Source organism: Arthrobacter sp. MW3 TE3886 (genome assembly GCF_041262145.1).
GTDB lineage: Bacteria > Actinomycetota > Actinomycetes > Actinomycetales > Micrococcaceae > Arthrobacter.
In genome coordinates this window covers 4288123-4403465 of record NZ_JBGCAN010000001.1, presented here as the reverse complement: position 1 = coordinate 4403465, position 115343 = coordinate 4288123, and the positions used below count along the sequence as shown (strand labels likewise).

Here is a 115343-nt window from a genome sequence, read left to right as displayed (position 1 = left end):
GACGATGTTGACGTGCATGTCGTGGGCGAGGTCCTCCGGGTCCACGAAGCGGGTGGTGGCCCAGGCGCCGTCGGTGCCGGGCATGGCCCGCGGTTCGACGTCCTGGTCGCGGGTCACGAAGGATTTAGCCGTGTAGCCGGGCAGCGGCTCGTAGGCCTTCCGGATCCACTGGAAGCTGGCGATCTCCCCGGACTCGTTCGCCACGGACCATTGGGCCCCCGCGGCGAGGTACGCGTAGCCGCCCTCTCCGAGTTTGTGGACTTCCCCCTCTAGGGTCAGTGCCAGGGCGCCTTTGGTCAGGAAGATGACGCCTTCGACGCCGGCCTCCGGCTCGGGCTTTTCCGCGCCGCCGCCGGGCCCCACCTCGACAATCAGCTGCGCAAACGTCGTGGCGAAACCGGCGATGGGCCGGGCAATGATCCAGGCGCGGGTGTTGGTCCAGCCGGGCAGTCTGCTCGTGACGATGTCCCGGAGCGCGCCCTTCGGGATGACCGTGTAGGCCTCCTTGACCACGGCCCGGTCGGTCAGGAGCTGGGTCTGCGGCGGAAGCCCGCCCTCAGGGTAGAAGTACTTGCTCATGGGTGCGTTCCTTTGGCTGCGGGGGTGGAGGTGGCGGCCAGCCGAGGCCGGGCCAGGGCGCTGAGTTGGGGGAGCCCGACGCCGGCCAGCGCCAGGACTTCGTCGGCACCGACGGCGCCGCACTGGACGCCGCGCAGCAGGAAGGCCGCCAGGGCGCGGGCGGTGGCGGGTTCATCCAGAACGCCGCCGGCGGTTTGTTCCACGTAATCGCGGAGCCGGGCAGCGGCGGCGGGGAGCCCTTGCCGGTAGAAGGCGTAGGTCGCGGCGAACCGGCTGGGCAGCTGGGCGGGGTGGAGGTCCCAGCCCTGGTAGTAGCCGCGTTCCAGCGAGCGGCGGACCAGCCGGCCGTGGAGCTGCCAGGCCTGTTCCACGTTCCCTCCCACCGGGAGGATGTTGGTGGAGCCGTCGGAGAGCCGGATCCCGGTGCCTGCCGCGGCAAGCTGCATGACTTCTTTGGCGAAGTCCGCCACGGGATGTTCCATGGACTGGTATTCGGCGGAGATCTGCAGCGATGCCGAGTAGTCGTAGGTGCCGTAGTGCAGCCCGCTGATCCTGCCGGGCACCGCGTGCGGCAAGCGCGCCACCGGCGAGGTTCCGTCCGGACCCAGGATCAGCTGCGGCGTTTCCACCTGCACCTCGAAGCGGAGCCTGCCGGCGGGAAGCGCGTGGACTTCCTCGAGGCGGGACACGGCGAAGGCCATGGCCTCCACCTGCGCCACCGTGGTGACCTTGGGCAGGGTGAGGATGAGCCCGTCCGGGAGTTCGCCGGCCGCGGCCAGCTGCGACACGAAAAGATCCAGGGTCCGCAGGCCCCGCGCGCGGGTGGCGGCCTCGAAGCACTTGAAGCGGATCCCGATGAACGGCGGCGCGGTGCCGGCGGCGACGGCGGCGGCCACGGCGGCCGCCGCGGCAACAGCGGCGCCGTCCTCGGCGTCGTCGCCCCGGTCCCCGAAGCCGTCCTCAAAGTCCAGCCGGAGGTCCTCGATCGGCTCGTGCGAGAGCTTGGCCTGGACCCGGGGCGCGACGGCGGCGGCCAGCCCGGGGTCCTGGCCGAGCAGGATGCCGAGCTGTTCCAGCCCGCCCCGGGCCTCGACCGCGGCCAGGGCCTGGGCGCCCCAGTCCGCGGTGAAGTCCGGGCTGAAACGGTCGGCCGGTACGTAGACGGTGTGCACGGGCTGGCGGGAGCCGTCGTCGCCCGGGTAGCCACGCTCCAGCAGCCGGTCGGTGTCCGCGAGCCGCGCATCGATCCGGGCGAGGTCCGACGCCGAGAGGGCCGGCGTCACCGGACCCTGGCCCGTTGAATGGCTTGGTGAACGGCCCGGTGGTTGGCTCCGTGGATGCTGCCCCGCGCTGGCGGAGGAGGCTGCCATGCTTTCAGTCCACCAGCTCGTACGCCGGCGTGGTGAGGAAGTCGGTGTAGTCCTCGGACAGGCAGAGGCCGCCGATGAGCTTGCTGGCAGGCAGGTAGTGCTTCGCGAAAGCGTCCTCGCCCACCTCGGCCCGGAGTTTCTCGGTCTCCTCGGCCAGGAGGGCGGACACCAGCTCCCGGGTGACGGTCCGGCCGGTGTCGGCCAGCACCGAACGGTTGCGGATCTGTTGCCAGACCTGGGACCGCGAGATTTCCGCCGTCGCGGCGTCCTCCATCAGGTTGTGGATGGCGACGGCACCGTTGCCGGAGATCCAGACGGCGGTGTACGCGACGGCCACGTAGAGGTTCAGCCGCAGGCCGGCCTCAGTCACCTGGCCCTGGGCGGAACGGATGTCCAGGAGCTGCTCGGGGGTGACGCTGACCTCCGGGCGCTGTCTGTCCAGCTGGTTGGGCCGCCCGCCCAGGACGGCGTCGAACACCTCGCGGCAGACCGGCACCAGGTCCGGGTGCGCCACCCAGGATCCGTCGAAGCCGTCGTTCGCCTCGCGGGTCTTGTCTGCGCGCACCTTCTCGAAGGCCTGGGCGGTCACGTCGGGTTCACGCCGGTTGGGGATCACCGCTGCCATGCCGCCCATGGCAAAGGCGCCGCGCCGGTGGCAGGTCTTGACCAGGAGCTCGGTGTAGGCCCGCATGAACGGTGCGGTCATGGCGATGGTGGCGCGGTCGGGCAGCACGAAGCTCGCACCGGCATCGCGGAAGTACTTGATGATGCTGAACAGGTAGTCCCAGCGGCCGGCGTTCAGGCCGGAGGCGTGGTCGCGGAGTTCGAAGAGGATCTCGTCCATTTCGAAGGCTGCCGGTATGGTCTCGATCAGGACGGTGGCGCGGATGGTGCCCTGCGGAATGCCGACGTAGTCCTGGGCGAAGACGAAGATCTCGTTCCACAGCCGGGCCTCGAGGTGGCTCTCCATCTTGGGCAGGTAGTAGTAGGGTCCGTGGCCGTTTGCCACGAGCCGCTTGGCGGTGTGGAAGAAGTGCAGGCCGAAGTCCACCAGGGCGCCGATGGTGTGGTCCCCGCCGATCAGCAGGTGCCGTTCGCCCATGTGCCAGCCGCGTGGCCGGGCCACCACGACCGCGAGCGGGGCGTCGGTGCGCAGCGCGTATTCCTTACCTTCGGGCGAGGTGTATTTCAGCGTGCCGTCGGCGGCGTCCCGGAGGTTGAGGATCGATTCGACCACGTTGGACCAGGTGGGCGTGCTGGCGTCCTCGAGGTCGGCGAGCCACACCTTCGCGCCGGAGTTCAGCGCATTGACGGCCATTTTGGCCGGGGCGGCCGGCCCGGTCATTTCGACCCGGCGGTCCTGCAGGGCCGCAGGCGCCGGAGCCACGCTCCAGTCGGCGTCGCGGATCTCCGCGGTCTCCGGCAGGAAGTCCAGGCGGCCGGTCAGGGCCACGTGCTCGCGCTTGCGGGCGCGGGCCTTGAGCAGCTCCGCGCGGGTTCCGGCAAAGCGGAGGTGGAGTTCTTCGACGAAGGCGAGAGCCTCCGGGGTAAGGATTTCTCCGGCCCGGTCGACGGGGTGGGGATCGGTGACGACGAGAGTCATTTCTGGTCCTTCCTGGGCCGCTCACACTTCTCTTTGGCCGCTCACACTACTCCTAGGCACCGCCGACGTCGGCGGTCCCGGCGGCGCGTGGCATTAGCAGAAGCCGGCGATCCCGTGCCAGGCGATGTCGGCGGGGCTGGTGTCTTCACGCTGGACCGTGGCCTCAATGAGGCCGTAGGGGCGGTCGGCGGCAAAGAAGACCTCGTTGGGGTTGTCGAGGCCGAAGAGCGAGAGGTCAACGAGGAAGTGGTGCTTGTTGGGCATGGAGAACTTGATCTCGTCGATCTCGGGGTGGACTGCCAGGACTTTGGCGCCCATGTCGAAGAGGGTCTGCTGCAGGGCGTGGGAGTACTTTTCGCTGAAAGCCTCCAGCAGCAGGGCCTTGACTTCCTCGTAGCTTTTGTTGAAGTCGAAGGCGCCAAAGTTGGTGCCGGTCCTGAAACGCCAGCGGGCCGAGACGTCCGTGGCGAGGATGCGGTCGGCCGTTTCCGCCAGGGTGGTGTACTTGTCCCGCGGGAAGCCGCTGAACCCGGACTGGGTTGTCTTCAGCACGGTGAGGTCCTTCAGCCCGGCGATGAGGTGCTCGGTACCGCCGTCGCGGACAAGGACAGCGGTGCGGACCTCCTGGCCGTTGCGGACGAAGGAGTGGTGGTGCCCGGACCCGTGGGCCTGGATCCGGTCCCATTTGTAGGCCTCGGCCGCCCAGCGGCCGCCGGTGACCCAGTCGAAGTTCGAGGTGAAGTGCTTGCCGAGCCGGAGCAGCAAGGCTTCCGGGGAGCCGATGCCGTCCCGGGCGAACGCGTAGATCGTGTTCTTTTGGGTGTCTGTGGCCACCACGTGGCTGTTGTCGCCGTCGAGGTGGGCCGCCGCGAAGTCGCCGCGCAGCTGCGAGGTGACGTTCAGGTCTTCGATCTCATGGCGGCGGGTATCCCTGGTGATCTTGACGACCCGGACTTCGGCTTTTCCGTACTGGTTTTGGCCGAGGACGATCTTGTTGCTCATGGTCTGATTCCCAACTTCAGGTATGCGGCACCACAGTCCCACATAGAAATTAAGCGCCGTTTCCCGCGCGTTTCTTGTTCCGTCCGTCCACAAAAAAGAGCCGACATCAGTTGATGCCAGCTCATTACGACCCTGCCTGCTGCTCCCAGGTTACGTGGCCGGGCCACGATTTCCGGGCCACGAAGTGGGACCAAGCGTAGCCGGACCCCGGCTTGGTGTACATCACTTTTCGAAAAATCGAGGGTGGCCGGGATGGCCCGGAGTTGGCGTGAAGACCCGGAAATGGAGATTTCACATCACGAAAATGAGGCATCCACCCAATAGGGCGCGCCGTGCGGAGGCCCCGGTGCTACTCTCAATCTTGCCAACGGCGGGCGGCCCGTACCCGGGACGCTATCTACCAGGCGCAACCTTCAAGGCACATGCTGAAGACAGTCACCGTCGCATCCGGCACTTGCGCTCCCGCTACGGTGTACCGGCTTCCGCAGGCAGGGAGTGGCAGCATGACGACAACCGATACGGCCCAGAAGTTCCTGGCGAGATCCATCGAGTTGGCCATGGCCAACGTCCTGAACGGCGGCGGGCCGTTCGGCGCCGTGGTGGTCACCGCGGACGGGCAGGCGTTCGAAGGCGCCAACCGTGTCACCGCCGCCAACGATCCCACGGCCCACGCCGAGGTCACGGCGATCCGGCGGGCCTGCAGCGAACTTGGCACCTTCGAGCTCAGCGGAGCCACACTCTACTGCAGCTGCGAGCCGTGCCCCATGTGCCTGGCGTCCGCGCTGTGGGCGCGGGTGTCACGCGTGGTGTTCGCCGCGGACAGGCACGATGCCGCGTCCGCGGGATTCGATGACGCCGTCTTCTACGAATACTTCGAAAACGATCAGCGCGACCTGCTCATGCCGGTGGGCAGGCTGGAACTGACCGGCCCGCAAGCCCCCGCGGCCCTGGATCCCTTCACCGCCTGGAACTCGCTCGAGTCCCGGACCGAGTATTAGCGCCGGCACGTAGCAACCCCAGGAGGCCCCCATGGACCTGAACACCGTCGAGGCCATGGTCCGCACCGCGGATCCGGCGCAGTGGCGCGAGGGCGACGCCTGGCTCGCGGGGGGCACTGTGCTTTTCTCCTCCGGGAGCCCCGACGCCGGACCGGAACCGCCCCGGCGTCTCCTGGACCTCGGCTCCACGGACTGGACACCCCTGACCGTCTCGGCGGCCGGCATCGAGCTGGCGGCAACCTGCACTATCGCGCAACTGTCTGCGTTCCCTGAGTCGGTCCCCGGCCGGGAACTGGCCGGGGACTGGCCCGGCGTGGCGCTCATCCGCCCCTGCTGCGAGTCCTTTGTGGCCTCCTTCAAGGTCTGGACCATGTCCACGGTGGGCGGCAACCTGTGCACCTCCCTGCCGGCCGGGCCCATGATTTCGCTCTGCGCGGCCCTCGACGGCACGGCCACCATTTTGGGCCCCGGCGGTGCCCGCCGCATGCTCCCCGTGCTGGAGTTCGTCACGGGCGACGGAACGAACTGCCTCGCTCCCGGCGAGCTCCTGCGCAGCGTGAGCCTGCCGGCGGCGGCACTGTCCTCCCCGGTGGCCTTCCGCCGGCTGTCGCTGAGCAACCTGGGCAGGTCCGCGGTGCTGCTGATCGGAAGGCTCGACGCCGACGGCGCCCTGGTCCTGACCGTCACAGCAGCCACCAAACGCCCGGTGCGGCTGCACCTGCTGCCCTCCGCGGCGGCGCCCGCCGACTCTCTCCCTGATCCTCTCTCCGAGGCCTTGGATGCCGCGATCCCCGATGAGCTGTACCACGACGACGTCCACGGCCTGCCCGCCTGGCGCAAGGACATGACCTACCGGCTGGCCCATGAAATCAGGGCCGAACTCACCGCGCCGGCAGGCCGCGGTCCGCTGCGCTTCTCCGGTGACTTTTGGCCGCCGCGGGCCCCTTCCACGCGGACAGAGCCGCTGCGGACAGAGCCCCCGCGGACGGAGCCGCCGCGGACAGCGCCACCGCGGACAGAGCCCCGGCGTGCCGGGTCCCGGACGGAAGAGGCCTGACCATGACAACCGAGTTCCACGCCAGAATCGGGATCAACGGCGTCCCGGCGCAGGCCGAGCCCCGTCCCGGCCAGTGCCTGCGCACGTTCCTTCGCGAGCAGGGGAACCTGGGCGTGAAGAAGGGCTGCGACGCCGGCGATTGCGGCGCCTGCACGGTGCACGTGGACGGGGTCCCGGTGCACAGCTGCATTTATCCCGCCGTCCGCGCGGAAGGCCGCGCGGTCACCACGGTGGAAGGATTGGCTGCCGCCAGCGCCTCCGGCGGAACTGATGACCCCGACGGCGCCGCGCTCCATCCGATGCAGCAGCAGTTCCTGGACCGGCAGGGCTTCCAGTGCGGGTTTTGCACGGCCGGCATGGTGATGACGGCCGCCACGTTCGATGACGGGCAGAAGGCGGACCTGCCGCGGAACCTCAAGGGCAACCTGTGCCGGTGCACCGGGTACACGGCCATCGAGGACGCCGTCTGCGGGACGGGGAACCACCCGGCCACCTCCCACCCGGCCACCTCAACCCCGGTCATCTCAACCCCGGTCGTCTCAACCCCGGTCATCTCAACCCCGGCCACCTCCGGCCCGGCCACCTCAACCGAGGGGCCCGGCCGGCCGGGGCCGCGCCCCGGACAACTGGGCGACGACGTTCCCGCGCCGGCCGGCCTCGCCATCGTCACTGGGCGGGCCCGCTACACCCTGGACGTCCCGGCCGAAGAGCTGCCCGGGCTGCTGCACGTGAAGCTGCTGCGCTCCCCGCATGCCCACGCCCGGATCCGCTCCATCGACGCAGCGGCCGCGCTGGCGATTCCCGGCGTCGCGGCGGTCCTCACCCACGAGGACTCCCCGGCGCAGCTGTTTTCGACCGCGCAGCACGAGCTCTACACCGATGACCCGGACGATACCCGCGTGTTCGACGACGTCGTGCGCTTCATCGGCCAGCGGGTCGCCGCCGTCGTCGCCGGGACGGTGGCCGCGGCGGAGGCAGGCGTGCGCGCCCTGAAGGTCGACTACGACGTGCTGGACGCCGTCTTCACCCCGGAGAACGCCATGTTCCCCGGCGCCCCCGCCCTTCATGGGGACAAGGACGCGACCACGGCCCGGATCAGCCGGCCGGAGCGGAACGTCGTGGCGGAACTGCATTCCGAGCTCGGCGACGTGGCGGCCGGTTTCGCCGCGGCGGACTTCATCCACGAACACACCTACCGGACCCAACGGGTGCAGCACATGGCGCTCGAAACCCACGCCTCCATCGCCTCCTTCGGCAGTGACGGGCGGCTGCTGATCCGCACCTCCAGCCAGGTCCCGTTCCTGGTGCGGCGGACCCTGGGCCGGGTATTCGGCCTGCCGGAAGACCAGATCCGGGTAGTGGCCGGACGGGTGGGCGGCGGTTTTGGCGGCAAACAGGAGGTGCTCACCGAGGACGTCGTGGCGCTGGCCGCCCTGAGGCTGAACCGCCCCGTGCAGCTTGAATTCACCCGGACCGAACAGTTCACCGCCGCCACCACCAAGCATCCCTTCACCATCCATCTCAAGGCCGGCGCCAGCCGCGAGGGACGGCTGACCGCCCTCCAGCTGGAGGTGCTCACCAACACGGGCGCCTACGGCAACCACGCCACCGGGGTCATGTTCCACGGCTGCGGCGAGTCGCTGGCGGTGTACAAGTGCGCCAACAAGAAAGTGGACGCCCATGCCGTGTACACCAACACCGTGCCGTCTGGTGCCTTCCGCGGCTACGGGCTCAGCCAAATGATCTTCGCGATCGAATCCGGCATCGACGAACTCGCGGCAGGGATCGGCATGGACCCCCTGGAGTTCCGCCGCCGGAACATGGTCCGGGAGGGCGACGACATGCTGTCCATTAGCGACGAGCCCCAAGAGGACGTCCGCTACGGCAGCTACGGCCTGGACCAGTGCACGAAGCTGGTGGAGGACGCCCTGGCCCGTGGACGGGAACGCTTCCGCGCGGCCGGCCCCGACAGCCTGGGCCAGGACTGGGTGGTCGGGGAGGGGACCGCCCTGTCCATGATCGACACCGTTCCGCCACGCGGCCACTTTGCCCACTCCAGGCTCCGGCTCCTGCCCGACGGGACCTACGCCGCCGACGTCGGGACGGCAGAATTCGGCAACGGCACCACCACCGTCCACGCGCAGCTCGCGGCCACCGCGCTGTCCACCTCCGCCGCCCGCGTCACCGTGCGGCAGTCCGACACCGACCTCGTGGACCACGATTCCGGTGCGTTCGGATCTGCCGGGACTGTGGTGGCCGGCAAAGCGACGCTGGCCGCCGCAGAGGACCTCGCCCGCCGCATCCGCGACTTCGCCGCCGGCCTCCGCCGCGTGCCGCCCTCAGGCTGCGTGCTGGACGGGGACGCCGTGGTCTGCGAGGGAACCCGGGTGCCCCTGGCGGAAATTTACGATGCCGCGGAGCAGGCCGGCGTCGGGCTCGCCGCCGAGGGGCGTTGGGCCGGGACGCCGCGTTCCGTGGCGTTCAATGTCCAGGGCTTCCGGGTGGCCGTGAACACCGGGACGGGGGAGTTGCGGATCCTGCAGAGCGTGCAGGCGGCCGACGCCGGCGTGGTGGTCAATCCGCGCCAATGCCGCGGCCAGATCGAAGGCGGGATCGCGCAGGCCCTCGGCTCTGCGCTCTACGAGGAGGTCACAGTGGACGACGCCGGCCGCGTCACCACCGACGTCCTGCGGCAGTACCACGTCCCCTCCTTCGCCGACGTGCCGCGCAGCGAGGTGTACTTCGCCGACACCAGCGACAAGCTGGGCCCGCTGGGCGCGAAGTCCATGAGCGAGAGCCCGTTCAATCCGGTGGCGCCGGCGCTCGCGAACGCCATCCGGAACGCCACCGGCGTGAGGTTCTCCCAGCTGCCCATCTCCCGGGACAAGATCTACCTGGGCCTGAAGGAAGCAGGGCTGGTCCCCTCCATAGGAGCGCCCTGAATGTCCGATCCCGCGATCCGGGCCTTCGTGGACAGGCTGGCGTCCGTGCAGACCGGGCCGGACAGCCAGAACTTTTTTGATTTTGCCGCTGCCGGCAATGCCCTGCGCCGCCGGAACCTGGAGCTCTATCTGCAGGAAATGCTGGACCGGCGCCCTGACGTGCTGCTGCTGGGCGAGGCTCCGGGATTCCGGGGCATGAGGATCACGGGAGTTCCCTTCACAAACCGCACCATGTTCGAAGGCCCCGCCAACGAGTTTGGCCTGTTTGGGCCGGGAAAGGGGTACGTGCTTCCGGCAGACTCCGAAGGCATAGCCGCGGAACCGACGGCCACGGTGATGTGGCAGGTCCTGGCCGAGCTGGAGTTCCTGCCCCTGCTGTGGAGCGCCTACCCGTGGCACACCCACGTGGCCGGGCGGCCGCTGTCCAACCGCACGCCGAGGGCTTCCGAGGCTGCACTGGGAACTCCGTTTTGGCAGGCGCTGACGGAGGCGTTTTCCATCGAAACCGTGGTGGCCGTGGGCAATGTGGCGCACCGCAGCCTGCAGCGCAGCGGCTTTGATGTGCCGAAAATCAGGCACCCGGCCCATGGCGGCCGGTCCGGTTTCAAGCGTGGCCTGCAGGAACTGTTGGCCCACTCGCGCTAAAACCAACGCGGGGTCAGATACGGCCCATTGGAGGGGCCCTAATGGGCCGTATCTGACCCCGCGTTGTCCTTAATCGAGGAGGTGCAGCTGTTCGGGGGTGTCGAGGTCCTCGCCGCCGGAGAGGTCGCTGCAGTCCAACAGATCAATCAGGTCCGGGTGGGCGCGCAGGAAGACGCGCGCTCCGGCGTCGCCCGTTGCTGTCTCCGCGGCTTCCGCGCGGAGTCCGGCATCGAGCAGCAGCGGGTGTCCGCGCTGGAGCGTCCCTTCCGCATCGCGGTAGGCGGCCGCCGTCACCCGGCCGGGCCGGTGGGCTGCAATCAGCCGTGCAACAGTCTCGGTGGTCAGTCCGGGCTGGTCCACCAGTGCGATGAGCACATGGTCTGCCTGGGGCGCCGCGGCAACGCCCGCCCGGAACGAACTGCCCATCCCGGTGTCCCAGTCCGCGTTCTCGATGACCCGGTGCCGGCTGAGGTCGGTGCCGGCGCGGACCGTTGCCGCGTCCGCGCCGAGTACCGTCACCACTTCCCGGCAGCCGCCCGCGAGCAGCACGTCAGCGAGCACTTCAACCAGCGTGCGGCCACGGAAGGGCAGCAGCGCCTTGGGCCCGAGCCCCAGCCGCGTCCCTGCGCCGGCGGCCAGCAGCACCGCCGTCGTGCCCGGTGCTCCGCTATTGCCCATGTGCCGCTAGCTGCCGCGGTAGGTGGAGTAGGCGAAGGGGCTGAGCAGCAGGGGGACGTGGTAGTGGGGCTGCGATTGGGACACCGCGAAAACCAGGGTGACTTCGGGGAAGAAGGTCTCGGTCCCGGCGGCGGCGTAGTAGGCTCCGGTGTCGAAGCCCAGCCTGTATGTTCCCGAGCCCAGGCTGTCGGGACCAAGCGACGTGACGCGCCCGTCCTCATCCGTGGCGCCCGCCGCGACCCTGACCCAGCGGCCGCCGTCGAACCTGTCCAGGGTGACGGCGACGCCCGCGGCGGGCTTGCCGGAGCCTGTGTCCAGGACGTGCGTGGTGATGTGGGAAGTGCTCATGCGCGGATCAGTCCTTCGAGTCGGAGCACCGCGATTTCGCGCAACTGCTGGCCGATGACTGCTAGTTCCTCTTCGGGGGTGTGGGCGAGCCTGGTGGTGAGGGCGGCCAGGATCTCCTCCCGGCTGCGGCCGGCCGCGCGGATCAGGAACACCTGGCCGAATCGTTCTTCATAGTGCCGGTTCCCCTCGGCGAGGGCTGCCGCGACGGCCGGATCCGGGACGCCAAGAGTCGCCTGCTCCGACTGCGAGAGCCGGGCCTCCGTGCTGTTTCCTGCGGCCCGTTCACCGATCCGGGGATGGTGGGCCAGGGCGGCCTCCACCTCCGCGGCGGTGAAGGGCTCCGCGGCGCGGCGGGCGGCGTCGAGGAGGCGTCCGGTGCTGCCGAAGGGCCGGGAATCGACGAGCTCCTCAATCCACCGGCCAATGTCCAGGCAGGGGCGCAGGGCGGCCGCGGCTTCCGGGCGTCCGGCAGCGTTAAAGTCTTCCAGCAGCATGTGCCAGATCCTCGATGCCAGTTCCCGGCTAGCTCGCCAGGAACCGCAGCAGGACCTCGTTGACCTCCGCGGCGTGGGTCCACAGCATGCCGTGCGGGGCGCCGTCGATCTCCACGTACTCGGCACTGGGCAGCGCCTTGGCGAACTGGCGTCCGGCGACGTCGATCGGCAGGATGTTGTCCGCCGTGCCGTGCACAATGAGGGCCGGGACATCGATCTTGGGGATGTCGGCACGGAAGTCCGTGAGCCAGGTCGGCTGCGCTGCCGACGACGCCGTGGCCCCACCCCCGGTGGCGAGGTTCCAGCCCGCGTTCATGACCTCCTGGCTGAGCCGCGGGGTGCCCAGGAAAGTGTCGCTGTTGTAGAAGTTCTTGAAGAATTCCGTGAAGAAGGCGTACCGGTCCGCCGTCACGGCCTCCATCAGCCCGTCGAACACGGACTGCGGGACACCGCCGGGGTTGTCCTCGGCCTGCAGCACGTACGGCTCCAGGGAGGCCAGGAACACGGCCTTCGCCACCCGGGCGGAGCCGTAGGTTCCGAGGTACCGGCCCACTTCGCCGGTGCCCATGGAGAAGCCCACCAGCACGGCGTCGTTCAGGTCGAGGGTGGTCAGGATGGTGTTCAGGTCCGCCGCGAACGTGTCGTAGTCGTAGCCCTCGGTGGGCTTGCTGGACTGTCCGAAGCCGCGCCGGTCGTAGGTGATCACACGGTAGCCCGCGCCGAGCAGCGCCGCGGTCTGCTTTTCCCAGGACGAGCCGTCCAGCGGGTAGCCATGGATCAGGACCACGGCCTGGCCGGAACCATGGTCCTCGTAGTAGAGCTCGACGTCTGTGCTGTTTTCGGTTCCAACCTTGATGTAAGCCATGCCAGCGGTCCTCCCGGTTCGGCGCAGTGCGCAGTGGTGCAGTGCTCGGCAGAGCAGGGCGCTGCGGTTCTCTACGGTCTGCAGTCAGTACGTGGGCTCCACTTTAGCGGCCGGAACCCCCGCCGCCAGGGCCTGTTCAGCATCCGGAGTGAGGAAATCTTCCGCCAGATCCGCCCACTGGGGCCGGAAGGAATACAGGCAACCGAGCCTCAGGCGGGTCGCGGCGGCGTAGGCGTCGAAGCGTGCAGGGGTGACCTGCAGCTCTTCGGCCGTGGCGAGAACGTGGCGGCGGGCGGTTTGGTACCGTTCGGCGGTCAGGCGGTGCTGGTGCAGGCGCAGCTGAAGATGCACGGCGATGTTGGCGAGGTCGGCGGCGGCCTCGGCTCGGCAGGCTTCGTCGAAGTCCAAAAGACCCAGGGGAGCGTCGGGATCCAGGGTGAAAATCTGCTTGTCGTGAAGATCCCCGTGGGACCACATCAGCGGATCCGGATCGGCCCGGAGCAGCTTTTGGGCGGCCTGCCCTGCGGCCCCGCGGACGGCGGCGCGCTCAGGCTGCGCCGCCGGAATGCCCCCGGCATGCACCAGCCACAGATTCACCGTGCGTTGCAGTCTCGCCAGTTCGACGGCGGCCGTCCGCGGCGGGAGCGCCTCGAGCGCGGGGCGCTGCGCCGGAGCCCGGGCCAGGGAATGCTGCCGGACCCAGGCCCGGGACCATTTTTGCCAGGCTTGGTCAAAGACCATTTCGCTGACCGCGGGGTCGTTTCCCAGCTCGAACAGGGAACGCCCGGGCAGCGTCATGAGGGTGAGGCAGCCAGGGGTGGAGGAAACAATTTCCGGGGTGAGGAAGTCCCCTGCGCCGAGGAGTTCGTTCATCCGTTCGTGCCTGCCCACTGCTTCGTCGGACTGCCGGGCCCGGAAGATCTTGAGGTGGTGTTCCCCGGCCCTGACCACGGCACGCTTGTGGGCCCGGTGCACCACCACCTCACCCAGCGGCGACGCGTGTTTCAGGGCGGGCAGACGCCGGTCGCGGCCGTCCCGCAGGAGCTCCAACTGCCCCGCCCGGAGGTGGGCTGCCCGGACCCCTGCCCGGCCGGGCGCTGCCAGCTCCAGAACGTAGTCCTCCGCGGCGTCGTCGGGCCAGGACCGGATGACCTGCCATTCGGTGTTGTCAGCATCCAGGATGGCGGCCGGGACGGGTGGATGCCAGCCCATTGGTCAGTTCCGGGATCCGATGGACAGGCCGGCGGTCAATGTGGTGGATCCGAAGGCCCGGCGATGCTCTAACCGTTCCTCGAGAACGTGGGTCGCCAGCGTCGAGCCCGAAGGAAGCGAAGAACAGGCCAGCCGCAGCCAGCGTGCGTCCGAGTAGGCATCGAACCGATCCGGGCTGACCTGCAATTGCTCGGCGACGGCCAGCACCTCCGTGTGGGCCTTAAGATATCGCGCCGGCGTCAGGTTGTTGCGCAGCAGGCGCCGCTCCAGATGGAAATCCAGATAGGCGAGGTCGCGGGCGGCCTCGGCCTGGGAAGCATCGTCGAAGTCCAGCAATCCGAAGGGGGATCGGCCGTCGCCGGCGATGATCTGCCGGTCGTGCAGGTCTCCGTGCGCCCAGACCAGCGGGTCCGGTGCCGTCCGGAGCAGGTCCGTCGTCACCTGCTCTGCCATGGCGATCAAGAAATCGCGTTGGGTGGACAGCACCGGAACATTCGCCGTGTGGCGCAGCCATCGTTTCAGCCACCGGGCCACAGCCTTCGCTTCCACTTCCGGTGAGCGGACCGGCAAGGTGTCCAGAACGGTCTTCTTGCTGGCGTCCGACGCCGTGCCCAGCTGGGCGAGCCACGCGCGGGACCACTCTTCCCATACGCCGGCAAACTCCTTTTCGCCGATCGTGACGTAGTCCTCGCCGATTTCGCCCAGCGTCGGTCCGGAGAGCGCGCTGAGAACGAGGGTGTCCGGGGAGCTCTGCAGCACTTTGGGCGCCGTGAAGGCACCGGCGTCCCAGCAGGCGGTCCATCTGAGCGCACCGTTCGGCGGGGACGGCGGCGCTGCCTGGCCGGAAGACCTTGATGTAGCAGCCCTCCGCCCGGATGACCGCCCGCGTGTAGGGCCAGTGGGAAATGATTTCCCCGCGCTGTCTTTCCGTCCGAAGGGCCGGCAGTTGAGGGTCGTCCTCCGGCAGGAGCTCAAAATGGCCCTGGCTCAGATGGGCTCCCCGGGCGCCGGGCCGTCCCGCAGTCACAACCTCCAGCAGGTATTCCCCGGGTTCTTTGTCGGGCCAGGCCTTGCGGACGCGCCACGCGGTGCCGGCGTCGTCGGTGTAATTCCACAGCGGCGGGTGCCAGTTCACGCGATCAGCTCCAAGGCTCGGCGGATATGCCAGTTCGTGTCGGCCGGCCAGTCGCTGGCCCGGTTCCGGAACGGGTCGACGCTGTTCAGGAACAACCGGAAGGCCGCCCAGCTATCCACCCTGGCCTGCGTCACGTGCCCGCCGGCCTCGCGGTAACCGTCGATCAGCAGGGCCGTCTTGCGGCCGCCGGCGACGGGCCCGGCGCCGGCGGGGTCTGCGATGTCCTCCACCGCGGCAAAGGACCCAAGGTCCCTCGCCGGGTCGGAGGTCGTCACGCGGTCGAAATCGATGATGCGGATGGCCGGGCCGTCCACCAGTACCTGGTCCGCCGAAAAGTCACCATGGACCAGCACAGGCTGTTGCCTTTGGGGGCCGGCGGCGCCGACAGCTGCCAGGAGCCGGCCGGTGAGTGCGTCCACCGGAGCCTGGAGCCCGGGGAGCAGGCAGGTAATCATGGACCGCGTGGCGGCGAGCTGGCGTGCCAGGTCCTCCCTGTCCGCCATCGGGTCCGCCCCGGCGCCCGCGTCTATGCCATGGATCGCTGCCAGGGCTTGGCCGGCCCGGTAGGCGGCCGGATCGTTGCCGCCGCCGCCCAGGTCTCCCTGGCCCCAGCCCGGGGAGGCACTGATGCCGTGCGCGGCGCATTCCGGGTCCGCGAGTTCGGGCAGGACCGGGATGCCGTGGCTCTGAAGCCGCTGCCGCAGGCGGAGTCCGGCGGCAGCTTCGTCAGCTTGTACGGCGGTCTTGATGACGACGGGGACCGTCTGCGTGGGGACCCTGGCAACGAGCCTGCGCTCCGGGTTGTATCTGAGCACGCTGAGCGGGGGGTCCAGGAAGCGCCCTGCCGCGGGGAGCGCTCCGAGCCGTTGGAGTCCGTGGTCCCGGAGCCACCGCAGGTTGGGGCGCAGCGGCCAGTCCTCCTCGATGGGACCGGCCGCCACGGCGACGTCGGGGTGGAGATGATCGGGCTGGATAAGCCGGATGCCGCCGCCTCGCTGTTGCGAACTGTCCGCCCGCCGTTGCAGTTTCCCGACGTGCTCGGGGGCGGTGGTCGATGCCCAGCCGTAGCTGCCGGCGCCGTTGCCGGCGCGGCGGAAGACGACGAGGGCCGAGCTGTGCGGCTTGTAGCGGGTCCTGGTGATCCGGACGCTTTCACCCAGGAGCTCGGAGAGCAGCTCGTCGTCGAGGAGCCAGTTCAGGCCCGGGATCCGGGGGTCCCGGGCCGCGAGGGCACGGTCGGCTTCGCGCCGCTGCGGCTGCAGTCCTTCTCCCTGCAGCCATCCCTGCAACTGTTCTCCCTGCGGGGCCGTGCTCATGTCGGCACCTTGAACAGTTCACCCGGTTCGCCGGTCTGTTGCCGATGGACCCAGCCGGCGAAGCGGGACTCGGGATCGGCCAGCAATGCCTGCGGCGGCCCGTCTTCGAGGATTTCGCCGTCTTCGAGCCAGATCACCCGGTCGCAGGATTGCGCCGAGATGACGTCGTGGGTAATCGTGACGGAGGTCCGGCCCTCGGTGAGGGTGTCCAGGGCGCTGAGGACCGAGTCCCGGGATGCCGGATCCAGCCCCGCCGTCGCCTCGTCCAGGATCACGATGGGGGCCTTGCGGAGCATCGCGCGGGCGACGGCCAGCCGTTGGCGCTGGCCTCCGGAGAGATCGCTGGCTGCCTCGCCGAGGACGGTTTCGTAGCCCTGGGGCAGTGCGCGGATGAAACCGTCGGCCTGGGCAAGGACCGCCACGGCTTCGATCTCCTCATCGGTGGCATCGAGGCGGCCGAACCTGATGTTCTCCCGGACCGAGGTTCCGAACAGCACGGAGTCCTGGAGCAGGATGGAGACGTGGGCGCGCACGGAAGCGATCTTCAGGTCCCGGAGGTCCTCGCCGCCGAGGCTGACGCTCCCCTTCCAGGGGTCCACCATCCGAAGGATCATGCTCGCCAGCGTGGACTTCCCGGCCCCGGAGGGCCCCAGCACGGCGCAGTGCTGGCCTGCCGGTATGGTCAGGGTGATTCCTTTGAGGACCGCGGTTTCCTCGAAGTGGCCGGCCCAGACGTCATCAAACACAATGTCCGGGTGCGGGTTCTTGAGGGCGACGGCGTGCGGTGACTCGGGCACGTCACTCTGGGCCTCGAGCAGGTCCGCGACCCGTTCCCCGGAGGCCGTCGCGCGGGCGATGCGGCTCGTGTACCTGGCCACATCCTTGAGTGGCCTCAGCCCGGTCTTCAGGTAGGTCAGGAAAACGACCAGATCACCCGGGGTCATCGCATGCTGCATCACCCTCCAGCCGCCGGCAGCCAGGACCACCGCCGTTGCGATTCCGGTCAGGACGTCGGTTTTCCGTTGCAGGCTGGCGGCCAGCCGGAGCGTAACCACACCGGAACCAAATGCCGCCTGGTTGCTCTTGCTGAAGCCCGAGCTGATGGTGTCCTCGAGCCCATACGCCTGGACTTCGCGCATGGCTCCCAGCGTCTGTGCGGCTGTGGTGGCCAGGGCGCTTTCACCCTTGCGAGACTTGCGGGCGGCGGTAGTAATCGATCCCGAGCTCTTGCGGGAATACACGATGAATATGCCGATGGACAGGAACGTCACCAGGGCGATCAGAGGATCGAGCCAGAGCATGATGATCATCATGGCGATCAGCGACACGACATTGCCGATCAGGGGGAGCCCCGCAGTGACAGCCACATCCTGCAGCCGGGATACGTCCCCGACGAGCCGCTGGACCGTGTCTCCGGTGGAGGCGCGGTTATGGTGGCGCATCGACAGGCCCTGGAGGTGGCGGAAGGTCCGGGCGCGCAGTTCGGTGGAAATTTGGGTACCCACGAGGGCAAACGAAATCGCAGACATGTAGCCGGCCACGGCCCGGATGAGGCTGATGGCAACCACCGCGCCGGCGCAGAGGAGCAGCACCTCCGCGCTCGCCTCCACGCTGAACGGGGACCTGCGCAGATTGGCGCCGAGTGAGTGTGAGACGGAGTCCAGGACGATTTTCACTGGCCACGGCTCAAGAAGCCGGAAGAGGATCTCCACGGCCATGGCAATGAATCCCCAGGTGATGAGCAGCCTGTGCCCGCGCAAATGCGGGCGGACGCACCGCAAGGTCCGCCGCAGCGGTGAGAGTTCAGCCGGTGCGCTGGCGCCGGTCGGCCGCCACAGGGTCCGCCAGCTGCGGGGGCTCGAATGCCTGGCCGTGGTGGTCATTGCCTGGCCAGTCTGCGCGCAGGCGGCAGCGCCCCGGTGATCCGGGACAGCACCCCGCTCCAGCTGAACCGCTGCACGGCGTCGTTACGGGCCTCGAGCCCCAGCTTTTCCCGCAAATTCGGGTTTTCGCCGAGCCGGAGGAGGGCGTCCGCGAGCGCGGCGGGGTCCCCGGGCGGGATGAGGATCCCGGTGCGGCCGTCCTGGATGATGGACGGGATCTGGCCCACGGCGCTCGCGATCACGGGCAGCCCGGCGGCCAGGTACTCAAAAACCTTCAGCGGCGAGAAGTAATCGTCCTGGCCAGGTCCGTCCGGGGGATAGGGTGCGGCGGCGGCGTCGAATTCTGCCAGGAGGCCGGGCACCGAAGCCGGAGCAACGGCGCCCGTGAACACCGTCGGCACGCCGAGGGACTCGGCGAGGCGTTCGAGGTCCTGCCGGCCGGGGCCGTCACCCACCACGTGGAGGTGCCAGCGCAAGGCCGGGTCGGCGGTCTGCTGATTGGCCAGCGCCACACCGTGCAACAGGCCGGGGACACCGTGCCAGGGCTTCAGGGTTCCGACAAACCCGACGGTGAGGTGGTCCGGGTTCCGGCGGCCGGGGCGGCGGGCCGGGATCCGCTCGACGTTCACTCCGTTCGGTGCCAGCACGGTCCGCGCGGTCGGCACCCGCGCCCGTACCCAGCGCACCACGGGATCCGAGACGCAGGCCACGACGTCGGCCGTTGCGGCGTTGCGGCGGAACACCGTCTCAGCCTTCTTCACATCGAGCAGCTGGCGGTACCGCTGCTGCTCCTCGATCAGCGGAGCATTGACCTCAAGCACGGACGGCACGTCCAGGATGCGGGCCACCACGGACAGCGCCGGGCTGAACAGCGAATAGCGCTCGTAGAACAGCCCGCAGCCGTTGCGCAGGACCTCGTCCGCCAGGCCCAGCGCGGCGTCCTGGACCGCCCGTTCCCGCGCGGCGGCGGGCACGGATTCCGGCTTGACTTCGACGACGTCGAGATCGGCAAGGTCGCTGGGCCGCTCGGTGCCGAGCAGGGTGCAGTAGACGGTGACGGCGGCGCCGGTCCCGCGCCACGCCCGGACGATTTCCTGGACATGGACGGAGGAGCCCTTGGTGCCGAAAACAGGAACGCCGGGGTCGGCGCAGAGATAGGCCACGCGTGTCATGCGACTCTCCTTTCCGAACGGGAGAGGGACCTCAGGAGCTCGGCCTGGCGGTGGACGTCGTAGTCCTCCTCGATCAGGGCGCGGGCGCTGCGGGACATGGCGACCCTGTCCGTGGCCGGGGAGCCGAGCGTGCAGATGCCGCGGGCCAGGGCGTGCGGGTTGCCCGGCCGGACCAGGACACCGGTGGAGCCGTTCCGGACCACTTCGGGGATCCCGGTCACGGACGTGCTGATGCAGGGGACGCCGGTGGCCATGGCCTCGAGCAGGACGGTGGGCATGCCGTCCGCGTTGCCGTCGGCGCCGACCACGCAGGGCGCCACGAAGACATCGGAGGAGTTGAGCAGCTCGTGCACCTGGTCCTGGGTCTGCGGGCCGAGGAGGCGGACGTACCCGCCGAGCCGGAGCTGGCCGATGCTGGCCTCCAGCTCCTCGGCCATGAGCCCGGTCCCGGCGATCCGGAGGTCCAGTTTGACCCCCTGGTCCAGCAGTTCGGCGGCCGCGGGCAGCAGATACTGGAAGCCTTTTTTCTCCACCAGGCGCCCGACGGCGGCGATCCGGAGGGTGGCTCCGAGCGGCCGCGGCTCCCGGTACGGGAAACGCTCCAGTTCCAGCCCGTTGCGCACCAGATGGAGCCGGGCCGTCGAGGACGGGAAGCGGCGGCGCAGGTAACGCATGTTGTACTGGCTGATGGTCACGGCGTGGTGGGCCTGCTCGAGCTTGAGCCGCAGGTCCTCGTCCTGGACCGATTCATGGAAGATATCCACCGCGTGTGCGGTGAATGAGAACGGGATGCCGGTAATGAGGGACGTCAGCCGGGCGACGGTGGTTGATCCCGAGGCGAAGTGGACGTGCATGTGCCGGATGTTCCGGTCCTGCAGCGCGGTGGCCAGGTTGATGGCCTGCACGGCGTCGTCCGCCCTGGCGGCGGCGAGTTCGCCCAGATTCCGGCCGACGGCGGCCGTGAGCCCGGCCGCGTCAGCCATCCGGAGGCTCTCCCATACGGCCACAGTCTTGATGGGGCGGTCAATGTACGTCACCGGTGCCTGGACCCGGGCGAGCTCGGGGTGGAACCGGGGGTCGTCGGTGGGCCGGAGGGAGAAGATCTCGATCCGGTCCCCGGCCGCCTCGCGGGCCAGGATCTCCGAAACGATGAACGTTTCGGAGAACCGCGGGTACGTCTTCAGGACGTACGCTGTCCCGGGTTCAAACGGCGACACGGCTGGCACCCTTCACGCTCGCTGCGGCATCGCTTTCGTCCGCGCTGAATTGATCGGCGGCCAGATCGGCGCTGACCTGATTGGCCCGGTCTGATTTCGCCAGGTCGGCATTGAGCAGCGGCTGCAGCAGCTCGGCGGCCAGTTGCGGAACCCGGATCAGGCCGTCCAGCACCGCACGACGGCGGTCCACGGTGGTGCCGAACCGGGCGGCCAGCCAGGCGGCCAGGATTTCCGGCGTCAGCGTGCCAATCTCGTGTTGTTCCAGGTACCCGGCCGCGGCGAGGGAAGCGGCCCGGATGCGCTGCTCGGCGCGCGACTGCGTGCGGGGCACGATCAGGGCGGGGACGGGCGTGCTCATGATTTCGCACACCGTGTTGTAGCCTCCCATGGCCACGACGGCGGCGGCGTGCCGGAGGTGGAACACGATGTCATCGACGGTGGAGACGACTTTCACGCCGGGGCGGGCCCGCTGCCGGAGGTCGTTGAGCTGCTCGGCGGGCATCTGCGGCCCGGCGACCACGAGGTGTCCCATCCCGTCGGGGACCGGCGTGGCGACGGCGACGCGGGCCAGGGCATAGCCGTCCGAGCCGCCGCCGACCGTCGTCATGCAGTACCGCCCGGGCATGCAGTTGGTGCCGGAGGCCGAGGGGCGCCCCTCGGCGAGGTAGCCCGTGTACCGGATGAGCTTTCGGAGGGCGAACGGTATTTCGCCGGCGGCTACGGGGTCGTGGACGGCGGGATCGCCGTACACCCAGATGGCATCGAACAGGTCCTTCACCACGCGGGGACCGCCCACCCTGGCCCATTCGGCAACGGCCGCGGCGGGCGAGTCAAGGACCTCGCGGAGGCCCAGCACCACACGCACGGGCCCGGCGGTGCGGGCGTGCCGCAAGGCTGTTTCGAGTTCGCCGTGGACGCCCGTGGCGTGCCGGTCCACCACCACGAGGTGCGGGGAGAAGCCGGCCAGCGTTGCCTGCAGCAGCCTGGCCCGCAACGGCACGAGCTCCCCCATGGGCAACGTCAGGTTCCGCGGCAGGTAGCCCGCGGATCCCTTTGCCACACCGGGAAGAAGCACCCAGTCCCACCGCTCGGGCAGCCGGAACGCCGGTGCGAGGGCCGTGCCGGTGATGAGGATTCCGGTGACGGGGCGGCCGATCAGGCCGGGAAGCTGATTGTTCAGCGCGTGGGCCAGGGCTAGATTCCGACGCACATGTCCCAGGCCCACTGAATCATGTGAGTACAGCACTATCCGCATTGGCTCCACAGCAAATCCTCCCCCGCCCCCGTTTTCCCCGGGCTGGCTGCGATCGCAACTGTGTCCGGGCCGGTGCTGTCTGATGGTATGCATCAGCCTGCGCCCCGAGAGTGAGGATGGGATGAGGGGAAGATTAAGGATTCCTCATCAAAGGCCCCGCATTTGCGGCCCCGCGCTTAGGCACGGGCGCGTGGGGTACGGGAACGGTCAGATGCGGGCGCCATCGGGTGCGGGCAAGGTACGACGGCGGGGCAGGTCAGACGCGGACGCCGGAGGACTGCAGGGGGATCCGGATCATGAATGTGGCCCCGTGGCCGTATTCGGATTCCACCGTGGCCACGCCACCGTGCGCCTGGGCGATCGCCGCGACGATGGCAAGGCCCAGTCCCGAGCCTTCCACGCCGCGGCCCGTGTGCACGCGGCCGAACCGTTCGAAGATCCGTTGCTGGTCCTCTGCGGCGATACCGATCCCGTCATCGCGCACCCACAGCACGAGGGTGTCCTGCGGGGGCAGCGAGGTGCCGTCGGTCGCCGTCGGTCGCTCGATTCGGGAACCGAGCGCGATTGTGGACGATGGCCTGGTGTACTTGACGGCGTTCGCGGCGAGCTGGACCAGTGCCTGGGTGAGGCGCTGAGGATCCGCCTCCACCACGTAGTCGGCCCTTTCATCGATCTGCCAGTGCCGGTCGGCGAGGACGTGCACCTTCTCCATGACCTGATCGAGGAGCTCCGGGATCCGGACGGGTTCACGCTGGATGAAGCCGATCTCGCCGGAGTTGGCGAGCAGCAGGAGGTCATCCACCAGGCGCTGCATCCGGTCCACCTCGTCCAGCAGCACGTCCCGGGTGGCAATGACGTCGTCCGGATCATCGACCGTCTCCAGCTCGAGGTGCCCGCGGAGAATGGTCAGCGGGGTGCGCAGCTCATGGCCGGCGTCGTCCAGGAACTGCTGCTGTTGCTGGGCGCCCTCATCCAGCCTTTCCAGCATGGTGTTGAAGGTCTTGGCAAGCAGGGTGACGTCGTCCTCACCTTTGCGCACCTCCACCCGTTGCGTGAGGTCCTCCGGGCCGACCGCCCTGGAGGCCTCGCGCATGCGCCGGAGCGGATCGAGCAACCGCCCCGCGACCATGCTGCCGATCACCGCGGCTGCAAGGAGCATGGCGAAGGCCACCAGCGAGTACGTCCGGACCGAGCTGGCGTTGTGCTCGCGTTGGTCGCCGGCGTCCCGGCCGACCAGGAAGAACGTGCCCGTGGCGCCCCTCATGGGCACCACCACGGTCCGGAGCGGGCGCCCGTCGGCGTCGAGTTCGCCGAAGGATGCGCCGGCCGGGTTGCTGAGCCCGACGGCGTCGGCCAACATGCTGTCTTCCAGAAGGGCCTTGTCCCCGTTGCCCTCGACGGTCCACGCCACGCGCCCGTCCACGATCCCGGCCATGACCTCGTTGCTGCGCGGCTCGATATCTTCCGCGGCCTCGTGAAGGGCGCTGACGTACGTCCTGTTGGCGTAGTCCCCGGACGTTTTCTTCTTGGTCTGCACGATCTTGACCACGGCGTTGGCCTTGTCCAGAAGGGCCTGGTCGAGCCTGGCATCAGCCTCCTGGAACTGCACCACGAACGTGACCAATCCCGCGGTGACAAGCCCGGCGAGCATCATGCCCAGCATGGCGGCCACCACCCGGAAGCGCACCGAGTGGATCTTTGCGCCCCAGCCGGACGGGTCCTGGGTTTCCGTCTCAGGGAAGGCAGCCGGCGGCGCGGCCTGGCCGTCTTCACTGGGATGTTCATCCAAGGTGGCCACTCTGTTCCCTTCCTGCGAGGATCAGCCTGCTTCGCCTAGCTGAGGCGGTACCCGGCGCCGCGGGTCGTGAGGATGCGGTCCGCGCCGAGTTTCATCCGCAACTGGCGCACGTACACGTCCACCACGTTGGACGTGCCGTCGAAGTCGTAGCCCCAGACGTGGCTGAGCAGTTGCTGCCGGCTCAGGACCTGCCCGGGGTGGAGCAGAAACATTTCCACCAGCGCGAATTCGCGGGCGGAGAGTTCCACCATCCTGCCGTCGACGCTGACCGAGTGGGTGAGCAGGTTCAGCTCCAGGGGCCCGTAGCGCATGACGCTTCCCGCCAGCACATCGCCGGTGTCCGACTTGCGGATCCGGGCCTTGATGCGGGCCACGAGTTCCTCGAAGTGGAACGGCTTGACGATGTAGTCGTCAGCGCCGCCCTCCAGCGCTGCGACGGTGTCGCTGGAGGATCCGCGGGCCGTGAGGAAGATGACCGGGATGCCCACCTTGCCGCGGCGCAGCGCCGCGAGGACGGCGTACCCGTCCAGGCGGGGGAGCCCGATGTCCAGGAGCAGGAGATCGAATTCGCCGCTGGAGGCGTAGTCCACGGCCGTGACGCCGTCGGCGACCACTGTGGGCACGTAGCCAGCCGCGCGCAGGCCCTTTTCGATGAAGCGGGAGATGCGTTCTTCGTCTTCGGCAATAAGGATACGGATCAAGGTGACTCCCTTGAAAACGCCCGGATCCGGGAGGCGGGCTGGTCTGCGCGTTCCGGTCAGGGCGGCGGCGCAGCCCGTGCGGGACCGGAGGTCCCGGGTTCGGCGGGACGGCAGGATCGAGATTCAGAAGGAATGAACATCTGGTGCTCCTTCAGGAGACGGCCCAGCACCGTGGCGTTACGTCGGGCTGCGGCTGAGACTATTCCCGCTTCTTTCATCCTGCCCCCGTAATGGAGCCGGCGCCACCTTTGATCGGTTGATTTTCAGACTGTTAACAGGTCACTCGCAGCAGCACGCCAGTATTGGCCTGCTATGGCCCGAACAGGGCACCGGTGAGCTGGCGAGTCAGGTCGTGGATGAGGTCCAGGCGGTCCGCACTGTCGGCGTCGTCCGGGCCCCATGTGTAGATGACCACCGCGTAGGAGAGGTCGCCCGCGCTGAGCAGGGCGGCGTCGTGGACGTAGCCCTGAACCACGCCGTACTTGTGGTGCACCGTGATGCCGGGCGCGACGGCGGCCGGGATGAGGTCCTCGTCATTGGTGTGCTGCATGTAGCCGAGCAGCTCCGCGGTGTGGTCGGCGTTGAGCAGTTTGCCCGTGGCGAGCTGAGACAGCAGCCGCGCCATGTCCGCCGGGGCCAGCAGGTTTTGTTCGGGATCGTAGGTGATGCCGAGGGTGGCGGCGTAGGCGGTGAGGTTGGGGTAGCCGATGTCCCGCATCAGCAGGAGCCATGAGTCGTCGCTGCTGGTGTTGATCATGGCCTTGAGCTGGAACGCGGCATTGAACGCGCCCAGGGGAGCGTCGAGTGACTTATCGCCGGTTTCCACGAGGTGGTAGTAGGCGGCGGCCGTCAGGACCTTCGCGGTGCTCGCCGCCGTGTACGGTGCCACGTCGCCGTAGCTCTGCAGCTGGCCGTCGCGGGTGTCCATCACGGCGACGCCGATCCGGTGGTCGGGGTGTTCGCCGATGATCCGCTGCATCCCGGCGGGAAGGTCGACGGCGGCGGCCGCCGGCGCGGCCTCCGCCGGGTCCGGCGCCTGCTGGTGGGCGACGGTCAGGACGTCACCGGTCGGGAAATCGCGGGTCAGGAAGTCACGTGTCTGGGAATTACTGCCGGGTGAGGGGACGGTGCGGATGGCGCCGAGGACCACGACGGCGGCCAGCACCAGTACGGCGGCGGCCCAGACGAGCGCCACGTTCCTGCGATGGGTGGGAGCGGCCGGCCGGGGGCCCGGATTCGTCATGTGCGTGGGCCTTTCCGGACTCGACTGGGTGGAGCCTCCGACGTTAGGCCGGGCCGGGGGCGAAGTCCACGGAGCGCGCGGGGCGCGGCCCAAGTGGGACAAAAATCCCGGATGCGGGTCCACTACGCTGGCATTCATGACCCGGAAAATTACTGTCAGCCTGCCGGACGCCACCTTGCGTGAATACCTTCAGCCGCACCCGGACGTCACCGTCCTGGAGTGGGACCTCGCCGGTGAGCCGCCCAGGCCGCGGATCGACATCGTGGTGCCGCCGTACATGGGTGGCCCGCAGGTTCTGCGCGGTCTGGAAAATGTGGACACGGCCCTGGTGCAGAGCCAGTCGATCGGGTACGACGGGGTGGCGGAGTTCCTGCCGGCCGGGAGGGTCTTCGCCAACGCGTCCGGCGTGCACGAGACGTCCACCGCGGAGCTGGCGCTTGCCCTGATCCTCGCCAGCCAGCGCGAGCTGCCCCGCCTGATCCAGAACCAGCAGGAGGGCCGGTGGGACGCCCGGCCCACGGCCAGCCTGGCCGACCGCCGCGTCCTGATCGTGGGCTACGGCGGGGTGGGCAAGGCGATCGAGGACCGGCTCCTTCCATTCGAGACGTCCGTGACCCGGGTGGCGAGCACCGAACGGACGGATGACCGCGGCCGGATCCATGGCATCGCGGAGCTGCCCACGCTGCTGCCGGAGCACGACATTGTGGTGGTGGGAGTTCCGCTCAGCGACTCCACCCGGCACCTCATTGATGACGCCTTCCTCGCGGCCATGCCGGACGGCGCCTTGGTGGTGAACGTGGCCCGCGGCCCGGTGGCGGACACCGAGGCCCTGGTCCGGCACACCGCCTCCGGCCGGATCCGCGCCGCACTCGACGTCACCGATCCCGAACCCCTGCCGCAGGACCACCCGCTCTGGCGGACCCCGGGCGTCATCATCAGCCCGCACGTGGGCGGGGCGAGCTCGGCGATGCGCCCGCGGATGGGCCGGCTGCTGCAGCGGCAGATCCAGATGATGCTGGCGGGCGAACCGCCGGCCAACGTGGTGCTGAACGGCTGATCGGGCGCGGCAACGGCCCGGGCACGCCGCTTTAGCCCTCCTGGGTGACGGCCGCCATGTCGCCGACGCCAGGGGTGCCGTCGGCGAGCGCGTAGCGCTGCAGCACCGCGCCCTTCGGTGAGGCGACGACAGGCTCGATGAGCCTGAGGTTCGTCGGAACCACCCCGTCCGCGAAGACCTTCTTTCCACTGCCGAGGAGGATCGGGTACACCCAGAGGGTGAGCCGGTCGAAGAGCCGCTCGGCAAAGAGGGTCTGCACGAAGTCGAGGCTGCCGATCACGTGGGTGTGCTCGTGCCGGTCGCGCAGTTCGCGCACGGCGGCGGCAACATCGGGACCGAGCAGCGTGGAGCCGGCCCACTCGAGGGCAGGCGTCCCGCGCGAGGCGACGTATTTCGGGATGCGGTTGAACAGCCGCGCGATCTCACCGTTGGCGTGCGGCCAGTACGCGGCGAAAATGTCGTAGGTCCGGCGCCCGAGCAGCAGGGCGTCCATTTCCGCCATCCCGGATTGGATCTGTTCCCCGACGACCTCGTCGATGAGGGGCGCCTGCCAGCCGCCAAACGCGAAGCCGCCGGCAGGGTCCTCGTCCGGCCCGCCGGGCGCCTGCGCGACGCCGTCGAGCGTCGTGAACAGGTCGATATGGATCAGTCCCATGCCGTGCTCCTTCTCTGTTGGCCCCCTCGCAGGGCGGCTAGGGGGTGGCGGGTGAGTTGGCCGTCCCGGCGGTGTCCACCACGCAGAACCTGTTGCCCTCGGGATCGGCCAGGATCACGTAGTCGGCGTCGGCTGGCCGTTTGCTCCATTCGACCCGGGTGGCGCCCAGGGCCAGGAGCCGCCGCACCTCGGCGTCCTGGGTATCCGTGTACAGGTCCAGATGCAGGCGCGGGGGAACCTGGACGGGCGCGGGGACGCGGTCCAGGGAGATGCAAGTGCCGGCGCCGCCCGGCGGCTGCAGGATCACAAAGTCGCCGTCGGGCTCGTACCGCGGCTCGAAGCCCAGCGCGGCCTGCCAGAAACTCATCTGGCGTTCGAGGTTGTCCACCCGGATGACGATCGAGCCAATGCTCAGCATCCGGACAAGCTACACCCGGGCCACCGGCCCGGCAAGCAAGAAACATAACCGCAGGCCCATCCCCGATTCGCCCTGAGAGGAACCCAGCTATCTCCCGGCGGCCGGACGTAAACTGACCGTCACATCGTTCTGTGTGAAACAGTCTGTGACGCATGAAGTGGAGACCGGATGCTCTGGAAACTGCTCGTCGAATATCTGAGGCCGCAGCGGCGGCTGCTGTTCGCCGTCGTCGTCTTCCAGCTGGCGGCGTCCATTGCCTCGCTGTACCTGCCCACGCTGAACGCGGACATCATCGACCAGGGCGTGGCGACGGGGGACACGGACTACATCCTGCGCGTCGGCGGTCTGATGCTGGCGGTCACCCTGCTGCAGGTCGCCTGCACCGTCGCGGCCGTGTACTTCGGCGCGAAGGCCGCGATGGCCCTGGGCCGGGACGTCCGCGGCGCCATCTTCAGCCGGGTGGCGGCGTTTTCCGAGCAGGAAGTCACCCGGTTCGGCCCGCCGAGTCTCATCACCCGCTCCACCAACGATGTCCAGCAGGTCCAGCAGCTGGTCCTGATGTCCGCCACGCTCATGGTGACGGCGCCCATGCTCTGCATCGGCGGGGTGATCATGGCCATCCGGCAGGACCTGCAGCTGTCCTGGCTGATCGCCGTCAGCGTCCCCGTGCTGCTGGCCGCGGTGGGCTCGATCATTATCCGGATGGTGCCGCTGTTCCGGCTGATGCAGGCCCGGATCGACACCGTCAACCGGGTGCTGCGCGAACAGCTGACCGGCATCCGGGTGGTGCGGGCCTTTGTCCGGGAGGACGTGGAGACCGCCCGGTTTGCCCGCGCCAACGTGGACGTCACGGATACCGCGCTGCGCGCCGGCCGGCTCATGGCGCTCGCGTTTCCCACCGTGATGCTGGTGCTCAACGTCTCCAGCACGGCTGTGATCTGGTTCGGGGCGTTCCGGATCGAGGACGGTTCCATGCAGGTGGGGACCATGATCGCGTTCCTGAGCTACCTCATGCAGATCCTGATGTCCGTCATGATGGCCACGTTCATGGCGATCATGATCCCGCGCGCCGCCGTGTCCGGGGACCGGATCGGCGAGGTCCTCGGGACCGAATCCAGCGTCCGGCCGCCGCTGCGGCCGGTCTCGCTCGCGGCCGGGCGGACGGCGCGCGGCGAGCTGGAGATGCGCGGCGTCGGGTTCGCCTACCCGGGCGCCGAGCAGCCGGTGCTCCAGGACGTGAGCTTCACCGCCCGCGCGGGGCAGACGACGGCGATCATCGGCAGCACCGGGTCCGGCAAGACCACCCTGGTGAACCTGATGCCGCGGCTTTTCGACGCGACCTCCGGGTCGGTCCGGATTGACGGCGTGGACGTCCGCGAGCTCCACCCGGACCTGCTGTGGGGGCACATCGGCCTGGTCCCGCAGAAGCCCTACCTGTTCTCCGGCACGGTGCGCAGCAACCTGCTTTACGGCAAACCGGACGCCAGCGAGGACGAGCTCTGGCGGGCTCTGAGGATTGCCCAGGCGCAGGATTTTGTGGAGGAGCTGGAGGGCGGGCTGGATGCACCGATCTCGCAGGGCGGCACCAACGTCTCCGGCGGCCAGCGGCAGCGGCTCGCGATCGCCCGGGCACTGGTGAAACAGCCCGAGCTGTACATCTTTGACGACTCTTTCTCCTCGCTGGACACCGCCACGGACGCCCGGCTGCGGCAGGCGCTCAAGCAGCACACCGCCGGGGCCACCATGGTGATCATCGCCCAGCGGGTCTCCAGCATTGTGGACGCGGACCAGATCCTGGTGCTTGAGCGCGGCAGGATCGTCGCGCACGGCACGCACGAGGAACTGCTGGAGGCGTCGGAGACGTACCAGGAGATTGTGAACTCCCAGCTCGCAGCGGAGGAGGCAGCATGAGCCGCACCGACAAGGCGCCGACGCCGGCCCCCGCCGCCGCTCCCGCGGGCGGGGCCCCCGCGGCGCAAACCCCCATGCGGATTCCCCGCCCCGCTGGCGGACCCGGCCGCGGCGGCCCGTTCGCCGGGATGAACATCCCGGCCGAGAAGGCCATGAACTTCGGCCCCTCCGCCCGGCGGCTGCTGGGGGAGCTGCGGCCCGAACGGCTGTGGCTGGTGCTGGTCCTGGTGCTCGCCGTCGTCGGGGTGACGTTCTCGGTGATCGGGCCCCGGCTGCTGGGCGAGGGCACCAACCTGATCTTTGCCGGCGTCGTGTCCAAGCAGCTGCCGCCCGGGGAGACCCAGGACCAGGTGATCGCCCAGATGCGCGCCGCCGGGCAGACCCAGCAGGCGGACATGCTCAGCGCCATGACGCTGACCCCCGGCGCCGGGATCGACTTCACCGCGCTGGCCACCGTGCTGCTGTGGGCGCTGGTGCTGTACGTGCTGGCGTCGGTGTTCGGCTGGATGCAGGCGTACATCCTCAACGGCGTCGTGCAGCGCACGGTCTTCCGGCTGCGCGAGCGGATCGAGGCGAAGATCAACAAGCTGCCGCTGCGCTACTTCGATTCCGTGCAGCGCGGCGAGCTGCTCAGCCGGGTGACCAACGACGTCGACAACATCTCCCAGAGCCTGCAGCAGTCCATCAGCCAGGCCGTGACCTCGGTGCTGACCGTGGCCGGGGTGCTGGTGATGATGGTGCTGCTCTCGCCGACGCTGGCGCTGATTGCACTGGTGACCATTCCGCTGACGCTCGTGACGACGGCGGTGATCGCCAAGCGCTCGCAGAAGTTGTTCGTGGCGCAGTGGCGGCATACCGGGGAGCTGAACGGGCAGATCGAGGAGACGTACACCGGGCACGCCCTGGTGAAGGTGTTCGGCCGGCAGCGCGAGGTGGAGGAACGGTTCCGGCAGAAGAACGCGGAGCTGTACCAGGCGAGCTTCGGCGCGCAGTTCATTTCCGGGCTGATCATGCCGGCCATGACGTTCATCGGGAACCTGGTCTACGTGGGGATCGCCGTGGTGGGCGGCCTGCAGGTGGCCTCCGGGGCGATGCAGCTGGGAGACGTGCAGGCGTTCATCCAGTACTCCCGGCAGTTCACCCAGCCGCTGGCCCAGCTGGGGTCCATGGCGAACCTGCTGCAGTCCGGCGTGGCCTCCGCCGAGCGGGTGTTCGAGCTGCTGGACACGGACGAGCAGTCGCCGGATCCTTCGCCGTCTGAGGCCCCCGACGGCGGCCGGGGGCGGCTGGTGTTCGAGGACGTGTCCTTCTCCTATTCGCCGGACAAGCCGCTGATCTCCTCGCTGAGCCTGGTGGCGGAGCCGGGGCAGACCGTGGCCATTGTGGGCCCGACCGGTGCGGGCAAGACCACGCTGGTGAACCTGATGATGCGCTTCTACGAGCTCGACGCCGGGCGGATCACGCTCGACGGCGTGGACGTCACCGCGATGACCCGCGACGAGCTGCGCTCGCGGATGGGCATGGTGCTGCAGGACACCTGGCTGTTCGGCGGGACCATCCGGGACAACATCGCCTACGGCCGGCCCGGCGCTTCGGAAGCCGAGATCCTGGAGGCCGCGCGGGCGACGTACGTGGACCGGTTCGTCCGGTCCCTGCCGGACGGGTACGACACCGTGCTCGACGACGAAGGCTCCAACGTCTCCGCCGGCGAGAAGCAGCTGCTCACCATCGCCCGGGCGTTCCTGGCCCGCCCGTCCGTGCTGATCCTGGACGAGGCCACCTCGTCAGTGGATACGCGGACCGAGGTGCTGGTGCAGAAGGCCATGAGCGCGCTGCGGAGCGACCGGACTTCGTTTGTCATTGCTCACCGCCTGTCCACCATCCGCGACGCCGACCTCATTCTGGTGATGGAGTCCGGCCGGATTGTGGAGCAGGGGACGCACGCTTCCCTGTTGGAGGCCGGCGGGGCGTATGCCGCACTGTACGCCGCGCAGTTCGCGGCGCCGGTGGCGGAGGTTTAAGGGGCTGACCACCGTCCCGGCACTACCGTCATAGGCTCTTGAAAAGAGCAACGCCAACAAGCCACCCAACCCAGACTTCACGCCTGCAGCTCCTGCTTCCTAAACTCAGCAGCCGTTTCCAACAGTTGCGCGGACAGCCGCTTGGCGTCCTGCCGGGCGAATCTGGCGATCGGCATGGCGATGCTCAAGGCGGCGTGCTGGCCGTCGACCAGGCCCAGGGACACGCCCATGGCCGCCACGCCGTCCTCACTCTCTTCGAAGTTCATGCCGATCTGCTGCCGGCGGGCCTGGTCCACGTCCCGGTACAGCTTGGGGAGGTCGATGCGGGCGTTGACCGCAGCGGCCGTGTCGTCGAGGACGCGGTAGCGCCGCTCGATGTCCTCCCGCGGCAGGTCCGCCAGCATCGCCTTGCCGGCCGACGTCACATGGGCAGGCAGGACAATCCCGGTGCGGAGGCCAAAGCGCAGCGCATGGGTGGTGGCCTCTATGCCGTCCAGGTGGTGGATCTCGGTGCCGATAAGCACGGCTAGGTGGCTCGTCTCGCCCACACGGGTGAACAGCCGCTCCAGGTAGGGGCGCACACGCGCGGGCAGCGGCGGCGGTGCGGTGTCGATGGCGGCCCTCCGGAGCTCGGGGCCCGGGACATAGCGCCGCTGGGCGGTCTGCTCGGCGAAGCCGTCGCCCACCAGCGTCACCAGCAGGCGTTGGGCCGTCGACGGATTGACCTCGAGGATGCTGGAAGCCTCGGTCACGCTGATGGAACCCTGCTCCGCCATGTGCTTGAGCAGCACCAGCGCCCGGTGGACGGATTCAACCCGCGGTGCTTCATCTTTGCGTATCACGCAATTTAGGCTAACAGCCATTGCGCCTCGCGCATAGGGCTGACTAGCCTCACATCACAACCTACGCACCGGACCCCGCGAAAGCCGGGCCCGCGCGTCGTTCGCACCGCCGCTGAATTGAATACCCCCAAAGCTCAAGGCGCCACAGGCGCCGCACTGCTCACCCGACGAAGGAGTCTTGATGAGTCTGTCCCAGTCACGAGCGGTAAAACGCTCGCTCAAACCCGCAATGCCCGCCTCGCCGCAGGCCAAGCGCGCCGTCGTCAGCGGTACCTTCGGGTCCGCCCTCGAATGGTTCGACTTCGCCGTCTACGGCGCCATGGCCGCGACGGTCTTCCCCAAGCTGTTCTTCAATGACATGAATCCCGCGACCGCGCTGCTTGCGTCCTTCGCAACCTTCGGCGTCGGCTTCGTGGCCCGCCCGCTGGGCGGCATCGTATTCGGCCACCTGGGCGACCGCCTGGGACGACGCAGGATCCTGCTGACCACCTTCATCACGATGGGCGTCGCGTCGATGATCATCGGCCTGCTTCCGCCGCAGTCCGCGATCGGCATCGCCGCCCCGGCCCTGCTGGTTCTCATGCGCTTCATCCAGGGCATCGCGCTGGGCGGCGAGGCCACAGGAGCCCAACTGATGACCATGGAGCACGCACCCGCGGACCGCCGCGCCTTCTACGGTGGGCTCATGGCGATGGGTTCCCCGATCAGCCAGGTGGCCGCGAACCTGGTGCTGGCCGTACTTTCCGGCGTACTGAGCCCGGAAGCTTTCCTCGCCTGGGGCTGGCGTGTGCCGTTCCTGCTGAGCATCCTGCTGGTGGCCGTGGGCATCTACATCCGGCTCAAGGTTGAAGAGACGCCGGTGTTCAAGGAGGGCATGCAGGAGCTCGCCCAGGAATCCACCACCCCGGCCACCGTGATCAAGACCCACGGCGTCACCATCCTGCGGCTCATCCTCGCCTTCGCCCCGATCGTCGTGACCTTTTACATCGTCTCCGTGTTCGGCATCAGCTACCTCACCACCCACGGCTTCACCCAGAGCCAGACGTTCACGATCATCATGATCTCCAACTTCCTCTCCGTGATCGCGATCTGGTGGGGCGGCCGGCTCGCGGACGTCTACGGCCGCCGGCGGATCCTGATGATCGGATCGGCAGGCACCCTGCTCGCCGCCGTCCTGTTCTTCCCGGTGGTGAACCTGGGCAGCTTCCCGCTGACGCTGGGCATGGTGGCGTTCTCCCTGGTGACCGCGCAGTTCGGAAACGCCGGCCAGGGCGCGCTCTTCGCCGAGGCGTTCCCTACCCACATGCGGTACACGGGATCAGCACTCGCCCTCACCGGTTCCAACCTGATCTTCGCCGCACCCGCACCGTTCCTGGCCTCCTGGCTGATGAGCATCAGCGGCGGCAGCACCGTCTCCATCACCATTGCCTGGATCGTGATCATCGCCGCCGCGCTGATCAACATGGTGATGATGGGCGACGGTAAGACCCTCGAGGGCGGCGAGCACCGCTTCGGCCGTTACGTTCGCGTTGAAGAAACGACGACGACGGCGGCGCCCGCCACCGGGCTGGTCGGCTCCGGCGCTGCCGAAGAGGCCGTGACCCGATGATTGTTGAACAACGGACCTACGTCCTGCACACCGGCGCCCGGCTCGACGAGTACCTCGAAGCCTACGAAAGCATCGGCCTGCCCGCGCAGAAGCCGATCCTGGGCGGATTCCTCGGCTACTTCGTCACCGAATTCGGGCGCCAGAACGAGCTCAACCACTTCTGGGCCTACGCGGACCTGGAGGACCGCCGGACCCGCCGCGCCGAGCTCGCCAAGAACGGGCAATGGCAGGAATGCCTTGCCATCATCCGGCCCATGATCATGACGATGGAGAACCAGATCATGTACCCGACGTCCTTCTCGCCGATCCGCACCCTGCCCGTTGCCGCAACCGACCCACACACGGCGTTCAGCCGGAACCAGGAGCCTGGCCATGACCAGTAACCCCACCGCCACCCTCGAAGCCGAAGCGGCCAAACAGCCGGTGATGCTGCAGACCGCTATCGTCACCGGCGGCGCCGGCGGCATCGGCCAGACGATCAGCCGGCGCCTCGCGCAGGAAGGCTACGCCGTCGTAGTCGCCGATCTCGACCAGGACGCCGCTGACCGCACGGCCGCGTCGCTCCCCGATGTGGGCTGGGCCGAACACCGCGGCTTCGCCGGCAACCTGGCCGACGGGGAGACCAATAAGGCACTTGCCGCGTTCGCGGCCGAGACCGGACCCGTGGGGGTGGTGGTCAACGCCGTCGGTATTTCGCCCAAGCGCAACGGCGGCAAGATCCGCTTCTTTGAGCTCAGCGACGACGAGTGGAACACCGTCATGGCGGTCAATGTGGCGGCACCGTTCTTCCTGGTGCGCGAGGTCTACCGGCACATGCCCACGGATGGTTCCGCGAGCATCGTGAACCTGCTGTCCATCGCCGCCAAGACCGGCACGGGCGGCGGCCCGGACGCGGCGTTCGGCCCCTTCCTGCCCAGCTCCGTGGTTTACGGGGCATCGAAGGCGGCGCTGCAGAACCTGACGGCCAGCCTGGCCCACGAACTGGCTGACTTCCGGATCCGCGTGAACGGCGTGGCGCCGGGCTTCGTGCAGACCCCCATGATGGGCGATGTTCGCCAGGACGCCAGGCTGCTCGGCCAGGTGCCGATGAAGCGCTTCGCGACGCCGGAGGAGATCGCCGACGCGGTGGCCTTCCTCACCGGGAACCAGTCCACCTACATCACCGGCACCAGCCTGGACGTCAACGGCGGATTCCTCACCTGCTGACAAGCCCCGGGCGTGAGCCCTGCCGCGTCCCTCACGGACGCGCCAGCACCAATGACAAGACCCCTGAAAGGGACAGCACCATGACCATGCCCCAATACGACTACGACGTAGTGGTCCTCGGATCCGGTATCGCGGGACAGTCCGCAGCCACCAGCGCGGCGCAAGCCGGCCTCAAGGTGGCGCTCCTGGAAAAGACCGGCAAGCTTGGCGGATCCTCGGCCATGAGCGGCGGATTCTTTGCCTTCTCCGGAACCGAGGAGCAGGCAGCCGAAGGCGTCGAGGACTCCGCGGAACTCTTCTTGCAGGACCTGCTCTCCACCGGCGGCGGCGTCAACGACCGCGCCCTGGTGGACGCCTACCTTGAACGCCAGGACGAGACCTACCGCTGGCTCAAGGAGCAGGGCGCGCAGTTCCGGGCCCTGGAAATCAGCTCCGGACAGTCCGCGCCGCGTAGCCACAACACGGTGATCACCGAACTGCTCGCCAAGCTGCACCGGTCCTTCACCGAACACGGCGGGGAAACCCGGCTGGGACACCGCGCGGTCCGGCTGGTGCGCAGCCACGAGGGCACGGTGACCGGCGTCGTCGTCGAAGCTGACGGAAATGAGGCGCTGTTCAATGCACGCGGCGGGGTGATCCTGGCGACCGGCGGCTTCAGCAGGAGTACCGACCTACTGCGGACCTTTGCGCCGGAGCAGCTTGCGGCGATCCCCTACGGCGGGGCGGGCAACACCGGTGACGGCCTCAAAATGGCGTGGAAGCTGGGCGCCGGCGTGGCGGACATGTCCTACATCACCGCCACTTACGGCTCCCACCCGGAGACCGGCGAGGAATTCCACGAACTGCTCACCGCGTATTACATGGGCGCGATCATCGTGAACCAGGACGGCCGGCGGTTCGTTGACGAGTCCAAGTCCTACAAGACCCTGGGCCGCGAGGTGCTCAAGCAGCCGGAGGGCCTCGGCTTCGAGATCTTCGATGCCAAGGTCCGGGCCAAATCGCACCCCGGCATCCCGCTCAACGACATTGGCATGATCGAGGACCTGGGCCATCTCTTCAAGGCCGATTCCCTCGTGGAACTGGCCGAGGCCGCCAGCATTGACCCCGCCGCCCTGGTGGCGACCGTGGCCCGCTACAACGACTCGGTGGCTGGCCGCGAAGAGGACGAGGTAGGCCGCACCCACCTGTGCAACGGCGTCGGGGAGCTCCTGCCGCTGGACCAGGGACCGTTCTACGCCTACCCGGCCAAGGCGCTGATGACCACCACCTACTGCGGCGTGACTATCAACCCCAACGCGGAGGTGGTGGACGTCGACGGCGACGTGATCCCGGGGCTCTACGCCATCGGCGAGCTCACCGGCGGATTCCACGGCGCCGCCTACATGACCGGCACCTCGCTGGGCAAGGGCGTCGTCTTCGGCCGGATCGCTGCTGAGCATGCCGCGGCGAAGCTGGCATCGAGCGTGGCGCAGTGAGCACGGCCACGCAGCAGGACGCTGTCACACGGCACCGTGGCATAGAAGCGGCACCCGGCGCGCACGAGGTCCGCCGGGTGGATGTCGTCGTAGTTGGATCCGGGGTCAGCGGATCCGCCGCTGCCATGACCGCTGCCCGGAGCGGAGCCAGAGTGGCTCTCCTGGAGAAACAGCCGACGTTTGGCGGCTCGGCAGCGTTGTCGGCGGGAATGTTCTGGACCGCTCCCAGTGTGGACGCCTACCGCAAGCGGATTCCGCTCGGAAACCTGGACCTCGGCAGCCGCCTCGTGGACGACTACGAGGAAGCGCTCGCCGAGTTGCGGGCCGCCGGCGTCCGGGTCGCGGGGGAGCCGAAGCGGGACATCATGACCTTCGGCATCGGCTACTCCACCGACATCCACGCCATCCTTGCCTGGTGCCGTGACCAGGTCGTCGCGGCCGGGGGAGAGACCACGGCCGGGGCGGCCGTCACTGAACTCCTGCAGGCCGACGGAGGCACCGTCACCGGTGTCCTCGTGCGGACCGCGGACGGGCGCCAAATCCGCTACGAAGCGGCCGCCGTCGTCCTCGCCAGCGGCGGATTCCAGGGTGACCGCGCCGAACTGACGCGGTCCATCGGGCCCAACGCGGACCGGCTGGTGCTGCGCTCCAACCCCGGCAGCGTCGGCGACGGGCTGCGCCTGGCTCGGGCTGCGGGAACTGGTGGGACGACGGCGATGAGCACCTTCTACGGGCATCTGCTGCCGTATCCGGTGCACAGCTTCGAGGCCGCTCACTATCTGCCCTATTCCCAGTACTACTCCGGCTCGACGGTGCTGGTGAACCTGCAGGGGAAGCGTTTCGCGGACGAGACCGACGGCGACGAACTGCTCAACCAGGCCGTCACCTTCCAGCCACAAGCGCGCGGAGTCCTGATCTTCGACGAGTTCGTCCGGAACACGGAAGTGCTAGAGGAACCGTTCCCGGGACTGGGCAGCATCGACCGCCTGGGCATAGCCATCGACGCCGGCGGGCAGCACGCCGTCGCGCAGACCCTGCCGGAACTCGTGGAGCTGGTCTCCGGCTGGGGCGTGGACCGCGATCAGCTCTCCCGCACCCTGGACCGCTATGCGGAGGTCGCCGGCCAGGGCGGCGGCACCGCCGACGGCATTCCGGTGTCCGCCTCCGCGCGGGCGCCCCAGGACGGCCCTTTTTACGCACTCGTGGTCCAGCCATCCATCACGTTCACCTTCGGCGGGATTCGCACCAATGCGCGCGGCGAGGCCCTCGATCACGACGGCGGAGCGGTGCCCGGGCTGTACGCCGCCGGTGCCGATATCGGCGGTCTGTCCAACTACGGCTACGCCGGCGGCCTGGCCCCGGGCTACATCACCGGCCGCTGGGCCGGGACCTCGGCCGCCGAGCGGGCGGCCTCCTTCGTACGGAACGCAAGCTCCGCCGTCGTCGGCGACTTCAGTGAAAGGAACGCGCAGTGAGATCAACAGCAGTGAGTTCAACAGCAGACGTCCTAGTGATCGGCGGCGGCGGGTCCGGCATGAGTGCCGCGATCTCGGCGGCCACCAGCGGAGCCACGGTGATTGTGCTGGAAAAATGTCCCAAGGTGGGCGGAAGTACCGCGATGTCCGTGGGATCCTTTACGGCGGCCAACACGGCCTACCAGTACCGCGCCGGGGTCAATGACAGCATCGAGCTGTTCGTCGAGGACATGAAGGTGGCCAACGGCGAATTCGAACAGCGCGAAAACAAGGAACTGCGGCGCATCCTGGCCGAAAACGCGGGCCCCACGGTGGAGTGGCTTGGCAGCATCGGCGTGCAGTTCCTCGGCCCCACCCCGGAGCCGCCCTACGAGAAGCCGCGCATGCACAACGTCCTGCCGAACTCCGGAGCCTACGCCGAGGCGCTGCTGCGCGAGTGCAGGAAGCGCGGCGTCGTCATCCACACCTCCATGCGCGTGGAGGAACTGCTGCGCAACGCCGACGGCGAGATCATCGGTGCCCGGGCCAACGGCAGGGAGTTCTTCGGCCGCCGGGGCGTCATCCTGGCCACCGGCGACTACTCGGCGTCCGCCGAAATGAAGGCCAAGTATGTGGGGGAGGAGGCGGCCAAGATCCCGCCGGTCAACCCCAACAACACCGGCGACGGTTTTAAGCTGGGAACCGAGGCCGGCGGGGTCATGATCCAGATGGACCGCCTGTATGAGGGGCTCCGCTTCGCCCCCTCCACCCGGGCGGACCCGATCAAGATGCTGCCGTCCCATCCGCTCATTTCCAAGGCCATGCGCCTGGTGGTCGAGCGTCTGCCGCGGAAGATCCTGGCCTACGTGGTCCGCGGCGCACTGACCAGCTGGGTGGGCCCCAACAACACCATGTACCGGGCCGGGGCGATCCTGGTGGGCCACGGCGGGAGGCGCATCGCCAACGAGGATTCGGACAAGGCCATGGCACGGGCCACCGCTGCCGATGCCAAGAACACCGCCTACATGATCTTCGACGAGCGGGTGGCCAAGAAGTTCTCGGCCTGGCCCAACCCGGTGTCCACGTTCCCCGGCGTTGCCTATGCCTACGTAGATGACTACAAGAGGTACCGCCCGGACGTTTACCACCGGGCCGAAACCATCGAGGAACTGGCTGCAAGCACCGGCCTCGACCCGGCGGTGCTGACCGCGAGCGTTTTGGATTGGAATGCCAAGGTGGCGGCCGGCAAGGACGGCGACTTCGACCGCCAGCACCTCGGCGAGGGCGTGAGCGAAGGCCCGTTCTACGCGTTGGGGCCGATGAACGCCTTCATCACCCTGGCCGACGGTGGCCTGGCCGTCGACACCGACCTCCGGGTGACCACTCCTGAGGGTGAAGCCATCCCCGGCCTCTGGGCAGCCGGATCCACAGGCCAGGGCGGGCTCCAGCTGCTCAACCACGGGCTTCACATCGGCTGGGCGATGGTTTCCGGACGCATCGCCGGGCGCAACGTGGCGCACGCGCCGGGCCGTAGCGACCTGGACGTGGCCGCGGACGCAGGCGTGGCCGTCGGCTGACTACGGAGCCGGGGCAGACCGTGGCGATCGTCGGCCCCACCGGGGCCGGGAGGACCACGCTGGTGAACCTGATGATGTGGTTCTACGAGCTCGACGCCGGGCGGATCTCGCTCGACGGCGTGGACGTCACCGCGATGACCCGCGACGGGCTGCGCTCGCGGATGGGCATGGTGCTGCAGGACACCTGGCTGTTCGGCGGGACCATCCGGGACAACATCGCCTACGGCCGGCCCGGCGCCTCGGAGGACGAGATCATGGAGGCGGCGCGGGCGACGTACGTGGACCGGTTCGTGCGGTCCCTGCCGGACGGGTACGACACAGCGCTGGAGGATGAGGGCGGCAATGTCTCGGCGGGGGAGAAGCAGTTGCTGACGATTGCCCGGGCCTTCCTGGCCCGGCCGTCGGTGCTGATTCTGGATGAGGCCACGTCTCCCAGGGACACCCGCACCGAGGTGCTGGTGCAGAAGGCGATGAGCGCGCTGCGCTCCGATAGGAAGTCGTGTGTTATTGTGCACCCGCTCTCCACGATCCGCGACGCCGACCTCGTCCTGGTGATGGAATCCGGACAGATCGTGGAGCAGGGAACGAAGGCCTCGTTGCTGGAGTCGGGCGGGGCTTATGCGGCGCAGTTTGCTGCGCCGGTCGCGGAGGTTTAGGAGTGATTGGACAAGCGACTGGACCCTCGGTGATGAGCAACATTCAAAGCGGATTGAAGGGGGCGCTCAAACGTTTGGGGGTAAGGGGGCCGCACGGGGTTTCGTTGACTTCCTTCTTGACCTAGCGAGCTGGTGCTCGTGGACGGATGTTGAAGATGCCCACGGCTTATGGGGCGGAGTTCCGCCAGGATGTTCTTGATGTGGCCTCAAGGGCTAGGCACCGCTGCCACAGATTGCGAAGGATTTCGGGCTGACGGTCACGACATTGAAGCGTTGGATTGCCATGGCAAAGCCTAAGGATTCCGGGCCGGCGGAGCTGGACGGCAAGCAAGTTATTACTGATGGAGAGTAAGCCCGGTGACGGAAAGGACCTCTCACCGCCACGGCGGCAAAGACGGCTGGGGAAACTCACGCCCAGCGAATATGAAAGAATCAACCGGACCGCGCTCACAGCGGCCTAAGACCCCGAGCCAGCAAAAGGCGGGGCAGTCCCGAGAATGAGGCTAGCGGAGAGGTACGGGTGCATCGGACATGAGTAATCATGTGCACAGGGGTGAGTACGAAAAGTTACTCGACCTTCTGGCTGAGGCCCGCGGAGTGACCACGCGGGATGGTTTCTCCGCATCTATTCCGGATGCCCAAGCTCTGGAGGGGCTGATGGAGATTGTGAATGCATTGTCAGACCTCCTCCTGGCCCCAGAAGTCGATGCTCTCAATAAGGCAGTTGTAACTCCCGGAAGGCAGCCTCAAGATGACTTTGCAGAGTGGCTGGCAGGGGGCACGCTGGGCGAGCCATTGTGGTTGGCGCTCACCGAAGTTCTGAACTTCCATAGCGATGGTCAAAGAGAAGCCGCCGAACTGATCGCAATGCTCGGCGACAGCACATGTGCGTTCTTGGACGGCGTCACAAAATTCGCTAGCCGGGTCGCCCGTGGAGAAGTGTCAGCTATGGGAGAAGCTGTTTCGATGCTTGCCCGCCGCTGCAAGCATCGGGTGGAGGAACAGCTGATGAAGAATGCTGTTCACCAGCTCCGTCAGAGCCGCGAGATCGTAAGGGAGATCAACGATTTAAGGGACGACGCGCAAGAGGCAGTCGGAGTCGTGGCCGACTCAACCCTAGCCCTGCACTACAGCGAGTACTCGGCGGAGCAAAAGAAGTCGGCGGATAAATTTCGCTTCTGGACTATCACGATTGCCACGCTTGGCGGCCTAATAGGAGCTGCCCTACTCTTGGGGCCAGCAGTCTCGGGACAGCCTTCCGGTGGCGTGCCGAACGACTACGTGCCGTTTCTCCAGCGCGTCGTCGTCACCGCGGCTGTATTTGGACTGGCAGGCTATCTTGCCCGCCAGGCGCATCAGCACAGATCCTTAGCTAACTGGTCCGCGTCGCTTGCAGTTCAGCTAAAGACATTCGATGCCTACCTAGGTCCATTGACCTCATCGGAGACCAAGGATGAACTCCGAAAGTCATTTGGGGCCAGGGCCTTCGGAGACCACCCTGCTATGAAGGGTGAACCTAGCGTCACTCCATCGGTAGCTGCAATGGATACCGCTGTCGGCTGGGTAGCTAAGCTCACTGCCGGTGCTACTAAGTGACAACTGTTGTGACTAGACCTGTGGCGCATACCCATGGCGTCAACGCACAGGTACGACGTGCATGCCGCCACGGCGATGGGGAAAGGAACGCGTTCGCTAATCGGCCCACGAGTATCGGCCCGACGACCACCTCTTCACCGTGGTCAATCGAGGATCTCGCGGCATGGCTCGCATCCTGAGCATCCATCTCAAACGAGCGGCCACGGGTAGCGCATCCCGGTAGGGTCAACCGGCAGCGCCCCTGCGACCAGTAAACGCTGAACGCGGCGCCGCAGGGACGTCACCTCGTCGTCGCCGAGTAGTTCGGCCACTTGGGGAGGCGCGGCGTCTGCGAGCGGGGCGATGTCCTCGAGCAGGGCGTCGGGGATGGGGTCGCCCGCGAAGTCCCAGATCACGGTGCGCAGCTTGAAGATTGCCGAGAAGCACAGCCCGTGGTCGATGCCCCAGATCCGACCGTCGTCGCCGCGCAGCACGTGGCCGCTCTTGCGGTCTGTGTTGTTGGCGACGTAGTCGAACAGGGCGATCCGCGCCAGCTCGCGGTGAGTCTCCGGGGCGTCGGCGTAAAGCGTGAAGTAGTGCTCTTGGAAGTCGCACTCGATGAACCACTGCAGGGACCCCACCCCGAGGGGCGCCTCTTCCCGGATCACCGTCGGCGGGACGAAGCCCCAGCCCAGCGACTCGCTCAGGAGGTAGGCGGCGCGTTCGCGCTTGTAGAGGCCGGGTTCGAAATCGGACAGCGGACGTTCGCCGGCCTCCGGTTTGTAGACCGCGTACCCCTCTTCCTCGCCGCAGGAAACCTGGACGAGAAACGTCTGGTTGCTGCTGCGCGGGATGAGGCCGAGGAGCTCGATGCTGCCCTCGGTCAGCAGAGTCAGCTCCTGGCCGGACACCGGCTGGCCCACTTCATGACGTCCTCAGCCCACTGAGCGGTTCCGACGTCGAATTCACCATCAGTACGGCAGGGTCCTGGCCCTCCACGAACGTGATGGCCGAGACCGAACCCGGGCTGATGACTATGCGCTGGAACAGGTCTAGATGCGTGCCCAGGGCGTGGGCGACGGCGGCCTTGATCGGATCCGCATGGGAGAAGCACACCACCACCCCGCCGGCGTGGGCCACGCACAGCGCCTCCATCGCTCCGACAATGCGGGCCTGCATCTCTGGAAAGCTCTCGCCGTCCGGGAAGCGGAACTCGGACGGGCTGTGCTGAACGGTCTGCCATTCCGGCAGCGCGGCCAGTTCCGTGATCGCGGCCCCGGTCCAGCCGCCGAAATCGCACTCCAGCAGCCCGTCGTCGTGCTTCACCGGCAAACCCGAGCGCACCGCCGTCGGCTCCGCCGTCTCGCACGCTCGCTCCAGCGGCGAGGAATAGACGGCGTCGACCGGCAAGCCCGCGAGACGTTCCGCGACCCGTTCGGCCTGGGCCCGGCCGCGGTCGGACAGGTGCAGTCCCGGTGCCCTGCCCGGCAGCAGTGTGCCCGTCGTCGGCGTCTCCCCGTGGCGCACCAGAAGCAGGAGCGTGCCCTGGGGTGGGGGCTCCAGTGAAGGTCCTGGCGTCACTGCAGTCATCAGCGTCCAGCCTAGGCCGTAGGCCCGCCCACGCGCAGGAATCTCAGAGAATCCCTCGATTCCCCGCACGGTAGAGGTCTACGGTGGAGGAGTGAGTGATCGCCCCGATATCTTCACTGTTGGTGAATTGCGTGCCTCCGGCCACGTTCACAAGGACCTGCGCCGCGAAATCCGCGACAACCTGCTCGCCGCGCTCGCCGCCGGCCGCGACCCCTGGCCCGGCATGTTCGGGTTCAGCCGGACCGTCCTGCCCCAGCTTGAGCGGGCCCTGCTCGCCGGGCACGACGTCGTCCTGCTGGGCGAACGCGGTCAGGGCAAGACCCGGCTCCTGCGCACCCTGGCCGGGCTGCTGGACGAGTGGTCGCCGGTGATCGAGGACTCGGAACTGAACGAACACCCGTACGACCCCCTCACGGAGCACTCCCGCGCCCTCGCCCTCACGGAGGGGGACCGGCTGCGGGTGGCGTGGCGGCACCGCTCGGAACGGTACGTCGAAAAACTCGCCACGCCGGACACCTCCGTCGCCGACCTGATCGGCGACGTCGACCCGATGCGGGTGGCCGAGGGCCGCCGCCTGGGGGACCCGGAAACCATCCACTACGGCCTGGTGCCGCGCTCGAACCGCGGAATCATCGCCATCAACGAGCTGCCCGACCTCGCCGAGCGGATCCAGGTCTCCATGCTCAACGTGATGGAGGAACGCGACATCCAGATCCGCGGCTACGTGCTGCGGCTGCCGCTGGACGTCCTGGTGGTCGCGTCCGCCAACCCGGAGGACTACACGAACCGCGGCCGGATCATCACGCCCCTGCGGGACCGCTTCGGCGCCGAGATCCGCACCCACTACCCGATCGAGCTCGACGACGAGGTCGCCGTCATCCGGCAGGAGGGACAGCTGGTGGCCGGCGTCCCGCCCGTCATCCTCGAGATCCTGGCCCGCTACACCCGGGCGCTGCGGCAGTCGCCCGCGGTCAACCAGACCTCCGGGGTTTCCGCGCGGTTCGCCATCGCCGGGGCCGAAACCGTCGCCGCGGCCGCCCTGCGCCGGGCCAGCGTGCGCGGCGAGGACGAGGCCGTCGCCCGGATCATTGACCTGGACGCCGCCGTCGACGTCCTGGCCGGAAAGATCGAGTTCGAATCCGGTGAGGAAGGCCGGGAACAGGACGTCCTTGACCACCTCCTGCGCATGGCCACCGCGGAAGCCGTGCGGGCGCACTTCCACGGCCTGGACATGGGCCCGCTCGTGGCCGCGCTCGACGGCCACGCCACGGTGACCACCGGGGAACTGGTCACCGCGCGGGAGTTCCTCCACAACCTCCCGTCCCTCAACGGATCCAGCCTCTACGACGACATCAGTGAGCGCCTGGGCGCGACAAACGACGGGCAGCGCGCCGCCGCCGTCGAACTGGCACTGGAAGGGCTCTACCTCGCCCGGCGGATCTCCAAGGAGTCCGACGACGAGGAGACGATCTACGGCTAAGCAGCGTTACGGCTAAGGAGGCCTCATGACCGCTCACAACCGGTCCAGGTACGGCCGGTACACGGGAGGACCGGACCCGCTCGCCCCGCCGGTGGACCTGGCGGAGGCGCTGGACGCCGTCGCCGAGGACGTCATGGCCGGCTACTCGCCCCGGCACGCCCTCCGGGAGTTCCTGCGCCGCGGCGGCCGGAGCCGGGAAGGGCTTGATGACCTCGCCGGCCGCGTCCAGCAGCGGCGCAGCGAACTGCTGGGCCGGCACAACCTGGACGGCACCCTCAACGAAGTCCAGAAGCTGCTTGAGACTGCGGTGCTGGAGGAGCGCAAGCAGCTCGCCCGCGACGCCATGATGGACAACACCGACCGCGCCTTCCGGGAGATGCAGCTGCAGAACCTGCCAAGCTCCACGGCAGCGGCGGTCAACGAGCTCGCCGCCTATGACTGGCAGTCGAGCACCGCGCGGGAGGCCTACGAGCGGATCAAGGACCTGCTCGGCCGCGAAATCCTGGACCAGCGGTTCGCCGGCATGAAGGAGGCGCTCGAGGGCGCCACCGAAGAAGACCGGGCCGCCGTGGCCGAGATGCTGCAGGACCTCAACGAGCTCCTCGGCAAACACCGCCGCGGCGAGGACACCGACGCGGACTTCCAGGACTTCATGGCCAAGCACGGCCAGTTCTTCCCGGAGAACCCGCAGTCGGTCGAGGAGCTGGTGGACGCGCTCGCCCAGCGCGCGGCCGCCGCCCAGCGGCTGCTGCAGTCCATGTCCGCCGAGCAGCGCGATGAGCTGATGCGGCTTTCCGCCCAGGCGTTCGGCTCGCCCGACCTTATGGCACAGCTGGGCCAACTCGATGCCAACCTGCAGGCTTTGCGCCCCGGCGAGGACTGGACCGGCTCCGAACGCTTCGAGGGCGAGGAGGGGCTGGGACTGGGCGACGGCACCGGCGTGCTCCAGGACATCGCCGAGCTGGACGAGCTGGCCGAACAGCTTTCCCAGGCCTACAGCGGGTCACGCCTCGATGACCTGGACTTGGACGCCCTCGCCCGCCAGCTGGGACAGAATGCCGCCGTGTCGGCCCGGACCCTCGCGGAGATCGAGCGGGCCATGCAGGACGGCGGCTTCCTCCAGCGCGGGGCCGACGGCGATCTCCGGCTGTCCCCGCAGGCCATGCGGCGGCTCGGCAGGTCGCTTTTGCGGGACACCGCCAAGCAACTCTCCGGCCGGCAGGGCCGCCGGGACACGCGCGTCGCCGGAGCGGCCGGGGAGCAGACCGGCTCCAGCCGCCAGTGGGAGTTCGGCGACGCCGAACCGTGGGACGTCACCCGCACCATCACCAACGCGATCCGCCGCACCATCGCCGACGGCGGTGACCCGGGTCGCGGACTGCGCCTCGCCGTCGGCGACATCGAAGTCACGGAGACGGAGGCGCGCACGCAGGCCGCCGTCGTCCTGCTCGCGGACGTGTCCTTCTCGATGGCCGCCGAGGGGCGCTGGGTGCCCATGAAACGTACCGCCCTCGCCCTGCACCACCTCGTCTCAACCCGGTTCCGCGGGGACAGGCTGCAGCTGATCACGTTCGGCCGCTACGCGCAGACCATGGACATTGGCGAGCTCACGGCCCTGCCTGCCCTGCGGGAGCAGGGAACCAACCTGCACCACGGCCTGCTGCTGGCCGGCCGGTTCTTCCGCCAGCACCCGTCGATGCAGCCCGTCCTCCTCGTGGTGACCGACGGCGAACCCACCGCTCACCTGACGGCCGACGGCGAGTCGTGGTTCGAGTATCCGCCGGACCCGGAGACCATCCGCGTCACGGTCGCCGAACTGGACCGTCTTGCCCGGGCCGGCACGCAGGCCACGTTTTTCCGGCTCGGCGACGACCCGTCCCTGGAGCGGTTTGTCCAGCGGATGGCCCGCCGGATCGACGGCCGGGTGGTGGCGCCCGAGGCCGGGGACCTGGGTGCGGCCGTGGTGGGGGAGTACCTCCGCGCCCACTTCCGCGGACGCCCTTACGACGACGCCGACTGGGCCCAATAGACCCTGCCCAATAGACGCTGCTCAATAGACCACCACACCGGGAGTGATGCACGTGACCACCATGCCTGCCGAGGGAGTCGGGTTCCGCTCCAAACGCGGACCTGTCCTCATTGCCCTGATGCTCTCCACGGGGCTTGTGGCGATCGACGCGACCGTGGTGGCGACGGCCGTGCCGGCGATCGTGCACGACATTGGCGGGTTCACGTCGTTCCCCTGGCTGTTCTCCGCCTATCTGCTGGCGCAGGCCGTGTCCGTCCCGGTCTACGCGAAGCTCTCCGACACCATCGGCCGCAAGCCGATCATGCTGATCGGAATCGGCCTGTTCCTGCTCGGCTCGATCCTGTGCGGCGTCGCCTGGAGCATGCCGGTCCTCATCGCCTTCCGCGTGGTGCAGGGCCTGGGCGCGGGTGCGGTCCAGCCGATGGCCATCACCATCGCCGGCGATATCTACACCCTGGCCGAACGGGCAAAAGTGCAGGGCTACCTGGCGAGCGTGTGGGCGGTCTCCTCAGTCGTGGGCCCGACGCTCGGGGGCGTGTTTGCCTCACTCGGCATCTGGCGTGGCATCTTCCTCGTGAACATCCCGCTGTGCCTGGTGGCCGGATGGATGCTGGTCCGGTCCTTCCACGAGAACATCGAACACGTAAAGCACCGGGTCGACTATCTGGGCGCGGGGCTGCTCACAGTCTCGCTCACCCTGCTCATTCTCGGGGCCCTCGAGGGCGGCCAGGCCTGGGCCTGGGACTCCGCCATCAGCGACGCAGTGTTCGCCGGCGGCGCCCTCCTGTTCGTCGCGTTCATCCTCGTCGAACGGAGGGCGGCGGAGCCGGTCCTGCCGCCGTGGGTGGTGTCCCGGCGGCTGCTGGCGACGACGGCGATGGTCGCCTTCGGCGTCGGCGCGGTCATGCTGGGCATCACTTCGTACGTTCCGACGTTCCTGGTCGGAGCCCTCTCGACCTCCCCGATCGTGGCCGGGCTCGCCCTGGCGGCGCTGACCATCGGCTGGCCGATCAGTGCGTCCCAATCGGGGCGCCTGTATCTGCGCATCGGGTTCCGGAACACGGCCATGATCGGCATCACGGTCACCGTCATCGGCACGGCGGTCCTGGCCGTCACCGCCGCCGTCCCCAACGTTGCGATGGTCGCAGGCAGCTGCTTCATCGTCGGGCTCGGACTCGGGCTGGTCGCGACCCCCACCCTGATCGCCGCCCAGACGAGCGTCGAATGGAACGAGCGCGGCGTGGTCACCGGCACCAACCTTTTCGCCCGGTCGATCGGCAGCTCCATCGGCGTCGCCGTTTTCGGTGCGATAGCGAACGCCGTCTACGCCGGCACCCCGCACGGCGACACGGATCCCCGGACCATCGTGGCCGCCTCATCCGCCGTGTTCCTGGCCGTCATGATCGCCGCAGTCCTCACCGTCGCCGCCGTTCTCGGCATGCCCGCCACAAAACCCGTCAAGCAGGTCCAGGCCGCCGCGCGCGGGTCATCCAGCAGCGGATGACGTCTTCCATGGTCTTGCTCTGAGCGCCTGGCCGAGGCCTCGGTCGTCACCGTCCAACAGATTCAGCGGACGCTGTTTCCCATCTGTATTCGATCCAAACCGAATGGGCGAGGGCGCGTTCGAACATTGAGCGCGGCCCGGCGCCGTCGGCGGCCATCCACAGTATTTGATCGTCAGATGTCACGCCGTCGACCCTGCCTGTTCGTACGATTCTGTCTCCGAGGCGTATTTCCACAATTTCCCCCACCAAGGGCGACCAAATCGGCTGCAGGTGAACCTTATTTTTCACTGCGAAGCGCGGGATCCTCCGGGAAGCACGCCAGCGCCGTTTCATGGGCCGCCCGCAGCGCCTCCCGAACGGGGAGGGCGCGATGTTCCTCGGACAGGATTTCCACGCCCCAGGGACCGTTGAAGCCAATAGATTTCAGTGTCTGGATGAACCCTTCAACATCCTGGTCGCCCTGTCCGCAGAGGCGTCGGTTATCGCGGGTATCTTCAAAGAGGGAGCCCCGGATGTCCGCGTCCGCGTCATTGAGTTCCACTCCGAAAATCTGATGCGCCTCGAGGCTGCCGGACAACTCGTCCAAGGAGGTTCCGGCGCGGAAGACGTGCCAGTAGTCGACGACCAGCCCGCAGCCGGGCATGTTTACCTTGCGCATGAGGTCCGCCGCGGCCGGGACTGATCCGACCATCGAAAACGGCATCGGTTCCAGAGCGATGCGCGTCCCGCGAAGCGCGGCTTCAGCGCTCAGGCGGCGGAGGGGGTCCACCAGGAAATCGAGGTCATCCACTGGTTTGCGGATAGTCGTTCCGACTTTTATGAACTTTGCGCCGAGTGTCTCGGCGGCTTCCAGCAGGAGGTCGAACTGGGGCCGCCACCGGTGCGAGAGGCTCTCGTCCCACCAGTCGGAGAGGAGCTCAACTTCAACATGGCGGAGGCCGGCGTCGTCGATGAGGCTCCGCAGGGCCGGAAAGCCCAGGGTTGAGCGCGCGGCGGCCAAATCGTCATGAGCGAGCCCGAGGCCCGACCATCCGGTGGAGGCGATGGCTTCGATGCGGTCGGAGATGGGCACTGCACTGGTCTCGGGGACCTGAAGCGGCGCCACGGCGCCGGCGCTGGTCCAGCAGGACGCGACTAGTTCCGGAGCATGGGGGTTGGTCATTCTTCTCCTTTGAAGCAAATCCGGGGCTGCCGCCGGAAGCGGTCAGTGCGATGTAAGAATCAAACCACAATTTGTTGGAACGTTCCATTGACATTCGGAATAACCTCAATCTATGGTTGGAACGTTCCATCCTGAGAGGTGGATCACAATCGTTCACAAACCGGCGGCCTCCGTTTTCCGCCATGCCACGGCATGACACAGAAGCGTTCCGAGGGCCGAAATGGCGCGAATCAAAGGAGATTTCACGTGGCAAACTTCACTTGGCGGCGGGGCGTTACAGCACTCGCCGTCGTTCCGCTTCTGGCGCTGGCGGCATGTTCGAGCAGCGGCGGCAAGCCCGCAGATTCGGCCGCTACGGCCGGCGGGGGAAGCGGCCAGGCCGTGGACACCCCCCGCATCAAGATCGCGATGATCACCCACGCCGCTGCAGGCGACACCTTCTGGGACATCGTTCGCAAGGGCGCCGAAACCGCCGCGAAAAAGGACAACGTGGACCTCCTGTACAGCGGTGACGCTGAAGGCGGCCGCCAGTCGCAGCTCGTGCAGCAGGCCATTGACCAGAAAGTGGACGGCATTGTCCTCACGCTCGCCAAGCCCGAAGCGCTCACGGACGTGGTGAAGAAGGCGGTGGACGCCGGTATCCCTGTGGTCAGCATGAATGCCGGTGAAGACCAGAGCAAAGCCATCGGCGCATTCACCCACTTTGGCCAGAGCGACAAACTCGCGGGCGTAACGGTGGGACAGCGGCTCGCGTCCGAGGGCATCAAGCACCCGATCTGCGTGATCCAGGAGCAGGGTCACGTGGGCCTCGAGAACCGCTGCGCCGGCGTCAAGGAAAACGTCCCCGGAACGGAAATCCTGAATGTCAACGGTGCCGATATGACATCGGTTTCCTCCACGGTCAGCGCGAAGCTCCAGTCCACCCCGGATGCCGACGCCATCGTCGGCCTCGGCGCCCCCTTCACGCTGACGATTGTCAAAGCTGTCAAGGAGTCCGGAAGCAAGGTCAAGGTCGCATCCTTTGACCTGAACGGTGAGCTGGCCAAGGCCATTGAAGACGGAACTGTGGAATTCACCGTGGACCAGCAGCCCTATCTGCAGGGCTACGGCAGCGTTGACGCCATCTGGCTGAGCAAAGTAGGCGGCTTCAAGGTCGGCGGGGGCCAGCAGGTCTACACCGGTCCTGCGGTCATCGACAAGTCCAATGCGGCTGACGTCCTGGCCTTCGCCCAGCAGGGTATCCGCTAACAGTCCGCTGGCCGGGCCGGCCCTGGCCGGCCCGGCAGCTAGGAGAATCATCATGACCGTCACCCAGACCAAGACAGAGTCAGCGGCGCCCGATGAGCGCGTCGCCAAGCGCAGTCCGTTCCAGAAGTTGCTCGGACGTCCCGAGGTCGGTGCCCTGGTGGGCGCGATCGTCCTCTTCATTTTCTTCGCGTTGGTGTCCCCGACCTTCACCCAGCCCGGTGCCCTGGCGACCATCCTGTACGGTTCCTCCACGATCGGGATCATGGCCGTGGGGGTGTCGTTGCTGATGATCGGCGGGGAGTTTGACCTTTCCACCGGCGTCGCCGTGATCACCTCGGCGCTGACCGCGTCGCTGTTCAGCTGGTACTTCACCACGAACGTCTGGGTCGGCGTCGGCCTGGCCTTGGTGGTGTCCTTGTCCGTCGGGTTCATCAACGGCTGGATCCTGATCAAGACCAAGCTGCCGTCCTTCATCGTGACCCTCGCGACGTTCCTGATGCTGACCGGCCTGAACCTGGGCCTGACCCGGCTGATCGGCGGCTCGGTGTCCTCACCCTCGATCTCGAACATGGAGGGCTTCGCCTCTGCCCGGGCGGTCTTCGCCTCCTCGGTGAGCATCGGCAACGTCGACATCAAGATCACCGTGTTCTACTGGTTTGCGCTCGTCGCGGTCGCGACCTGGGTGCTGATGCGGACCCGGGTGGGGAACTGGATCTTCGCGGTCGGCGGGGACGCGAACGCGGCCCGCGCCGTGGGCGTGCCGGTCAAGGCCACCAAGATCGGCCTGTTCATGGCCGTGGGGTTCTGCGCCTGGATCCTGGGCATGCACAACCTCTTCGCCTTCGACACCGTGCAGTCCGGTGAGGGCGTGGGCAACGAGTTCCTCTACATCATCGCCGCGGTGATCGGCGGCTGCCTCCTCACCGGCGGCTACGGCTCGGCGATCGGCGGCGCGATCGGCGCGTTCATCTTCGGCATGGCCAACAAGGGCATCGTCTACGCGCAGTGGAACCCGGACTGGTTCAAGTTCTTCCTGGGCCTGATGCTGCTGCTGGCCACCATCGTCAACCTCATCGTCAAGCGCCGCGCGGAACTGAAGTAAAAGGGGCCCGGAACCATGAATGCCAAAGAGATCGACCAGCAGACCCTGCTGCAGAACGAAAAAGACCCGCTCACCCACACCCCGGTGCACCTGCTCTCCCTCGACGGGGTCGGGAAGCACTACGGGAACATCATCGCCCTCTCCGAGGTCACCATGGCCGTGGACAACGGCCGCGTCACCTGCGTCCTGGGCGACAACGGCGCGGGCAAGTCCACCCTGATCAAGATCATCGCCGGCCTGCACCAGCACGACGCCGGGGTCCTGAAAGTCATGGGCGAGGAACGGAAGTTCAGCTCCCCCCGGGACGCCCTGGACGTCGGGATCGCGACCGTCTACCAGGACCTCGCGGTGGTGCCTTTGATGCCGATCTGGCGGAATTTCTTCCTCGGCTCGGAACTGACGAGCGGGTTCGGGCCGTTCAAGAGCATGGACGTCGAGAAGATGAAGGACATCACGCTCAAGGAACTCGCCGCGATGGGCATCGACCTGCGCGACGTCGAACAGCCCATCGGGCAGCTCTCCGGCGGTGAACGCCAGTGCGTCGCGATCGCCCGGGCGGTGTACTTCGGCGCGAAGGTCCTGATCCTGGACGAGCCCACCGCGGCCCTGGGCGTGAAGCAGTCCGGTGTGGTGCTCCGCTACATCCTGCAGGCCCGCGACCGCGGCCTCGGGGTCATCTTCATCACCCACAACCCGCACCACGCCTTCCCCGTCGGGGACCGGTTCCTGCTGCTCAAACGCGGCAAATCAATCGGCTACTACGACAAAAAAGACATCACCCTGGACGAACTCACCGCCCAAATGGCCGGCGGCGCCGAACTCGCCGAACTCGCCCACGAACTCGAACAACTCGGCGGCCACGGCGACATCGTCAAAGAAGTCCAGGCAGAGGTCGCCGACGTCGATTCAGAACGCCAGAGCATCGGCAGACACTGACTGCGTCAGCCCGCACGTCCCCCGGCTCCGGCGCAGCGCCTAAGTAGACAGATCAAATTCAAGAACCGAACGGTCGACCCAATTCCCGCGGGAATCGGGAGGGCCGCTCTTCCACCCAGATGGAGCAACCATGCAAATGCTAATCGCCGGAACCTGGCGCGGCGCCGCCGACGGCAGGACCGAGGAAGTCCGGTCTCCCTTCGACGGCCGGGTCATTGACACGGTTCCGGTCGCCACGGTCCAGGACGCCCAGGCCGCCCTCGACCGTGCCGAGATCGGCGCCCACCTGCAGAGGTCCACGCCGGCACACGTCAGGGTGGACATCCTCCTGCGCGCAGCCGCCCTGGCCGACGAACGTGCCGAGGACATTGCCCATACCATCAGTGCCGAAACCGGGAAGCCGATCACGGAGGCCCGAGGAGAAGCCAGCAGGTCGGGGAACATCATCCGCCTGGCCGCCTACGAGGGAAGCCAGCTCTACGGCTCCACCCTTCCCCTGGATGCCAACGCCGGCACCGGCCTGGACAAGATCGGTTTCACGCTCCGGCAGCCGGTGGGCATCGTCGTAGCCATCACCCCGTTCAACTACCCCGCGCTGCTGGTTCTGCACAAGATCGCACCGGCTCTCGCCGCCGGAAACGCCGTCGTGCTGAAGCCGGCCCGGGCGACCCCGCTGACCGCACTGAAGCTGGCTCAGTGCTTCGTCGACGCAGGCCTCCCGCCGGAGGTGCTGTCCGTCCTGACCGGTCCGGGCAGCACCCTGGGCGACGTGCTCGTTACTGACCCGCGGGTACGGAAAGTCTCCTTCACCGGGTCCACCGCCACCGGCACCCGGATCAGCTCGATCGCCGGCGTCAAGAAACTGTCCCTGGAGCTCGGCGCCTCCTGCCCGGTGATCATCCTCCCGGACGCCGACATCGAACTTGCTGCCAGCGCCGTCGCAGCCGGCGGATTCATCAATGCCGGCCAGGTCTGCATCTCGGTCCAGCGGGTCATCGTTGACCGCCGGGTCGAAGCAGACTTCCTCGACGCCCTCGTGCCCAAGGTGGAAGCCATCGCGATCGGCAACCCTCGCGAAGCCGAGACCCGGCTCGGGTCACTGATCTCGGAAGAGGAAGCGACCCGCGTCCACGCCTCGATCAACGAAGCACGGCACTCCGGCGCCAAAGTGCTCACCGGCGGAGACCGCCAGGGAGCCGTTGTCACCCCGGCCGTCGTCGCAGGCGTCGATCCGCGCTCTCCGCTGAGCCGCAACGAACTGTTCGGACCCGCCGTCGCCGTTACCTCGGCATCCGACCTCGATTCAGCCATCGCCCTGGCCAATGACAACGACTACGGCCTCGGCGCCGGAATCTTCACCAGCGATATCGCCGGCAGCATCCAGGCAATGCGGCAGATCGACGCCGGAAACATCCACATCAACTGGACGCCCCTGTGGCGTGCCGACCTCATGCCCTACGGAGGACTCAAGGGCAGCGGCGTCGGCAAGGAAGGCGTCCGCTCCGCAGTGCAGGAAATGACCGAAGAAAAAACGGTCATTCTGCACGGACGCCCCTGGTAACCCCCCCGACTTCTGGAATAAGGCAATGACCACTAACTCACAGACCATCCGGTTCACCACCGCCCAGGCGGTCGTCAAATACCTGTCCGTCCAATACTCCGTCGCCGACGGCGTCAGGCGGCGCCTCGTCCCCGCAGCCCTGGGAATCTTCGGGCACGGCAACGTCGCCGGCCTCGGCCAAGCCTTCGACGAACTGGCCGATGACATGCCCTTCATCCAGGGCCGTCACGAACAATACATGGCGCACATTTCGACCGCGTACGCCAAGGCCAGCCGCCGCCAGGCTGTCCTGGCCGTGACCGCCTCCATCGGCCCAGGTGCCCTGAACCTGGTCACGGCGGCGGGACTGGCCACCGTCAACCGGGTCCCTCTCCTGCTCCTGCCCGGAGACACGTATGCCACCCGCCACCAGGGCCCGGTCCTCCAGCAGCTCGAGCACCCGACCGAAGCGGACGCCACCGTCAACGACGCCTTCCGTCCCGTCTCGCGCTTCTTTGACCGCATCACCCGTCCCGAGCAGCTCCTGACCGCACTGCCGCAGGCCATGCGCGTGCTGACCAGCCCCACGGACACCGGCGCCGTCGTCCTGTCCCTGCCCCAGGACGTGCAATCCCACGCCTACGACTTCCCGGCCGAATTCTTCGCCCCCCGGGACTGGAAGATCCGGCGCCCGCTGCCTGACCCGGCCGAAATCGAGGAGGTCGCCGGGCTGATCAGAGCTGCACGACGGCCCGTGATCATCGCCGGCGGCGGCATCCACTACTCGGATGCCCACGCGGCCCTTGAGCACCTGGCCGGCCAGATCGGTATTCCGGTTGTGGAAACCTTCGGCGGAAAGGGTGCCGTCACGAAGGACGAATGGTGGCAGGTAGGCGGCGTCGGGCTCGAAGGCAACTTCGCGTCCAACGCCCTGGTCAAACAGGCCGACCTGGTCCTCAGCGTGGGAACCCGCCTCACCGACTTCGCCACCGGCTCACAGTCGATCTTCGAACACGACGGCGTCAAGTTCGCGGCACTGAACGTCGTCGACGCCGACACCCGCAAGCAGGGTGCCACCGGAATCCTTGCCGATGCCCGGCTGGGACTCGAAGCCCTGGCCCAGGCGCTAGAAGGCCACAGCACTGACGAGTCCTGGCAGGACACCGTCCAGGCGGAGAAAGCCCGCTGGGCACCCATCCGGACACAATGGCTGGACGCAGACACCGCCTACAATCCCGCGGACCACCCGCACGCACCCGTCACAGAAGCGGTCCTCACCCAGCCGCAACTGATCGGCCTGATGCAGGAACACGCCCGTTCCGGCGACACCGTGATCGCCGCGGCCGGCGGGCCCCCTGGTGACCTGCAGAAGGTGTGGGACGCGACCGGGAACCGGCACTGCCACTTGGAGTTCGGCTTCTCCTGCATGGGCTACGAAATCGCCGCAGGCATGGGCGTCCGCCTGGCCGAAGGGAACAACGACAACCGCGTGGTCACCTTCATCGGCGACGGCACCTTCCTGATGGCACCCACGGAGATCCTTACCGCCGCGCAGGAAGGACTCAACGTCACGGTCATCGTCTCCGAAAACCACGGCTACCAGGTCATCCACCGGCTGCAGATGAACCGCACCGGCAAGGAATTCGGCAACGAGTTCCGCTACCGCACCACCGGAGGCAGCGTCGCGGCCGCCGACGCGCCGAAGGCCCGGCTCGACGGGGACTACCTCAAGGTCGATCTCCGCCAGATCGCCGAAGGCCTGGGCGCCCTGGCTCTCAGGGCCACCACGGCCGCCGAGGTCCGCGAGGCACTGACCTCGACCCGGGATACCCAGGGCCCCGTCGTGATCGTTGTCCCCACAGTGCCGCACGTGGACCTGCCCGGCGGCGACGTCTGGTGGGATGTGGCTCCCGCGGAAGTATCCGGACAGGAATGGGTCCGCACCCTTCGCGCCGACTACGAGCAGGCACGCGGCCGCCAGCGGTGGTTCGGATGAGCCCCGAACTGCTAAGTGCCGGACCACTGGATTCCGGGCAGCTGCGCCGGCGCCTCTCGGACGGTGAAGTCACCATCGGGACCTTCGTAGGGATGTCATCGGCCACTGCCGCCGAAGTCTGTGCGGCGGCCGGCGCCGACTGGGTGCTGATCGACCTCGAACACGGCTCCGGAGCTGAAGATGCGGTCCGCGACGGCGTCATTGCCGCCGGCAGCTACGGCGTCCCGACGATCGTCCGGGTCGAATCCGGAGACCGCATCCGCATCGGCCGCGTCCTGGACCAGGGGGCCGCCGGGATCATGGTTCCCCGGTTGAATACGGTCGACCAGGCCGCACAATCGGTCCGGCACATGCTGTACCCGCCCCAGGGAGACCGCGGCGTGGCCACGTACAACCGGGCCTGCCGCTGGGGCATGGACCGCCGGACCCTCACCGAAGCCGGCCAGGAAACCCTCGGAATCATCCAGATCGAAACCCGTGAAGCGCTGGAGTCGGTCGAAGACATCGCCGCCCAGGACGGTCGTCGACGTCGTCTTCGTCGGGCCGCTGGATCTGTCCTACGCGCTCGGCGTCCCGCTGCAGCTGGACAGCAACGTCTTCCAGGAAGCCCTGCAGCGCGTCGTCTCCGCGGCCCAGCTGCACAACAAGGCGGCGGGCATCCTGGCCGTGGACGGCCCGGGAGCTGCCAAGTACGTCCGGCAGGGCTTCCAGTTCGTGGCCATCGGCTCCGACTCGACGATCATGGCGGCGGCGTTCCGTGACGCCTTCGCAACCGCCCGCAACTGACCAACACAACAAGAAAGGCAAGAACGTGAGCCTAGAATCTCGCACCATCGGCGTCGGCCTCATCAGCGTCGGATGGATGGGAAAGCTCCACTCGCGCGCCTACCAAGCCGTACCCTACGTCTATCCCGAACTCGGCCTGAAGACCAAGCTCGTCATCGCCGCCGACACCGAACCCAGCCGGGTCCAGTTCGCCCGCGACGTTCTCGGCTACGCCGAGGGAACCGCCGACTACCACGATGTCCTCAACCACCCCGACGTGGACGTCGTCTCCATCTGCGCACCCAACTTCCTCCACGCAGAGATCGGCATCGCCGCCGCCAAAGCAGGAAAGCACTTCTGGATCGAAAAGCCGGTCGGCCGCGGGTACGAAGAAACAGCCGCCGTGCAGGAAGCGGCAGTGGAGGCCGGTGTGCTGACCTCCATCGGCTACAACTACCGGCACGCCCCCGCCGTCGAGCACGCACGCGAGCTCATCGCCGCCGGGCGCCTGGGGCGGGTGACCAACGTCCGGGCCGTGTTCTTCTCCGGGTACGCCTCCGAGCCCAACGGCGCCCTGTCCTGGCGGTTCGACCGGAAACTTGCCGGCACCGGCGTGCTGGCCGATCTGTTCAGCCACGCCACCGACCTGTGCCAATATGTAGTCGGACCCATCGCCGAGGTCACTGCGCTCACCAGCACCGTCTACACGCAGCGGCCAAAGCTCGCCATGGGCTCGGCAACGCACTTCGCAGTGATCGAAAACGGGGAAATGGGAGAGGTTGAAAATGAGGACTACGCAGCCGCGCTGGTCCGCTTCGGCCCGTCCGCCCGCGGCGCAGGAGCCGTCGGCACCATCGAGTCCTCCCGCGTCGCTGTGGGCCCCGAATGCGGCTACCAGATCGAAGTCTACGGAACCGAAGGTTCGCTCAAATGGGACTTTGAACGCATGAACGAGCTCAAGGTCTGCCTGGGACGCAGCAACGACGAGCAGGGCTACACCACCGTGAACGCCAGCCCCCGCCACGGCGACTACGCCCACTTCCAGCCTGGACCCGGCAACAGCATGGGCTTCGATGACTTGAAGGTCATCGAAGCGAAGAAATTCCTCGTCGCCGTCGCAGGAGGCGCCCAGGAAAACTCGAACATCCATGATGCTGCCTCCGCGGCCGCGATCGTCAGCGCCGCCGAGGCTTCCTCACTGTCCGGTCAGTGGCAGAAGATCGAGGAAATCCACGGCACAACTGCGGCGCGGGCCTAACCATGGCAACTGCATCCGCCCGGCGGCCAACGATCTTGGACGTGGCCGAACGTGCCGGCGTATCAAAGTCCTTGGTTTCACTCGTCCTGCGTGACTCTCCCCGGGTCAGCGCCGAACGCCGCCAGCGGGTGCTGGAAGTTGTCGAGGAGCTCGGCTACGAGCTCAATACGGCCGCCAGGTCGCTCGCAACCCGCAGCAACGGGACCATCGGCGTGCTGGTCAGCGACCTGCACAATCCTTGGGCCTTTGACGTCGTCGACGCCGCACGGCCGGTACTGGAAGAAGCCGGCCACACCGTGCTCTTCAGCGCGGTCACGGCGTCGGCGGCATCTGGCGGGGGAGTGGACCTGTCCATCCTCCAGGCATTCCGCGACCTGCGGGTCGCCGGGCTCCTCGTGATTGGAACCGTTCCGGACAAAGCGCCGTTCAGCCGCGTTGTCTCGGGAGGGGCCGTCGTGTTCGCCGGTGGAGGCCCGGACTACATCGACACAGCCGACGTCGTCCGAAGCGACGACGCCCGCGGCATCTCCATGGTCGTGGACCATCTCGTCGGCCTGGGCCACGAACGCATCGCACATCTGGGCGGGCTCGGCGGTTCGGTCGGGGCGGCGCGTGTCAGCGGCTACGCCGCCGCGATGGAAAACCACGGGCTGGGACGGAACATCCACGTTGTCGATGCGGACTTCTCCCAGGAATCCGGGTACGTTGCGGCCCAGCGGGCGCTCGGCGCGTCCGGCCGGCTGCGGCCCACCGCCCTGGCCTGCATCAACGATCTGGCTGCCCTGGGCGCGATGACCGCAGCCGATGAACGCGGACTCCAGGTCGCGATCACCGGGTACGACAACATCTCCCTCGGCGCCATGCCCCGGCTCGGGCTCACCACCGTAGATCCTGACAGCTCGACGATCGGCGTTGCCGGGGCGAAAACGCTCCTGCACCGCATCCAGGACCACGACTTTGGCGGCGGCTTCGTCCACCAGCCCATCGTCCCGGAACTGGTCATCCGCAAGTCCAGCCTGCTCGGCCTCTGACCCACACCCCATTCATATAGTCACCCCGCGGGCCTTCATGGCCTGGCCGGGATGCACCCTCACATCTTCAAGGATGACGATGGCTTCAATAACCGCACCCCAAATAGTCGTAGCTCTCGGCGACGTGGAGGCCGGACTGGTAGAACCGGTGCTGGCACCACACCAACAAATGATTCATAACCCCACGGAGGAAGATCTCGCCCGGGCCGATGCCGCAATCGTCCGCGCGGCCTACCGGGTGGACCGTGAACTCCTTGACCGCATGCCGGCCCTGAGGGTGATTGCCAGGACCGGCGTCGGCACCGACCTTGTCGATGTCGCGGAGGCCAACCGCCGCGGCATCCCCGTCGTGATCACCCCCGGAAGCAACACCGCGTCCGTCGCCGAAGGCGTCTTCGCCCACCTACTGGCACTCGTGAAGAAGCTGTCGACCCTGACCTCGCTGGTGAGGGACGGCCGCTGGGAGGAGAGGTCCTCCGTGCACGTCGGCGACCTCGAGGGGTTCACCCTCGGCATCATCGGATACGGCCGCATCGGACGCCGCGTAGCCCGAATTGCCGAGGCCTTTGACCTCAGTGTCCTGGCCTTCGATCCGTTCGCCGACGTCCCGGCCGGCATCCGCTGCGACGCGGTGGAGGAACTGCTGCGCCGGAGCGATTTCGTCACCCTGCACGTGCCGCTGACGCAGGAAAACCACAACCTCATTAACGCCGAGCGCATCGCACTGATGCCGGCCGGGGCCATCCTCATCAATTGCAGCCGGGGTGGGCTCGTTGACCTGGACGCGGCGCATGACGCCCTCCTCACCGGTCAGCTGGCTGGTCTCGGGCTGGACGTCTATGATCCCGAACCGCCGGCACACCACCCCGTCTTTGACCACCAGAACGTCGTCCTCACGCCGCACCTGATGGGCTTCACCCGCCAGGGAATGGTCCACACCGTCCGCGACGCCGCCAAGGGCGCCGTCGACGTTCTCGCCGGCCGAACTCCGGCGGCGGTGGCCGCACCATGACACTCCCTCACCCGCAACCAACCGCAGCCGAATCCGCCTGTGGAGAACTAGAAAGGACCATCACGCATGTCCGCTGACCGCCCCCTCAAGGTTGCACTCTTCGGATCCGGCCGCATCGGCCAGGTCCACGCCCGGAACATCGCCGCCCACCCCGACCTGGAACTGGCCTGGATCGCCGACCCGTTCATCAAGGGTGCACAGGCCCTCGCCGCCGCGACCGGGGCGCAGGCCGTCGAAAGCGCTGACGAGGTCTTCGCCAACCAGGACCTGGACGCCATCATTATCGGTTCGCCGACGAGCACCCACGTCGACCTGATCTCCAGGGCAGTCGCCGCCGGCGTCGCCGCCCTGTGCGAAAAGCCCATCGATCTGGATATCGACCGCGTCCGCGTGTGCCGCGACCAGATCCGCGGCACCAAGACCCCGCTCATGCTTGGTTTCAACCGTCGCTTCGACCCGAACTTCGCCTCCATCCGCGCACGGGTTGAGGCCGGCGAAATCGGACGCCTGGAGCAGCTGACCATCATCAGCCGGGACCCCGCCCCCGCGCCCAAGGACTATATCGCCACATCCGGCGGGATCTTCCGGGACCAGAGCATCCACGACCTGGACATGGCCCGGTTCTTCGTCCCGGACATCATCGAAGTCTCGGCCACCGGTTCGAACCTTTTCTGCGATTACATCGAAGAAGCCGGCGACTTCGACTCGGTGGTCATCACCCTCCGCGGACGCGGAGGTGAGCTCGTCACGATCACCAATTCCCGCCACAGCGCCTATGGCCACGACCAGCGGCTGGAAGCATTCGGCAGCGAGGGTCTGCTGACCGCCGGCAACATGACTCCGACCACCGTGCGCAAGTACGGCGCCACGGGCACCGAAGAATCCGATGCCTACCTGCCGTTCTTCCTGGAACGCTACGCCCAGGCCTACCGCAGCGAACTGGACAGCTTCGTGCAGTCCATCCGCCAAGGAACCGCCTGCAGCCCGGGATTCGACGACGGGGTGATGGCGCTCATTCTGGCCAACGCCGCCGAAGAATCCGCCAGGTCCGGCCGCGCCGTCAAAATCGGAGCGGAGTAGCCAATGAACAGTCCACTCCTTAAAGACAGGGTCCTCCTTGTCAGCGGCGGCACCCAGGGCCTAGGTGCCGGGATTGCCCGCCGGGCGGCAGCCGAAGGCGCGGCCGGCGTCGCCGTGACCGGGCGCAACGCCGACTCGGGCGAAAAGCTGGCCGCCGAGCTGACGGAGTCCGGCGTCGATGCCCGCTTCATCAAAACCGACCTGGCCGACGTGGAACAGGCGAGGGCCTCGGTACTGGAAACCATCGCCGCGTTCGGGCGGATCGACTGCGCCGTAAATGCTGCCGGGCTGACCATCCGCGGAACCATGCTGGACACCACCCCGGAGCTCTTCGACGCGCACATCGCCGTCAACCTGAAGTCACCGTTCTTCATCATGGCCGAAACGATCAGGCACCTCCGGGAACGCGGTGCGCCGGGCAACATCGTGAACATCATCTCCATTGCCGAACTCGGCGGCCAACCCTACCTGGCGCCCTACGTCGCGGCGAAGGCCGGGCTGGCCGGGGCAACCCGGAACGCCGCACACGCCCACCGCTGGGACAAGATCCGCATCAACGGCCTGGACATCGGCTGGACCGCCACCGACGGCGAAGCCGAGACCCAAAAGAAGTTTCACGGCGCAGGAGACGACTGGCTGGAACAAGCCAACGCCTCGGTGCCGATGGGCAAGCTCGGACAAGTGGACGAGATCGCCGAATTTGTAGTCTTTCTCCTCTCCGACAGGAGCGGAGTCGTCACCGGCTCGGTCATTGACTGGGATCAAAACGTATACGGAGGATCAGATTGAGCACCATCACCAGCCGCCTTGCCGCCGCCCCCATTTCCTGGGGCGTGTGCGAAGTCCCCGGATGGGGCTACCAACTGGAGGCAGACCGCGTACTGTCCGAGATGACTGCCCTGGGCATCACCGCGACGGAATTCGGTCCTGCAGGCTTCCTGCCCGAACAGGCAACCGAACGCGCGGAAGTCCTCAAGCGGCACAACCTGCAGGCCATCGGAGGATTCTTCCCGGTCATCCTGCACGATGCCGCCAAGAACCCGCTGCAGGCGGTCTCAGCGGAACTGGACGCCTACCAGGCGGCGGGCGCGAGCATCATGGTCCTGGCCGCAGAAACCGGTGTCGCCGGCTATGACCAGCGCCACGAGCTCGATGCCGAGGGCTGGAACCGGTTTGGCCGGAACCTCGACGCCATCGTCAAGGCGGCGGCTGACAGGGGCATCCAGGCCGTCGTGCACCCCCACGTAGGCACCATGATCGAAACGACGTCAGACGTCAACCGCGTCCTGAACGACACCGCCGCGAACCTGTGCCTGGACACCGGGCATCTCCTGATCGGCGGCACGGATCCCGGACAGCTCGTCCGGGACTATGCCTCGCGCATCGGTCACACCCATCTGAAAGATGTGCGCAAGGCCGTCACCGAGCGGGTCCAGAACGGTGAAATCTCCTACACCGACGGGGTCAAGACCGGAATGTACGTCCCGTTGGGACAAGGCGACGTCGGGATCGCCGGCATCGTCCGGGACCTCCTCGCGGCCGGGTATGGCGGCTGGTTCACGATGGAACAGGACACCATCCTGGAATCCGAACCTGCCGACGACGGGCCGGTCCGGGATGTCCGGCAGTCCGTGGCATTCCTCCGGGAGCTGGAAGCCGGGCTGGCCACATGAGCGCAGTGCGCTGGGGCGTTCTCACCACCGCCCGCATCGCCCAGGACCGTTTCCTGCCGGCGATGAAGAAGACCCGTAATGCAGTCGCTTCGGCGATCAGCAGTCCGAACGGACGCGCGGCGGAGGTCGCCTCACGATTTGGGATCCCGACAGTGTACGAGTCGCACGAAGAGCTCCTCGCCGACCCGAACATCGAGGCCGTGTATCTACCCTTCCCCAATGGCCTGCACGCTGAATGGATCATCGCGGCGGCCGAGGCGGGAAAAGACATACTGTGCGAGAAACCGCTGGTCGGAAGCCTTGAAGACTACGCCCGCGTCGTGGACGCCTGTGATCGGAACGGCGTGAGCCTCATGGAGGCCTTCATGTACCGCTTCCATCCCCAGCACCAGAAAGTCCGTGAGTTCATCGACGCCGGCCGGATCGGCCAGGTCGTCTCAATGCATGCGCGGTTCCACTTTGTCATGGACCGCAGTCCGGGAGAGGTCCGCCTGCAGACGGGCCTTGAGGGCGGTGCCGTCAACGACGTCGGATGCTATGCCGTGGACATCATGAATATGGTCATGGGCCGGACTCCCGTCAGCGTCTACGCCAAAGGAACCAGCCCCACGGACCTTGTTGAGACCACAGTCGCAGCGATCCTGGATTACGACGGCGTCCTTGGCACCTTGGATTGCGGCTTCGAAGGACCCCGAACGAACACGTTCCAGGTCATCGGCACCAAGGGACACATCACGCTCGACAAGGCGTTCGACCCGGACCCCGGAGAGCCGGCACGGGTGACCGTTTCGCTCAGGGACGGCAGCACCGAGGCCTTCGATGTCTCCGAAGACCCATTCAAGGTCGAAATCGAAAGGTTCAGCGTCTGGACGCGTAGCTCGGTGCACGAGGTGGTCCATCGGGAACTCACCGAGCAGAACCTGGCCGTCCGGCTCGCCATCCATGAATCCCTCGCCGCAGGACTGCCACGGAACGTCGAACAGGTGCACCCCATGGAACACCACTTACTACAGGAGCAGTAATGACCGTCACTAGCATCAGCCACTTCATCAGCGGCGCCGAGGCAGCAGGCACCGGGACCGACACCAAGCCCGTCTACAACCCCGCCACCGGTGCCGTCACCGCGGAGTTGCGGCTGGCCAACCGGGCCGACCTGGACGCCACCGTCGCTGCCGCCCGTGCCGCGGCCGATTCCTGGGGCGACATTTCCCTGGCCAAGCGCACGGCCGTGCTGTTCAAGTTCCGCGAGCTCGTCGCCTCGCACGTGGAGGAACTTGCTCAGCTGATCACGGCCGAGCACGGCAAGGTCCTCTCCGACGCCAAGGGCGAGATCGGCCGCGGCCTCGAGGTGATCGAGTTCGCCTGCGGCATCCCGCAACTGCTCAAGGGCGACTACTCGGACCAGGTCTCCACCGGGATCGACGTGTTCTCCTTCCGCGAGCCCGTCGGCGTCGTCGCGGGCATCACCCCGTTCAACTTCCCGGTCATGGTGCCGCTGTGGATGGCGCCGATGGCGATCGCCACCGGCAACGCCTTCATCCTCAAGCCCTCCCACCGCGTGCCGTCCGCGGCGATGCTGCTGGCCAAGCTGTGGAAGCAGGCGGGGCTGCCTGACGGTGTGTTCCAGGTCCTGCACGGCGACCGTGAGGTTGTCTCGGGCCTGCTGACCCACCCGGACGTGGATGCGATCTCCTTCGTGGGCTCCACGCCGGTGGCCAAGCACATCCTTGAAGTGGCCACCGCCCACGGCAAGCGGGTCCAGGCCCTGGGCGGCGCGAAGAACCATGCCATCGTGATGCCCGACGCCGACCTCGACAACGCCGCCGACCATCTGGCCGCCGCCGCGTTCGGCTCCGCCGGCCAGCGCTGCATGGCGATCTCGGTCGCCGTCGCCGTCGGTGACGCCGCCGACCTGCTGGTCAAGAAAGTCCAGGAACGCGCCCTGGACGTCAAGGTCAAGAACGGCACGGAACCCGACGCCGACATGGGCCCGGTCATCAGCGGCGACTCCCGGGGATTCATCGTCAAGACCATTACCGAAGCGGAAGCCGCCGGCGCCGCGATGGTGGTGGACGGCCGCGACCTCGTGGTTCCCGGCCATGAGGACGGCTTCTGGGTCGGCCCCACGGTGATCGACCACGTGAAGACCGAAATGTCCGCGTACACCGAGGAAATCTTCGGACCTGTCCTGGTTGTGGTCCGGGTCGAGGACCTGGAGGAGGGCATCAAACTCATCAACGCCAACCCGTACGGCAACGGCACCGCCATCTTCACCTCTTCCGGCGCCAACGCCCGGAAGTTCCAGCGTTCCGTCGACGTCGGCATGATCGGCATCAACGTGCCGCTCCCCGTCCCGGTGGCCTATTACTCCTTCGGCGGCTGGAAGGCCTCGCTGTTCGGCGACAAGCACATCTACGGCCCGGAAGGCGTCTCGTTCTACACCCGCGGCAAGGTGGTCACCTCCCGGTGGCCCGAAGCCAGCCACGCCTCGGGGGCCTCGTACAACTTCCCCTCCAACTAGGGATGCCGCCCCCGTTGGCCGGTGCGACAAGGCCGCCAGCGGGAGACACCCACAGGACCGGCTGTGCTGACGTGGTCAGCGCAGCCGGTCCCTGCATTGTTGACCGCGAACATCAGCAAGACTGACGCGTCTCTGTCCGAGGTCAGGCCAGGCGAGCCACGCTGCGCCGGGTCGGCCGGCGCGTTGCTCCGTCGGAAAAGAGCTGCGGAGTTGCCTGTTGGATGCGTTGAACATCCTCAAAAACGCCTCGCAGGTGCAGGCGCAGTGAGCTGTCGGCGTCCGCCAGGTTGTTGGCTTCCAGGGCGTCCACTACGGCGGCGTGTTGCTGGATCAGCGTCGAAATGGGCCTCGTCTCCAGCAGGCTCAGGCGTCGTGCGCGATCGAGGTGCGCTTTGGCGGAGTTGACGGCGGCCCAAGCGGATTCGTGGCCTGCAAGCCGGAGAAGCTCTCGATGGAACTCCTCGTCCAGGCGGAAGAACTCCTCCACGTCACCGGCGGCTTCGGCCTCCGTTTGGCCTTGAAGGACCGTTCGAAGTCCCGCGATGCCCGCGTCATCGACCGCGAGGTCGCGCAGGGAGGCGCACTCGATGGCCTCGCGGACAAACTGCGCCTCTGAGACCCGCCCCAGGTCCACGAGCGAGACGAAGGAACCGATCTGCGGGTAGACCTGGACCAGCCCCTCTTCCCTGAGCAGGATCAAGCTTTCCCGCACCGGCGTGCGGCTGACCCCCAGTTCCTGCGCGAGCTCGTTCTCCGAGAGCGGTTCCCCCGGAGGCAGCTGCAGGGAAATGATGCGCCGCCGCAGCGTCTCCAGGGTCTGGTCACGCACGGACAGCCGCGGCGACTGTCCCTTGCTGTGTTTGTCGGATGCCATGCCCTCAGTCTATTCCCTTGACACACTAGAATGGTAGTGCTTGTATGGTAGTCGTTAGGGAGGTGCCGCCGGTCACATTGAGAGCACGCCGGCCCTCTGTTTGTTCAACTCTCCCTTCGTTTTTCATCGCCTGCAAAGGAGCATCAGATGAGTGCAGACATCGCATCGCCGTCATACGATCTGAGGAAGGTCCGCAAGACTGCGGGCGCTTCCTTCATCGGGACAATGGCTGAGTATTACGACTTCTTCATTTACGGCACAGCCTCGGCCCTGGTTTTCAACAAGATCTTCTTCCCGGACGTCGATCCGCTCCTCGGCACGCTTGCTGCGTTCGCCACGTACGCCGTAGGTTTCTTCGCCCGTCCGCTCGGCGGGATTGTGTGGGGACACATCGGGGATAGGATCGGCCGCAAGAAAGCCCTCATCTGGACGCTCCTGATCACCGGGCTGGGGACTTTTGCTATCGGACTCATGCCAACCTACGAAACCATCGGTCTGTGGGCTGCAGTTATCCTCGTCTTCGTCAGGCTTCTCCAAGGGTTTGGTGTCGGTGGTGAACAGGGCGGCGCTGTGCTCTTGACGGCGGAGGCCGCTCCGCCCAGCAGGCGCGGATTCTTCGCCAGCCTCGTCCAGATGGGTTCGCCGGCCGCTTACCTTGTGCCCTCCGCGCTCTTTGCGTTCCTGACGACGCAGCTCTCCGAGGAGCAGTTCCTCGCCTGGGGCTGGCGGATTCCCTTCCTCCTGAGCATCGTTGTCGTCGCCATCGGCCTTTGGATCCGGCTCCGTATTGATGAATCAGAAGTCTTCAAGGAAGTGAAAGAGAACGCGAAGTCCCAGCAGGCACCCGTCAAGGTTGTCTTTCGGGAAAGTCGCCGCGAGGTCTTCCTGGGCATAGGCTCCAAGTTCGTCGAGGCCGCTGTGTTCCCCTTCTACACGGTCTTCCTGGTCGCCTACTCCAAGAACCTTGGCAATGACTCCGCTTTCGTGTTGCAGGCCATCATCATCGCCATCCTCGTCGAGCTGGCCATGATCCCTGTCTGGGGCTGGCTGACGGACAAGGTGGGACGCAAGAAAGTCTTCCTTGGCACCGCGATCCTCAACCTTGTCCTCATCTGGCCGGCGTTCGCTGCCATCGCCAGCGGAGACACCTTTCCCATCGTTGCCATGCTGGTTGCGGGTCTTGCGCTGGGGCATGCCGGAACATACGCTCCGCAGGCCTCCTTCTACCCCGAACTCTTCCCCGTCCGGGGCCGGTACTCCGGTGTTTCGATCGTGTGGCAGTTCGGTGCGATGATCGCGAGCGGGGGCCGTTCACCGTGGTTGCCACGGCGCTGCTCGTCGCCGGAGGAGGATCCATTACGGGAGTCGCAATCTACGTCTCGGCCATGATTTTGGTGAGCGTTGTGTGCTTGGCGCTCCTACCAGAAACGGCACCTGGACAGCGTGGTGGCAAGGAATACGCGGTATGGCATGCCCATGACAGCGTTGCCACCGGCGCCGATATGAACCACGCCCCCAGCTCCCTGAAGTAAAAGGACCAACCAGTGAAGATCACCGACGCACGAGTAGTGGTTTCGTCGCCAGGACGGAATTACGTCACGCTCGTTATTGAAACCGAAGACGGCGTTACCGGCGTCGGCGACGCCACACTGAACGGCCGCGAACTGGCCGTGGCGTCCTACCTGTCGGAGCACCTGTGCCCGCTGCTGATCGGCCGCGACGCCCGCCGCATCGAGGACGCCTGGCAGTACTTCTACAAGGGCGCCTACTGGCGCCGCGGGCCCGTGACCATGACCGCGATCGCCGCGATCGACGTCGCGCTCTGGGACATCAAGGGCAAGGTGGCCGGCATGCCGGTCTACGAACTCCTGGGTGGGGCGGCCCGCGAGGGCGTCATGGTCTACGGGCACGCCAGCGGCTCCACGCTGGAGGACCTCAGCGCCGACTTCCAGCATCACCTGGACCTCGGTTACAAGGCCATCCGGGCGCAGGCTGCCGTGCCGGGGCTGGAAAAGACCTACGGGATCGCGCCCGTGGACGGCAAGACCTACGAACCGGCCAGCGGCAACGTCCCGCAGGAGGACATGTGGGAGACCACCTCCTACCTGGACTTCGCGCCCAAGATGATGGCGCATGTGCGCGAGCAGTTCGGCTACGGAGTGCACGTCCTGCACGACGTGCACCACCGGCTGACACCGATCGAGGCCGGCTGCCTGGGTGCCTCACTGGAGCAATACCGTCCGTTTTGGATCGAGGACCCGACACCGGCCGAGGACCAGTCTGCCTTCCGCCTAATCCGCCAGCACACCACCACGCCCATCGCCGTGGGCGAGGTGTTCAACTCGATCTGGGACTGCCAGCAGCTGATCACCGAACGCCTGATCGACTACATCCGCACATCCGTTTCGCACGCCGGCGGCATCACGCACCTGCGCCGCATCTTCTCGCTCGCGGACCTCTACGGGGTCCGGTCCGGCTCGCACGGCGCCGGGGATCTCTCCCCGGTCTCCTTCGCCGCGGCCCTGCATGTGGACATGAGCATTCCGAACTTCGGCGTCCAGGAGTACATGGGCCACCGGGATCCGGCCGGTGAGGTCTTCAAGACGTCCTACACCTTCACGGACGGCTACATGCACCCCGGCGACGCCCCCGGCATCGGCGTCGAGTTCAACGAGGAGGCGGCTGCGGCCTTCCCGTTCGATCCGAAGTACCTGCCCATCAACCGCCGGCTCGACGGGTCGGTGCACGACTGGTGAGCGGCTCAACATACGAATCGAACGCTTCCACGCAGGAGAACCGGCCCTACCGGCCCTTCGATGTAGTCGTGATGGGTGAGATCCTCGTGGAGGTGGCCACCGACGTCGCATTCGGTCACGGCGTGCCGGCACAGCTGGGCATCTCCGGCGACGCGCTGAACGTCGCAGCTGCCGCCGCCGCGGCCGGAGCCCGCACAGGGCTGCTGGCAGTGCTGACCGACGACGACCTCGGCCAGGCGATCGCCGCCAGAATCCGCGAACTCGGCATTTCGGACGAGCTGCTGAAGTTCAGGACCGGCCAGCAGGGCGTTTACCTGGTGCACTCCGACCCGGAAGGCCAGCGTGAGTTCTCCTACGCCCGCCAGGGCAGCGTGGGCTCCACGTTGTCCCCGGAGGACGTCAACCCCGCGGTCTTTTCCGCGGCAAGGGCGGTGATCGCCGGCGGGATCGCCTGCGCGATCTCGGCCACGTCGCGGGCCGCCGTCCTCAAGGCATCCGCGGTGTCCCGCCGCTTCGTCTTCGACCCCAACTTCCGGCCCCGGCTCACCTCGGTGGAGGAAGCGACCGCCCTGCTCGCCGAGCTGGCGCCGCGGACCTTCCTGGTCACCCCCTCCTTCCCGGGCGAAACATCCGCCTTGCTGGACTGCGCCACGCCAAGGGAGGCGGCGGCGAAGCTCCGCAGCCTGGGCGCCGCGAACGTGGCCGTGACCTGCGGCGCGGAGGGGATCCAGCTGGACGGCAAACTGCTGGCCGGTGACCACGAATTCTTCTGGGTTGATGCGATTCCGGCGCCGTCGGTCGTGGACCAGACTGGTGCCGGCGATGCCTTCGTGGGCACGCTGACCGCCCGGCTGGTGCTGGGTGACAGCCTGGCTGCGGCCGCCCGCTACGGGGCCGCGGCCGCGTCGCTGGTGGTTGGCGGCAAGGGCGGGACCGGCTTGATCCCCACCTTTGACCAGACAAGCGCTCACGCCCTGCGGGCCACCGAAGGAGAGCTGTCATCACACGCCTAAGCTCTGCGTCGCTGGCTGCCGGTGGAAGCCAGCAGGTCCTCTTACAGCGGGACAAACTGCAGCCCGGGATCGTCCATCTGGGCCTGGGCGCCTTCGCCCGCGCCCACACGGCCGTGTTCACCGAAAACGCGATGCTGGCCTCCGGCGATTTCGGGTGGGGGATCACCGGAGTTACCCAGCGCTCCGACACTGTGGCACGCCAACTGACGCCGCAGGACGGCCTCTTCACCGTGACCGAGCGGGGGGACGGTGCCGCGCCGCTGCGCGTGGTGTCCAGCATCGTGGAGGCCATCTCCGGGCGGGATGACCCCGGAACCGTGGTGGACCGGATCGCCGACCCTGCGACGTCGGTTGTCACGCTCACCATCACGGAGAAGGGCTACCGGATCGATCCCCGTACGGGAACCCTCAACACCGGAGACGACCAGGTCCGCGCCGACCTCGCCGGACAGCCTCCGCAGACGGCCATCGGGCAGATCGCCCGCGGGCTCCAGCAGCGCGCCCGCACCGACGCCGGACCCCTCACCGTGGTCTCCTGCGACAACCTGCCCGGCAACGGGGAGCTCACCCGGACCCTCGTCCATGCCTTCGCCGCCGCACTCCCGGCAGAAGAGGCAGAGCCGCTGCTGTCCTGGCTGGAAGCGAATGTCACATTCCCCAACACCATGGTGGACCGGATGGTGCCGGCCACCACGGCCGCTGACCTGGACGCCGTCGAACGCGAACTGGGCCTCCGGGACGAGGCCGCCGTGGTGGCCGAACCCTTCCTGCAGTGGGTGATCGAGGACAACTTCGCTTCGCGCCGCCCGCGCTGGGAGGACGCCGGCGCGCTTTTCAGCTCCGACGTTGCCGCCTGGGAAGACGCCAAGCTGCGCCTGCTCAACGCCAGCCATTCCATGCTGGCCTACCTGGGGCTGGCAACAGGAAAGACCACCATCAGCGACGCCGTGGGGGAGCAGGCCTTCCGCACCGCCTGCAGCCGCATGATGGCTGAGGACGCCCTGCCCACGATCACGCTTCCAGCCGGACTGGACGGCGCAGCGTACTGCGCGCAAGTACTCGCCCGCTTCGCGAATCCCGCGCTGGGCCACACCACAGCCAAGGTGGGAAGCGACGGTTCCCAAAAGATCGGACTGAGGCTGTTAACCACGGTCCGCGGCAGCCTGAACGCCGGGCGCGAGCCCCGCTGGGCCGCCCTGGCCGTAGCTGCCTGGATGCACCACGTGGCCTCCGCCGCGACCCCGGATCTCAATGATCCGCTCGCACCTGAGCTGCATGCGTTACTGCCGGCGAATCGCACAGCGGCCACCGTGGTCCCCGCGCTGCTTGGCTGCCGCAGCATCTTCGACGCCGGACTCGCGACACACCAGGGGTTCGCCGACCTCCTCATCCACTGGTACCGCATTATCGACACCCACGGGCTGGACGGCCTGGGAAATGAGATCAACCATGGCTGATGCCACCAGCATCCTGCACGTTTCACCCGTCATCCCGGTTGTGACCATCGATGACCCTCGACACGCCGTTCCCATTGCCCGGGCGCTGGCAGACGGTGGTGTCCGCATCATCGAACTCACGCTGCGGACGGAGAGCGCCCTCACGTCGCTCAAACGTATTGCAGACGAGGTGCCTGACATCCTGGTGGGGGCCGGTACCGTCCTAACCCCGGCGCAGGCCGACGCCGCCATCGACGCCGGAGCCCAGTTCCTGGTCAGCCCGGGCATCACCACAACCCTGCTGGACCACCTCTTGACCACGGGCGTGCCGTTCTTGCCCGGCGTTGCCACGATAGGTGAAGTGATGGGCGTCCTGGAGCGCGGCTTGACGGCCATGAAGTTCTTCCCTGCCGGACCCGCCGGTGGCCCCGGCTACCTCGCCGCCGTCGGGGCGCCCATCCCGCAGGTGCAGTTCTGCCCGACAGGCGGCATCAGCCTCGACTCAGCACCCGGATACCTCGCGTTGCCGAACGTCTCCTGCGTCGGCGGCAGCTGGCTCACTCCAAAGACGGCCGTGGAAAACAAAGACTGGGAGCAGATCACCAAGCTGGCACGGGAAGCCTCCGGACTCAGGCGGGACTAGGCGGACCAGCCGAGCTGGACCGGCCACGGATGCACCTGGTGAGACCCAGGCGAACGAACCCAGCAATCAACCACTTCTGAGCCGTGGCTTGACCCGTCCAACTGAAACGATCCCGCTGGCCGGTGCGACCGGCCCGCCAGCAGAAGACACGCATATGGACCGGCTCTGCTGACCACGTCAGCAGAGCCGGTCCGCGAAAGCAGATCGAAAGCGACTGAACTCAGTTAGCAGGCGTCACGTGGCCTGACGCAGGGGCCGGCAGAGCCCGGCGTTCATCGCCGGATACCGAGGGTGGCGATGAGATCTTCGTGCAGCTCGAACCAGATGCGGTGGAAGGAGTCGCGGTCTGTGGCGGTAAGCCACGCCGGCTCCGTGGCTGCGTTTCTTACTGCCTGCTCGAGGCGTTCCGCGTATCCGCTGAACCGCGGCAACACGGCGGTCAGGCGGACTTCCAGATCGCTCAAGGACGCCGACGCCTCGGTGAAGGTTTGACGTGTTGGCTCGTCGATCCCATCGTTGGGCTGACTCCCGTCGGCGAGCCAGCGGAGCTGAAGTTTGCTGCAGGCGGCCACGACTCCTGCGTTCAGGGGTGCAAACTTCGCGTGCACGGCGGTGACCGCTGCCAGGCCGCCCGCGCTCTCCAGCTCCTCCGCCAGGAGCCGTTCGTTTTCAATCCGGCCGGCCACTGTCAGGGACCAGCCCCGGGTTCCGCCGAATGCGGAGCGCGACGCCCACCCGTTCGCGCCGGCGTCAATAAGGAGCCGTTCGGCGTCGTGCGGATCCTGGCCAAACCGGGCGGCAACCGACTCTGTGTCAGCGAAGCCGAGCAGCCTCAGTGCGTGGAGGGTGAGCAGCATGGATGGCTGCTGCTGCGGGCCCATCATGGACCTGCCACGGCACTTGCCGGTTTCGCGTGGACGGTTCCGTGGGTTCCGTCGACCACGAGCGTCGTTCCGTCCGTGATGCGGGTCAGGGCGCCGGTTACCCCCAGAACGGCGGGGATGCCCTGTTCGCGGGCCACGATGGCGGCGTGCGAGAGCATCCCGCCCGTTTCCGTGATGACGGCGGCTGCGATCCCGAACAGTGGCGTCCAGGCGGGGTCAGTGGTGCGGCAGACCAGGACGTCGCCGGGCGCCACCGCGGAGAATTCGTCGACGCTGTGAACGGTCCGGGCGGTCCCGCAGGCGGTGCCCGGGCTGGCGCCAATGCCGGTGAGAAACGCGCCGGCGGGATCCCTGCCTTCTGCTCCGGCACTGGCCTCAGGGGTGAGTTCCACGTCAGCCCACCGCGCCGGTCCCGGGCCTGCCGGACAGCCGATCCAGTCGCTGCTGCGCGGCCTGCGCTGAGCGGAGGCCCAGGCTCTGGGCAATCTGGGGCCAGGTCAGCCCCTCGGCCCGTGCCAGGAACAGGAGTGCCGTTTCCAGTCCATCCATCTCTGCCCGCGCGGCGGACACAAGGGTGAGGCAGGCCCGGACGTCCAGACCATCCACCGGCTCTCCGCGGTCGATCCCGTTGGCCCGCCACAGGACGTGCTGGATGAGGTCACCCGCGGAAGGGGGCTGCAGCTCACCCAGCCAGGGCCGGGGCGGGAGTTCGGAGGCGCCCCGGTCCAGCAACATCCGCGTGGCCTGGCTTTGGCGCTCAGCCTCCGCAGCGTCGCCGCCCGGACCGGCCCCGTCGGTCTCGTCCATTCCAGACTCCCTTTCCCGCAGGCTCGGCCCCCGTCGATTCCACCAGCTTCTGGCATCAACATCCTGTTGTCAACAAACTGTTGATGATTCGGGATGGCGAGAGGCAGGGCGCGCCGGGCGGGCCTATCTGGATCGAGGCCGGTGGGGACGGGCCCTGTAGCCGGGTTCCTGAAGAAGCCGATCAAGCCGGTCAGGCGAGGACGGCGAGACCCGCCAGGGTGCCGCCCTCGCCTTCGGCCAGCAGTCCGACGGCGGTGCAGGAGTTCGCGGGAAAGACGAGGTCGGTGATGGTGGCCAGGCCGTCCTGCGCGAAGACCTCCACCGAGCAGCGGTCCAGGAACACCCGGAGCCTGAGCCGGCCGTCCTCCAAGGCCACGGAAACGCGCTCCACCGACGGGAACGATTCGTGGAACCCCACATTCCCGGATTCGGTCCGGTCCAGGCTGAGCTCGGCCGTACGGCAGTCGTAGGCCAGGACAGTGCGCGCACCGGCTCCGGCGAGGTCGGCGGATTCCCCGCCCGGTTCGCCGCCGGCCCGGAGCACCAGACCTACCCTGCCGGCGGCGCCGGGCTCGAATTCCGCATCGATTCGCAGCACGTCACCCCAGGCCTCGGCCGGAAGCCAGGTCACCCCGTCCGCCAACGGCTGCCGGTCCAGGGCGAACAACTCGGCACCCTGGCTGTGGAACGGGTCCACCGCTTCCTGCACCAGCACCGGGCGCCCGCCGCGGGAGACCAGCCTGACCTCGCGGACGAGGGACATCGCGCTGCGCCAGCCGTCCGAAGGTGTTGAGGCGGCGTACTGCCAGTTGTTCATCCAGCCGATCATGAGCCGCCGTCCGTCCGGGGCGTTGCTGAAGGACACGGCCGCGTAGTAGTCCCGGCCCCAGTCGAGCCAGCCGTAGTCGGCCATCCGGGTGTCGTCGGCCTGCACGCCGTCGGTGACGGTGGTTTCGGAACGGAACGTCACGCCGTCGAACGTTCCGATGAAGTACTGGCCGCCCGAGCCGCCCGCGATGCCGCCGGGGCTCAGGTTGACCACCAGGACCCACCGGGTGTTGGAGGCGTCGCCGTCTACCGGCAGTTCGAACAGATCCGGGCATTCCCACACCCCTCCCGTGGCGTTTGCCGGGCCGAAGGTGCTCAGGTACTCCCAGGTCAGCAGGTCCGCCGACTTGTAGAGGACCACCTCGTGGTGGACCGCCTCGACGGCGACCATCACCCAGTAGCTGCCGGCGGCGCCGTCGTACCAAAAGACCTTGGGGTCGCGGAAGTCCGCGGAGGCCCGGTCCAGTACCGGGTTCCCGGCGTACTTGGTCCAGGTGGCGCCGTCATCCGTGCTGTAGGCGAGGGACTGTGCCTGCCGTCCGGAGAGCGGCGAGGCGGGCGAGTACGCGCTGGTGTAGATGGCCACCAGCGGAGGCACGCCGCCGATGCCAAAGCCGCTGGTGTTATGGACATCGAGCACTGCGGAGCCGGAGAAGATGGCCTCCTGCTCATCGCACGCGATGGCCACGGGTTGTTCGCCCCAGTGCTGCAGGTCCGTGGAGGTGGCGTGGCCCCAGGACATGTTGCCCCACTCCTCGCCGTGCGGGTTGTGCTGGTAGAAGAGGTGGTAGGTGCCGTTGGAGTAGACCAACCCGTTGGGGTCGTTGAGCCAGTTGCGCTCGGCCGAGTAGTGCCACTTTGGCCGGTACTGGCAGTCGAGTTCTGTGAGTGTTTTCATGAGGGTTCTTGGCAGGCTTTCGCGTGAGGAGGCTGGTCAGCCCTTGACGCCGCTGGAGGCGATGCTGTTGATGAAGGATCGCTGGAACGCGATGAACAGGACCACCACGGGAATGGTGATGAGGGACGCGTAAGCCATCACCTCGCCCCAGGAGACGTTGAGCTGGAAGAAGTACTGGATGCCGATCATTACCGGCCGGAGCTCCTCGGACTGGACCACCATGAGCGGCCAGAGGTAGGAGTTCCAGGCGGGCAGGAAGGTCAGGATGGCCACGGTGGCGGTGGCCGGTCCCGCGAGCGGCATGACCACCTTGCGGTAGATGGTGAACCAGCCGGCGCCGTCGATCCTGGCGGCCTCGTCCAGTTCCTTCGGGATGGACTCGAAGTACTGGTGGAACAGGTAGATGGAGAACGCGTTGGCGATGAAGGGGATGATCTGGACCTGGTAGGTGTCCAGCCAGCCCTTCGAGATCTCGAGGCTGAAGCCGTTGAGCTCAAAGTACGGCAGCTGGTTGACCCACCACACCAGCGGCAGCGCCAGTGTCTGGAAGGGCACGATCAGGGTGGCGAGGATCGCGGTGAACACCACGCGCTTGCCGCGGACCTCCATGCGGGACAGGGCAAACGCGCAGAGGCTGTTGATGAAGATGCCGAGCACCACGGTGACCGCGGAAATGCCGATGGAGTTGATCAGGAAGCGGGCGGCCGGGACCCGGTCGAACACGGCCGCGTAGTTGTCCAGTGAAATGTTGCCGATCGGCAGGAACGCCGCCACGGAGGACATGTCGCCGAAGATTTGCTGGTCCGGTTTGAGCGAGGACACCATCATGAACACGATGGGGAAGGCGGCGACGGCGGCGAACAGGAGGCGGACCGCCGTGGTCGCGGCGCTGCCGAAGCCCTTGGAAATGAGTGTCTGTTTCACGTCAGTCCTTCTCTCGGGTCAGGTAGCGCTGCACCGCGGAGATCAGCAGCACGAGCACGAAGAACACGAGCGAGATGGCCGAGGCGTAGGAGGTCTCCTGCTGCTTGAAGCCGGAGCTCACCGCCTCGTAGATGATGGTGGTGGTGGAATCGAGGGGCCCGCCCTGGGTCATGACGCTGACCTGGTCGAAGAGCCCGAGCGCCTGGATGGTGATGGTCACCAGGACCAGGGTGCGGGTGTGGGTGAGGCCGGGCCAGGTCACGTAGCGGAACTGGTGCCAGCGGCTGGCCCCGTCGAGCTGGGCGGCCTCGTACAGCTCCCCGGAGATGCTCTGCAAGCCTGCGAGCCAGATGATCATGTGGAATCCTGCGGCCTGCCAGATGGACAGCGCGATGATGGCCGGCATGGCGGTGGCGGGATCGTTGAGCCAGTCCGGGCCGTTGATCAGGCCGAAGCTGGCCGCCGAGAGCAACTCATTGATCAGGCCGTCCTTGCGGTACATGAACAGCCACAGCAGGGACACCACCACCATGGACGTCACCACGGGAAGGAAGTAGATGGTGCGGAAGAAGTTCACGCCGCGGAACTTTTTGTTGATCAGGAGGGCCATCGCCAGGGCGAGTCCGGACTGGACGGGCACCACCACGACGGCGAAGTAGCTGACGTTCAGCAGCGAGCGCCAGAACACCGGATCCGCGAAGAGCCGCGCGAAGTTGTCCGTGCCGACAAACTCCACGGGCCGCGGGGAAACAAGCCGGGCGTTGGTAAACGCCAGGCCGAAGCCCAGGATCGCCGGGAGGAAGACGAAGGCGAGCAGGAGGACCGCGGCCGGGGCGATCATGCCCCACCCGCTGATCTGTTCGCGCAGGTGGCGCGGCCGGCGGCGCGGTTTGCTGGGCGGTGCGGCCGGGGCCGGCTCCGCCAGGCGGCGGCCGGGGGAGGGGAGTTGGGTGGTTGTCATGGTTTTCTCCGTCGACAGTCAGGGCCGGAGGTACGACGACGGCGGCGGTTGCGCCCGCCGTCGTCGTACCGTTTGGCAGCCGGCTAGTTCTTGTAGCCGCCGTTGGACTTGATATTGGCGTCGATGGCCTTGACCGACTTGTCCAGCGCCGTCTTGGGGTCGGCGCCGGCGAGGATGTCCTGAACCGCCTTGCCGTATTCGGTGGCGATGAAGGGATAGGCCGGGGTTTCGGGACGCATCACCGCGTGGTTGCGGGAAAGTTCCATGAAGATCCGGTTTGAGCCGCCCTTGGCGTATTCGGGGAGGAGCGCGGCGGCCTCGTCGGTGGCCGGGATGGTGCCCGTTGCCTTCGCCACCGCGGCCAGGTTTTCCGGCTTCAGTGAGTAGGAGAGGTAGTCCATGGCTGCCGCGGAGTTGTTGCAGCCGCTGGTCACGCCCCACTGCCAGGAGGCGCCGCCGATCTTGGGGCCGGTCCCGAGGTCCACGGACGGCATGACCACGAGGTCCTTGCCCACCGCCGCGCGTGCCTTGTCCGCGGCCCAGGAGCCGGTGTAGAGGAGGCCGCTCTTGTTGTTGAGGAAGTCCTGGGTGGAGTCCTTGCCGCTCTTCTTGGCCATGAAACCCTGGTCGGCCAGGCCGCGGAACCACTGGGCCCACTCGATGGCCTTGTCGCCATTGAGGACGCCGTCTGCCGACTGGAACCCGTCGCGGTTGATCAGGTCCCCACCGAAGGACTGCAGGAACGGGGAGTAGGCGTAGGGCAGCCATTCGCCGGTTCCGGCGGTACCCATATCCAGCGGGTATTCCCACTTGCCCAGGGCCTTGAGTTTGGTCAGCGCGTCCTGGAACTCGTCCTTGGTCCACGGCTTCTCCACCGTGGCGACCCGGACACCGGCTGCCTTGAGGTCGGAGGCGCGGGCGAGCATCGCCAGTGCCACGTCATAGGTGCCCACGGCGTAGGTCTCGCCCTCCCACTTGGCCACCGTGCTCGGCAGGTTCTTGGACACATCGGCGTCGAGTTTCAGGGGTGTCAGGTACTTCGCCCAGGCCCAGTTGGGAACATTGGGGCCATCGATGTCAACAATGCAGGGGAGCTTCCCGGCGGCCGCGGCGGAGACCACGGAGTCGTTGTAGGAGTCCTGCGGGAACGCCTGGACCTTGATCTTTGCCTTGGCGCCGGCGCTCTTGTTATAGGAGTCGACGATGTTTTCAACCGCCTTGAGTTCTTCGGCGTTGCCCGCGTTGTGGGTCCACATGGTGATCTCGTTGGAGCCGGCGGACGGGGCCGAGGCGCTGCCCTTGCCGCAGGCGCCCAGGGAGCCGACAAGTGCCGCCGCAGCTACACTGGTGGCGAGGATCCGGGTGAATCGCTTGTTCATGATGGTCAATCTTTCTGCTGAATTTGGGCGTGGGAGATTGCCCCGGGTCCTTCGGGACGCGGCCGGTGCAACGGCTGCGTCCCTTCTTATTGCGGTCCCCGGGCGGTGGAGCTGTGGAGCGGTGGAACGGTGTGGTGATGCCGGCTTGGTGCCGGCAATTGGCTAACGTGGCGGCGGGCCGAGGGACCCCCGCTCAATCAGGGGGCAGTCCAGTTGCGTCTGGACTGCGGGTTCGCCGGGATTTTCGATATCGTCCAGGATTCGGTGGACCGCCCAACTGCCCATTTCGTAGTGCGGAAGGGCGACGGTGGTGAGCCCCGGCCACAGGGCGTCCGCGATGATTTCGAGATTGTCGATCCCCACAATGGACACGTCCTCCGGGATGCGCAGCCCCAATGCGGTGGCCGCCTGGTAGGCGCCCATGGCAACCCTGTCGCTGAAGCAGAACAGTGCTGTGGGGCGGTCGGCCTGACCGAGCAGCCCCAGCGCTGCCTCGCGGCCTCCCGTGGTTTCGGGCTGGGCGATCACGAGGTGGCGGGGGTCGTGCTGCAGGCCGTGCCGCCGGAGAGCGTTGAGGAAGCCCTCCCTGCGGCCGTGCGTGGCGGGGATGTCGTCCATGTTGTTGATCATCCCGATCCGGGTGTGGCCCGCCTGGATGATTGCTTCAACGGCCGTTTCGGCGGCGCCCACCTCGTCGGGGATAACCGAGGAAATGGATTTGTCGTCAGTGACGGAGTCCAGCAGCACGGTGGGAAGGCCCTCCAGTTCCGCGGGGACCTGCACGCTTTGGTGGTACATCCTGGCGTAGACCACCCCGTCTACCTGGTGCTGGCGCAGCATGTTGATTTCACGGTTTTCCAGCTCGCTGTCCAGGCCGGAATTGACCACCATCACCACGTAGCCGCGGTCGTAGGCGGCGTCCTGCGCGCCGCGGATCATGGCCCCGGCAAAGGGGGTGGTGGTGATTTCGTCACTGACCAGGCCAAGGATCTGGGAGCGCTGGTTGCGCAGTCCACTGGCCATCTTGTTCGGGGCATACCCAAGATCCCTGGCCACGTCCCGGACGAGTTGCTGCGTCGCCGCCTTCACCCGGAAGCTCGTGGCGTCGTTGAGGGCATGCGACACCGTGGTGACGGAGACTCCCGCGGCCTTGGCCACGTCGCGTATTCCCACTCTTGTCGTCATTGACTTCCCTTTGCAAAACGTTTTGTATCTGGTGTGAGACACGTTACACAAAACGTTTTGCAGTTGTCAACGGGACGTCCAGCTTTACGGCGCTGCCGGTCCCAGGACGAGGCACTTCACTGCACGACACGGGCTCTGTCAACCAGAAGGGGCCCTAGTTTCGTAGACTCGATGGGTTCGACATTGTCTCCGCTCCAGGGACAAGCCGCCACAGGAAGAGCCATCGATGAAGATTATCGTCCTAGTAAAGGAGGTCCCCGACACGTACGGGGACCGAAAACTGAACCTTGAAACGGGCCTCGCCGATCGAGGAGCCAGCGAGGCAGTCATTGATGAGATCGGTGAGCGGGCCCTGGAGCTGGCACTGACCTACGCCGACGCGAACGAGGGCACTGAGGTCGCAATCCTTTCCCTCGCCCCCGAGAGTGCAACGGCAACGATACGCAAGGGGCTTGCGATGGGCGCGGGAAGCGCCACCCATGTCTGTGACGAGGCGCTACGGGGTGCGGACCTGGGACTTACCGCTGAAACCCTCGCCGCAGCGATCCGCCGCAGTGGGTTTGACCTGGTGATTACCGGCAACGTCTCCACCGATGGATCCGGCGGAATGATTCCCGCGATGCTTGCCGAATTGCTTGACGTGCCGCATGCCACCGGCCTCAGCTCCGTCGAGATCAGCGACGGCGCGGTGTCGGGTTCCAGGGCCGTTGACACCGGCGTGCAGAAGGTTTCAGCGAACCTGCCCGCGGTGATTTCCATTACCGAGGCACTTCCGGAGGCGCGCTTCCCGAACTTCAAGGGCATTATGGCTGCGAAGAAGAAGCCCCTTGAGGTCCTGACCCTCGCGGACCTCGGGATCACGGCCGACAACCCGGAGGCGGCGCGTTCGATCATGCTGACCGTTGCGGAGAGGCCCCCGCGCGCGGCGGGCGTGAAGATCATCGACGAGGGTGATGCCGGCGAAAAGCTCGCTGAGTTCCTGATCGAAAACCGACTGGCCTAAGGATCAACGACATGACTGAATTCCCTCGTGACGCAATCCTCGTCGTCGTCGAAACCCGGGCATCCGGTGAACTCGAGCAGGCCGCGGCCGGGCTCTTCGGTGCCGCCGCTGCCGTTGGCACCCCGGTTGCATTGGTACTTGCCTCACCCGGCGCCGGGAGCGCCGCCGCCGCGGAGGCCGCGGCCCTTGGTGCCGCGCGCGCCCTCATCGCGGAGACTCCGGATCCTTCCGCGCTCGGAGTGCCGGGCGTTGACGCGCTTGCCGCCGCCGTGGAGCAGGTGCAGCCGGACGCGATCCTGATTTCGCATTCCCTGAACGGGCGCGACCTCGCCGGCCGTTACGCTGCCCGTTCGCGTGCCGCGATTTCTGCCGATGCGGTCGGTGTGTCCCGTGATGACGAGGGCGTCGTGGCACACCATTCCGTCTACGGCGGCGCCTACAACGTGACGTCATCGTCCACGTTTGGGGCGCCGGTGATTACGGTCCGCCAGGGTTCCATCGAGGCGCGGGCCGAGGCTCAGCCGCAAGCGTCGCAGACCTTGGCCGTGACGAGCTCCGCGAAACCGGCCGCGCGGATCGACTCCTTCGAGGAGTCAACTGCCGCCACCTCGCGGCCGGAGCTGCGTGGTGCCGCGAAGGTTGTGGCCGGTGGCCGTGGCCTCGGCTCGGAAGAACAGTTCGCACTCGTTGGACAGCTCGCCGACACCCTCGGTGCCGCCGTTGGCGCGTCGCGCGCCGCGGTGGATGCCGGCTACGTCCCCACAGCGCATCAGGTCGGCCAGACCGGGGTTTCCGTGTCACCGCAGCTGTATGTCGCGCTGGGCATTTCCGGCGCGATTCAGCACCGGGCCGGCATGCAGACGGCAAAGATGATCGTCGCCATCAACAAGGACGGCGACGCGCCGATCTTCGAGGTCGCGGACTACGGTGTGGTCGGCGACGTCTTCAAGGTTGTTCCCCAGCTCATTAGCGCACTTGAGGCCCGGAAGAAGTAACGATGGCAACTCTGTCTCGGTCCATTCGGCGGGGCCTGCCGCGCGTCGAAGGTGGTGAACCCTGGCCTCCCGCAGGCCAGGCGCCCGCCCGCATTGTCACGGCAGACGCGGCAGACGCGGCAGACGCGGCAGAATCGGCGGAATCGGCCGATCTGTCGGCGTCTGTTCCCGGGGCAGCGCCGGCCGCCCCCGGGCCAGTGGCCGCCGCGCCGTCCGCCCCCGCTGCTGTCCATGAAACGGTACAGGCGGCGGCAGTGTCCGCGCCGGTCCCTGCAGTGAACCCAGGCGCTGCGGAGGCGCGGCAGCTTCGCCGCGGCCTGCCGCGAGTGCCGGGCGGCGAACCTTGGCCGCCAGTAGGCGAGGCTCCGGTATCAGTGTCGGCTCTGTCCGGCGCTCCGGCCGCAGGCGCCACGGCGGCATCTGCCGTAGATGCAGCCGCAGATGCTGCCGTAGCTGCTCCTGAGGAGGCAGCGGTGCCGGCAGCGGCGGTGACTTCAGCTGCTCCGGCAGTCGCGCCCGCCACACGGACGACGGGAACCACCTCGCTGCGTCGCGGGCTTCCCCGTGTCCCCGGCGGCGAACCCTGGCCGCCGGCTGGACTTGCTCCGGCGGTCGCTGCCGCCCCCGCGGTGCAGGCACATCCCGAACGCGTCACCGACGCCGCCCCTGCCCCGGCCCCCAGCGTGGTGAAGGCCGACGTCGGCGCGGAGCCCTCGGCGTCGAGCTCACCCGCGGCCGCCGCCCCTTCACCGGTGGCGCAGCCCGCTGCCCCGGCACCCGCGGCACAGCCAGTCGTCCCGGCGCAGCCCGCCGCCGTCGAAAAGCCCGTGAAGCCAAAGGCTGAGGCAAGGCTCTACGGCTCACGTACTCTGGGCCAGTGGATCAAGCTCGTCGTGCTCTTCGCCGTCGGCGGAGTGGCCGCCGCAGCCATTCTTGTACTCGCCGCACGCGGCGTGACGACGTTGCCGGGAGTACCCGAGTTCCTCGAGAGATACCCCGGCGCGTATGACCTGCCCGATACGGTGGAGCCCGGCTTCCCGTGGTGGGCGCAGTGGGCGCACTTCCTGAACTTCTTCCTGATGGTGCTCATCATTCGCTCCGGCTATCAGGTGCGCACGCAGCAGAAGCCGCCAGCGTTCTGGACGCCGAAGCGCGGTGGCAAGAAGATCAGCATCAACCTGTGGCTGCACCAGTCGCTGGACATTTTGTGGCTGGCCAACGGCCTCATCTTTGTGGTGCTGCTGTTTGCCTCGGGCCGCTGGATGCGGATCGTGCCGAGCAGCTGGGAGGCGTTCCCGAACGCGCTCTCCGCGCTCCTGCAGTACATGACACTCGACTGGCCCGTTGAGACCGGTTGGGTGAACTACAACAGCCTGCAGCAGATCATGTACTTCGTGGTGGTGTTCATCGCGGCCCCGGTCGCGGCGATCACGGGTGTGCGCATGAGCGAGTTCTGGCCGAAGGACGCGAAAACGCTGAACAAGGTCTACCCGGTGGAGGTTGCGCGCGCGGTGCACTTCCCGACCATGCTGTTTTTCGTGCTGTTCATCCTCATCCACGTGTTCCTCGTGTTCGCGACCGGTGCGCTCCGCAACCTGAACCACATGTTCGGCGGCACCGACGTGGTGAACTGGGTCGGGTTCTGGCTCTTCGCGGCCGCAATCGCCATCACGGCGGCCGGATGGTACGCCGCCCGGCCGCTGGTGCTCGCGCCCATCGCAAAACTGTTCGGCCAGGTGAGCAGCCGCTGATATGACTTGAGTTAGTCCTTCCCAAACACCTCCGGAGATGTCAGGACGGGATGTATCAGATTCCCTTGGGGCGTGGGGCTGCTCCTGGGCCCTCCCGATACGTTTTGAGGTGTTTGTGATGTCTGCTGTTCAGGCCGCGGTGGTCGTTGATTCGCCCGTGGTTGTTGCTGTCGATGGCGGCAAGAAGACGGTCGCTTTGTCGGTCACCGACGCCGGTCGGCACCGGCTGTTGGGTCCGGTGGACTTCGAGATGACGGGCCGGGGCGTGGACGGGGTTCTCGCCCTGATCAGCAGCAGGCTGGCCGGGGCGGATGCCCCGGTGAAAGTCGGCATCGAGGCCGCCGGGCATTACCACCGGCCCCTGCTGGCGCCGTCCGTGTGGCCTGCGGGCTGGCAGGTGCTCGAGCTTAATCCCGTGCACGTCCGGCTGGACATTGCGGTGTTTACGCCCGGCTGAGGCCTGACGACTAGGGGATATTGATTCGCCGAGGCCGTACGGCTTACCACGTGGCATGGAGTGGAACGGGTCATCGGCGGGTACAGGTACGGGGCCTGGCCCCGCACACAGGATGACCGTACCGGTGACCCGACTCAGCGAGGGCTGCCTGGATTCCTGTGAGGGTTGCAGTTTTTTATTGCGGGTTCAAAGGCTTTTAGATCGGCTTGGGACGTTTTTCTGTCGGACTCCCGTCCAGCCGGGAGGAGGGTTCAGTTCACGCGGAAGAATGATCGCAGGCTCTCCCAGGTGGTTGTCACGTGCGGATTGACCTCGTCAATGGCATCCCCTTCAAGAACACCCTGGTCCGGGCCAGTAAAGTGCTTGGCCACAAGATGGTCCTTGCTCGTGTACCTGCCGCGCGTGTTGTTGTCCCACTGAATGACTAGCTCGACTTTCTCCCCGCGGGCAGTGCCGTTTATGCTCGCACCCGGGCGAACGCCATCCCGTAGCGGCGAGGTGAGAGTCTTGCAAACCATAAGTGAGGCGCTTCTGCTCCAGGCCCCGGGTTTCCGCCGTTCCACGGCCGGCAGCTTCATCTTAGAACTCAACCTGACAAGCGACAGATGCGCGGTTATCGGCGTTCGTCCGTGATTTGCGACTGACGGCCTTTCTCTACGCCCGAAAAGCCCTAGCCATTAGCCATTACGGGTTGGCGAGAGCGGGGACCGACCAAGTACTCCGTCTGATTGACCCGGATAGCGTTGAGCGAGGGCGTTGACGGGCGTGACGTTTCGAACGCGTAAACCTCTCATGAAGTCGGTGTAAAGGCGCGCCGAGGGGCTTCCTTTCGGCCAATGCCTGTCCTAGTGTCCTGTATACAGGATACAAAATGATGATGAGCCGAGATAATCCCCGCTGGCGGTCTCGACCCTCTCGGGCTGTTGGACCGCCGGAAATGTGACCCCACCCTAAGGACAATCATGAAGCAGCAGCGTCTGAGCATCACCGTACGAATTGCCTCTCTCGCCACGGCCGCCCTTATGGGTCTTACGGCCTGTGCCTCTTCTCAAGCTGCCGCTCCCGCGCCTGGCAGCGCGGTCGTTTCCCCGCCGGCGAAGCTTGTCAGTTCTGGAACGTTGTCATATGGAGTCGCCGCCACTTTCCCTCCTTTTGAGTACAAAGATGGCACGACCTTGACGGGCTTTGACGTCGAGATGGCTCAGGCGTTGGCCGGGTCCATGGGGCTGACCGCGTCACCGCTCGACATCGACTTCGACGGTCTCATCCCGGCGCTGAACGGTTCTCGTATCGACGTGATCAACTCCGCGATGTACATCAATGAAGCTCGCAGTGCCCAGGTCGACTTCGTGCCGTACCTGGTTGTCGGTGAGGCGATGCTCGTTCCCGCCGGTAACAAGAACAACATCAAGAAGATCCCCGAGGATCTCTCGGGCCGGACCATCGCTGTGACGCGGGGCGCCATCGGCGAGAAGTACATGACCGAGTTCAACGACGAACTGAAGTCGATGGGCAAGGAACCCATGGAGATCATGGCTTTGCCCACGAACCAGGATGCCCTTCTGGCTGTCAAGACTGGCCGGGCCGACGGTTTCGATACGTCTACACCGGGTGCGGCCTACACGCTCACCAGGGACAAGGGTGCCTTCGAGGTCGCCGGCACGTTCAAAGTCGGCACCAAGATCGGCATCGCTGTGCGAAAGGGTGACACGCAGACCAAGTCGGCGATTGAGGCAGCGTTGAAGGAATTTGTGGACAAGGGCGCGTACAAGGAGCTTGTCGCTAAGTACAACCTGCCCGCCGATTCCAGCATCTTCGGCTAGGAACGGGAGTCGAAATGCCAGTACTGGACTACGTTTTCTCGCAGGCTTTCCTCCTCGGGGCCCTCTTCACAATTTCATTGACGGTGCTCGCGATGGTTCTCGGCATCGTCGGCGGGCTGCTGTTGGCGGTTATCGACTCCTCGAGGCTCAGGCCGCTGAGATGGTTGGCCCGCTTCTACATCTGGCTCTTCCGGGGAACCCCCGTACTTCTGCAGCTGATTTTCGTCTTCAATGTGTTGCCCCTTTTCGGGCTGCGATTCGACTCGTTTACTTGCGCCGTTATTGCACTGAGCTTGAACGAGGCAGCCTATATGGCTGAGATCATTCGGGGCGGTCTGCTAGGCATCGCCCCTGGGCAGCGGCCAGCGGCGCAGATGCTTGGACTGACACCGCGGCAGACCATGGTGTTCGTGATCCTGCCTCAGCTGGTCCGCCTCGTTCTGCCGCCCACGGGCAACCAACTCATTGGCATGCTCAAGACCTCCGCGCTGGCTTCGGTGGTCGCCGTCTCGGATCTCATGTTGGTGGCTCAAAGAACCGCCGCAGGGAATTTTGACTATGTCAACACTCTTATCGCCGCAGCGATCCTCTATCTGGCCCTGACGACGATCTGCACCGGACTTGTGACGATAGTCGAGAACCGCGTAAACACCGAACGTAAGTCAGCCAAACGCCGGAAGCAAGAGAAGCTCATGGCAGTAGTAGGGGAGCGGCACTAATGGATCCACTGATCGAGGCAAAGAGCATCACCCGCGAGCACCACGGAAATGCTGTCGTCCGCGACGTGTCGTTCACCATCAATTCTGGCGAGTGCGTGGTTATCGTTGGGCCATCTGGCGCGGGCAAGTCCACTGTGCTGCGATGCCTGGCCGGACTCGACGACCTCGCTGACGGCGAAGTGGTTTTCCGCGGGACCTCGTATGTAACGTCGTCAGGCGTCCAGCGCAATTTGCGGGGCGACATCGGCATGGTGTTCCAGCAGTTCAACCTGTTCCCGCACCTGACCAGTCTTGAGAATGTCATGCTCGCCCCCAACCGGGTTCGACGCGCTGGGTCTGCCCAGGCGAAAAGCAAGGCAGAGGAGCTCCTCCGGAAGGTGGGCCTCGGCGACCGGATGGGGTACTACCCCGAGGAACTCTCCGGTGGTCAGCAGCAGCGCGTCGCAATCGCCCGGGCACTCGCGATGAAGCCCTCCCTCATGCTTTTCGACGAGCCAACGAGCTCTCTCGACCCCGAGTACACCCGCGAAGTGCTGGAAGTGATGAAGGCGGTCATCTCTTCCGGCATGACCGTAGCTCTGGTCACGCATGAGATGGGATTCGCCCGTCAGATGGCCGACAAGGTGCTGTTCATGGACGACGGGGCGCTCGTGGAGGAAGGTCCCGCGCATGAATTCTTCACCGCTCCGCGTACCGATCGGGCGATGAAGTTCCTGGAACAAATCGGGGCGGAAGCGTGAGCGCCGATACAGCATCGAGCCACGGAGGCCAACCGCAGATCCTGCGGAAACAGGACTGGGCCTACCTCCGGATCCGGGATGGAATCCTCACGGGTGAATACCCGCAAGGAGGGCGCCTGGACGAAGTCAAACTTGCGGAGGAAATGAACCTCAGCCGGGTGCCTGTCCGAGATGCGCTGTCCCGGCTGGCATCCGAAGGCCTGGTCATCGACACCCCGCATAAGCGCCGCATCGTCGCCCAGATGTCCCTGCAGGATGCTGAAGACATCTACGCCGGCCGTGTGTCCCTGGAAGTCACCCTGGGGCGGGCGGCCTGTCAGCGCGCCACCGCTGAGGATCACGACCGTGTACGCAGGGTCTTGACCGAACAGCGCGGAGTCGAAACCGACCATCTCCAAGAGGCCCGCCGCCTGGACCGTGAATTCCACTCCGCCATGTACGCCGCCGCGGGATTGCCCCGCACACTGGCGGCACTCGGACAGCTGCGCGTCCTCAGCGAACGGTACATCCACCTGTATATGGCGAGCCCCGATCGACGCCGTGCATCTCTGGCAGACCACGAAGAACTGCTCGCCGCCTTTCAGCACGGGGACCCAGACACACTCGCGGCCTTGGTTGAAAAGCACGTGATGGAAGGAATCGGCGCCCTCCGCCCGATTCTGGCTGCGTCGTGACGGCGGTGCACAGCATCATCACGCCCGGGTTAATCAGGGTGTTGGAAGAACACGGACAAAATCGGTTGGAGGCCCTCTCGTGGTGGGAAGTCTCCCTGCCCCTGCGGCGGCCGATCCATCACGCCTCGGCACATGAACCCACCATCGACTCCATCGTCGTCGCTGTCACCGTAAATGGCGTCATCGGTCATGCGGAAGTGCGCGCCAACGGCAGCTACGGCACAGGAGAAACGGGAGAAGACATCGAGGACGCACTGAAGACTTGTGCCTTCCTCGGCGAACCGGTTCGGGACGTCACTGACGAACTCTTCAAACGGTCCAAGCTTGCCTCAATGGCTGTGGACATGGCGGCATGGGATGCCCTGGGAAAGCACAGACAGCAGCCCCTTTACCAGCTACTTGGCGCCGGACCTCGACAAGAAGTCCTCACCCACGCGCAGATTGGGTTCGGTTCCGTCGACGACGCCGTAGGCCTGGCGAGCCGCTATGACGGTGAAGGATTCCGTCGGCTTAAGGTGCGTGTGGGCTCCTCGGATGTCTCCGACGATATTGACCGGCTCGAGGGTATTCGCCGAGTCGTGGGCACCAAAACGTCCATCGTCGCAGATGCCAACGCCGGGTGGACCCTGGACCAGGCCGAGGCGATACTTCCCCATCTGAAAAAGCTCGGCGTCGAGTGGCTCGAGCAGCCCGTCGCCACGGACGGGGAACTCGCGGCGCTGACCGCCACCGGGCAGATGAGGATCCGCGCCGATGAGTCAGCCCGCGATGCCGCCAGCATCGCCCGTCTGGCCCAGGTCCACGCCGTCGACGGCGTGCACGTGAAGCTGGAAAAGACTGGAAGCCTAGCGCGCCTCATCGAATCGATCACGGCAGCCCGGGGGAACGGCCTGGCCGTGGCATTCGGCCAGTTCGACCAAGGGCGCCTCGGATGCGCAGCGACAACGCACGTTGCAGCCGGCCTCGGATTTACCAAGGCAGAGCTGTGGGGCTGTGCCGAGATCTCCCAGGACATCGCAGGTCCGCTCACTATCAGCCACGGCGCCGTCCAAGTGCCGCAAGGAAACGGATTGGGCCTCAGCGTCACCCTGCCCGGGTCACCGAAAGGAACACTATGAACACACAAACCAAAACCGACGTCGTTGCACTCCTGAGCGAACTGGTCGGTATCGACACCACGAATCCCGGCGGAGACGAAAAGGCCGGCCTCGCTGTCCTGGAGCGGATGTTCACTGACCGGGGCATTGCTGTGGAGATCGAGGAATACCGCGCCGGTAACTTCAACCTGACGGCTACGGTGTCGTTCGGCGATGGCCCGACGGTCATGCTGAACTCCCACATCGACGTTGTCCCCGCGGGGGAGGGCTGGAGCCAGGACCCCTTTACCCCGACACTACAGAACGGGCGTGTCTACGGGCGCGGTGCCGCGGACGCCAAAGGAAGCCTCGCCGCGATGACGACAGCGCTGCTGAGCCTTCTGGATGAGGCGGATACCCTCTCGGGGACCGTCGTGTTCACCGCCGTCGGCGACGAGGAGGTCGGCAGCACCGGGGCGCGCGCCCTGGTCACGAAGGTCAACCCGGACGCCTGCATCGTCGGCGAACCCACCAACATACGCCTCCTGTCCGCCCACAAGGGCTCCATCCGGCCCGTGATCGAGGTGGTGGGCCGAGCCGCTCACGCCGCCACACCGCAGAACGGCGAAAACGCGATCACGGGGGCATCTGAACTGCTTCGCATGCTGCGTGGACTCTCGGACGACCTCGCAGGGCGGGACCATCCCCTGACGGGAGGGCCGACGCTGACGCCCGTGCTGGTGTCCGGGGGGCAGGCCCCCAACGCCGTCCCGGAGAAATGCCGCATCACGCTGGACCGCCGACTCGTACCGGGGGAGGAGAACGCCGGCGCGTTGGCTGAAGTTGAAACCATCCTGGCGGATTTCAACACACAACATGCGCCGATTCACGCGTCAATCGTGGAGTGCGCTCCGAGCACCGGCGGACCCTCCCAGACGGACTCACAGCACCCCTTTGTGCAGAGCTGCCAGGAGGCCATGGAGGACGTCGGCGAGAATCCGGAGCTCGCCGGTCTGGTGGTCAACTGCGATATGACCACCTTCCGCGCGGCCGGCATCCCCACGCTCATCCTCGGTCCCGGCACACTCGAAGTCATGCACGCCAAGGACGAGTACGTCGAGGTTGACCAACTGCACCGCGCCGAAAACGCGTATCGGGCGATTTTGAGACGACTGTTGGTGGCCCGCCGATGAGGGTTGCCGTAGCGCAGGCTCCCCTGACGTTTGACGTGGACTCCAATATTCGGTCAGCCGTGGAACTGATCGGCTCCGCCGCCACCGGCGGAGCTCGGCTGCTGGTACTGTCCGAACTGTTCCTGCAGGGCTACCGGGCAGACGCCGAGTACGTACGCCAGACCGCCCTCACGACCGATGATGCCCGCCTCGAACCGATCCGGCGTGCGTGTGCAGAATTTGGCGTCAGTGCCGTAGTGGGTGCTTCCACAAAGTCACCTGACGCTGACACAGCTCGATATCCGAGCGGGCATGGTAATTCGCTCCTGTGGTTCGGAGCGGATGCCTCCGTGAGCTGCATCTACAGCAAGACCCACCTCTGGGAGGGGGAGAAGGCTGCCTTCTCCCCCGGAGCAGGAGGGATCATCGTCCCGTTCGAAGGACTGCTGATTGGACTGGGGATTTGCTATGACGCTGCGTTCCCGGAGTTCGTCCGCTCCTACGCGCAGCTCGGAGCGGAATTGCTCGTCTTTTCTTCCGCCTTCGCCAGGGGCGCAGAGCGATCCCGTTACCTGGTCTATCACCCCGCGCGCGCCCTGGAATCCGGCGCGTACCTCGCCGTCAGCAACACGCTCGGTACCGACGGAGAGATCCAATACTTCGGTGAATCCGGGGTGTACGACCCCCACGGGCAGGTCGTGTCCGGCGGCGGGGCTGCCTCTGGAATCACCATCGCAGACATCGATCCCGGACACGTGGTGCAGGCGCGCGCCGCTCTTCCCTACCTCTCAGACCTTCAACACGATTACACACCACTACTGACACGCCAGGAGATGCCATGACACCGGTATTTAGCAAGGAAGAGTTCGCCCAGCGACTCGAAAGATTTCAGCGCACGCTCCACGAGCTCGGAGTCGACGTCGCCATTGTTAACACCCCCGAGAATATCTGCTACCTCGTTGGTCACGAGACCTCAGGCTTCTACACCTATCAGTGTCTGGTCGTGCCCGCATCCGGCGCGCCCGTACTGCTCACACGCGAGACCGAAACGATCAACGGGCAGGAGACGACGTATCTCGAAAACATCGTGGGCTACCCCGACGTGGATGACCCCATTCAGCGCACCGTTGATCTCGTGTGGTCCGTGGCACCCAACGCGGCCGTCGTCGGGCTTGAGTCACGTTCCTGGTTCCTGGTGCCCGAGCACTTTGCCGCGCTCAGCAGCGCCTTCGAGCCGCGCCGCATCGTGCGCATCGATGACAATATCGCCCAACTGCGCCTTATTAAGTCGGCTGCGGAGGTCACGATGATCCGCACTGCAGCCGCGATCACCAACGCGGGAATTCGTGCAGGAGCGCTGGCTGCAGTCCCCGGCACCCGGGAGCGGGATGTGGCCGCCGAGGCATTTGCAGAGATCATCCGTTCAGGTTCCGAGTACGTCGGAATGGAGCCATTCGTAGCCTCCGGCCCTCGTGCGGGAACGATCCACGCCTCCTGGAGCGACCGCGTTATCCAGCCAGGAGAAGGCGTGTTGCTGGAGATGTCCGCAACGAAGGGACGCTACAACGCCCCGTTGATGCACACCGTCTGGACCGGGAAGCTCACGGGAGACTCCGCCCGCATGGCAGAGGCGTGCATGGCCGCGCGGGACGCGACCATCGACATGGTCCGCCCCGGAAAGACACCGGCGGAAGCGCACCAGACTTGCCGCGACACCGTGGCGGGCTTCGGACTCGCGCATACCTACCGTAAGCGCAGCGGCTACTCGGTGGGAATCGCTTTCGCGCCCGACTGGGGTGAGGGGCACATCATGTCCCTCAAGGAGACCGAGCACCGCCCGTTCGAGCCCGGCATGGTGTTGCACGTCGTTCCAACGCTTCGGTTGGCAGGCGTGGCGGGCCAAGGCTTCTCAGCCACCGTCCTTGTGACAGAGGCCGGTAACGAGATCCTCACTCGGTGTGACGTGGCGAATCCGGCTGATGCCTGAGCAGCAGCGCTCCGTCCACCCAGCCGGCTCCTATGAGTCGGTCATCGTCTTCGGGGACACGGCCTACGTGGCCGGGATGACTCCGCGGATTGACGGCGCCCTTATTGTTCGTGGAACCGTGGGCCGTGAAGTCGATGCAACGACGGCACGGGACGCGGCGAAGGTCGCCGCGTCCCGCGCTGTAACCGCATTAACTGAGAGCAGCATCACCGGCACCGTCATTCCCCTGTCCATGACGGTCTACGTGCGGTGTGTTCCGGAATTCGAAGCGCTCGGCGATATCGCCGACGGGGCCAGCGAGGCGATCGCGGAGTGGTCAGGGGGTCTCCTGCCGGCACGCGCGGCGGTTGGCGTAGCTGCACTGCCCGGTGGCGCGCCCGTGGAGGTTTCGCTCGTCGTCGGAATACGCTCAAGAGCGGGGAACCCATCATGAGCGGGAAGCCGGTCGTGACCGTGCTCGAAGGCGAATTCCCGGTATTCGGGCTGGACCGAATCGAACCTCACGCCGACGTGCGGATTGTGAACGCCGCAGGATTAAGAGAGGCTCTGCCAGGGAGCCAGGTGCTGTTCCTCTGGGACTTTTTCTCGCCCGCGATCACTCCGCTACTGGCTGCACCGCACACGCTGGAGTGGATTCATGTCGCCGCAACCGGGGTCGACAAGCTCCTCGTACCCGAGCTGGTGGCCTCGTCTGTTGTCCTCACCAACGCTTCGGGAGTATTCGACCGGCCCATCGCCGAGTACGTGCTGGCCTGTGTGTCCGCGCACCTCAAGCACCTGCCCCAAACCCGGGAATTGCAGCGAGAGAAATCATGGCTTACCCGAGAAACCCGCAACCTCGCCGGAACGCGCGTCGTAGTGGTGGGAGCCGGCGGCATCGGGCGTGAGACTGGCAGGCTGCTCCGTGCTGTAGGTATGGACGTGACCATCGTCGGCCGATCCGAACGCACGGACCCTGAGTTCGGGCGTGTGCACGCCGCATCAGACCTCACCACCCTTGTGGGGGACAGCGACGTCATTGTGGGTGCACTGCCCTTGACGGAAAGGACGATGGGTCTGATATCCGCAGAAACGATCCGGGCTATGAAAAAGACCGCCTACTTCATCAACGTCGGACGCGGACAGACCGTCGACCAGGAGGCGTTGACAGCGGCGATCCTTGCGGGAGACATCGAAGGCGCAGCCCTGGACACCTTCGTGGAAGAACCCCTCCCGAGGCAGGACCCCCTGTGGGAAGCCCCCGGTGTCCTGGTGTCTCCCCACACTTCCTCGCGGACAACCGGATGGCTGGATCAATTGGTCGATCAATTCTGCAAGAACTTCGATGATTGGCGCGCGGGCCGGCCCTTGGATGGCATCATCGACAAACAGAAGGGATACGCCGCATGACCCGGAATGAAGGACAGCCAGACATTCTCGTGACTCTCACGGGCGTGGCCGCAGACTCCGCGTCCAAACCTTCAGCGGCGCTCTCCGACCCAACAAGGCTGCTGTTGCATCCGCTCGATGTGGGAATCACCCGCGGAGACGGCATCTTCGAAGCCATCGGGGTCAACGGCGGCCATCCACTGGAGCTGGAGGCGCACTTGGAACGGCTGCAGCGCTCAGCCAGGATGTTGGACCTGCCGCCGCTGCGTCTGGACGCAATCGACGCCGGCGTCCGGCTGGCAATCGAGCAGCACACCTCTGTTCCCGAATTGCTCGTCAAGGTATTCGTGACGCGCGGTCCGGAAGCGTCCGGAGAGCCGACGGCCTGGATCCATGCCAGTGAGGGACCTGACTATTCCCGCGCGCGCTCCGAGGGAATAGCTGCCGTAACCCTGAACCGCGGATATCCTCGGGACATTGCGTTGACGGCGCCGTGGTTACTGCAGGGGGCAAAAACGCTCTCCTACGCCGTGAACCGGTCCGCCCTTCGCGAGGCTGCCCTACGTGGAGCGCAAGATGCGATCTTCCTCAGCACCGACGGGTTTGTACTGGAAGGCCCCGCATCGACTGTGATACTCCGCGATGCGAGGGGGTTCCGCACCCCGCCTCCAGAAGACGGCGTCCTTCCAGGCACCACCCAGGTCCGCATCTTCCGCGAACTGGAGGCTCAGGGTTTTGCCACTGTCACGGAGCATATCCGCGAGGAAGAGCTGCGGGCAGCCGCTGCTGTGTGGCTCGTATCAAGTGGGCGCCTGGTCGTTCCCGTAAGGATCCTTGACGGAGCCGCAGTGCCTTTGGATTGTAAAGTGACAGACATGATGCTCGACATCCTGACTTCCGTAACAAATTCGTAGAGTCTGTATCCAACCTGCATGTAGTGGAAGGGCTTTGTCATGGTGACTCCAGAAGGCTTGACGTTTGGAAGTGTTGTGCCGCAGATAAGCTGGCGTAAGCAGGACTGGGCGTACGAGCAAGTCCGTGAATGGATTCTCGACGGTGAATTAAAGCCCGGTACTCGCATCGACCAGGAACAGCTCACGGCCGCACTCGGCATCAGCCGCATCCCACTGAGGGAAGCGCTGGCACATCTGGTGGCAGAAGGATGGATCGTCGGCCAGCCGCATCGCCACCTGGTTGTCTCCGAGCTATCCCTCGCTGACGCCAGGGATGTTTACTCAGGTCGACAGGCCGTGGAGTCCATGCTCGCAGGAGCAGCAGCCCAAAAAGCCCGGCCTGACAGCCTGGATTCCGTCCTTGAGGTACTGGCTCGACAGCGCGAAGCGTTTTCTACTGCTGCTATCAAGGAAGTCCAGCGACTCGATAAGCAGTTCCACATGGGCATCTACCAGTTAGCCCGAATGCCGAAAACGCTGGCGTCCGCCACCACCTTGTACTCAATGAGTGAACGCTATGTCCGCCTGTACCTCGGTGATGCTGAGCGCAGCATGACGTCCTTCCACGAGCACGAAGCCATCATGAGCGCTGTAGCGTCGGGCGACGCCGATGCCGCCCGGAAGCTTACAGACGAGCACATTGCCCATGGCCTGCAGGTTCTTGAGGAGCGCTCCCTGCAAATAATGAACTGAAGGCCGAACGTTTGAATGGCCTGACGGGCGCTTCATTTGGCTTCCCGTGCTTGCACTCCCGGCCGGATCGTCCGCTGTTGTATACTTTATAAAAAGGGTGTGCCAGAGCAGGCTAGGGAAATGAAGGGGAACAATGACCGTTCTCGAAAGTCTATCTCGGGGAAACGTCACGCCCGCTGCGGGATGGCGAAAGCAAGATTGGGCGTACGAACAAATACGCGAATGGATACTCGCGGGAGAATTAAAACCAAGCCAGCGCGTCGACCAGGAACAGTTGGCCGCCGTGCTGGGCATCAGCCGTATACCGCTGCGCGAAGGTCTCGCCCGCCTGATTTCGGAGGGCTGGGTCAGTGGCCAACCACATCGCAGATTGATCGTCTCCGAGCTCTCGCTATCAGACGCAAAAGACGTTTACGGTGGCCGGCAGGCCGTGGAGGCGATGCTGGCCGAAGCTGCGGCCAGAAACGCAAAGCCGAGCAGTCTCGCGAAAGTCCGGGACGTCCTGGATCGCCAGCGGGAAGTTCTGACCCAAGGCGCGGCGAACGACATTCAGCGTCTCGACCGTGCTTTCCATACTGGCATTTACGAGCTTGCTGGCATGCCCAAAACCCTCGCGGTGGCTACAAACCTTTACTCCATGTCGGAACGCTATGTGCGGCTTTATCTCGGCGACCAGGAACGCATTGATGTCTCATTCCATGAGCATGAGGCTATCTACCATGCAGTTGAGAAGGGTGACACATACGCCGCCCGGAAGCTAACAGAGCAGCACATCGACAGAGGGCTGGAAGTCCTCGAATGCCGATTGCTCCGGCCGCAGCCCGAAGGTCCTCTCCCTGCGTTAGCTGTCAACGGCTGAAAGAGGATTCCATCTCCTCCGGACAAGGAACAGAAGGCCACCGAAGCCTAGCCCGGGTTCTTGCCAGTCAGGCGGGATGCCGGCATCGCGATGAGACCCAGAGCAGCCGCCCCGCTGAACGGGGCGGCTGCTCTGCGGACTCAGCGAAAGCTGCCTACCACTTCGATGAGGCGATCCAGCGCCTCGCTCCATTCCGCTTCATCCTGAGCGATGCATAGGCGTATGTGCCCGGCGCCGCGCTCCCCGAATTGGTAGCCGGGGTTGACGATCACACCGGCTTTCGTCTTGAGCGCCAAGGCGATTTCCTGGTCGGTAGCATTCACGAGGATCTTCGGAAAGATGTACGAGCTACCCCACGAACGCTCGGCGGAGAACAGCCCTGATTCGTTCAGACGATCGACAGTCCAGTCGCGGATGAGTTGATATTCCTTGATCCGCTGGCTGACATACTCGCCGTCTTCAGCGAGCCAATGTGTCAGGAGATGTTGGGCGTAAGCTGGCGCTCGAAGGGCGGTGATCGATTGCATGTCCTCCATACGGTCGATGAGCGCGCACGGAGCGACCGCGACGCCAAGACGGTAGCCAGACAACGATTCGGTCTTTGACGGTCCCAGCGTGGTGATTGTGCGTTCTTTCATCGCCTCAAGGTTGGCAATGTGGGTGAAGGATTCGTCGTCATACACGAGGCGCGTGTAGAGCTGGTCGGCCAGCACGAGAAAATCGTGTTCGATTGCAAGATCAGCGATCTGCTGAAGCGTTTCGTCCGAATAGATTGCCCCGGTCGGATTGTTCGGGTGGCTGAAGATAAACAGCTTCGGTTTGCGTTGTGCCGCATCCTCCAGCGCCTGCATGTCAAGGGTTGGCCGCCCATCGACGTCTTCGAACAGCACTGGCACCCGGACCACCTCGGCGCCGAAATACCTCAGCGTTCGCTCGGTTGAGAGGTAGTCAGGATCCGGCAGGATCACGACGTCTCCCGGCTCCAGCACGGCAGCCAGAGCAATAAACAATGCGCCCTGGGTTCCCGGCGCGAGGATCGTGCTGCTGCTGTCTGAGGCGTCCAGGCCCAGGTGCTCAGCGATGTTGGCTTCGAGCTGCCGGCGTACGCCGGCATCACCCACAAAGGGGGTATACGTCATCCCGTCACCAGAAGCTGCTTTGATGAAGGCATCCAGTGCATACTCGGGGGCCGGAAAGCGGTGAGTATTGGCGTATGTGGCATCAAGTATGGGCCCTTGACGGGCGGGTGCTTTTTCAAGTTCGCGCTCGAGAGCGCGTATGCTCTGGCCCTCGTGACACTCCACTTGGGGGAGGTCGAGCCGTTGAATTGCGGCGGGCGCTTTCGGAAGGGTCATCAGGTTCCTTACTGCTGTTGGATCAGGCCAGGGCTCACTCGAGGTGTGGCTAGAACCGCCATTGGGCAGCTTCGCCGCACTGGGCGAGACTATTTTGTATACAGAATACGCGCGGTGTCAACCAACGCGTGAGTTCCTGATGACCCGTGGAGCGCGGGTATCGTCTGTCCGTATACAAAATAATGTAGTGTGTAACCACTTCCTTTCGTCCGCGTCCGGAGGACGCGTCACCGGGTATTCCACACGTCTAAGAAGGGGGCGCGCATGCCTGCTGTTGCACTCATAGCCGATGTCGGTGAAAGTTTCGGCTCGTACACGATGGGAGATGACGCTGGACTGCTCGAGCTGATCTCGGATGCCAACGTTGCCTGTGGTTTCCACGCTGGGGACCCGCTTGTCATCGAGCGTACCGTGCGCCTGTGTGAGCAGAATGGTGTCAGCTTGGGAGCTCATCCGGGCTTTCCTGACCTGGCGGGATTCGGCCGGCGCGCAATGGCGCTGACCCGCGATGAAATTCGGTCGGACATTCTTTACCAGCTGGGGGCTTTGGAGGCTTTTTCACGCGGGTGGAATCTGAGCTTGGGCCACGTGACCATACACGGAAAACTGGACAACATGGCCGGAACCAACCACGATTACGCGTCAGCGATTGTAGAGGCCATCGCGCGCTTCGACAGATCGCTCATCGTGGTGGCTCAGAGTGGCGAACTGGAACGCGTAGCCCTCGCTGAGGGCTTGGATGTTGCATACGCCTTCATGGCGGATCGCGCCTACGAGAGCGATGGCCAGCCCGTAAGTCGCGATCGCCCTGGTGCGGTCCTCCACAACTCGGCCGAGATTGCGGAGCGCGCGATTCGGGTTATCCAGACGGGAACTCTCGAGTCCATCGACGGAGAAAGTATCCCGATGCTGTGCGACGGCGTCCTAGTGCACGGCGACACTCCCGAAGCCGTGGAAAATGCTCGACTACTGCGCGCCCGCCTGGTGGCGGCGGGTATCTGCATCGAGCCTCTCACCCGCGTCCTGGCGTCCCGAAAGCTGCCTTAAGGCCAGTAACAACAGGCCGACCCTTGTGCTGGCGGGAGTAAGTATGCCAAGCTGATTTTGCACACTGTATACAAAATTCTTTATTTCAAGCTGTGCGAGGCCAACGTACGCCCGCAATGAAAAGGACCACTCGATGAGCATATTTACTCGTACGCAGGTAAGCGCGGCCGCCTCCGTCTTCACTGCAGCGGCATTGGCCCTGACAGGATGTGCGGCGGGGACCACATCTACCACCGACGACAAAAAATCGGGTCTGCCGCAACTTTTGCAGAATGCTGTCAGCTCCGGCACGCTGACAGTCGGAACGTCAGTCAATGCCCCTATCGCCTACCTGACGAGCGGATCCGACCAACTTTCAGGTGTCACCGCGGATGTAATGCGTGAGTACCTCAAACGGTCGGGCGTCGCCGACAAGGTTTCGCTGAAGGTCGAAACCATGGATTTTTCCTCACTCATTCCGGCTCTGCAGACCAAACGGATCGACTACATGATCGACACGATGTATGTAACCGAAGCGCGCAAAAAGGTAGTCGACTTTACGGACCCCATTTTCTATAACCCGGAAGGTTTGGTTGTGCCGAAGGGCAATCCAGACAAACTCGCAAGCCTCGCCGACTTATGCGGTAAGTCAGCAGGCTCATACGATGGCTCCGCCTTCGTGGGGATGCTCAAGGCAGCAAGCGAGAAGTGTGGCTCAAACCCCATGGCCCTTACTACTTACCCCAAGGTCGAGGATGTCATCAATGACATCTCCGCAGGGAGACTGGACGGCGGTCTTATCGATGCCACTGTCGCGGCCTATGGGATTCATGTCAATCCTTCGCTGACCATCGAGCTGGTTTCTGATTATGTTCCAGTGGACAAGTCATTGACGGCCGCACCGAATGCCGTTCTGCCAGGGAACGAAGACTTCGTCTCTGACTACAACAAGCACTTGGAGGCCATGAAAGCCGACGGCACCATGGCCAAGATCCTGGACGACAACGGGCTGTCCCCTGCTGACTACTTCCTTAAGCCCTGATCGCGATAGGGACTCACCTGCGGCGCAGGCTGGCCGTTTCCGTAGGTGAGCCGGCACCGCCCACGATTGGAAGGCACGGTCTAATTCATGTTCGAAAATTTCCTGGAATGGTTACCCAAGTTACTTGACGGACTGGGGGTCACCGTCATGTTGACATTCGTTACCATGCCAATAGCTCTCATTCTCGGGCTGGTGTTTGCCTTATGCCGTCTCGATGGTTCCAAAAAGATGCTCGCGTGGCCCGTAGCGGCGCTAGTCGAAATCATCCGCGGCACTCCACTGATACTTCAGCTCTTTTACATCTATTTTGTGCTTCCATACGTTGGTATCCGGTTGGACCCCCTCGTGGCCGGCGTGGTGGCCTTGTCTCTGAACTATGCCGCCTACCTCAGTGAGGTATACCGCTCAGGCATTGCTGCCATCGACAGATCACAGTGGGAGGCCGGCCAAGCTCTGTCGATGCGGCACGGTGCGATCCTTCAACGAATTGTGTTGCCTCAAGCCATACGCATCGTGATCCCGCCGGTGGGAAATTATTTCGTGTCACTGTTCAAGGACACTGCCCTGGTTTCCACCATCGGGGTTGCTGACCTACTCTTCCAGGGGCGCCTTTTGGCTTCAGCCTCGTTTGAGTACTTTGCAATTTTCACCGTCATTTTTGTCTTTTACTTCATAATTAGCTTCCCCGCGATGCGCGGAGTCAGGGCTTTGGATCTCCAATTGGAGAAAGGAATTCGAAGGTGATCAATAAAGAAGCTCTTATTAGTCTGCGTGATGTTCGAAAAAGCTATGGAACCAATGAAGTACTCGGCGGCATAAGCCTCGACGTCCATGATGGCGAAGTCGTCGTGCTCATTGGCCCGAGCGGTTCGGGCAAAACGACCACAATCCGCACGGTAAACGCCCTTGAGACCATTGACCTCGGCTCCATCACGGTCGACGGGCAGGTACTGGCAAGCACCACTACCGCGGGAAAGGTCGCCTACACGGACAGCGAGACAGTCCGATCAATCCGCCGAAACGTTGGCATGGTGTTCCAGCGGTTCAACCTGTTTCCGCACCGGACTGTGCTCGAGAATCTCATCCAGGCGCCGATGAGTTCATTGAAGATGTCGCGAGCCGACGCAGAGAACGAGGCGCGCGAACTGTTGTCACGGGTGGGCATGCTGGGCAAGGCCCAGGCATATCCCGCCCAACTTTCCGGAGGCCAACAGCAACGCGTGGCAATCGCTCGCGCCTTAGCCATGAAGCCCAAGGCTATGTTGTTTGATGAAGTCACGTCCGCTTTGGATCCCGAGCTGGTCGATGAAGTCCTCAGTGTGATGAAGTCGCTAGCTGAAAATGGGATGACAATGATAGTCGTCACTCATGAGATGTATTTCGCCAAGCAAGTGGCCGACCGCGTCATCATGATGGACGGCGGGCGCATCGTCGAATCGGGCCCGCCCGAACAGATATTCGGAGAACCCACAGAAGCCCGAACGGCCGCCTTTCTCAAGCGTGTGCAGCACTCCGACTTCTGATGTCCGTGGGTCACTCCAATTCCTCAACCCCTGATGAGGCTACGTCGATTGCCCGCAGCCTCGGACCGCACAGAGATATCACCCTTCTGCTGCTCCCCAGCGGGGATTCTGCTGTTCTTTTGGAGGCCCAAGGGGGCTCAGATGACGACCGTTGGGCGGTCATATACGACCTTCGGAAGCGTCTTCTTACACATCGACCGGCCGGGTTCTTGGACCTGGTGTCCACATTCGAGCACCTTTTGATCTCTTACGACTGCGCAGTTACTGACGGGTTCTTCATCCGCAATGACGTCATCGCCGCGCTGAATCGCTCTGGCGTCGAGTCCCTCCAGTCCGGACGCCGAACCTTTGACATACCGACCGTTTTTGGAGGGACTTTTGGTCCGGACCTGGTGGACGTATCCGAACAGCTGGGCATGTCCGCCGCCGATGTCGTTGAGCAGCTGCTCCGTCAAGAGTTTGTCGTTCGATTCCTCGGTGCGGGTATGGAGCCCATGTGCTCGGGTGCCGTGTCCGATGTGCCGATTACGCGGCGACACGTGCCTAGAGTAAGTGTTCCTGCGGGAAGTGTCGCACTAGCGGCGCACAACATGGCAATCTACCCATTTGGTTCCCCCGGCGGTTGGCAGCTGGTGGGACGTACGCCTCTGCAGCTTTGTGACATCGCTGAGCAACCTGCCGTTACCTATCAGGCCGGAGACCGCTTCCGGCTAAGAAGTATCCAACCAGGGGAATGGATCGACTTTGAAGACATGCGTTTAGGTGAGACTAATGACTGAACGCCCGGTGTTGCGCATCATAAACGCAGGTATCAGCCAATTCCAAGACCTGGGACGCTTTGGCCACGAGCGGAACGGCCTGTCAGTTAACGGGGCAGCCGATCAACTGTCCGCCCGCGCAGCAAACATCCTTGTCGGCAACCCACAGTCCGCTCCGCACCTGGAGATCATGGCATCTTCATTCGCTGCGGTAGTCGAAAACGCGGCGCTGATCGCGGTCGCCGGCGCTGAATGCGAAATCACGGTAGACGGAGCATCCGTTCCGAATCACAGCCCCCTTGCCGTGCGGAAAGGACAGACGGTGCGGCTCTCGGCCCCCTCTCGGGGCCTTAGAGTCAGCCTAGCCATCCGTGGGTTTATTCAAACTCCGGTGTTTGCGGGCAGTTGCTCCCCTGACTCTGTCGTCGGTTTTAAGAGCCGCATCGTGGGCGGCCAGACCATCTCCGTTGACAGCGACTACGTGGACTTTGTACATCCATTCTTCGTGCTGCCGCTGTTTCGCTTCGTGGTTCCGCGGCGACAGTTGCCCGATGTGTGGCCGATCGGCATCACTCCGGGCACAGATTTTTCGGATCTCGCGGGTGGACCTGGCGCTCTTAGCGGAACATACAGTGTCACCCCCCAAGCCGACGCTATCGGCTTGCGGCTGGCAGGGCCGGTCCTGCAACGAACTACGACCTCGGAATTGGTTTCTCGCGGCGTTCCCGTGGGTGGGGTTGAACTCGTCCCCAACGGTGGCCTCATCATCTTGCACCGCGGCCGCTACGTTACAGCTGGGTATCCCATCATTGCCGTTGTCACGAGGACCTCGTTGTCGGTTCTTGGCCAAGCTGCGCCTGGCCAACCCCTGAAGTTTGTGTGGACCACCACGGACGAGGCTGTACGCCAGCACAGACAAGAGCTGCAGGTGTTGGAGGACCTCGAGCGAAACGTACACGGAGCCTTTCAGGCCGCGGGACTAGGTGTACTGCCCAGGGAGGTTGGTTAGGCGGCTGATGGGCGGGTGGCCTCCGATTGTGGTGTGGGGCCTGTGGTGATTGTAGTGGTGCAGCCATGCCGGGAGGGCGTTTCTGCGGGCTGATTCCGTGGCGTAGAAGCGCTTGAATGCCCACCCGTCGGCCAGGGTGCGGTGGAAGCGTTCGATCTTGCCGTTGGTCTGGGGCCGGTAGGGGCGGGTCTTCTTTGCTTTGATGTTCATTTCACGGCAGGTGTCGCGCCAGAGGTGGGATTTGTAGGCCGAGCCGTTGTCGGAGAGGACCCGCTCAACGGTGACGCCGCGGGCGGCAAACCAGGACACTGCACGCCTGAGCACTCCAACTGCGGTGGCCGCTGTTTCATCGCCGTGGATCTCTGCGTAGGCGACCCGGGAGTGGTCGTCGATGACCGTGTGGACATAGGCGGTCCCGATCAGTGGCCCGCGGTGTCTGTTGCGCGCCTTGTCCGGGGTTCCTGCCCGGTTCCGGTCTCCTTGCTGCCGCCCGACGTAGCGCCAGCCGCCGCCGTCGGGGATGTTGCCGAGCTTCTTCACGTCGACGTGGATCATCGCTCCAGGCGTCTCGTGCTCGTAGCGGCGGGTGACTTCCCCGGTGCGTTTGTCGACGTGGTGCAGGCGGTTCAGCCGGCACCGGACCAGAACCGCGTGCACGGTCGAGGCCGGCATGGCCAGCTTCGCGCCGATCGCGACCGGCCCCAGCCGTTGCTTCCAGCGCAGGTGCACCACCTTGCGCACCAGCTGCTGCGGCGTCCGGTTCGCCACCCGGTGCGGGCGCGAGGATCTGTCGGCCATGGCGGCCTCACCCATCGCGGCGTAGCGGGCTGCCCACCGTTTCGCCGTCGGCCAGGAGCAATTGAACTGCTCGGCAGCCCGGGACACCGGCCAGCCGTGTTCTACGACCAGACGCGCGACGCGCAAACGTTGGCGTGGAGTCAAAGCGGCATTAGCGTGGGACACGAGGACCTCCTGGTCGCTGCAGCGGTTGTCTAAGCAACTCCACTGTGCAACCGGAGGTCCTCACCCTTGGGTCAACGACTCCAGCGAGTCATCACATTCACCGAACCAACGTCCCTGGGCAGTACAACTAGGAGTGCGCTGAACTAATCGTTGTGTGGGGCCAGTGTGGGCGTGTGGGCGTGCGGGCGTGTGAGCGCGTTGGCTGGCCTTTCCGGCATGTGCGGGTGGGCGCGGCGGTTCCGCTTCGGGTGCCGGTTCGGGTCGGACGCGGCGCTGGCGGGTCCTTGCGTGGTCCTTCAGGGTTTGCGGTGGCCCCGCCGGCGCTCACGCGGCGCGGGAGGCCGTGATCGGGGAGCTTGGTGCGTGGGCCGCGCACCGGACCCGCAGGGTCCAGGCGCGGACCACGGCGAAGAACCAGCTGCTGGGGCAGCTGGACAGGGCCTTCCTCGGGCTGACCCTGGCCCTGCCCGACGTCCTCGGCACTAAGGTCGGCAGGCTGGTGACCGCTGAATTCGCCGACCCGAAGCGGCTTGCCGTGCTGGGGTCAGGCGGGTTCGTCCGGTTCGCGGCTGTCCGCGGCCTCCAGGTACGTCAGCCGCTGGCCGAACGGCTGGTCGAAGCTGCCCGCGACGCGCTGACCACGGTGGACGCGGCGGTGGCGCGGAAAGTGCTGGCCGCGGATCTGACCCTGCTGGCGGAACTCACGGCGCAGATCGACGCGGCCGAAACCGAGCTCGCCCGGCTGCTGCCGCTGAGCCCGTTTGCGACGCTCACCACAACCCCAGGGTGGGGTGTCGTCCGGGCCGGCAACTACACCGGCGCGTTGGGCGATCCGCACCGCTGGCCTGGCCCCTCGCAGATCTACCGGGCGTCGGGGCTGTCGCCCACCCAATATGAGTCAGCTGGAAAACGTCGCGACGGATCCATCAGCAGGGAAGGCAGCGTGGCGCTGCGCCGGGCCCTGATCGATCTCGGCATGGGGCTGTGGTTCAACGATGCGTCCGGCCGGGCCTACGCGGCCGGACTCAAGGCGCGGGGCAAACATGGCTGGGTCATCGCCTGCGCGATGGCCAACCGTGCCACCCGGATCGCTTACGCCATGGTCCGGGACCAGGCAGCCTATGACCCCGCCCGTTGGGTGTGACGAACCGCCAGGCATTCCCGGGCACCGGCCGAACGACGTTGACCGCGGCAAGCCCCGGCACACCATGAGGCCAGCCGGGAATGCCCCCATTTCCGGAGGCGAAGGAGGTGCATAGTAACCCTTCACAACCCGAGCCGTGCGGTGAGACGCTGGAACCGGTGAAGGGTCGGACCCGACGCCGAAACCGCTATGGCGGACGCTTCCGCGTTACGCCGCGCCTAGCTTGGCGCCCGGCCCTTCGCCCCGGCCGCAGCCCGAACGACGCCAGATGACCCGGGCACTAATCGCGGTCGCATAAGTCAGCGTGGGCGCCCCCGGAACCACGCCGGTCCAGCCACCACACCGCCCAGCCCAAACACGAAACTTACCAACGCGCCTCCGCCACGGGGCGTCCGCCACCATGCCTCCACCAGTACTTGACACGACCCATAGCCAGCTAGGCCGGCATCCCGTGGTGCGGCGGGGTCTCGGGCACCCGCAATACCCCCACCGCCGCCACCAAATACGGCACCGGATCGGGGTCCGTCCCGGCTGCCCACTGCATCCAGGCCTCGAACGTCGCGCCGATCAACGCGGCACACAGGTACCCGGCCACGTCCTCGGGGACGCCCGCGGACACCAGATAGGCCCGGGTCCGCTCGCGCTGGGGCGCCAGGGACTCGTAGCTGCGGCTGGCCAGTTCGGGGTGCTCGGCGATCAGCCGCAGCCGGCCGCGCGTGACCGCGAGATCCGGCAGAACGGCAACCCCGGCGACGGCCGCGTCGCGCAGCCGGGCCAGGATGCCGCCGTCGGCCCAGCCGGCAGCGCGGGCGGAGTCCAGCACCCGGCCCGACGCCTCGACCACCGGTTCCATGCCACCCCAGACGAGCTCGGCCTTGCTGGAGAAGTAGCGGTACAGGCTCTTGCGCCCGATTCCCGCCTCGCGGGCGATGTCTTCCATGGAGGTCTGCTCGTAACCGCACTCGGCGAACAGCCGCAGTGCGACGGCGGCCACGGCGTCAGGATCAATCGACACCGGACGCCCGGTGGAGCGCGGGACGGCGGTGGTCACAGCATCCGAAGGCATTCCCCCAGTATTCACCCTTACATAATGACACAGAGTGTCATAAGGTGGACCGCATCACCGTCAGCAACGTCTGGAAGGACATCATGGGCAACGAAGCTTCATGGCAGGAAGCCACCACCACCGGCCGGTTCGCCGGCAAGACGGTCATCGTCACCGGCGCGGCCTCCGGCATCGGCCAGGCCACCGCGCTGCGGATCGCCAAGGAAGGCGGCCGCGTCATCGCCGCCGACATCAGCAAGGAACGCCTGGATGACCTGGTGGCCGAGAACACCGGACTGGACCTGGTCCCGGTCGCCGGCGACATCTCCACCGAAGAGACCGTCGCCGCCGTCGTCGCTGCCGCCGGCGGACGCATCGACGCCCTGGCGAACGTCGCCGGCATCATGGACAACTTCGCCCCCATCCACGAGGTGGAGGACGACACCTGGGACCGCGTCTTCCGGATCAACGTCACCGCCCTCATGCGCCTCACCCGCGCGGTGGTGCCGCTGATGCTTGAGGCCGGCACCGGCTCCGTGGTCAACGTCGCCTCCGAGGCCGGCCTGCGCGGGTCCGCCGCCGGCGCCGCGTACACCGCGTCCAAGCACGCCGTCGTCGGCCTGACCAAGAACTCGGCCGTGATGTACGGGCCGAAGGGCCTGCGCTTCAACGCCGTGGCCCCCGGCCCCACCATCACCAACATCGTGGCCACCTGGGGATCCCAGCTCGCGGCCGAACGCCTCGGCCCGCTGATGCAGGCCACCGTCCCGACGCCCGCCACGGCCGCGCAGCTCGCCGCGTCTATCACCTTCTTGCTCAGCGACGACGGAACCAACATCAACGGCGCCATCCTCGCCTCCGACGGCGGCTGGTCCGCGCTGTAGGGGAGCGGCGCTCAACGCACGCGGACGACGGCGGGAGGTCCCGCCGTCGTCCGCTTGGGCAGCTCCTTTGCCCTACCGGGATGACGCTGGACGGCCGAGGGTGGAGGCGCTGGCCCCGTTACTTTGGACCCTTCGACGCTGACCTCGTTCCGCGCCGCGTCCGCTCTAGGGGTCTTGACCTATATTCGGACAAGAGAAAGGACCGGACTGCCGTGCAGGCACCAAGGAAGGCGGATTTCTGAATGGCGGAAATGCCGCCAGCCACGGTGGAATTGAGCAACGCGGTGGTCCAGCGCCTCGTCCGGGACCAGCGGCCCGACCTCGGCGATTGTCCGATAGCGCGGGTTGCGAACGGCTGGGACAATGCGACCTTCCGGCTAGGAGACAGCCTGGCCGTCCGGCTGCCGCGCAGGGCGGAGGCCGTGCCGCTGATACTTCACGAGCAGCGCTACCTTCCCGACATAGCTCGCCGCTCCCCGGTTGCTGTTCCTGTCCCCGTCCATGCTGGCAGGCCGACATCGGACTTTCCATGGCCGTGGAGCATCGTGCCGTGGGTCCCCGGAGCCGCAGCGGCCGACGTCGGCCCGGCAAGCCGCGGACCGGCGGCTAAAGGCCTGGCCGCTTTCCTGCTGTCCCTTCACGTGCCCGCCGAAACTGACGTCCCGGTGAATCCTTTCCGAGGCGTGCCGCTGAAAGACCGTGACGCTGTGCTGGTGGAACGGCTCGGGGACCACGAACGCTACCCGCAGGCGGCAGCGCTGAGAGCAGTGTGGGCGCAGGCCTGTGCCGCCAAAGCCTGGGATGGTCCGGCGATGATGCTCCACGGGGACCTCCACCCTGGCAACATCCTGCTGGCGGGCGACGGCTCCGTGGCCGGCGTCATCGATTTCGGCGACGTCGGGGCAGGGGACCCGGCTGTCGATCTTGCGGTGGGGTGGCTGATGTTCGACGCCGGCCCTCGCCGCCGCTTCATGGGCGCCTTTGGCTCCGCAGTCGACGGGGACACCTGGACGAGGGCGCGCGGTTGGGCTCTCATCCTGTCCACCGCCATGCTGAGCAACTCCGACGATAATCCGCGGATGTTCGCCGTGGGAGAGTTCGGGATCAGGCAGATCCTGGATGACCGTTTTCGCCTGCAACTCTGACGCCGGCATTAATGGTGCTCCTATTAATGTCAGTGGCGCCTTCTATGGTGTTGGTATGGAAGGCAGAGCAGTTGCCGAGACGTTGGAGGCCATGGAGGCCTCCCTCGCTGCAATGGCTGCATGTGCCGATCGCGGAGCCGGAAACGTGCACTCGACTGGCGCTGACCTTCTCCGGGACGATGCGGACGCGTGCCTGGACGGCATGGCAGAAGTGAGCCGGATGGAAGCCAGGCTGGCCGCGCTGAAAGTGCACTTCGCCGCCGGATATGCCCGCGCTACTGTGGCCATGGCGACCCCGGCTGCTTCCCCGCAGGAGCGCACCGCCCAGGAAATGGCGGCGACAGCAGAAGCGGCCTGTGTCCTGACTGTGAGTGAACGATCGGCGGCGGCGCTCCTGGCGGAATCAGCCACCCTGACCACCCGGTTGCCCCTGACCCTGTCTGCGCTGCAGGCCGGGAGCATTTCATGGCAACACGCACGCGTGATGTGTGATGAAACGTCCGGCCTGGACCCCGCCGCGGCGGCTGCTTTGGAGGCTCATTTCCTGGACCCCGAAGCTCCCTTTGCCGCGCGTGGCTGCCCGGCGGGGGAGCTGGTACCGGGCAGGTTCCGGGCCAAAGCGCGCAGATGGCGTGAGCTGCACCATCCCTTAAGCATCGAAACGCGCCACCGCAAGGGTGTGGAGGACCGTCGGCTGGAATATGTGCCGGACCGGGACGGCATGGCCTGGCTCTCTGCCTATCTGACTGCGGACGCGGCGGCGGGTGTATGGTCCCGTGCCACGGAAGCGGCCCGTGCCCTGCAGGAGCCGAATGAATCCCGGACCCTGACCCAGCTCCGCGCGGACGTGGCCGCGGACTGGCTGCTGGCGGGGGTGGCGGAAGGAACTCCGTCACCCAAGGCGCAGGTCCTGGTGACCGTGCCGGTGCTGTCTCTGTTGGGCGCCGAGTCGGAACCGGCAATGCTGGACGGGTATGGTCCCGTTCCACCGTCCATGGCCCGCCGGCTTGTGGGGGATGGCGCCGGATCGTTCCTGCGTGTGCTGACCGATCCGCGCAGTGGAGCGCCGCTGGAGATCGGGAGGACCAGCTACCGGGTTCCGAAGGCGATGCGCCAGTGGTTGCGGCTTCGGGACGGCCGGTGCCCATTTCCGGGCTGCAATAACCATTCCCTGGATAACGAAGCGGACCACGTGTTGGCTTGGTCCGAGGGAGGCGGCACCGGCGTCACCAACCTGGGACAGCCATGCCGGCGGCACCACCGACTCAGACACACCACAGCATGGAGGCCGGTTGGCGCGACCCGGGACCAGCCACCCGGCTGGATCTCACCTGCGGGACGCTCCTATTCCAGCGAACAACAAGACTGGGAACCACCACACTGGCCGCAGCACCTCGGCCACGCGGGTGAAGGGCAGGAGCTGGAACCGCCCGACTGGCCCGACGTACTTGCCGGTGTCGTCGGCCCCGGAGAGCCCGAGCCGCCATTACCGGTGGATCCGTTCCCTGACTGGGCACTGTTCATCGCGGCGTAGGGCCCTCGCCAGTGACGGGTTCGCGATGAGGCAAACGCGTGCGGAAGCTTCGGGCTTTGGCGGTCGCGCCGAGTTTGTCCGGATTTCGCACGAGGTAGATGCCCGTAACCTGTTCGTTGCTTGATTCAACGAGGGCCACAAGGTCAACCCTGTCTCCGCTGTAGATGATGAGGGCCGGCATCCCGTTCAAATATGATGATTCAACCCGCAGATCAGGGAGCGGGTTTTTTGCGATGCCGGTGAGGAAGCGCGCGATGTTGTCCGCGCCGATAACGGGTTTGCGGGCCGCTGTGACTTTTCCGCCTCCATCGGAGAGGAGGACCGCTCCGGGGGCGAGGACATCCATGAGGGACTGCATGTCGCCCCCGAGTAGAGCCGTGAGGAACCGGTCAGCGACTGCTCGTTGCTGTCTTGCATCCACCTCAAAGCGCGGTCGACGCGCGCGCACGTGCGCCTTTGCCCTGCTTGCTATTTGACGGACGGCCGCCAGCGACTTGTCTGTGGCTTCGGCGATCTCCTCGTATGGGAAATCGAAAACCTCGCGGAGGACGAAAACTGCCCGCTCATCGGGGGACAGGGTCTCGAGCACCACGAGCATCGCAAATGACAGCGATTCACTCAGGACAGCATTCTCCGCGACATCCGGGGCCGTGACCACAGGCTCCGGGAGCCACGGACCAATGTAGTCTTCCCGGCGGCGTTGAGCTGCCCTCAGCGAGTTCAACGCTTGACGCGTCACGGTCTTGGCCAGGTAGGCTCGCGGATTTTGGACAGCTTCTGTATCGACACCGGACCATCTCAGAAAGCTCTCCTGAACGACGTCCTCGGCATCAGTGACTGTTCCCGTGATTTCGTAGGCAATGGTGAAAAGCAGGGAACGGTGTTCCTCGAAAACTCCTGCTGTTCCCACAGCCTTACCTGGCTTCTGCCGGCCGGGGCCCCTTGGGCCAGCTGAACGAACCGCTCCGACGAAGCTCGCCTCTGATCCAGGAAAGCGTCATTTGGCACATCTGCGCTTTCACCGTTGCCGCGAGACGACCCCGAAGCACGAACCGGCGCGGCTGGTCGTCGGCGCGCACGGTCTGAACGAGTCCGGACTTGCGTCCCAGGCTGATGCACCTGAGCATGTATCCGACTGAAAGCGGGGCCGGAGCTCGTTTATCGAGGCGGGCCATGATGCTGTCGGCCGCGTGAGCACCAAGCGGCAGGGCCGTCGCGCAGCTCATGCGCAGGTGACCGGCGACGCTTTGGGGGGCTTGTATGGCATCGCCCGCACCGAAGATGTCGGGGAACTGCGGGCACGACAGTGACTCGTCGACCATGAGCCGCCCTAGGGCATCGGTTGGCAGTCCGCTGTCACGTGCCAGGTTCGGTGCGCTGAATCCTGCGGTCCAGATCGTGCAGTCAGACCGCAGGGTGTCACCACCCGACGTTATGACCGAGGAATCGTCGCACCCTTGCACATCGGTATTCTCTATCATTTCGACGCCGAGCCCTGAAAGCCGTTTCATGACCGCGTGTCGGCCGGAGCCGGAGAGGCTGCCGGCAATGGCTCCGCGGGAAATGAGCTGTACCTGTAGCCGCGGATACTTTTCCGCGATTTCGGCAGTAACTTCGATGCCGGTCAGGCCAGCTCCGATGATGCTGACGGTTGAGCCTGGATTCAGTTGCGAAAGCCGGGCCCGTAAGCGGTTTGCGTCCTTGGGGTCTTTCAGAGCGTACGCGCCCGCCGGAATCTTGCCCGAAGCCTGGGTACTGCCCACGGCGTACAGCAGTACATCGTAGTCGAGCGGTTCGCGGCCGCCTGATATGTGCACGTAGTGGTTTTCAGCGTCGATGCGGGACGCAGTGCCTTCGACGAGGTCCGCACGCTCATGCAGCAGCGACCGCATAGGCACCCGGGCTGATTGCCGACTTCCTGCCGCGACCTCGTGAAGGCGAATCCTTTCCACGAAATCGAAAATCGGGTTGATGACGGTAACGCTGATGGAGTCAGACAGTCCCGGACTTCCTGCGAGCCGGTTTGCGGCCATGACTCCGGCATACCCGGCGCCGATAATAACCACACGACAACGTACTGACACGGTGACTCCTATCGCTGAACGAACGTTTGAACATAGGACACCGCAGAGGCCCTAAATGTGACACACCCAAGAAGTCCGCATGATCTCGTCACGCACGGCTGCGACCACCAGTTCGAGTTCCAGTTCGCCACGGATCCGCTCCTGACGCGTCCACGGCTCAGCGTGGCCGTTCACTGCTGTTTACCGGCCCTCCACCGCGTGGCCCGTCCCTGTTAGTGCGGATCGGGGAGCCTGTTTGAGGCATCGGCGCGCCCGATCGGTCGAGCTGAACTATGCCCCCTGAACCGCACCAAGGAGAACCCGTGCTTATCAAACCCGTGCTTATCAAAAGTGCTGTCGCCGCGCTGGTGGCCCTCACGTCCCTGACCGGAATCGCCGTCCCCTCCTCTGCCGCCACCTCCTCCCGGGACGTTGTGCTGGGCCAGCCGCTGTTGGAGGCCCATGCGCACAACGACTACGAGCACGGCAGCCCGCTCTTTGACGCCCTGGAACATGGGTTCACCAGCGTGGAGGCGGACGTTTGGCTGGTTGACGGCGAACTATTGGTCGCTCACGACCGGGAGAACGCACAGCCGGGAAAGACCCTGGCGAGCCTGTACCTGGATCCGTTGGACAAACTAGTCCAGCAGGAAGGTCACAGCGTCTATCCGGGCTGGGACGGCAGCTTGCAGTTGCTGGTAGACATCAAGAGCGACGGCGAGAGCACCTACGCTGCCATTGAGCAGGAGCTGCGCAAGCACCCGGCCCTCATGACCTTTTACAGCAAGGGTAAAGTCAGCACCGGGCCGGTGACCGCCGTGATCAGCGGCAATAGGCCGCTGACCACCATGCAGGCGGAAGACAAACGCTACGGGTTTTTCGACGGACGCTCAGCCGACCTTGCCTCCGGGATGCCCTCAGCGCTCATGCCGCTGATCAGTGATAACTGGACAAAGCTGTTTACGTGGCAGGGTGTTGGCCCGATGCCCGAGGCGGAACGCGCCAAACTCAACGGGTACGTCGCGGACGCACACGCCAAGGGATACCGGGTCCGATTCTGGGCGACTCCGGACCAGCCGGGCGAGGCACGCGAAGCCCTTTGGACCGAGCTTCACCGGGCAGGTGTCGACCACATCAACACCGACGACCTCGCAGCACTGGAAACGTTCCTCAAAGCCCAGCAGCCATAAGACCAAGGTCCACGAAGCCGAGCAGAATCCCGGAATGTAGCAGCGGCCGAACCCGATCCTGCCGGTAGCCGCCGCTGCCCCCGGCAGCCGCAAAGCGGACGACGGCGGGAAGTCCCGCCGTCGTCCGCTCACTGTGGCCGCAAACATTTGGAAGCGGGTGGCCAGCGGCACGGCAATGTAAACGCCGACCCCTGTAAATCCTCATTGTGGCGGCTGCCCGGCTACGCCACGATGTCCGTATGAACGCTGAAACACCGAAGGCGGCGGAGCTGAACCTTCCCCAGGCCTTCCTCCTTCTGGCAACGAACGACAAAGACGGCAAACCTGTTGTGCCGATGTACGCACTCAGGACCACCTTGGCGGGGGCAATATTGGCCGAGCTGGACCTGATCGGTGCAATCGGGTTGCAGGGGAAGCTCGTCAGGGCTACCGGCACTGCCCCGGAAACGGACTTCCAGCGCGAGCTGGAGCTCATCCGTGGCAAATCCCGGCCCCACACTCCCAAACGGTGGGTCTCCATGCTGGAGGGCCGCGCCGAAATGCAGCGTGTCTACGAGGGGATGGCGGCACTGGGCATCGTGGAACACATCGGCGAAAAACACCTGGGTCTGTTCCGGACCGTGCGGTACCCGGAGAAGGACCACGCTCCGGAGGCGGCGCTCCTGACAAAGATCCAGGCCGCACTCGGTGGTGCGCCGCCCGCTCCCGCGAAGGCTGATGCCGGGACGCCCGCTCCCGCGACGCCTGACGCTACGGCACCCGATGCCAAGGCACCCGACGCCGGGACGCCCGCTCCCGGGACGCCCGCTCCCGGGACGCCCGCTCCCGCGAAGGCTGATGCCAAGGCACCCGACGCCCGAACCACAGCGCTGATCGCCCTGCTTCAGGCGGCCGGGCTGCTCGGCAAGCTCATACCGGCAGCAGACAAAATCCGGGCAAGTGAGCTGGCGAAAGACTATTGGCCTTCCCGCGCGGTGGAGGTCGAACTCCGCGTGATCAGACTGGCAGAGGAAGAAGAACCAGGCATATGAGACTGCCTGAATTGCCAGGTGCGGGAACAACATCGTGGCCAACTGGGCTCGCAAATACCGACCTCGAGGCAGGTTTCCCGTAGGACGGGAGCGCGCCGAGGAACCCCGGCGTTCGTATTGACTACCGCCGGGAGGTCCTGTTCCTACGGTGACGACCGCCGTAGGCTATGGGCATCCACCCCATCGAGGAGGCACTCATGCGCACGGCAACACCTAAGAAGCAGGCCGACCAGATCCGCCATCTTTCAGAGAATCTCATCTCTCAGCTCACCGAGGGGAGGGAGTGGGCCACTCCCGGGGTCGAGGCGGCATTGAAAAGAGCGGTGGCCGGGCTCGATGCCGGGATTGAATCCGCGTCTCCGAGGATCCAGACCGGACTACGGCGGCTCGCTGACGACCTCGCCGGCGGTGTGGAAACTCTGGCTCCCCGTGTTCAGGAGGGCCTGCATCGGGTTGCACCGAAAGTTGTCACGGCACCCGCCCGGCCTAAGGCGCGGCGGACGGCGTCCGGGAAGGCCTGGGTGATTGCCGGAGTGGCGGCCGTCGCGGTGACCGCGGGAGTCGCGGTGTGGCTCGCTTTTCGGCGTGCGGATAACGAGCCGGTGCGGTCCGCGGATGCGCAGCGTACCAGCGGCGTGGACCCCGACCTGCGCGCCGCCTCCGCAGAAGACCAGACATGAGGGACCCGGGCGGCATAGGCGGAGGGGGAACCATGCAGTCCAAGGGGACATGGCAAATTGCAGTGGGCTTGATATTCCTGGCGGCCACGGTATTCGTCCTGCCGATGCCGCTGTTCGAGGTGTTCTCGGGCATCGCAGGGCAAGGTGCGGTGACGCTGTTCGTCCTGGGAGTCTGCCTTCTGACAGTTGGTCTTGG

105 protein-coding genes and 3 pseudogenes (2 of these 108 only partly in view) are annotated in these 115343 nt (G+C 66.1%); 70 read left to right on the top strand and 38 right to left on the bottom strand.

From position 1 onward, the window contains the following. From ABH915_RS20110 to pucL, 4 genes are all read right to left on the bottom strand, one after another. Nucleotides 1-579, bottom strand: the 5' portion of a protein-coding gene (locus tag ABH915_RS20110; protein ID WP_018774162.1) for a bifunctional allantoicase/(S)-ureidoglycine aminohydrolase. Its footprint begins 234 nt before the window's first position; the window shows 579 of its 813 coding nt (coding positions 1-579); the start codon lies at nucleotides 577-579; its stop codon lies beyond the left edge, outside the window. Beyond that, nucleotides 576-1862, bottom strand: coding sequence for an aldolase (locus ABH915_RS20105; RefSeq protein WP_370124668.1), 1287 nt, complete (start codon nucleotides 1860-1862; stop codon nucleotides 576-578). Before ABH915_RS20105 ends, ABH915_RS20110 begins: the two co-directional genes overlap by 4 nt. A 91-nt stretch (nucleotides 1863-1953) precedes the next feature. Then, nucleotides 1954-3552 carry a malate synthase A gene (gene aceB, locus ABH915_RS20100; RefSeq protein ID WP_370124666.1) on the bottom strand — a complete coding sequence of 533 codons (1599 nt, stop codon included), beginning with the start codon at nucleotides 3550-3552 and terminating at the stop codon, nucleotides 1954-1956. Between the two features lie 93 nt (nucleotides 3553-3645). Beyond that, nucleotides 3646-4554, bottom strand: coding sequence for a factor-independent urate hydroxylase (pucL, locus tag ABH915_RS20095; RefSeq protein ID WP_370124664.1), 909 nt, complete (start codon nucleotides 4552-4554; stop codon nucleotides 3646-3648). 503 nt (nucleotides 4555-5057) lie between these two features. Here pucL and ABH915_RS20090 point away from each other — a divergent pair. Genes ABH915_RS20090 through ABH915_RS20075 form a run of 4 tightly spaced genes read left to right on the top strand, consistent with a single transcriptional unit; the run spans nucleotide 5058 to nucleotide 10196 of the window. Next, nucleotides 5058-5552: a nucleoside deaminase gene (locus ABH915_RS20090; protein ID WP_370124662.1), complete on the top strand. Its 495-nt coding sequence runs from the start codon at nucleotides 5058-5060 to the stop codon at nucleotides 5550-5552. A 31-nt stretch (nucleotides 5553-5583) separates the two neighbouring features. After that, a complete protein-coding gene (locus ABH915_RS20085; RefSeq protein WP_370124660.1) occupies nucleotides 5584-6609 on the top strand; it encodes an FAD binding domain-containing protein in 1026 nt (341 codons plus the stop codon). 2 nt (nucleotides 6610-6611) lie between these two features. Then, the gene (locus tag ABH915_RS20080) at nucleotides 6612-9551 is read left to right on the top strand and encodes a molybdopterin-dependent oxidoreductase (RefSeq protein WP_370124658.1); all 2940 of its coding nucleotides are present in this window, start codon (nucleotides 6612-6614) and stop codon (nucleotides 9549-9551) included. Next, complete coding sequence (locus ABH915_RS20075; RefSeq protein ID WP_370124656.1) at nucleotides 9552-10196, top strand: uracil-DNA glycosylase; 645 nt, start codon at nucleotides 9552-9554, stop codon at nucleotides 10194-10196. It begins immediately after the preceding gene. Between the two features lie 69 nt (nucleotides 10197-10265). Here ABH915_RS20075 and nboR read toward each other — a convergent pair whose 3' ends face one another. From nboR to ABH915_RS20005, 14 genes are all read right to left on the bottom strand, one after another. Beyond that, complete coding sequence (gene nboR, locus ABH915_RS20070; RefSeq protein WP_370124654.1) at nucleotides 10266-10874, bottom strand: nicotine blue oxidoreductase; 609 nt, start codon at nucleotides 10872-10874, stop codon at nucleotides 10266-10268. 6 nt (nucleotides 10875-10880) lie between these two features. Next, nucleotides 10881-11222 carry a hydroxyisourate hydrolase gene (uraH, locus tag ABH915_RS20065; RefSeq protein ID WP_370124652.1) on the bottom strand — a complete coding sequence of 114 codons (342 nt, stop codon included), beginning with the start codon at nucleotides 11220-11222 and terminating at the stop codon, nucleotides 10881-10883. Beyond that, the gene (uraD, locus tag ABH915_RS20060) at nucleotides 11219-11716 is read right to left on the bottom strand and encodes a 2-oxo-4-hydroxy-4-carboxy-5-ureidoimidazoline decarboxylase (protein WP_370124650.1); all 498 of its coding nucleotides are present in this window, start codon (nucleotides 11714-11716) and stop codon (nucleotides 11219-11221) included. Before uraD ends, uraH begins: the two co-directional genes overlap by 4 nt. Before the next feature lie 28 nt (nucleotides 11717-11744). Beyond that, nucleotides 11745-12581 (bottom strand): alpha/beta fold hydrolase, encoded by an 837-nt coding sequence (locus ABH915_RS20055; RefSeq protein WP_370124648.1) that lies wholly within the window; start codon nucleotides 12579-12581, stop codon nucleotides 11745-11747. Between the two features lie 84 nt (nucleotides 12582-12665). Further along, on the bottom strand, nucleotides 12666-13793 hold the full coding sequence (locus ABH915_RS20050) for a hypothetical protein (RefSeq protein WP_370124646.1): 1128 nt from the start codon (nucleotides 13791-13793) through the stop codon (nucleotides 12666-12668). Nucleotides 13794-13796: 3 nt separating this feature from the next. Further along, nucleotides 13797-14552, bottom strand: a complete 756-nt coding sequence (locus ABH915_RS20045; RefSeq protein ID WP_370124644.1) for a phosphotransferase — start codon at nucleotides 14550-14552, stop codon at nucleotides 13797-13799. A 372-nt stretch (nucleotides 14553-14924) separates the two neighbouring features. Continuing rightward, nucleotides 14925-16244 carry a phosphotransferase family protein gene (locus ABH915_RS20040; protein ID WP_370124642.1) on the bottom strand — a complete coding sequence of 440 codons (1320 nt, stop codon included), beginning with the start codon at nucleotides 16242-16244 and terminating at the stop codon, nucleotides 14925-14927. Continuing rightward, nucleotides 16241-18127, bottom strand: coding sequence for an ABC transporter ATP-binding protein (locus ABH915_RS20035; protein WP_370124640.1), 1887 nt, complete (start codon nucleotides 18125-18127; stop codon nucleotides 16241-16243). Before ABH915_RS20035 ends, ABH915_RS20040 begins: the two co-directional genes overlap by 4 nt. After that, complete coding sequence (locus ABH915_RS20030; RefSeq protein WP_370124638.1) at nucleotides 18124-19299, bottom strand: glycosyltransferase; 1176 nt, start codon at nucleotides 19297-19299, stop codon at nucleotides 18124-18126. Before ABH915_RS20030 ends, ABH915_RS20035 begins: the two co-directional genes overlap by 4 nt. Next, nucleotides 19296-20516 (bottom strand): glycosyltransferase, encoded by a 1221-nt coding sequence (locus tag ABH915_RS20025; RefSeq protein ID WP_370124636.1) that lies wholly within the window; start codon nucleotides 20514-20516, stop codon nucleotides 19296-19298. The genes ABH915_RS20030 and ABH915_RS20025 overlap by 4 nt, the downstream gene beginning before the upstream one ends. Then, the gene (locus ABH915_RS20020) at nucleotides 20503-21726 is read right to left on the bottom strand and encodes a glycosyltransferase family protein (protein WP_370124634.1); all 1224 of its coding nucleotides are present in this window, start codon (nucleotides 21724-21726) and stop codon (nucleotides 20503-20505) included. The genes ABH915_RS20025 and ABH915_RS20020 overlap by 14 nt, the downstream gene beginning before the upstream one ends. Nucleotides 21727-22027: 301 nt before the next feature. Then, entirely contained in the window at nucleotides 22028-23560 is a 1533-nt protein-coding gene (locus ABH915_RS20015; RefSeq protein WP_370124632.1) for an ATP-binding protein, read from the bottom strand. Between the two features lie 44 nt (nucleotides 23561-23604). Then, nucleotides 23605-24270 (bottom strand): response regulator transcription factor, encoded by a 666-nt coding sequence (locus ABH915_RS20010; RefSeq protein WP_370124630.1) that lies wholly within the window; start codon nucleotides 24268-24270, stop codon nucleotides 23605-23607. Nucleotides 24271-24580: 310 nt separating this feature from the next. Beyond that, nucleotides 24581-25513 (bottom strand): serine hydrolase, encoded by a 933-nt coding sequence (locus tag ABH915_RS20005; protein ID WP_370124628.1) that lies wholly within the window; start codon nucleotides 25511-25513, stop codon nucleotides 24581-24583. A gap of 136 nt (nucleotides 25514-25649) precedes the next feature. Between ABH915_RS20005 and ABH915_RS20000 the strand changes: the two genes are divergently transcribed. Continuing rightward, on the top strand, nucleotides 25650-26570 hold the full coding sequence (locus tag ABH915_RS20000; RefSeq protein WP_370124626.1) for a 2-hydroxyacid dehydrogenase: 921 nt from the start codon (nucleotides 25650-25652) through the stop codon (nucleotides 26568-26570). Nucleotides 26571-26601: 31 nt separating this feature from the next. Here the strand turns inward: ABH915_RS20000 and ABH915_RS19995 are convergent, their stop codons facing one another. Both ABH915_RS19995 and ABH915_RS19990 read right to left on the bottom strand, forming a co-directional pair. Continuing rightward, nucleotides 26602-27225 carry a dihydrofolate reductase family protein gene (locus ABH915_RS19995; protein ID WP_370124624.1) on the bottom strand — a complete coding sequence of 208 codons (624 nt, stop codon included), beginning with the start codon at nucleotides 27223-27225 and terminating at the stop codon, nucleotides 26602-26604. Between the two features lie 37 nt (nucleotides 27226-27262). Further along, nucleotides 27263-27643, bottom strand: coding sequence for a VOC family protein (locus ABH915_RS19990; RefSeq protein WP_370124622.1), 381 nt, complete (start codon nucleotides 27641-27643; stop codon nucleotides 27263-27265). 168 nt (nucleotides 27644-27811) lie between these two features. Between ABH915_RS19990 and ABH915_RS19985 the strand changes: the two genes are divergently transcribed. Further along, nucleotides 27812-29554 (top strand): ABC transporter ATP-binding protein, encoded by a 1743-nt coding sequence (locus ABH915_RS19985; protein ID WP_370124620.1) that lies wholly within the window; start codon nucleotides 27812-27814, stop codon nucleotides 29552-29554. Beyond that, the gene (locus ABH915_RS19980; RefSeq protein ID WP_370124618.1) at nucleotides 29551-31575 is read left to right on the top strand and encodes an ABC transporter ATP-binding protein; all 2025 of its coding nucleotides are present in this window, start codon (nucleotides 29551-29553) and stop codon (nucleotides 31573-31575) included. The genes ABH915_RS19985 and ABH915_RS19980 overlap by 4 nt, the downstream gene beginning before the upstream one ends. 77 nt (nucleotides 31576-31652) lie before the next feature. Here ABH915_RS19980 and ABH915_RS19975 read toward each other — a convergent pair whose 3' ends face one another. Further along, nucleotides 31653-32417, bottom strand: coding sequence for an IclR family transcriptional regulator (locus ABH915_RS19975; protein ID WP_370124616.1), 765 nt, complete (start codon nucleotides 32415-32417; stop codon nucleotides 31653-31655). Between the two features lie 181 nt (nucleotides 32418-32598). Between ABH915_RS19975 and ABH915_RS19970 the strand changes: the two genes are divergently transcribed. From ABH915_RS19970 to ABH915_RS19930, 9 genes and pseudogenes are all read left to right on the top strand, one after another. Further along, nucleotides 32599-34026: an MFS transporter gene (locus ABH915_RS19970; protein WP_370124614.1), complete on the top strand. Its 1428-nt coding sequence runs from the start codon at nucleotides 32599-32601 to the stop codon at nucleotides 34024-34026. Then, a complete protein-coding gene (locus ABH915_RS19965; protein WP_370124612.1) occupies nucleotides 34023-34409 on the top strand; it encodes an NIPSNAP family protein in 387 nt (128 codons plus the stop codon). The genes ABH915_RS19970 and ABH915_RS19965 overlap by 4 nt, the downstream gene beginning before the upstream one ends. After that, on the top strand, nucleotides 34399-35232 hold the full coding sequence (locus ABH915_RS19960) for an SDR family NAD(P)-dependent oxidoreductase (protein WP_370124610.1): 834 nt from the start codon (nucleotides 34399-34401) through the stop codon (nucleotides 35230-35232). Before ABH915_RS19965 ends, ABH915_RS19960 begins: the two co-directional genes overlap by 11 nt. Nucleotides 35233-35312: 80 nt before the next feature. Continuing rightward, nucleotides 35313-36707, top strand: a complete 1395-nt coding sequence (locus tag ABH915_RS19955) for a flavocytochrome c (RefSeq protein WP_370124608.1) — start codon at nucleotides 35313-35315, stop codon at nucleotides 36705-36707. Next, nucleotides 36704-38182 (top strand): FAD-dependent oxidoreductase, encoded by a 1479-nt coding sequence (locus ABH915_RS19950; RefSeq protein ID WP_370124606.1) that lies wholly within the window; start codon nucleotides 36704-36706, stop codon nucleotides 38180-38182. Before ABH915_RS19955 ends, ABH915_RS19950 begins: the two co-directional genes overlap by 4 nt. Beyond that, complete coding sequence (locus ABH915_RS19945; RefSeq protein ID WP_370124604.1) at nucleotides 38179-39738, top strand: FAD-dependent oxidoreductase; 1560 nt, start codon at nucleotides 38179-38181, stop codon at nucleotides 39736-39738. Before ABH915_RS19950 ends, ABH915_RS19945 begins: the two co-directional genes overlap by 4 nt. Then, nucleotides 39735-40394: pseudogene (locus tag ABH915_RS19940) on the top strand (ABC transporter ATP-binding protein); the annotation flags it as partial. The gene ABH915_RS19945 and the pseudogene ABH915_RS19940, both read left to right, overlap by 4 nt. 155 nt (nucleotides 40395-40549) lie before the next feature. After that, a pseudogene (locus ABH915_RS19935) lies at nucleotides 40550-40728 on the top strand (IS3 family transposase); the annotation flags it as partial. A 197-nt stretch (nucleotides 40729-40925) separates the two neighbouring features. Then, the gene (locus ABH915_RS19930; RefSeq protein WP_370124602.1) at nucleotides 40926-41990 is read left to right on the top strand and encodes a hypothetical protein; all 1065 of its coding nucleotides are present in this window, start codon (nucleotides 40926-40928) and stop codon (nucleotides 41988-41990) included. 188 nt (nucleotides 41991-42178) lie between these two features. Here ABH915_RS19930 and ABH915_RS19925 read toward each other — a convergent pair whose 3' ends face one another. Both ABH915_RS19925 and ABH915_RS19920 read right to left on the bottom strand, forming a co-directional pair. Next, entirely contained in the window at nucleotides 42179-42880 is a 702-nt protein-coding gene (locus ABH915_RS19925; protein ID WP_370125050.1) for an SCO1664 family protein, read from the bottom strand. A 13-nt stretch (nucleotides 42881-42893) separates the two neighbouring features. Then, nucleotides 42894-43559 carry an MSMEG_4193 family putative phosphomutase gene (locus ABH915_RS19920; protein ID WP_370124600.1) on the bottom strand — a complete coding sequence of 222 codons (666 nt, stop codon included), beginning with the start codon at nucleotides 43557-43559 and terminating at the stop codon, nucleotides 42894-42896. A gap of 91 nt (nucleotides 43560-43650) precedes the next feature. On the opposite strand from ABH915_RS19920, the gene ABH915_RS19915 reads away from it, so the two are divergent. Genes ABH915_RS19915 through ABH915_RS19905 form a run of 3 tightly spaced genes read left to right on the top strand, consistent with a single transcriptional unit; the run spans nucleotide 43651 to nucleotide 48572 of the window. Beyond that, entirely contained in the window at nucleotides 43651-45039 is a 1389-nt protein-coding gene (locus ABH915_RS19915; protein ID WP_370124598.1) for a sigma 54-interacting transcriptional regulator, read from the top strand. A gap of 25 nt (nucleotides 45040-45064) precedes the next feature. Next, entirely contained in the window at nucleotides 45065-47068 is a 2004-nt protein-coding gene (locus ABH915_RS19910) for a VWA domain-containing protein (RefSeq protein WP_370124596.1), read from the top strand. A gap of 46 nt (nucleotides 47069-47114) precedes the next feature. After that, nucleotides 47115-48572, top strand: coding sequence for an MFS transporter (locus tag ABH915_RS19905; protein WP_370124594.1), 1458 nt, complete (start codon nucleotides 47115-47117; stop codon nucleotides 48570-48572). 278 nt (nucleotides 48573-48850) lie between these two features. Here the strand turns inward: ABH915_RS19905 and ABH915_RS19900 are convergent, their stop codons facing one another. After that, the gene (locus tag ABH915_RS19900; protein WP_370124592.1) at nucleotides 48851-49735 is read right to left on the bottom strand and encodes a sugar phosphate isomerase/epimerase family protein; all 885 of its coding nucleotides are present in this window, start codon (nucleotides 49733-49735) and stop codon (nucleotides 48851-48853) included. A gap of 246 nt (nucleotides 49736-49981) precedes the next feature. Here ABH915_RS19900 and ABH915_RS19895 point away from each other — a divergent pair, with 246 nt between their 5' ends. The 15 genes and pseudogenes from ABH915_RS19895 to ABH915_RS19825 all read left to right on the top strand — a co-directional run bounded on the left by ABH915_RS19895 (nucleotide 49982) and on the right by ABH915_RS19825 (nucleotide 65897). Further along, on the top strand, nucleotides 49982-50983 hold the full coding sequence (locus tag ABH915_RS19895) for a substrate-binding domain-containing protein (protein ID WP_370124590.1): 1002 nt from the start codon (nucleotides 49982-49984) through the stop codon (nucleotides 50981-50983). 52 nt (nucleotides 50984-51035) lie between these two features. Then, entirely contained in the window at nucleotides 51036-52085 is a 1050-nt protein-coding gene (locus ABH915_RS19890) for an ABC transporter permease (RefSeq protein WP_370124588.1), read from the top strand. A gap of 15 nt (nucleotides 52086-52100) precedes the next feature. Continuing rightward, nucleotides 52101-53021: an ATP-binding cassette domain-containing protein gene (locus ABH915_RS19885; protein WP_370124586.1), complete on the top strand. Its 921-nt coding sequence runs from the start codon at nucleotides 52101-52103 to the stop codon at nucleotides 53019-53021. Nucleotides 53022-53151: 130 nt separating this feature from the next. Beyond that, nucleotides 53152-54582: an aldehyde dehydrogenase family protein gene (locus ABH915_RS19880; RefSeq protein ID WP_370124584.1), complete on the top strand. Its 1431-nt coding sequence runs from the start codon at nucleotides 53152-53154 to the stop codon at nucleotides 54580-54582. Nucleotides 54583-54607: 25 nt separating this feature from the next. Continuing rightward, nucleotides 54608-56557 (top strand): 3D-(3,5/4)-trihydroxycyclohexane-1,2-dione acylhydrolase (decyclizing), encoded by a 1950-nt coding sequence (gene iolD, locus ABH915_RS19875; RefSeq protein WP_370124582.1) that lies wholly within the window; start codon nucleotides 54608-54610, stop codon nucleotides 56555-56557. Beyond that, nucleotides 56494-57018: pseudogene (locus ABH915_RS19870) on the top strand (aldolase/citrate lyase family protein); the annotation flags it as partial. The gene iolD and the pseudogene ABH915_RS19870, both read left to right, overlap by 64 nt. 16 nt (nucleotides 57019-57034) lie before the next feature. Beyond that, nucleotides 57035-57343 (top strand): aldolase/citrate lyase family protein, encoded by a 309-nt coding sequence (locus ABH915_RS19865; protein ID WP_370124580.1) that lies wholly within the window; start codon nucleotides 57035-57037, stop codon nucleotides 57341-57343. 25 nt (nucleotides 57344-57368) lie between these two features. Further along, entirely contained in the window at nucleotides 57369-58580 is a 1212-nt protein-coding gene (locus ABH915_RS19860; RefSeq protein WP_018775558.1) for a Gfo/Idh/MocA family protein, read from the top strand. Nucleotides 58581-58621: 41 nt separating this feature from the next. Further along, nucleotides 58622-59611 carry a LacI family DNA-binding transcriptional regulator gene (locus ABH915_RS19855; RefSeq protein WP_155846924.1) on the top strand — a complete coding sequence of 330 codons (990 nt, stop codon included), beginning with the start codon at nucleotides 58622-58624 and terminating at the stop codon, nucleotides 59609-59611. Nucleotides 59612-59690: 79 nt separating this feature from the next. After that, nucleotides 59691-60623 (top strand): hydroxyacid dehydrogenase, encoded by a 933-nt coding sequence (locus ABH915_RS19850; protein ID WP_370124577.1) that lies wholly within the window; start codon nucleotides 59691-59693, stop codon nucleotides 60621-60623. A 66-nt stretch (nucleotides 60624-60689) separates the two neighbouring features. Continuing rightward, a complete protein-coding gene (gene iolG, locus ABH915_RS19845; RefSeq protein ID WP_370124575.1) occupies nucleotides 60690-61703 on the top strand; it encodes an inositol 2-dehydrogenase in 1014 nt (337 codons plus the stop codon). Nucleotides 61704-61706: 3 nt separating this feature from the next. After that, nucleotides 61707-62492, top strand: a complete 786-nt coding sequence (locus ABH915_RS19840) for an SDR family oxidoreductase (protein ID WP_370124573.1) — start codon at nucleotides 61707-61709, stop codon at nucleotides 62490-62492. Beyond that, nucleotides 62489-63376 (top strand): sugar phosphate isomerase/epimerase family protein, encoded by an 888-nt coding sequence (locus ABH915_RS19835; protein ID WP_370124571.1) that lies wholly within the window; start codon nucleotides 62489-62491, stop codon nucleotides 63374-63376. The genes ABH915_RS19840 and ABH915_RS19835 overlap by 4 nt, the downstream gene beginning before the upstream one ends. Continuing rightward, nucleotides 63373-64398, top strand: a complete 1026-nt coding sequence (locus ABH915_RS19830) for a Gfo/Idh/MocA family protein (protein WP_370124569.1) — start codon at nucleotides 63373-63375, stop codon at nucleotides 64396-64398. Before ABH915_RS19835 ends, ABH915_RS19830 begins: the two co-directional genes overlap by 4 nt. Further along, nucleotides 64398-65897 (top strand): CoA-acylating methylmalonate-semialdehyde dehydrogenase, encoded by a 1500-nt coding sequence (locus tag ABH915_RS19825; protein ID WP_370124567.1) that lies wholly within the window; start codon nucleotides 64398-64400, stop codon nucleotides 65895-65897. The genes ABH915_RS19830 and ABH915_RS19825 overlap by 1 nt, the downstream gene beginning before the upstream one ends. 142 nt (nucleotides 65898-66039) lie before the next feature. Here the strand turns inward: ABH915_RS19825 and ABH915_RS19820 are convergent, their stop codons facing one another. Further along, nucleotides 66040-66771 (bottom strand): GntR family transcriptional regulator, encoded by a 732-nt coding sequence (locus tag ABH915_RS19820; RefSeq protein WP_370124565.1) that lies wholly within the window; start codon nucleotides 66769-66771, stop codon nucleotides 66040-66042. A gap of 147 nt (nucleotides 66772-66918) precedes the next feature. Between ABH915_RS19820 and ABH915_RS19815 the strand changes: the two genes are divergently transcribed. The 5 genes from ABH915_RS19815 (at nucleotide 66919) to eda (ending at nucleotide 72619) form a co-directional block, all read left to right on the top strand. Next, nucleotides 66919-68160 carry an MFS transporter gene (locus ABH915_RS19815; RefSeq protein WP_370124563.1) on the top strand — a complete coding sequence of 414 codons (1242 nt, stop codon included), beginning with the start codon at nucleotides 66919-66921 and terminating at the stop codon, nucleotides 68158-68160. Nucleotides 68161-68315: 155 nt separating this feature from the next. Further along, the gene (gene manD, locus ABH915_RS19810; RefSeq protein ID WP_370124561.1) at nucleotides 68316-69527 is read left to right on the top strand and encodes a D-mannonate dehydratase ManD; all 1212 of its coding nucleotides are present in this window, start codon (nucleotides 68316-68318) and stop codon (nucleotides 69525-69527) included. Between the two features lie 71 nt (nucleotides 69528-69598). After that, nucleotides 69599-70540 carry a PfkB family carbohydrate kinase gene (locus ABH915_RS19805; RefSeq protein ID WP_370125049.1) on the top strand — a complete coding sequence of 314 codons (942 nt, stop codon included), beginning with the start codon at nucleotides 69599-69601 and terminating at the stop codon, nucleotides 70538-70540. Beyond that, entirely contained in the window at nucleotides 70528-71997 is a 1470-nt protein-coding gene (locus ABH915_RS19800; protein WP_370125048.1) for a mannitol dehydrogenase family protein, read from the top strand. The genes ABH915_RS19805 and ABH915_RS19800 overlap by 13 nt, the downstream gene beginning before the upstream one ends. Further along, nucleotides 71990-72619, top strand: coding sequence for a bifunctional 4-hydroxy-2-oxoglutarate aldolase/2-dehydro-3-deoxy-phosphogluconate aldolase (eda, locus tag ABH915_RS19795; protein ID WP_370124559.1), 630 nt, complete (start codon nucleotides 71990-71992; stop codon nucleotides 72617-72619). The genes ABH915_RS19800 and eda overlap by 8 nt, the downstream gene beginning before the upstream one ends. Before the next feature lie 272 nt (nucleotides 72620-72891). Here eda and ABH915_RS19790 read toward each other — a convergent pair whose 3' ends face one another. The 8 genes from ABH915_RS19790 to ABH915_RS19755 form a co-directional block, all read right to left on the bottom strand. Continuing rightward, nucleotides 72892-73476, bottom strand: coding sequence for a hypothetical protein (locus ABH915_RS19790; protein WP_370124557.1), 585 nt, complete (start codon nucleotides 73474-73476; stop codon nucleotides 72892-72894). Between the two features lie 23 nt (nucleotides 73477-73499). Further along, nucleotides 73500-73895, bottom strand: a complete 396-nt coding sequence (locus tag ABH915_RS19785; RefSeq protein WP_370124555.1) for a PEP-utilizing enzyme — start codon at nucleotides 73893-73895, stop codon at nucleotides 73500-73502. Nucleotide 73896: 1 nt separating this feature from the next. Next, nucleotides 73897-74310: a hypothetical protein gene (locus ABH915_RS19780; protein WP_370124553.1), complete on the bottom strand. Its 414-nt coding sequence runs from the start codon at nucleotides 74308-74310 to the stop codon at nucleotides 73897-73899. 190 nt (nucleotides 74311-74500) lie between these two features. Beyond that, the gene (locus tag ABH915_RS19775; RefSeq protein ID WP_370124551.1) at nucleotides 74501-76036 is read right to left on the bottom strand and encodes a glycoside hydrolase family 32 protein; all 1536 of its coding nucleotides are present in this window, start codon (nucleotides 76034-76036) and stop codon (nucleotides 74501-74503) included. Between the two features lie 36 nt (nucleotides 76037-76072). Beyond that, entirely contained in the window at nucleotides 76073-76960 is an 888-nt protein-coding gene (locus ABH915_RS19770) for a carbohydrate ABC transporter permease (RefSeq protein ID WP_370124549.1), read from the bottom strand. 1 nt (nucleotide 76961) lies between these two features. Further along, nucleotides 76962-77921, bottom strand: a complete 960-nt coding sequence (locus ABH915_RS19765; protein WP_370124547.1) for a carbohydrate ABC transporter permease — start codon at nucleotides 77919-77921, stop codon at nucleotides 76962-76964. Nucleotides 77922-78004: 83 nt separating this feature from the next. Then, the gene (locus ABH915_RS19760; protein ID WP_370124545.1) at nucleotides 78005-79300 is read right to left on the bottom strand and encodes an extracellular solute-binding protein; all 1296 of its coding nucleotides are present in this window, start codon (nucleotides 79298-79300) and stop codon (nucleotides 78005-78007) included. Nucleotides 79301-79462: 162 nt separating this feature from the next. Continuing rightward, nucleotides 79463-80485: a LacI family DNA-binding transcriptional regulator gene (locus tag ABH915_RS19755; protein ID WP_370124543.1), complete on the bottom strand. Its 1023-nt coding sequence runs from the start codon at nucleotides 80483-80485 to the stop codon at nucleotides 79463-79465. Nucleotides 80486-80711: 226 nt separating this feature from the next. Between ABH915_RS19755 and ABH915_RS19750 the strand changes: the two genes are divergently transcribed. The 17 genes from ABH915_RS19750 (at nucleotide 80712) to ABH915_RS19670 (ending at nucleotide 96755) form a co-directional block, all read left to right on the top strand. Then, complete coding sequence (locus ABH915_RS19750; protein WP_370124541.1) at nucleotides 80712-81488, top strand: electron transfer flavoprotein subunit beta; 777 nt, start codon at nucleotides 80712-80714, stop codon at nucleotides 81486-81488. Between the two features lie 11 nt (nucleotides 81489-81499). Then, nucleotides 81500-82483 (top strand): electron transfer flavoprotein subunit alpha/FixB family protein, encoded by a 984-nt coding sequence (locus ABH915_RS19745; RefSeq protein WP_370124539.1) that lies wholly within the window; start codon nucleotides 81500-81502, stop codon nucleotides 82481-82483. A 488-nt stretch (nucleotides 82484-82971) separates the two neighbouring features. Continuing rightward, nucleotides 82972-84234, top strand: a complete 1263-nt coding sequence (locus ABH915_RS19740) for a cytochrome b/b6 domain-containing protein (protein ID WP_370124537.1) — start codon at nucleotides 82972-82974, stop codon at nucleotides 84232-84234. A gap of 118 nt (nucleotides 84235-84352) precedes the next feature. Further along, complete coding sequence (locus ABH915_RS19735) at nucleotides 84353-84691, top strand: transposase (protein ID WP_370124535.1); 339 nt, start codon at nucleotides 84353-84355, stop codon at nucleotides 84689-84691. A 962-nt stretch (nucleotides 84692-85653) separates the two neighbouring features. After that, nucleotides 85654-86514 (top strand): ABC transporter substrate-binding protein, encoded by an 861-nt coding sequence (locus ABH915_RS19730; protein ID WP_370124533.1) that lies wholly within the window; start codon nucleotides 85654-85656, stop codon nucleotides 86512-86514. A gap of 14 nt (nucleotides 86515-86528) precedes the next feature. Continuing rightward, nucleotides 86529-87233 carry an amino acid ABC transporter permease gene (locus tag ABH915_RS19725; RefSeq protein WP_370124532.1) on the top strand — a complete coding sequence of 235 codons (705 nt, stop codon included), beginning with the start codon at nucleotides 86529-86531 and terminating at the stop codon, nucleotides 87231-87233. Continuing rightward, nucleotides 87233-87973, top strand: coding sequence for an amino acid ABC transporter ATP-binding protein (locus tag ABH915_RS19720; RefSeq protein ID WP_370124530.1), 741 nt, complete (start codon nucleotides 87233-87235; stop codon nucleotides 87971-87973). Before ABH915_RS19725 ends, ABH915_RS19720 begins: the two co-directional genes overlap by 1 nt. After that, the gene (locus ABH915_RS19715) at nucleotides 87970-88647 is read left to right on the top strand and encodes a GntR family transcriptional regulator (RefSeq protein ID WP_370124528.1); all 678 of its coding nucleotides are present in this window, start codon (nucleotides 87970-87972) and stop codon (nucleotides 88645-88647) included. The genes ABH915_RS19720 and ABH915_RS19715 overlap by 4 nt, the downstream gene beginning before the upstream one ends. 65 nt (nucleotides 88648-88712) lie before the next feature. Then, complete coding sequence (locus ABH915_RS19710) at nucleotides 88713-89765, top strand: mandelate racemase/muconate lactonizing enzyme family protein (protein ID WP_370124526.1); 1053 nt, start codon at nucleotides 88713-88715, stop codon at nucleotides 89763-89765. Beyond that, a complete protein-coding gene (locus ABH915_RS19705; RefSeq protein WP_370124524.1) occupies nucleotides 89762-90916 on the top strand; it encodes a M20 family metallopeptidase in 1155 nt (384 codons plus the stop codon). The genes ABH915_RS19710 and ABH915_RS19705 overlap by 4 nt, the downstream gene beginning before the upstream one ends. Further along, entirely contained in the window at nucleotides 90913-91737 is an 825-nt protein-coding gene (locus ABH915_RS19700) for a carbon-nitrogen hydrolase family protein (RefSeq protein ID WP_370124522.1), read from the top strand. The genes ABH915_RS19705 and ABH915_RS19700 overlap by 4 nt, the downstream gene beginning before the upstream one ends. Beyond that, nucleotides 91734-92882, top strand: coding sequence for a M24 family metallopeptidase (locus ABH915_RS19695; RefSeq protein WP_370124520.1), 1149 nt, complete (start codon nucleotides 91734-91736; stop codon nucleotides 92880-92882). The genes ABH915_RS19700 and ABH915_RS19695 overlap by 4 nt, the downstream gene beginning before the upstream one ends. Then, on the top strand, nucleotides 92875-93315 hold the full coding sequence (locus ABH915_RS19690; protein WP_370124518.1) for a RidA family protein: 441 nt from the start codon (nucleotides 92875-92877) through the stop codon (nucleotides 93313-93315). Before ABH915_RS19695 ends, ABH915_RS19690 begins: the two co-directional genes overlap by 8 nt. Continuing rightward, on the top strand, nucleotides 93312-94271 hold the full coding sequence (locus tag ABH915_RS19685; protein WP_370124516.1) for a D-2-hydroxyacid dehydrogenase: 960 nt from the start codon (nucleotides 93312-93314) through the stop codon (nucleotides 94269-94271). The genes ABH915_RS19690 and ABH915_RS19685 overlap by 4 nt, the downstream gene beginning before the upstream one ends. After that, entirely contained in the window at nucleotides 94268-95164 is an 897-nt protein-coding gene (locus ABH915_RS19680; RefSeq protein WP_370124514.1) for an aminotransferase class IV, read from the top strand. The genes ABH915_RS19685 and ABH915_RS19680 overlap by 4 nt, the downstream gene beginning before the upstream one ends. A 39-nt stretch (nucleotides 95165-95203) precedes the next feature. Then, nucleotides 95204-95896, top strand: coding sequence for a GntR family transcriptional regulator (locus ABH915_RS19675; RefSeq protein ID WP_370124512.1), 693 nt, complete (start codon nucleotides 95204-95206; stop codon nucleotides 95894-95896). Between the two features lie 133 nt (nucleotides 95897-96029). After that, nucleotides 96030-96755, top strand: coding sequence for a GntR family transcriptional regulator (locus ABH915_RS19670; RefSeq protein ID WP_370124510.1), 726 nt, complete (start codon nucleotides 96030-96032; stop codon nucleotides 96753-96755). A gap of 140 nt (nucleotides 96756-96895) precedes the next feature. Here the strand turns inward: ABH915_RS19670 and ABH915_RS19665 are convergent, their stop codons facing one another. Continuing rightward, a complete protein-coding gene (locus ABH915_RS19665; RefSeq protein WP_370124508.1) occupies nucleotides 96896-98110 on the bottom strand; it encodes an aminotransferase class I/II-fold pyridoxal phosphate-dependent enzyme in 1215 nt (404 codons plus the stop codon). A gap of 264 nt (nucleotides 98111-98374) precedes the next feature. On the opposite strand from ABH915_RS19665, the gene ABH915_RS19660 reads away from it, so the two are divergent. The 6 genes from ABH915_RS19660 (at nucleotide 98375) to ABH915_RS19635 (ending at nucleotide 103468) form a co-directional block, all read left to right on the top strand. Then, nucleotides 98375-99157 (top strand): LamB/YcsF family protein, encoded by a 783-nt coding sequence (locus ABH915_RS19660; RefSeq protein WP_370124506.1) that lies wholly within the window; start codon nucleotides 98375-98377, stop codon nucleotides 99155-99157. A 133-nt stretch (nucleotides 99158-99290) separates the two neighbouring features. Continuing rightward, on the top strand, nucleotides 99291-100178 hold the full coding sequence (locus tag ABH915_RS19655; RefSeq protein WP_370124504.1) for a substrate-binding periplasmic protein: 888 nt from the start codon (nucleotides 99291-99293) through the stop codon (nucleotides 100176-100178). Between the two features lie 87 nt (nucleotides 100179-100265). Then, on the top strand, nucleotides 100266-100922 hold the full coding sequence (locus ABH915_RS19650) for an amino acid ABC transporter permease (protein ID WP_370124502.1): 657 nt from the start codon (nucleotides 100266-100268) through the stop codon (nucleotides 100920-100922). Then, complete coding sequence (locus ABH915_RS19645; protein WP_370125047.1) at nucleotides 100922-101701, top strand: amino acid ABC transporter ATP-binding protein; 780 nt, start codon at nucleotides 100922-100924, stop codon at nucleotides 101699-101701. Before ABH915_RS19650 ends, ABH915_RS19645 begins: the two co-directional genes overlap by 1 nt. Further along, nucleotides 101701-102480 (top strand): allophanate hydrolase subunit 1, encoded by a 780-nt coding sequence (locus ABH915_RS19640; RefSeq protein WP_370124500.1) that lies wholly within the window; start codon nucleotides 101701-101703, stop codon nucleotides 102478-102480. The genes ABH915_RS19645 and ABH915_RS19640 overlap by 1 nt, the downstream gene beginning before the upstream one ends. Beyond that, complete coding sequence (locus ABH915_RS19635; protein ID WP_370124498.1) at nucleotides 102473-103468, top strand: biotin-dependent carboxyltransferase family protein; 996 nt, start codon at nucleotides 102473-102475, stop codon at nucleotides 103466-103468. The genes ABH915_RS19640 and ABH915_RS19635 overlap by 8 nt, the downstream gene beginning before the upstream one ends. Here ABH915_RS19635 and ABH915_RS19630 read toward each other — a convergent pair. Then, entirely contained in the window at nucleotides 103439-104431 is a 993-nt protein-coding gene (locus tag ABH915_RS19630) for an IS481 family transposase (RefSeq protein ID WP_370124496.1), read from the bottom strand. The two genes, ABH915_RS19635 and ABH915_RS19630, sit on opposite strands and share 30 nt — an antisense overlap. A gap of 343 nt (nucleotides 104432-104774) precedes the next feature. Here ABH915_RS19630 and ABH915_RS19625 point away from each other — a divergent pair, with 343 nt between their 5' ends. Next, nucleotides 104775-105575: a transposase gene (locus ABH915_RS19625; RefSeq protein ID WP_370124494.1), complete on the top strand. Its 801-nt coding sequence runs from the start codon at nucleotides 104775-104777 to the stop codon at nucleotides 105573-105575. Between the two features lie 436 nt (nucleotides 105576-106011). On the opposite strand, the gene ABH915_RS19620 is transcribed toward ABH915_RS19625, so the two are convergent. Continuing rightward, nucleotides 106012-106641: a TetR family transcriptional regulator gene (locus ABH915_RS19620; protein ID WP_370124492.1), complete on the bottom strand. Its 630-nt coding sequence runs from the start codon at nucleotides 106639-106641 to the stop codon at nucleotides 106012-106014. An 83-nt stretch (nucleotides 106642-106724) separates the two neighbouring features. Here ABH915_RS19620 and ABH915_RS19615 point away from each other — a divergent pair, with 83 nt between their 5' ends. The 3 genes from ABH915_RS19615 (at nucleotide 106725) to ABH915_RS19605 (ending at nucleotide 110183) form a co-directional block, all read left to right on the top strand. Next, complete coding sequence (locus ABH915_RS19615; RefSeq protein WP_370125046.1) at nucleotides 106725-107504, top strand: SDR family NAD(P)-dependent oxidoreductase; 780 nt, start codon at nucleotides 106725-106727, stop codon at nucleotides 107502-107504. A gap of 242 nt (nucleotides 107505-107746) precedes the next feature. After that, entirely contained in the window at nucleotides 107747-108649 is a 903-nt protein-coding gene (locus ABH915_RS19610; RefSeq protein WP_370124490.1) for an aminoglycoside phosphotransferase family protein, read from the top strand. 55 nt (nucleotides 108650-108704) lie between these two features. Next, nucleotides 108705-110183, top strand: coding sequence for a DUF222 domain-containing protein (locus ABH915_RS19605; RefSeq protein ID WP_370124488.1), 1479 nt, complete (start codon nucleotides 108705-108707; stop codon nucleotides 110181-110183). Here the strand turns inward: ABH915_RS19605 and ABH915_RS19600 are convergent. Together ABH915_RS19600 and ABH915_RS19595 are read right to left on the bottom strand one after the other, a co-directional pair. Further along, nucleotides 110170-111093, bottom strand: a complete 924-nt coding sequence (locus tag ABH915_RS19600; protein ID WP_370124486.1) for an RNA polymerase sigma-70 factor — start codon at nucleotides 111091-111093, stop codon at nucleotides 110170-110172. The genes ABH915_RS19605 and ABH915_RS19600 overlap by 14 nt on opposite strands. A gap of 4 nt (nucleotides 111094-111097) precedes the next feature. Continuing rightward, nucleotides 111098-112249: an NAD(P)/FAD-dependent oxidoreductase gene (locus ABH915_RS19595; protein WP_370124484.1), complete on the bottom strand. Its 1152-nt coding sequence runs from the start codon at nucleotides 112247-112249 to the stop codon at nucleotides 111098-111100. Nucleotides 112250-112584: 335 nt separating this feature from the next. Between ABH915_RS19595 and ABH915_RS19590 the strand changes: the two genes are divergently transcribed. The 4 genes from ABH915_RS19590 to ABH915_RS19575 form a co-directional block, all read left to right on the top strand. Further along, the gene (locus ABH915_RS19590; RefSeq protein ID WP_370125045.1) at nucleotides 112585-113436 is read left to right on the top strand and encodes a phosphatidylinositol-specific phospholipase C/glycerophosphodiester phosphodiesterase family protein; all 852 of its coding nucleotides are present in this window, start codon (nucleotides 112585-112587) and stop codon (nucleotides 113434-113436) included. A 239-nt stretch (nucleotides 113437-113675) separates the two neighbouring features. After that, a complete protein-coding gene (locus ABH915_RS19585) occupies nucleotides 113676-114467 on the top strand; it encodes a GPP34 family phosphoprotein (RefSeq protein WP_370124482.1) in 792 nt (263 codons plus the stop codon). A gap of 197 nt (nucleotides 114468-114664) precedes the next feature. Next, nucleotides 114665-115147, top strand: coding sequence for a hypothetical protein (locus ABH915_RS19580; RefSeq protein WP_370124480.1), 483 nt, complete (start codon nucleotides 114665-114667; stop codon nucleotides 115145-115147). A 32-nt stretch (nucleotides 115148-115179) separates the two neighbouring features. Next, nucleotides 115180-115343 carry the 5' portion of a hypothetical protein gene (locus ABH915_RS19575; protein ID WP_370124478.1) on the top strand. Its footprint extends 151 nt past the window's final position, so the window shows 164 of its 315 coding nt (coding positions 1-164); the start codon lies at nucleotides 115180-115182; its stop codon lies off the right edge, out of view.

Bases quoted from the DNA above. Each gene is read 5' to 3' on its own strand.
- ABH915_RS19815 (WP_370124563.1), top strand. From the start codon at position 66,919: ATGAGTGCAGACATCGCATCGCCGTCATACGATCTGAGGAAGGTCCGC.
- ABH915_RS19780 (WP_370124553.1), bottom strand. From the start codon at position 74,310: ATGGACGAGACCGACGGGGCCGGTCCGGGCGGCGACGCTGCGGAGGCT.
- ABH915_RS19755 (WP_370124543.1), bottom strand. From the start codon at position 80,485: ATGACGACAAGAGTGGGAATACGCGACGTGGCCAAGGCCGCGGGAGTC.
- ABH915_RS20005 (WP_370124628.1), bottom strand. From the start codon at position 25,513: ATGACGAATCCGGGCCCCCGGCCGGCCGCTCCCACCCATCGCAGGAAC.
- ABH915_RS19685 (WP_370124516.1), top strand. From the start codon at position 93,312: ATGAGCGGGAAGCCGGTCGTGACCGTGCTCGAAGGCGAATTCCCGGTA.
- ABH915_RS20080 (WP_370124658.1), top strand. From the start codon at position 6,612: ATGACAACCGAGTTCCACGCCAGAATCGGGATCAACGGCGTCCCGGCG.
- ABH915_RS19920 (WP_370124600.1), bottom strand. From the start codon at position 43,559: ATGACTGCAGTGACGCCAGGACCTTCACTGGAGCCCCCACCCCAGGGC.
- nboR (WP_370124654.1), bottom strand. From the start codon at position 10,874: ATGGGCAATAGCGGAGCACCGGGCACGACGGCGGTGCTGCTGGCCGCC.
- ABH915_RS19970 (WP_370124614.1), top strand. From the start codon at position 32,599: ATGAGTCTGTCCCAGTCACGAGCGGTAAAACGCTCGCTCAAACCCGCA.
- iolG (WP_370124575.1), top strand. From the start codon at position 60,690: ATGTCCGCTGACCGCCCCCTCAAGGTTGCACTCTTCGGATCCGGCCGC.
- ABH915_RS19890 (WP_370124588.1), top strand. From the start codon at position 51,036: ATGACCGTCACCCAGACCAAGACAGAGTCAGCGGCGCCCGATGAGCGC.
- ABH915_RS19830 (WP_370124569.1), top strand. From the start codon at position 63,373: ATGAGCGCAGTGCGCTGGGGCGTTCTCACCACCGCCCGCATCGCCCAG.
- ABH915_RS19655 (WP_370124504.1), top strand. From the start codon at position 99,291: ATGAGCATATTTACTCGTACGCAGGTAAGCGCGGCCGCCTCCGTCTTC.
- ABH915_RS19620 (WP_370124492.1), bottom strand. From the start codon at position 106,641: ATGCCTTCGGATGCTGTGACCACCGCCGTCCCGCGCTCCACCGGGCGT.
- ABH915_RS19700 (WP_370124522.1), top strand. From the start codon at position 90,913: ATGAGGGTTGCCGTAGCGCAGGCTCCCCTGACGTTTGACGTGGACTCC.
- ABH915_RS19580 (WP_370124480.1), top strand. From the start codon at position 114,665: ATGCGCACGGCAACACCTAAGAAGCAGGCCGACCAGATCCGCCATCTT.
- ABH915_RS19680 (WP_370124514.1), top strand. From the start codon at position 94,268: ATGACCCGGAATGAAGGACAGCCAGACATTCTCGTGACTCTCACGGGC.
- ABH915_RS19605 (WP_370124488.1), top strand. From the start codon at position 108,705: ATGGAAGGCAGAGCAGTTGCCGAGACGTTGGAGGCCATGGAGGCCTCC.
- uraD (WP_370124650.1), bottom strand. From the start codon at position 11,716: ATGCTGCTGGAAGACTTTAACGCTGCCGGACGCCCGGAAGCCGCGGCC.
- ABH915_RS19840 (WP_370124573.1), top strand. From the start codon at position 61,707: ATGAACAGTCCACTCCTTAAAGACAGGGTCCTCCTTGTCAGCGGCGGC.
- ABH915_RS20030 (WP_370124638.1), bottom strand. From the start codon at position 19,299: ATGACACGCGTGGCCTATCTCTGCGCCGACCCCGGCGTTCCTGTTTTC.
- ABH915_RS19695 (WP_370124520.1), top strand. From the start codon at position 91,734: ATGACACCGGTATTTAGCAAGGAAGAGTTCGCCCAGCGACTCGAAAGA.
- ABH915_RS19735 (WP_370124535.1), top strand. From the start codon at position 84,353: ATGTCTGCTGTTCAGGCCGCGGTGGTCGTTGATTCGCCCGTGGTTGTT.
- ABH915_RS19585 (WP_370124482.1), top strand. From the start codon at position 113,676: ATGAACGCTGAAACACCGAAGGCGGCGGAGCTGAACCTTCCCCAGGCC.
- ABH915_RS19705 (WP_370124524.1), top strand. From the start codon at position 89,762: ATGAACACACAAACCAAAACCGACGTCGTTGCACTCCTGAGCGAACTG.
- ABH915_RS19885 (WP_370124586.1), top strand. From the start codon at position 52,101: ATGAATGCCAAAGAGATCGACCAGCAGACCCTGCTGCAGAACGAAAAA.
- ABH915_RS19900 (WP_370124592.1), bottom strand. From the start codon at position 49,735: ATGACCAACCCCCATGCTCCGGAACTAGTCGCGTCCTGCTGGACCAGC.
- ABH915_RS19670 (WP_370124510.1), top strand. From the start codon at position 96,030: ATGACCGTTCTCGAAAGTCTATCTCGGGGAAACGTCACGCCCGCTGCG.
- ABH915_RS20050 (WP_370124646.1), bottom strand. From the start codon at position 13,793: ATGGGCTGGCATCCACCCGTCCCGGCCGCCATCCTGGATGCTGACAAC.
- eda (WP_370124559.1), top strand. From the start codon at position 71,990: ATGGCTGATGCCACCAGCATCCTGCACGTTTCACCCGTCATCCCGGTT.
- ABH915_RS20085 (WP_370124660.1), top strand. From the start codon at position 5,584: ATGGACCTGAACACCGTCGAGGCCATGGTCCGCACCGCGGATCCGGCG.
- ABH915_RS19905 (WP_370124594.1), top strand. From the start codon at position 47,115: ATGCACGTGACCACCATGCCTGCCGAGGGAGTCGGGTTCCGCTCCAAA.
- ABH915_RS20055 (WP_370124648.1), bottom strand. From the start codon at position 12,581: ATGGCTTACATCAAGGTTGGAACCGAAAACAGCACAGACGTCGAGCTC.
- ABH915_RS19720 (WP_370124530.1), top strand. From the start codon at position 87,233: ATGGATCCACTGATCGAGGCAAAGAGCATCACCCGCGAGCACCACGGA.
- ABH915_RS19665 (WP_370124508.1), bottom strand. From the start codon at position 98,110: ATGACCCTTCCGAAAGCGCCCGCCGCAATTCAACGGCTCGACCTCCCC.
- ABH915_RS19790 (WP_370124557.1), bottom strand. From the start codon at position 73,476: ATGCTGCTCACCCTCCACGCACTGAGGCTGCTCGGCTTCGCTGACACA.
- ABH915_RS19990 (WP_370124622.1), bottom strand. From the start codon at position 27,643: ATGCTGAGCATTGGCTCGATCGTCATCCGGGTGGACAACCTCGAACGC.
- ABH915_RS19995 (WP_370124624.1), bottom strand. From the start codon at position 27,225: ATGGGACTGATCCATATCGACCTGTTCACGACGCTCGACGGCGTCGCG.
- ABH915_RS20040 (WP_370124642.1), bottom strand. From the start codon at position 16,244: ATGAGCACGGCCCCGCAGGGAGAACAGTTGCAGGGATGGCTGCAGGGA.
- ABH915_RS19615 (WP_370125046.1), top strand. From the start codon at position 106,725: ATGGGCAACGAAGCTTCATGGCAGGAAGCCACCACCACCGGCCGGTTC.
- ABH915_RS19965 (WP_370124612.1), top strand. From the start codon at position 34,023: ATGATTGTTGAACAACGGACCTACGTCCTGCACACCGGCGCCCGGCTC.
- aceB (WP_370124666.1), bottom strand. From the start codon at position 3,552: ATGACTCTCGTCGTCACCGATCCCCACCCCGTCGACCGGGCCGGAGAA.
- ABH915_RS19690 (WP_370124518.1), top strand. From the start codon at position 92,875: ATGCCTGAGCAGCAGCGCTCCGTCCACCCAGCCGGCTCCTATGAGTCG.
- ABH915_RS19930 (WP_370124602.1), top strand. From the start codon at position 40,926: ATGAGTAATCATGTGCACAGGGGTGAGTACGAAAAGTTACTCGACCTT.
- ABH915_RS19980 (WP_370124618.1), top strand. From the start codon at position 29,551: ATGAGCCGCACCGACAAGGCGCCGACGCCGGCCCCCGCCGCCGCTCCC.
- ABH915_RS19675 (WP_370124512.1), top strand. From the start codon at position 95,204: ATGGTGACTCCAGAAGGCTTGACGTTTGGAAGTGTTGTGCCGCAGATA.
- ABH915_RS20090 (WP_370124662.1), top strand. From the start codon at position 5,058: ATGACGACAACCGATACGGCCCAGAAGTTCCTGGCGAGATCCATCGAG.
- ABH915_RS19825 (WP_370124567.1), top strand. From the start codon at position 64,398: ATGACCGTCACTAGCATCAGCCACTTCATCAGCGGCGCCGAGGCAGCA.
- ABH915_RS19750 (WP_370124541.1), top strand. From the start codon at position 80,712: ATGAAGATTATCGTCCTAGTAAAGGAGGTCCCCGACACGTACGGGGAC.
- uraH (WP_370124652.1), bottom strand. From the start codon at position 11,222: ATGAGCACTTCCCACATCACCACGCACGTCCTGGACACAGGCTCCGGC.
- ABH915_RS20075 (WP_370124656.1), top strand. From the start codon at position 9,552: ATGTCCGATCCCGCGATCCGGGCCTTCGTGGACAGGCTGGCGTCCGTG.
- ABH915_RS19960 (WP_370124610.1), top strand. From the start codon at position 34,399: ATGACCAGTAACCCCACCGCCACCCTCGAAGCCGAAGCGGCCAAACAG.
- ABH915_RS19985 (WP_370124620.1), top strand. From the start codon at position 27,812: ATGCTCTGGAAACTGCTCGTCGAATATCTGAGGCCGCAGCGGCGGCTG.
- ABH915_RS19820 (WP_370124565.1), bottom strand. From the start codon at position 66,771: ATGGCATCCGACAAACACAGCAAGGGACAGTCGCCGCGGCTGTCCGTG.
- ABH915_RS19880 (WP_370124584.1), top strand. From the start codon at position 53,152: ATGCAAATGCTAATCGCCGGAACCTGGCGCGGCGCCGCCGACGGCAGG.
- iolD (WP_370124582.1), top strand. From the start codon at position 54,608: ATGACCACTAACTCACAGACCATCCGGTTCACCACCGCCCAGGCGGTC.
- ABH915_RS19910 (WP_370124596.1), top strand. From the start codon at position 45,065: ATGACCGCTCACAACCGGTCCAGGTACGGCCGGTACACGGGAGGACCG.
- ABH915_RS19850 (WP_370124577.1), top strand. From the start codon at position 59,691: ATGGCTTCAATAACCGCACCCCAAATAGTCGTAGCTCTCGGCGACGTG.
- ABH915_RS19760 (WP_370124545.1), bottom strand. From the start codon at position 79,300: ATGAACAAGCGATTCACCCGGATCCTCGCCACCAGTGTAGCTGCGGCG.
- ABH915_RS19660 (WP_370124506.1), top strand. From the start codon at position 98,375: ATGCCTGCTGTTGCACTCATAGCCGATGTCGGTGAAAGTTTCGGCTCG.
- ABH915_RS19640 (WP_370124500.1), top strand. From the start codon at position 101,701: ATGTCCGTGGGTCACTCCAATTCCTCAACCCCTGATGAGGCTACGTCG.
- ABH915_RS19635 (WP_370124498.1), top strand. From the start codon at position 102,473: ATGACTGAACGCCCGGTGTTGCGCATCATAAACGCAGGTATCAGCCAA.
- ABH915_RS20000 (WP_370124626.1), top strand. From the start codon at position 25,650: ATGACCCGGAAAATTACTGTCAGCCTGCCGGACGCCACCTTGCGTGAA.
- ABH915_RS19955 (WP_370124608.1), top strand. From the start codon at position 35,313: ATGACCATGCCCCAATACGACTACGACGTAGTGGTCCTCGGATCCGGT.
- ABH915_RS19745 (WP_370124539.1), top strand. From the start codon at position 81,500: ATGACTGAATTCCCTCGTGACGCAATCCTCGTCGTCGTCGAAACCCGG.
- ABH915_RS19730 (WP_370124533.1), top strand. From the start codon at position 85,654: ATGAAGCAGCAGCGTCTGAGCATCACCGTACGAATTGCCTCTCTCGCC.
- ABH915_RS19765 (WP_370124547.1), bottom strand. From the start codon at position 77,921: ATGACAACCACCCAACTCCCCTCCCCCGGCCGCCGCCTGGCGGAGCCG.
- ABH915_RS20035 (WP_370124640.1), bottom strand. From the start codon at position 18,127: ATGACCACCACGGCCAGGCATTCGAGCCCCCGCAGCTGGCGGACCCTG.
- ABH915_RS19805 (WP_370125049.1), top strand. From the start codon at position 69,599: ATGGGTGAGATCCTCGTGGAGGTGGCCACCGACGTCGCATTCGGTCAC.
- ABH915_RS19650 (WP_370124502.1), top strand. From the start codon at position 100,266: ATGTTCGAAAATTTCCTGGAATGGTTACCCAAGTTACTTGACGGACTG.
- pucL (WP_370124664.1), bottom strand. From the start codon at position 4,554: ATGAGCAACAAGATCGTCCTCGGCCAAAACCAGTACGGAAAAGCCGAA.
- ABH915_RS19775 (WP_370124551.1), bottom strand. From the start codon at position 76,036: ATGAAAACACTCACAGAACTCGACTGCCAGTACCGGCCAAAGTGGCAC.
- ABH915_RS19610 (WP_370124490.1), top strand. From the start codon at position 107,747: ATGGCGGAAATGCCGCCAGCCACGGTGGAATTGAGCAACGCGGTGGTC.
- ABH915_RS19725 (WP_370124532.1), top strand. From the start codon at position 86,529: ATGCCAGTACTGGACTACGTTTTCTCGCAGGCTTTCCTCCTCGGGGCC.